Origin of the sequence: Paracoccus yeei ATCC BAA-599, assembly GCF_000622145.1 — a bacterium.
GTDB classification, from domain to species: Bacteria; Pseudomonadota; Alphaproteobacteria; order Rhodobacterales; family Rhodobacteraceae; genus Paracoccus; species Paracoccus yeei.
Window position 1 is genome coordinate 57,197 of sequence record NZ_JHWH01000008.1, and the last position, 112,351, is coordinate 169,547.

Consider the following 112,351-nt stretch of genomic DNA (forward strand, 5'->3'; position numbering starts at 1 on the left):
AACCCACCCGGACCTGCGCCTGCACCTGTCCGTGCAGGCCGCCGCCGCCAACCCGGATGCGATCAACTTCTATGCCGAGGCTTTCGGCATCCGCCGCGTGGTCCTGCCCCGCGTGCTGACGGTCGAGGAGATCACCGCCATCAACCGCGAGATCGACATCGAGACCGAGGTCTTCGTCTTCGGCGGGTTGTGCGTGATGGCCGAGGGGCGCTGTTCGCTGTCGTCCTGGGCCACCGGCCTGTCGCCCAACATGAACGGCGTCTGCTCGCCCGCCAGCCATGTCGTCTATGACGAGGTGTCGGGCCATAACGAGGCGCGGCTGGGCGGGCTGCTGATCCACCGCACGCCGAAGGGCGCGCCGGCGCCCTATCCGACGCTCTGCAAGGGCTGCTTCACCGCGCCCGCGACCGAAACCGGCCCGGTCCAGACCGGCCATATCTTCGAGGATCCGGTCAGCCTGGATGCGACCGAACTGATCCCCCGGCTGCAAAAGGCGGGCGTCACCGCGCTGAAGATCGAGGGGCGGCAGCGGTCCCGCGCCTATGTGGCCCAGGTGGTCCGCGCCTTCCGCGCCGCGGTCGAGGCGGCCGAGGCAGGCGCGCCGATGCCTGCCGGGCTGCTGGCCAAACTGACCGAGGGCCAGTCCGCCACCACCGGCGCCTATGCAAAGACCTGGAGGTAGATCATGGATATCACCATCGGCCCGATCGCCTTCTTCTGGACCGCCGAGACGGTGCGGGATTTCTATCGCGACCTCGCTGCCAGCCCCGCGCGCCGCGTGGTGATCGGCGAATGGGTCTGTTCGAAGCGCCTGCCGTTCTGGCAGGACGAGATTCCCGGCGCGGTGGAATCCCTGCTGGCGGCGGGCAAGGATGTGGCGCTGTCGACCCTGGCGCTGATCACGCTGCGTCGCGAACGCCGCCAGACCGCCGACCTGTTCGACGCCGGGATCCCCGTCGAGATCGCGGACCTGGGCGCGCTGCGCCACCTTCCCGAGGGGGCGCCCTTCCAGGTCGGCCCCACGGTCAACGTCTATAACGAGGCGACGCTGGAATGGCTGGCGCGCAAGGGCGCGACGCGGATCTGCCTGCCGCCGGAACTGCCGCTGTCCTCGGTCGCGGTGCTGGCTCGGGCGGGGCGGGCGGCGGGCGTCGCGGTCGAGGTCTGGGGCCATGGCCGCGCGCCGCTTGCGATCTCGGGGCGCTGCTATCACGCCCGGCTGCACGACCGGGCCAAGGACAGCTGCCAGTTCGTCTGCGGCGAGGATCCCGATGGCCGCGACGTGGAAACGCTGGACGGCCAGCGGTTCCTGACGGTGAACGGTGTCCAGACCCTTGGCCATGCGCACAGCACCGTCGCCGGCCAGATTGCGGAACTGGCCGGAATCGGCGTCAATGCGGTCCGGCTGTCGCCGCAGACGGGGAATTTTGCGGCCGTGGTGCGGCTGTATGACGATCTCGTGAAACAGCGCAGCGCGCAGGCCGAGGCGGTGGCACGGCTGCAAGCCTTGCTTCCCGAAGCGTCGTTCGCCGACGGCTTTCTGGCTGGCGCGCCGGGCCTGCGCCGGACCCTGTGAAAAGAGACATCGACGACACGTGCCCTGCGTGCGGCGTCTGGTGTCAAGGCCGGCAGGCCCGGCACCGGCCGTCCTGAGGCGACGATCCCGATCCGCGCAAAGGCGATACGCTGGCGGGACGCTCCTCAGGAGATGGTCCATCGAAGATCGTTGCGGACTGCGGTGCGGCCAATGCGATGCGCCTTGCGGCCGGTCAAGACGGCAACCCGGGTGCAGAGTAAACTATTTACACGATCAGCATTAATCTGGTAAATAAATTAACAAAATTTTTTCTGCTAAATAATGAGTTACGTGATATATAGCATAACTATTAACACCAGTCCTAAACGCAGGACGGGGAAGCGGTCGCGTTATCGAGGAGGGGAGCATGACCACAGAAACAGTTGAAAAACATCCGATTCCGCCTGGATTTGAGGGTGCGCATGTGGGTCCTTCCGACTATGCGCGGCTTTATGACGAATCGATTTCGGACCCGGAGGGGTTCTGGGGGCGCGAGGGCCGGCGGATCGACTGGATCGAGCCCTATGCCAAGGTCAAGAACACCGATTTCACCCTGGGCCAGGTCTCGATCAAGTGGTTCGAGGACGGGGTGCTGAACGCCTCGGTCAACTGCATCGACCGCCACCTGCCCAAACGCGCGGGCCAGACCGCGATCATCTGGGAACCCGACGACCCGGCCACGCCCGCGCGCCACATCACCTATGCCGAGCTGTCCGACAAGGTGAACCGTTTCGCCAACGTGCTGCTCAGCCAGGGCGTCATGCGCGGCGACCGGGTGGTGATCTACATGCCGATGATCCCCGAGGCGGCCTATGCCATGCTGGCCTGCGCGCGGATCGGGGCGATCCATTCCATCGTCTTCGCGGGCTTCTCGCCCGACGCGCTGGCCAACCGCATCAACGATTGCGGCGCGAAACTGGTCATCACCGCCGACACCGCGCCGCGCGGCGGCCGGCGGACCGCGCTGAAGTCGAACACCGATGCGGCCTTGCTGCACTGTTCGGACAAGGTGCGCTGCCTGGTCGTCAAGCACACCGGCGACCAGACCACCTGGATCGAGGGCCGCGACGTGGACGTGCTGCGCCTGATGGAGGAGGTCAGCCCGGACTGCCCGCCCCGCCCGATGGGGGCCGAGGATCCGCTGTTCATCCTTTACACCTCGGGCTCGACCGGCCGTCCCAAGGGGGTGGTGCACACGACCGGCGGCTATCTGGTCTATGCCGCGATGACGCATCAATACGTCTTCGACTACAAGGACGGCGACGTCTTCTGGTGCACGGCCGACGTGGGCTGGGTCACCGGCCACAGCTATATCGTCTATGGGCCCCTGGCCAACGGCGCGACCACCGTGATGTTCGAGGGCGTGCCGAACTTTCCCGACCCGGGCCGGTTCTGGGCGGTCTGCGAAAAGCACAAGGTGACGCAGTTCTACACCGCGCCGACCGCGATCCGCTCGCTGATGGGGCAGGGGCCGGAATGGGTCGAGAAATACGACCTCTCCAGCCTGCGCGTCCTCGGCTCGGTCGGCGAGCCGATCAACCCCGAGGCCTGGAACTGGTACGACCGGCACGTGGGCCAGGGCCGCTGCCCGATCGTGGACACGTTCTGGCAGACCGAGACCGGCGGGCACATGATCACCTCGATCCCCGGCGCGATCGAGACGAAGCCGGGTGCTGCGACGCTGCCCTTCTTCGGCGTGCGTCCCGCGGTGCTGGACGCCCAGACCGGCGCGGTGCAGGAGGGCAACCCGGCCGAGGGCGTCTTGTGCATCGCTGACAGCTGGCCCGGCCAGATGCGGACGCTGTGGGGCGACCACCAGCGCTTCGAGGAGGCCTATTTCCAGCAATATCCGGGCTACTACTTCACCGGCGACGGCTGCCGGCGCGACGAGGACGGCTATTACTGGATCACCGGCCGGGTCGACGACGTGATCAACGTCTCGGGCCACCGCATGGGCACGGCCGAGGTCGAATCGGCGCTGGTCGCGCATGAGAAGGTCGCCGAGGCCGCCGTGGTCGGCTATCCGCATCCGCTGAAGGGGCAGGGCATCTATGCCTATGTCACGCTGATGAACGGCATCGAGCCCAGCGACGCGCTGCGCGCCGAGCTTGAGAAATGGGTCAGGACCGAGATCGGCCCGATCGCCAAGCCGGACCTGATCCAGTGGGCCCCGGGCCTGCCCAAGACCCGCTCGGGCAAGATCATGCGCCGCATCCTGCGCAAGATCGCCGAGAACGACTACGGCGCACTGGGCGACACATCCACCCTCGCCGAACCCGCCGTCGTCGACGAACTCATCGAAAACAGGATGAACAGGGGGTAGGGCAGGGCGTCGGGGCCACGGTCCCGCGCCGCCGCCGCCGCCGCTTGGCGGCAGGCCCTGAGAAGGTCCGCGCCCGGAGCAGGAGGGTTCCCGGGCGCGGAACGGACGCAAGAACCGCCGCAAGGGCGGACAGCACGCATCGGGACCAGGCTGTTGCCTGCCGCACGACCTTTCGGCCCGCGCCGCAGGGAACGGCCCCCCTATGCCCAACACCGCCGGCAAGGCCGGCTGACAGGGAGGAAACCCATGGCCTATAACCAGACGGATGTCGCGTCGGTGCGCTCGCGCCCGATGACGTCCGAGGAGAAGAAGGTGATCCTTGCCTCATCGGCAGGCACCATCTTTGAATGGTACGACTTTTACCTTTACGGTTCGCTGGCCGCGATCATCGGGGCGCAGTTCTTTACCGCCTTCCCCGAGGCGACGCGGAACGTCTTTGCCCTGCTGGCCTTTGCCGCCGGCTTCATCGTGCGGCCGTTCGGCGCGCTGGTGTTCGGCGCCATGGGCGACCTGATCGGGCGCAAGTACACCTTCCTTGCCACCATCCTGATCATGGGCTGTTCGACCTTCCTGGTCGGCCTTCTGCCCAGCTATTCCAGCTGGGGCGTCGCCGCGCCGGTCATCCTGATCGTGCTGCGCATGGCGCAGGGCCTGGCCCTGGGTGGCGAATACGGCGGCGCCGCCGTCTATGTGGCCGAACACGCGCCGCCGAACCAGCGGGGCTATTTCACCGCCTTCATCCAGACCACGGCCACGCTGGGCCTTTTGCTGTCGCTGATCGTGATCCTGATGGTGCAGGGCTATGTCAACGGCAACTGGGACCCGACCCCGGTCGTCGATGCGGCGGGCCAGGCCGTGCTGAACCCGGACGGCACGCAGAAGATGATCAAGGCGTTCGACCTGTGGGGCTGGCGGATTCCGTTCCTGGGCTCGATCTTCCTGCTGCTGATCTCGCTTTATATCCGGTTGCAGATGAACGAATCGCCCGCCTTCAAGAAGATGAAGGAAGAGGGCTCGCAGTCGAAAGCGCCCCTGAAGGAAGCCTTCGGTACCTGGAGGAACGGCAAGATCGCGCTGATCGCCCTGCTGGGCCTGACCGCGGGCCAGGCGGTGGTCTGGTATTCGGGTCAGTTCTATGCGCTGTTCTTCATCCAGAACGTCATCAAGGTGGACAGCTTCTCGTCCAACGTCTTCGTGGCCTGGTCGCTGATCCTGGGCACCGGCGGGTTCCTGTTCTTTGGCGCGCTGTCCGACAGGATCGGCCGCAAGCCGATCATCCTGGGCGGCTGCCTGATTGCGGCGCTGACCTATTTCCCGGTGTTCCACGCGCTGACCAAGACGGCGAACCCCGCGCTTTACGCGGCGCAGCAGACCCCGGTGACGGTCTCGACCGACCTGGCCAGCTGTTCGTTCCAGTTCAACCCGACCGGCACGGCCAAGTTCACCTCGCCCTGCGACATCGCCAAGGCGACGCTGGCCAAGTCCTCGGTCAATTATGAAAGCGTCCAGGCCCCGGCCGGCGACCCGACCGAGATCAGGATCGGCGACACGGTGATCCCGTCCTACGACGCCTCGACGCTGTCGGGCGAGGAACTGGCCGCCACCAAGGCCGCGTTCGACAAGGCGGTGAACGACGCGCTGAAGGCGGTGGGCTATCCGCTGAACGCCGAAACCAACGAGACGGTGGCACGGGCGGACCACTTCCTGGACATCTTCACCGCGCAGAAGCTGACCATCGTCGTGATCCTGACCTACCTGATCCTGCTGGTGACGATGGTCTACGGTCCGATCGCGGCCATGCTGGTCGAACTGTTCCCGACCCGCATCCGCTATTCCGGCCTGTCCTTGCCCTATCACATCGGCAACGGCTGGTTCGGGGGGCTGCTGCCGGCGACGGCCTTCGCGATCTCGGCCCAGTCGGGCAACATCTATGCCGGCCTGTGGTATGCCATCATCGTGGCCGTGATGACGGTGGTGATCGGGACGATTTTCGTGCCGAACGGGACCCACAGGAAGGACATCTTCGCGGATTGATCCGCCCGACCGGGTCCGGTTCGCCGGGCCCGGTTCCCTGCGCAAGGAGCCCGGTGATGGCGCATATCCTGATCGTCGAGGACGAGGACAATATCGCCGTCGCGCTGGAGTTCCTGCTGACCCGCGCCGGCCACAGCCACCGGCGGCTGGCGACCGGCGCCGGCGCCCTGGACGAGATGCGGCTCAATCGGCCCGACCTGGTTCTGCTCGACATCATGCTGCCCGACATCTCGGGCTATCAGATCATCACGGCGATGCGCGCCGACCCCGCCCTTTCCGGCATTCGCGTGCTGATGATGACGGCGCGCGGCTCGGTCGTCGAGCGCAAGAAGGGGCTGGAGCTGGGCGCCGACGGCTTCATCGCCAAGCCCTTCGAACTGGCCGAACTGCGGGCCGAGATGGGCCGCCTGCTGGCCGTGACCTGACCTGACCTAGCGCGCGACGCGGTACAGGTCCTTGGCCCACCATTCGTTCATCATGTTCGCCCGCGGCAGGCCGCGGATGTCGCCGCGAAGCAATTCGGCCCGGGCATAGTGATAGACCGGGATCACCGGCAATGCGTGCTGCAGGATCGCCTCGGCCGCCGCATAGTCCGGCGCGGGGTCGGGGGCGGTGCGGGCGTGGTCCAGCAGCCGATCGTATTCGGCATCCGAGAAGTGACCGGGGTTCGCGCCCCCGGTGCGGAAGATGTCCAGAAAGGTCGAGGCCTCGTTGTAGTCCGCGCACCAGGTCTGGCGCGCCAGCTCGAACTCGCCGGTCTGCATCCGCTCGACCTGGACCTTCCAGGACAGGTCGCGCAGGACCAGATCGACGCCCAAGGGCTTCAGGGCGTCGCGGGTGGCCTCGGCGATCTTGCGGTGGGTCGGGTCGGTGTCGTTGAAGGTCAGCGACAGGGCCAGCCGCCGGTCGGGGCCGTATCCCGCCTCGGCCAGCAGCGCGCGGGCGCGGTCCAGCCGCTGGGCGGGCGTCAGCCCGGCAGCTTCGGGGACGGGGGCGGAAAACCCCTGGGTCGCGGGATGGGTCCAGCCGAAGGCGGGGGCCTGGCCGCCTTGCAGGATCTGTTCGACCACCGCCTCGCGCGGGGTGGCCAGCGACAGGGCCTGGCGCACCCGCAGGTCGCGCAGCGCCTTGGGGCCCTTGTCGCCCAGGTTCAGGACAAGGCCATAGGTGCAGCCCTGCGGCAGCACCACGACCTCGGCCGGGCGGTCCTGCTTCAGCGCGGGATACTGCCCGGCGGGGATGCGCATGCGGTCGATCCCGCCGTCGCGATAGCGCGCCAGCGCCTGGGCGTCGTCGACAAGCGTCACGCCCTGCAGCCTGCGGATCACGACATGGGCCGCGTCCCAGTAATGCGGATTCGGAACCATCAGGATCCGGGCCCCCAGGTCGTGGCTTTCCAGTTGGTAGGCGCCGTTTCCCACGAGCGTGCCGGGGCGCGTCCAGCCGTCGCCCTGTTCCAGCGCCTTGCGGTTGACGGGATAGGTCGCGGGATGGCTCAGCATATGGGGAAGCTGCGGCGAGGGCGCGGACAGCCGGACCTGGAAGGTGCGGTCGTCGGGCGCGGCCACGCCCAGCTCCTGCGGCTTTTTCGCGCCCTTGATGACCTCGGTCGCGTTCTCGACATGCATCAGTTCCAGATACCAGGCCTGTTCCGATGCGGTCTCGGGGTCGGCAAGCCGGCGCCAGGCGCGGACGAAGTCGCCCGCCGTCACCGGATCGCCGTTCGACCATTTCGCCTGCGGGCGCAGGTGGAAGGTATAGGTCAGCCGATCCTGCGACAGATCATAGGAGGCGGCGACCCCGGGCACCGGCGCGCCATGGGCGTCGGCGTTCATCAGCCCCTCGAACAGCTGGCGGATCACCTCGGCGCCCTGGGGGTCGGCGTTCTTCTGCGGGTCCAGCGTCCGGATCGCCTCGGGCAGGCGGAAGGTATAGCTTTGATCCTTGGCCAGCGTCTCGCCTTCGGCGGTGTCGGCGGCAAGCGCGGGCAGGGCGGGGCCAAGGGCCAGCGCGGCAATCGTCAGCAGGCGGATCATCGGGCACCTCCGGGCAGGATCGGGCCGCGCGCGAGAAGGCCGCGCGGGCGGGCAAGGTTTGCGGCGAAACCCGGGCCCGGGCAAGCGGGATTTGCCGCTTTTCCGGCGGGGCCGCTTGTGAAACAAGGACGGGATGAACCCTGATCGCCGCATCACCCTGGTTACCGGAGGCGCCCGTTCCGGCAAGTCGGCCCTGGCCGAGACGCTGGCCGGCCGGGCCGGCGGCCCGCTGGTCTATGTCGCCACGGCCGAGGCCCGCGACCCCGAGATGGCGCGCCGCATCGCCAGCCACCGCGACCGGCGCGGGCCGGGCTGGCAGACGGTCGAGGAGGCGCTGAACCTGCCCGGCGTCCTGGCCCGCACCCAGGGCGTGCGGCTGGTCGATTGCCTGACGCTGTGGCTGTCGAACGTCATGGCGGCGGGCGACCCCGAACCCGCCGTGGCCGGACTTTGCGCGGCCCTGGCCCGTACCCCGGACCCGGTCGTTCTGGTCACGAATGAGCTTGGCCAGGGTATCGTGCCCGAAAATGCGCTTGCCCGTCGCTTCCGCGACGCGCATGGCTTGATGAACCAGTCGGTTGCCGCCGTCGCCTGCGAAGTCTGGATGGCCGTCAGCGGCCTGCCGCTTCGCCTGAAACCACCGCGAGAGATGCCTTGAAAGACTTCGACACCCAAGCCGCCGCCGCCGCCCGCAACCGCCAGGCCGAACTGACCAAGCCCCCCGGATCGCTGGGCCGGCTCGAGGAACTGGCCGTGTTCATGGCCGGCTGGCAGGGGCGCGCGCGGCCCCGGATCGACCGCGCCCAGGCGCTGGTCTTTGCCGGCAACCACGGCGTCTGCGCGCAGGGCGTGAACCCGTTCCCGGTCGAGGTCACGGCCCAGATGGTCGAGAATTTCCGCAACGGCGGCGCCGCGATCAACCAGCTGTGCCGCCTGTCCGGGGCCGACCTGCAGGTGATCGCGCTGGACCTGGACCGGCCGACCGCCGATTTCACCCAAGGCATGGCGATGGAAACCGCCGATCTGGTCGCCTCGATCCAGACCGGCAAGAACGCGGTCGATCCGCAGGCCGACGTGATCCTGCTGGGCGAGATGGGCATCGGCAATTCGACGGTCGCCGCCGCCCTGGCCGCCGCGACCTTCGGCGGCGGGGCCGAGGACTGGGTGGGCCCCGGCACCGGCGCAGACGACGACATCCTGGCCCGCAAGATCGCCGCGGTCGAGGCCGGCCTGAAGCGGCACAAGGGCGCGGCCAGCGCCGCCTCGATCCTGGGCAGCTATGGCGGGCGCGAACAGGCCGCAATCTGCGGCGCGGTGATCCGGGCCCGCGAACTGGGCATCCCGGTGATCCTGGACGGTTTCATCTGCACGGCGGCGGCGGGGGTGCTGGTCATCAACGACCGCAACGCGCTGGACCATTGCCTGATCGGCCACGAAAGCGCCGAGCCGGGCCACCGCCGCCTGGTCGCGGTGCTGGGCAAGACCCCGGTCGTCGGCCTGGACATGCGGCTGGGCGAAGGCACCGGCGCGGCCGTCGCCCTGATGGTCCTGCGCGCGGCGCTGGAGTGCCACAACGGCATGGCCACCTTCGCCGAGGCGGGGATTGGCTGACCCCATCGTCCAGGCGGCGACCGCGCTGGTCTGGCTGACGCGGCTGCCCGTCGGGCGCTGGCTGCCAGAAACGCCCCCGCCTCTGGCCGCCGCCGCCTGGGCCTTTCCGCTGGTCGGCGTGGTCGTGGGCGCGGGCGCGGGGCTGGTCCTGGCGCTGGCCGCGGGACTGGGCCTGCCGCCGCTGGCCTGCGCCTTGCTGGCCCTGGCGGCGGGCATGGCCCTGACCGGCGCGCTGCACGAGGACGGGCTGGCCGATTTCGCCGATGGCTGCGGTGCCCGCGACCGCGCCCGCGCGCTGGAGATCATGCGCGACAGCCGCATCGGCAGCTACGGCACCATCGCGCTGCTTCTGTCGCTGGGCCTGCGCGCCGCCGCGCTTGCGGCGCTGGCGCCGGGGCAGGGCGTGCTGGCGCTGATCGGGGCGGCGGCCCTGTCGCGCGCGGGCATGGCCGCGGCGCTGGCCTTTCTGCCACCCGCCCGGCCCGATGGGCTGGGGCGCGGCGCCGGGCGCCCCACCGGCGCGGCGGTGGCGGTGGGGCTGCTGATCGCGGCCTTGGCGCTGGTCCCGGCGGGCGGGGTCCTTCCCGCGCTTCTCGCCTGCGGGCTGGCGCAATACGCCCTGGCGCGGCTGGCACTGCGGCGCCTGGGCGGGCAGACCGGCGATGTCCTCGGCGCCGTCCAGCAGGTCGGAGAGATCGCCGCCCTGCTGGCGCTTGCCGCGACGTAAACCGGGCGGCGCTTGACCGGTATTTTCCCTTCACTCATACAAATCCGGTGACGACCGGATCAACCGGCGCGCCGGCACCGAGGAGGGGCCGCATCAAGGGGAGGTTTCGACATGGGTGCCCTGCTGGGCCTGTCGCGGGGCATCGACCGCGTCAATCTGTTCATCGGCCGCTGCGTCAGCTGGCTGGTGCTGGCCGCCGTGCTGATCAGCGCGGGCAACGCCATCGTGCGCAAGCTGTTCAACACCTCGTCGAACGCCTGGCTCGAGGTGCAGTGGTATCTGTTCGGCGCCATCGTGCTGCTGGGCGCGGCGGCGGCGCTTTACCGCAACGAACACGTCCGCGTGGACCTGATCTATGGCGCTGTCTCGGACCGGGCGCGGCTGTGGATCGACCTGTTCGGGCTGATCTTCCTGCTGCTGCCCTTTGCCGCCTATGCCGCCTGGCTCAGCTGGCCGATCTTCGTGTCGTCCTGGCGCATCCACGAGATGTCGTCGAATTCCGGCGGCCTGGTGCGCTGGCCGGCCAAGCTGCTGCTGCCGGTGGGTTTCGGCCTGCTGACGCTGCAGGGCCTGTCCGAGCTGATCAAGCGCATCGCCGCCCTGCGCGGCCTGATCGTGCTTGAGACAAAATATTCCAAGCCCCTGCAATAGAACCCGGAGCCACCCATGTTCGCATATGGCGTCCTGCCTCCGGCGATGTTTCTGTGCATGATCTGCTTCATGCTCTACGGCTTTCCCGTGGCCTTCACCCTGGGCGCGGTGGGGCTGCTGTTCGGGGCCATCGGCATCGCGACGGAACATTTCCACCCCTCTTTCCTGTCGGCGCTGCCGCACCGCTTCTTCGGCATCATCTCGAACGACCTGCTGCTGGCGATCCCGTTCTTTACCTTCATGGGCGCGGTGCTGGAGCGGTCCGGCCTGGCCGAGGACCTGCTGGAGGGCACGGGCAAGCTGTTCGGCGCCGTGCCGGGCGGGCTTGCCTATGCGGTGATCGTGGTCGGCGCGATCCTGGGGGCGATCACCGGGACGGTCGCGGCCTCGGTCATCACCATGGGGGTGATCTCGCTGCCGGTGATGCTGCGATACGGCTATAACCCGCGGCTGGCGACGGGGGTGATCGCGGCCTCGGGGACGATCACGCAGCTGATCCCGCCGTCCCTGGTGCTGGTGGTGCTGGCCGACCAGCTGGGCCGTTCCGTGGGCGACCTCTACCTGGGGGCGATGGGGCCCTCGGCGCTGCAGGTGCTGATCTTTCTGGGCTATATCCTGGTCCTGTCGCTGATCCGGCCCCAGGACATGCCGCCCCTGCCGCCCGAAGTGCGGGGCGAGCTGAACGCCGCCCTGGTCGTGAAGGTGCTGATGGGCATCGTGCCCTCGATGGCGCTGATCTTTCTGGTGCTGGGCACGATCTTCATCGGCCTGGCCACGCCCACCGAGGCGGGCGCGCTGGGCGTCGTCGGCGCCTTTGTCCTGGCGCTGCTGCACGGGCGGCTGAATTTCCGCATGATGCGCGACGCTGTCCACGCCACGGCCGACCTGACGGTGATGGTGGTCTTCATCCTGATCGGGGCGACGCTGTTCAGCCTGGTCTTTCAGGGCATGGACGGCGGCCGCTGGATCGAGCACCTGCTGTCGCACCTGCCCGGCGGGCCCATCGGCTTCCTGATCTTCGTCAACATCTTCATCTTTTTCCTGGCGTTCTTCCTGGACTTCTTCGAGATCGCCTTCATCGTGGTGCCGCTGCTGGCGCCGGTGGCGCAGTCGCTGGGCATCGATCTGGTCTGGTTCGGGGTGCTTTTGTGCATCAACATGCAGACCAGCTTCATGCACCCGCCGTTCGGCTTTGCGCTGTTCTACCTGCGCTCGATCGCGTCGCGCGAGGTCAAGACGACCGACATCTACATGGGTGCGATCCCCTGGCTGGTGATGCAGCTTCTGCTGGTCGTCGTGGTGATCTTCTGGCCAGGGCTGGTGACGGGGCTGCTGGACAAGGGGCCGGCGGTGGACCTGGACAGCGTCAGCATCGAGCTTCCTGCCGGCAATCTGGGCGGCCTGGATCAGGCCGGCGGGCTGGGGCAGCCGTCCTTTGGCGGGGCCCCGGCCGGGCAGCCGGTCATCGGGGCGCCCCCGCCGGGGCAGCCGCCCATCGGCCAGCCGCAGATCGGCGCGCCGGACTGAGACGAAAAAAGCCCCGCGGCAGCGGGGCTTTCCTGCCGGCAAAAGCAGCGGCTACAGCTTGTTCGCGTTGCGCTGCTGCATCATGAACGTGTCGTAGTTGTATTCCGCGATCTGCGTCCAGGTATAGTAGTCGTGACGGAACGCCTTGATCGAATCCCAGATCTTCTTGAAGGCAGGGTTCGAGGCGTCCAGTTCGGAATAGACCGTCTCGGCCGCCTGGTAGCAGGCTTGCAGGATCTCGGGGCTGAAGGGGCGAAGCTGTGCGCCTTCGGCCACAAGCTGCTTGATGGCGGTGGGGTTCTTGTAGTCGTATTTCTGCAACATGTCGGCATCGACCCCCTGGCAGATCGACTTCAGCAGTGCCTTGTAGGTGTCGGGAAGACCCTCCCACGCGGCCTTGTTGAACATGAAGTGGACGGTCGGGCCGCCCTCCCACCAGCCGGGGTAATAATAATAGGGCGCGACCTTGACGAAGCCCAGCTTCTGGTCGTCATAGGGGCCGACGAATTCGGTCGCGTCCAGCGTGCCCTTTTCCAGCGCCGGATAGATGTCGCCCCCGGCCAACTGCTGGGGCACCACGCCCAGCCGTTCCAGAATGCTGCCCGCAAAGCCGCCGACCCGGAACTTGAGCCCCTTGAGGTCGTCCAGTGTCTTGATCTCCTTGCGGAACCAGCCGCCCATCTGCACACCGGTATTGCCGCCGGGCAGGGCATAAAGGTTCTTGTCGGCCAGGAACTCGTTGTAAAGATCGGTGCCGCCGCCGTGATAGGCCCAGGCGTTCATCCCCCGCGCCGACAGGGAAAAGGGAACCGCCGACCCCAGTGCCCAGGTCGGATCCTTGCCGAAATAGTAATAGCCCACCGTGTGGCAGACCTCGACCGAACCTTCGCTGGCGGCATCGGCGGCTTGCAGCGCGGGCACGATCTCTCCTGCGGCAAAGGGCCTGATCTGGAACCTGCCGTCCGTCGCCTCGCTCAGGCGGCGCGACAGTTCGTCCGCGGCGCCATAGATCGTATCCAGCGACTTCGGAAAGGACGACGTCAGCCGCCATTTCACCTGAGGCATTTCCTGGGCGATGGCCGGGGCGGCCAGCGTCGCCCCCGCCGCTGCCGCCGCACCGCCGACCGTGGCCCGGGCCAGAAAGCCGCGCCGGTCAAGCTGGTTGGTCTTTGTCATGGTTTCCTCCGCTGTTGCCGGCCTTTCCCCTGGCCGGTCCGCCCGCATGTTGCACGGCCCCGCCGGACCTGTCGAGACGGATTGCCGGGCCCGCGCAGCCCCCGTATCTTGTGGGAAAACGCCGCCCCTACCCAAGTTCTTCGGGCCTGCCTATAGTGGCGGGGGTTCAGGCTTGCAAAGGGTCAAGGGATGCGCTGTCCGTTCTGCGGAAATGTCGATACCCAGGTCAAGGACTCGCGTCCGGCCGAGGACAATGTGGCGATCCGGCGGCGGCGGTTCTGCCCGGCCTGCGGCGGGCGCTTCACCACCTATGAACGGGTGCAGCTGCGCGACCTGGTGGTGGTCAAGACCAGCGGCCGGCGCGAGGATTTCGACCGCGCCAAGCTGGAACGCTCGATCCGCATTGCCATGCAGAAACGCCCCATCGACCCCGAGCGCATCGACCAGATGATTTCCGGCATCGTGCGCCGGCTGGAAAGCCTGGGCGACACCGACATCCCCTCGAAGGTCATCGGCGAGATCGTGATGGAGACGCTGGCCCGCATCGACACCGTGGCCTATGTCCGTTTCGCCAGCGTCTACAAGAACTTCCAGGCGGCGGACGATTTCGACAAGTTCGTCAGCGAACTGCGCCCCGGCACTGTCGAAGAGTGAGCGATACGCGCCACATGGACCATGCGCTGGCGCTGGCGCGGCGCGGCCTGGGCAACACCTGGCCCAACCCGGCCGTGGGCTGCGTGCTGGTGCGCGATGGCCGCGTGGTCGGGCGCGGCTGGACCCAGCCCGGCGGCCGCCCCCATGCCGAGGTCCGCGCCCTGGCCCAGGCGGGCGAGGCCGCGCGGGGCGCCACCGCCTATGTCACGCTGGAGCCCTGCGCCCATCACGGCAAGACCCCGCCCTGCGCCGAGGCGCTGATCCGTTCCGGCGTCGCCCGCGTTGTGACCGCGCTGACCGATCCCGATCCGCGCGTGTCGGGGCGTGGCCACGCCATGCTGCGTGCCGCCGGCATCGCCGTGACCGAAGGCGTGCGCGAGTCTGCGGCGCGCGAGGCCCAGCGGGGTTTTCTGACGCGGGTGACGCTGGGCCGGCCGATGCTGACGCTGAAGCTTGCGACCAGCTTCGACGGGCGCATCGCGACGGCGCATGGCGAAAGCCAGTGGATCACCGCGCCCGCCGCACGGCGCCATGTCCACGCCCTGCGCCTGACCCATGACGCGGTGATGGTCGGCGGCGGCACGGCGCGGGCCGACCGCCCAGGCCTGAACGTGCGCGGCATGGGCCGGGTGCGCCAGCCGGTGCGGGTGGTGGTATCGTCGGGTCCCCTGCCGGACCTGCCGCCAGAAGGCGCCGAACACGGTCCGCTGTGGCAGCTTGCGGGCGATCCCGCGGCGGTCATGGCAGACCTTGGCGCGCGCGGGCTGACCCGGGTGCTCTGCGAAGGCGGCGGCATCCTGGTGGCCGGCCTGCTGCGCGCCGGGCTGGTGGACCAGTTGGTCGGCTATACGGCCGGGGTGGTGCTGGGCGGCGACGGGCGGGCGGCGACGGGTCCGCTGGCGCTGGCGCGGCTGGCCGATGCGCCGCGCTTTCGCCTGGTCGAGACGCGCCCCATCGGCCCCGACCTGATGCACCGCTGGCTGCGGGCCGAGTGACGGCGCTTTGACTTGCTTGCCAAAGGCCCGGCTTTCTCAGCGTCGCCAGAGCCAGGCATGGGTGCTGAGCGCGCCCTGCGCCTTGGCGAGCAGCCGCAGGCCCGGCCCGCCCGGGGCAAAACCGGGGTCGGCCAGGCGTTCCAGCGCAATCTCGGGCGGGCAGGGCAGGCCGGTCGCGGGGTCGAAATAGCGCGGATAGGCGATCAGTGCGGCATGGACCAGCCGCGCCAGGTCGGCGCGGGTGCGGCGGCGGTCCGGTACCGGCCCCAGGTCGCGCGTCAGCCCCCAGCCGGCGTAGAAAGGCGCGCCGAGCGTGGTGACGGGCAGGCCGCGCAGCAGCGCCTCGAACCCCAGGGTCGAGGTGATGGTCCAGACCTCGTCCACCTCTGCCATCAGCGCGGCCGCGCCGGTCTCCCTCGCGACCACATCCGCGAGCCCGGCCAGATCGGCGGGCGGAATCAGGCCGGGGCGCAGCCCCGCCTCGACATCGGGGTGGGGCTTGTAGATCAGCACGGCCCCCGGGTTTTCGGCCCGCACGCGGCGCAGCAGGGCCAGGTTCGTGCGCTCGGCCCCCGCGCCCAGGCGGATCGAGACGTCGTCCTCGACCTGGCCGGGCACCAGGATGCGGTGGCCCGGGGGCAGGCGGGGCACGGTGCCGGCCAGGTTGTATTTCGTCACCCCGCTGGCCACCAGCGCCCGGGCCAGCGCGGCTGCCCGCGCCGCGCCGCCCGGTGGCATCGGCTCGGCCATCAGCCGCTCGAACCGGCTTTCGCGGGTCGGGTCGTAATAGATGCCCAGATCGTCCGCGACCAGCGACAGGGGCGGGACCAGCGCCGCGCCCAGCCCACGCGAGCGGATGAAGCCATCCTCGACCCGAAGCGCGCCGGGAACCCGGTCGGCAAGGCCCGCCCAGGCCAGCGTCACCTTGGCCGAGGGCCTGGCCGTAAAGCGCACGCCCTTGCCGCCGCCGAAGGCGCGGGCGACGAAGGGCCGCTTCCACAGGCGGATGCCATAGGCCAGGTGGCCCGCGTGGTCCTGGCGCCATGCCCTGGCCTCGGCCTCGAGCTGGTTCAGGGCGCCGTCGAAATCGGTCAGCCGGTCCAGGCAGGGATCATACCACACTGGTGCCAGCAGATGGCTTGCGGCAAACAGCGCCTCGACCGGGGCAGGGCGGCGGCGGGGAAAGCCATGGAGGTCGTCGGTCAGGCCCCAGCCGGCATAGAAGGGCTGGCCGAAGACGCGGGGCCTGTGGCCGGCCAGCACGGCCTCGTATCCCAGTTGCGACGACATGGCATAGACCCGCGCCGCCCCGCGCAGAAGCCGCCAGGGCGACACCGGGCCGTCGCAGAAGCAATCGCCCGGACGCAGGTCGTCGCGGGTGAAATGGCCGGGGCGCAGCCCGGCGGCGGTTTCGGGATGGCTGCGGATGGCCACCGGCAGGCCCGGGTTTTCATCCCGCGCGGCAGAGAGCATGTCGAGGAACTCGGCCCGCCCGGCACCCAGCAGCGAGGCATCGCCGCGCGTCTGGTCGATGACCAGCACATGACACGGCGGCGGCAGGTCGGCACCGGGCAGGTGCGCGTTGTATTTCGACAGGTCCGCCGCAATCAGCCGGTCGATGCCGTCCCGCGCCTGGCCGGCCAGCGACGCCGCCCGGGCCGAGGGGACTAGGCTTTCGATCAGCGAGGGCTGTTCGGGCCGGAAATGCAGGCCGAGCGGGTCGATCAGCAGCCCGACCGGACCGCGCCGGCCGGTGGGACCGGGGCTGCGGCCGGGCAGCACGGACCGCAGGAAGGCATCCTCGACGCGCACCAGGCCGGCGCCCGCGCGGGCGGCCACCGCCTCGCCCCGCCAGGCGGTCGGGCTTGCGCCCCAGACCCCCACGGTGTCGCCGGCCCTGGGCAGGCCCAGGACCGGCCGCCAGCCGGCCAGCGTCAGGATGCGGCGCAGGCGCGGGCGGGTGAAGAACCCGCCGTTGAATACGAAAAGCCGCCGGGGGGTCCCGGCGGCCTTGCTGTCGTCGTGCATCCCGTTACTCGAACGAGCGGCTGGTCGAGCCGATCTGCGAGGCGGGCGTCAGGATCGCGCTCAGCGTTTTCTGCCACTGCACGAAGGGCGCTTCGGTGACGTAGACGGTATCGCCGTCGCGGATGACGAAGTCGCGGGCCAGGAACATCCCGTCCGGCCGGGTCAGGTCCAGCACATAGGCGACGCGCTGGTCGCCGTAGATGTCGTTGCGGCCCAGCACGGCGCGGGCGACCGACTGCGGCTCCTCGCGCAGGACGAAGACGCCCTTGGGGTCGGCCAGCGTGGTCGACAGGCCGCCGACCATGGCCACGGCCTCGATGGCGTTGACCTCGTCATTGCCCAGCGGAACCTTGGTCTGCCCGCCCAGCGCGCCCAGGGCGGTGAAGTTGCGCTCGTCCTCTTCGACCAGGATGATGTCGCCGGGGCGCAGCGCGATGTCGTTGCGCGCGCTGGAGTAAAGGTCGCGCAGCCAGACGCGGCCCGAGGTGTTGCCGCGCTTGACCGTGACCACCGCGACCTCGGGTTCGATGCTGACGCCGCCGGCGCGCGACAGCATGGCCGACAGCGTGCGGGTCGGCCGTTCGATCGGGAAGACGCCCTGGCCGTTGACCTTGCCCATGACCGAGACGGTCGCGCCGTCGCCGGCCACGCGCGTCACCATGACCTGCGGGTCCGGGGTCTGGGTTTCCAGCTTCTGCGTGATGATGCGGCGCAGTTCGTCGGGGGTGTTGCCCGCGGCGCGGACGCGGCCGGCATAGGGCACGAAGATATAGCCCTGGCTGTCCACCTGCAGCTGCTGAAGCTGGGTCGAACTGGTCCCCATCGAGGCCAGCAGCCCGTCATCGACGTTTTCCCAGATCGACAGGCCCAGGACGTCGCCCGGCCGCACTTCGTCCGCGCCGACCTGGCCGGCGTTCTTGAAGTCGGATCCGAAGCCATAGGCGGGCGAGAAGTTCGCCGCCCGGTTCACCCGGTCGTCCACCGTGACGACATGGGTGCTGCCCCCGTTGGCGACCGAACCCTTGAAGATTTCACCCCGTGTCGGGCCCGAGCGGGGCAGACCGCAGGCGGTCAGCAGCATGACGGCACCCATCACGGCGATCCGGCTTGCGCGGATCGCCAGCGAACGGCGTGCCGCGGTCGTCATAACCGCGCCGCGGCGCGAGAAACTGGTTGCGGTCAAACTTCTTACTCCTGTCACTTTCGTCCGAATCCGGCTTGTTGGCGCCGCGTTTTCGGGCACACTATCCCAGCTTTCCTAAGTTTTCCATAACTGCGCCAGTTGTCATTCCGTATAGGTGTCCAACTGTTGCCGATATTTCCCACGTCCGGCCAGAAGGGCCTGATAGGGGTCCTCGGGCGCCAGCATCATGTCGACGACGATGCGCAGCGCATGGGCGCGCGAACGCTCGGAATAGAATCCCCCCGGCACCTGACTGCTTTCCAGCAGAAAATCGCGATACCGGCGATAGGTATAGGGGTTCGGCGGCTCGGGCTCGGCCAGGAAATCGGCCAGGCTTTGATGCGAGACCAGGCCCGGCTTGTCGAACACCGCCCGCCCCATGGCCTTGACCGGCAGCCCGCGCCACAGCGCCTGCTGGGCCGAGGTCGAGTTCACCGTGACCACCGCGCGCGCCTGGTTCAGCAGCCGCGCCAGCTTGCCGCCGCGCACGAAATGCACCCGGTCCGCGATTCCCAGGTCCTGGGCCTTGCGCTGCACGGCCTGGCGGATGCCGCCGCGCCCGTCCTCCAGCGGATGGGCCTTGAAGACGACATGATGGTGGCGGGGCGCCGAGCGGGCGAATTCGGCGATCACCTCGTCGGTGAACTCGGACATGGTGCCATAGGGCGAATGGGCGACGAAGTTGGAATCGTGTTCCAGCTGCATCGGCACCAGCACATAGGGAAAGCCGCCGCGGCGCACGGCCTCGGCCTCGCGGTGCTGGGCGATCATGTCGACGGGGGTCAGCAGCAGGCGGCGCAGGTTCAGCCGGAATTCGCGAAAGACGCCGATCTGGCGATGGGTGCGGTATCCCTTGTAGCGCCAGTTGGCGATCAGGACGAAGAAATGATAAAGCGCACCATAGAACTTGTGCTGGCGCATGTCGCCCCAGCGCGCGGGAGGGCGCGTCAACTCTCCCATGCGGCCGCGCAGGGCGTTGCGCATCTCGCGCAGCGCGATCCCCATCAGCGCCGAATTGCCGTTCGAGCCGCCGCGTTCGTAGGTGATCCAGAACGGCCGCAGATAGCCTTCCTCGAACACATGCAGCACCAGGCCATGCCGCAGGCTGGCGGCGCGGGCGGCGGCGTGGATCGGGCGCACGTCGCCGTAAAGCACGAGGTCGGTGATGCCCTTTTCGGCGATCAGCCGTTCAAGATGGGCGGGCCATTCCTCGGGCGTGCCGGTGTGGCGAATGAAATGGGCGGCGTCCTTCCAGAAGAATTCGTCCCCGGCGTTGAAGCCGGCGCGCCAGACGGTGGCGCCCGCCGCGCGCAACAGCCGCGCCAGGCGGTCAAAGAACGGGCCGTGCGGCCCCTGCAGCATCAGAAAGACCCGCTGCTCGGCCGGTCGCGCCGCAAGATCGAAGGGCGGCATCATGGTCGGGGTCAGCACATTCACAACGTCTTTTTCCACGGAGATGGCCGCCAAAGCCGGAATGAAAAAACCTGAGGGGACCGATCACGGAACAGCCGGTTAATGCCGGAACGACCGACTGATGCACGAATCGCGCCGGGGTGTCACGCCCTTTCCCGGCAAATTATCAAGGATTGCTTGAAGAGCGGACGCCGAGGCTCTAGGTCTGCGCGCAGGATTGGCGAAAGCGGAGCGGCCATGTTCACCGGGATCATCACCGATATCGGCAATGTCAGTCAGGTCGAGATGCGGGGCGACATGCGCGCGCGCATCGCCTGCCACTACGACATGGCGGGGGTGGACCTGGGCGCCTCGATCGCCTGCGACGGGGTCTGCCTGACGGTGGTGGAAAAGGGCGCGGACTGGTTCGAGGTCGACATCTCGGCCGAGACCCTGTCCAAAACCAACATCGGCGCGAACGGCTGGGCGCCCGGCAAGCGGCTGAACCTGGAACGCGCGCTGCGCGTCGGCGACGAACTGGGCGGGCACATCGTGTCGGGCCATGTGGACGGCACCGCGGTGATCGAGGAGATGCACGACGAAGGCGGCAGCACGCGCGTCACCTTCCGCGCGCCCGAAGGGCTGGCGCGGTTCATCGCCGAAAAGGGCTCGGTCGCGCTGAATGGCACCTCGCTGACCGTGAACGAGGTCGAGGGCGCGCGGTTTGGCGTGAACCTCATCCCCCACACCCAGACCGTGACGACCTGGGGCGAGGCGCGGGTGGGCGATGCCGTCAACCTGGAGATCGACACGCTGGCGCGCTATGTCGCGCGGCTGGCCGGCGGATTGTGACAAGGATGCCGGCCCCTTGACGCATGGGCGCGCGCATCGGGGCTTGCGCGCGGGGCCCGTGCGGTGCAGACCCGACAACAGGCCCTGCCGGGCCGGACAGGACGATGCGGGTGGTCGGGCGGACGCCGCCCCGCCCGCGCTAAGGACGCATGGAGCGGCGGATGCACTATGAAAAACCCGGACCCGTCGAGCGCGACTGGGCGGACGTGATCTCGAAGACCGAGGAGATCATCAACGAGGCTCGCAACGGCCGCATGTTCATCCTGGTCGACCACGAGGACCGCGAGAACGAGGGCGATCTGGTCATCCCGGCCCAGATGGCCACGCCCGAGGCGATCAACTTCATGGCCACTCATGGCCGTGGGCTGATCTGCCTGGCGCTGCCGGGCGCCCGGATCGACGCCCTGGGCCTGCCGCTGATGAGCCCCAAGAACTCCAGCCGGCACGAAACCGCCTTTACCATGTCGATCGAGGCGCGCGAGGGCGTCACCACCGGCATCTCGGCCCATGACCGGGCCCATACCATCGCCGTGGCCATCGACCCGACCAAGGGCGCGGCCGACATCGCGACGCCGGGCCATGTGTTCCCGCTGCGCGCCCGGGACGGGGGCGTGCTGGTTCGCGCCGGCCATACCGAGGCGGCGGTGGACGTGGCGCGCCTGGCCGGCCTGAACCCCGCCGGCGTCATCTGCGAGATCATGAACGAGGACGGGACCATGGCCCGCCTGCCGGACCTGGTCGGCTTCGCGCAGCGCCATGGGCTGAAGATCGGGACGATCAGCGATCTGATCGCCTATCGCCGCCGCCACGACAACCTGATCGCCGAGCGCGCGCAGCGCGCGGTCCATTCGATCCATGGCGGCGACTGGATGATGCGGGTCTTTGCCGACGAGACCTCGGGCGCGGAACATATCGTGCTGACCAAGGGCGACCTGACCGCCCCGGGTCCGGTCCTGGTGCGGATGCACGCGCTGGACCCGCTGCACGACGTGTTGGGCATCGGCCGCGAGGATGCGGGCGAACTGTCCCAGGCCATGCGCCTGATCGAGGAGGAGGGGCGCGGCGTCGTCGTGCTGTTCCGCGACCTGGAAAAGCGCCTGCCGGTGCAGGGCGAGGTGTCGCCCCATGTGCTGCGCCAGTACGGGCTTGGCGCGCAGATCCTGTCCGCCCTGGGCCTGTCCGAGCTTGCGCTGCTGACCAACTCCGCCCCGGTCAAGATCGTCGGGCTTGACGCCTACGGGCTTTCGATCCATTCCACCCGTCCGATTCCCAAAGGGTAAGACATGGCCGCCAGCATCGAACATCAACAACTGCCGCTGCCCCGCATCGAGGGCGCGCGGCTTCTGGTCGTCGTCGCGCCCTATTACCGCTCGATCGCCGAGGCGATGGTCGAGGGCGCGCGCGCCGTCGCCGCCGAGGCGGGCGCCAGCGCCGATCTGGTCGAGGTGCCGGGCGCGCTCGAGGTCCCGACCGCCATTGCGCTGGCCGCCGCGCGCGGGCTTTATGACGGTTACGTGGCGATCGGCTGTGTGATCCGGGGCGAAACGACGCACTACGACACGGTGTGCAACGACAGCTCGCGCGGGCTCACCCTGCTGGGGCTGCAGGGCCATTGCATCGGCAACGGCATCCTGACGGTCGAGAACTACGAACAGGCCGCCGTCCGCGCCGACCCCGAGGGGCAGAACAAGGGCGGGGGCGCCGCCGCCGCCGCGCTGCACCTGATCGCGCTGAAGCGGCGCTGGGAAAGCCGCACCGCGGGCGAGGGGGCCGTCAGCTCCGACATCATCCGCCTGGCGGGCGAACTTGACGGGCCGCGCGGCGCATGAGCGGGTCGAGGGAAAACCGGACCCCCGAGCAGCGGGCCGAACGCCAGGCCCGCACCTCGGCCGCGCGCGTCTATGCCGTGCAGGCGCTGTTCCAGATGGAGGCCGCCGGCCAGTCCGCCGACACCGTCCTGCGCGAATTCCGCCAGTGGCGCATCGGCCGCGAGGACGAGGATTCCGACATGGTTTCGGTTGAGGCCGACGAGTCGCTGTTCGGCCGCATCCTGGATGACGCGGTGAACTGGCAGTCGCGCATCGACCAGGCGACCGACCGGGCGCTGGTCGCGAAATGGCCGATCGACCGCATCGACCCGGTGCTGCGGGCACTGTTTCGCGCCGGCGGGGCCGAACTGGTCGCCAGCAAGACGCCGCCTCGCGTCGTCATCACCGAATATGTCCGCATTGCCGAGGCGTTCTTTCCCGAAGGCCGCGAACCCAAGTTCGTCAACGCGGTGCTGGACCACATGGCACGCGAAGCCCGGCCGGACGCCTTCTGACGTCCGGCCCCTGGGCCGATCCTGGCCCTGCGGCCCTTCGCCGCGATTTTTCTTTCCCCAAAAGCGCCGCATTGCGTTATTGTGCCGAAGTGTTCCAACCGCGCCGGTGCTGCCGCCATGCCTCGTCTTGTCCGCCTGTATATCGTCAGCATCGCCTGGGGCGCCCTTCTGGGGGCGGTCTTCACCGGCCTGTTGATCGCGCTGGATGTCGCGGGTCTGCGGCATCTGGTCTGGGCGACCCGGGGCGGCTTCATCGCCGTGGCCATGCTGCTGGCATTCCACATCCTGCTGTTTTCGGGCGTCCAGTTCGGCATTGCGGTGATGCGTATGGCCCAAGGCCGGGATTCGGGGCCGCGTGGGCTGCGCAGGGCCGTGGGCGCGCCGCTGCCGATCATGATCCCGGCGCAGAAAAACACCTGATCGCCGGGCAACGTTCCTGGCCGATTTCCGGTTCCGTCCCTTCACAAGGATTTACGATCCAACTGTGGACACCGTGCAACAATGCAGCCTTGGGGCGAGCAAGAATAGCCTGCCTAAAATTTGCGCAAAGCTTGTTCGGGACAAAACTGTTACGATTCCTTAACGTTCCGTGATGTTGGACATTGCCCATTAGAGTATGAAACTTCGTTAAAAACACCCTAAAAATTGAAAACGACATTTGGTTTCATCACAAATCGCCATGGTCGAAAATCCGCCGATGCAAAAAAGCAACAGTGCTTTCACGATTTTGCGACTGTGCGTGCGTTCCGGCTCACCCTTTATGCGGGGCAAGGCTGGGGATAATTCTACCCCAGCAGAGATGCTCACGGTTGCACCGAACAGCGGCCGTGGACACGAAAACGGTTCAGTAAAAGGACTGCTACAGATGAAAACCCTTGCTTACCTTGCCGGAGCGACCGCTCTGGCCGCGGCATTCTCCTCGCCCGCGTTCGCCCAGTCCGAATCCATGGCCGGCGCCAATGCCACCGGCATCACCGATGTCGCCGAGGCGCAGCGCGATCTGGAACGTGACGTGCGCGACGACTTCGCCCGCTCGGACGACGCCTATCGCTTTGGCACCCCGGACAGCCGTCAGGGCACCTTCGGTTCGGTCGCCCTGTCCTATGCCGGTGCGACCGGTAACAGCGAAAACCAGGACTTCAGCCTGTCGGGCCGCCTGTCCCACAACCAGGGCCAGTTCTCGCAGTCGGTCGGCATCCTGCTTGAATACGGCGACAACAACGCCGGCGAGAAGGACACCGAAAAGACCTACGTGATCTATGAAGGCATGTATAACATCAACGATCGCTTCTATGCCTTCGCTCTGGGCCGTCTGGCCACCGACGCGCTGGCCGACGATCCGATCAGCCTGTCGAGCGGGGAAACCTTCAGCTCGCTGGATGGCCGTCTGAAGCGCGACGCCTACTTCGGCGTTGGCCCGGGCTACCGGATCATCTCGAACGACACCACCGCATGGCGCATGCAGGCGGCCGTGGGTGTCCGCTACACCAAGGCCGTTGTCGCGACCCCCGATGATACCACAGTTGATCCGCTGGATGGCACCATCGCCTATGACTCCGATACCGATGTCGGCTATCTGATCTCGTCGCGGTTCTACCACCGGATCAACGACAACTTCTTCGTGACCAACGACACCGACTATCTGACCTCGGATGCCAACGACACGATCACGAACGAGCTTGGCCTGAACTTCAAGATGTCGGAAGCCTTCGCGACCCGCGTGTCCTACAAGACCGAATACGTCTCGGACCGCGACATCCGCACCGACAACACGCTGGGCGTGTCGCTGGTTTACGGCTTCTAAGGCCGAACCCTCTCTCTCTCGCAAAACATTCGGGGCGGCCTTCGGGCCGTCCCTTTTCGTTGGCGGGCTTGGGAAAGTGGCGGGAACCGCAGCGACCGTGGCAGCGCTAGTTTCCCCGAAAGCCTGGATGTCCAGGTGGGAGCCAGATAACGAGGCCAGGGCCCCGACAGAGCCGGCCCCCTCGGTGAAATTATAGGCCAGTGGAAAAAGAGGCCACACACGAGAAGAGCAGAAACCCGCCACCGCGCAAGATAGGGTCCGACAGGGCCGGGTGCAAGATCCGAAGGGCGTGGGGTTGATTGATGTTCGCCTTTGGTTCATGGTTGCCGGCATGAGCGCCTTGCCCCAGCAACCCCCATCGGCCGAGACGGTAACCGAGGATATCCTGCCCGCCCGGCCGGGCCAGCGGCTGACGCGCGGCGTCACGCGGATGCTGACGACGATGGGCCATGCCGCGCTGTCGGAATTCGTGCCGACCGGGGGGCTGCGGGTCGATGTCATCTCGATCTCGCCCAAGGGCGAGATCTGGGTGGTCGAATGCAAAAGCTGCCGCGCCGATTTCATCTCGGACCGCAAGTGGCAGGGCTATCTGGAATTCTGCGACCGCTTTTTCTGGGCGGTGGACTGCGATTTTCCCGACGAACTGCTGCCCGAGGGATCGGGCCTGATCCGGGCCGACAGCTGGGGGGCGGAACTGCTGCGCATGGCGCCCGAGACGCGGCTGGCCGGCGCTCGGCGCAGCAGGCTGCTGCGCGACATCGCGCGGGTTTCGACCCAGCGGCTGCTGGCCGTCACCGACCCGATGGGGGTCAGCGGCGCTTCTTAGGCTTGCCGCCCGGCGAGGGGCTGCCGATGCTGCGCGCGGCCTCGGCTGCGGCCATCAATTCCTCGGCGATCTCTTCGGCCTCATCGGGGTCGAAGTCCAGCGGCAGGTCCACGCCCTCGCCTTCGACATAGATGCGCACCATGCCCTTGTCGGTGGGTCCGATCTGCAGGTTCGCGGCAATGTCGCTTTCGCTGTTGATGCCCATGGTCGGCCCTTTCCTGTGATCCGAAGGCCTGATTAACGCGGGCGTCGTTTTCCGGCAAGACAGCGCGGTTTTCGGGGCTGTGCTGTTGACGAGGCGCTAGCTTTCGCCATTCCTCTTGAGGACGTTGACGTGGTCTGCCAGTCGGTCGACTAGCGCGACAGGGGTCTTTTCGGTGTCGGCCGGCCCAAAGGCAATGATAGTCTCGCGCCGCTCGATCCACTCGCACCGGTCCAGTCCCAGAACCTGCACTTTATCGAGCTTCGGGATTGCCGCAAAGTCGAAGCTTTCCGGGCTTCTAATGGCCGAGCTGCAGACCTTCCTGTGCAATGGCGTGACGTAGGGACGCTGAGCCAGAGCCGAGATCGGCGGCGTCAGCAGGACGTGCTGATCCTGAAGGATTGCCAAACCTGTTTCATGTGCGAACTCTTTGCCCGAGCCCGCACGGCATGACGGATCAACGCAGAAGGAGAGGCAGATGCCCCACGACCACGACCATGACGACGCCCCGCGCTGGAAATACGACGGCGTGCGGGTCATCAAGGGCGACCGGCTGGACGCCAACACCGCGCAGACGCCGGGCATGTTCCGGCAGGCCGCGATCAACCACGCCCGGGTCGGCGCGCAGCGGATCTGGGCCGGCACCGTCGCGATCCAGCCCGACGCGAAGACCGGCGTGCACCACCACGGCCCGCTGGAAAGCGTGATCTATGTCGTGCGCGGCAAGGCGCGGCTGCGCTGGGGCGAGCGGCTGGAGTTTGTCGCCGAGGCCGGGCCCGGCGATTTCATCTATGTCCCGCCCTATGTCCCGCATCAGGAGATCAATGCCGATCCCGAGCAGGTGCTGGAATGCGTGCTGGTCCGCTCGGACAACGAGGCGGTGGTGGTCAACATCACCGATGTCGATCCGGTCGAGCCGCCGGAATCCGTCTATTGGATTGACCCGATCCACGCCGCCCCGAAAGCCTGAAGGAGCAACCATGTCCACCCGCATTTCCGCCGCCGACCTGCCCGCCGATCTGGCCGGTTGCTGATCGATGTCCGCGCCCCCAAGGGCCGGGCCGAGAACGGCGAGATCGTCGGTCACTGTCTCGGATCCGGCAGTCCAGACGCAGCGAAGCGGCCCTGCCGCAAGCATGGCAATCCTTGCCTGCCTCAGGACAGCAGCATCGGGGTTATTCCCGGCGGGTCGCTTGACGCCCGGGGCCTTGCCGCCGAAGGTCGACGCGGCCCCGTGATGCGTGCTGCCGATCCCCGATGCGCGATGCGGACAGGGGGCTGAAACGACAGCTCTTCGAAAGGCGGGAAGATGGCGACGGAATTGCTGGTTGTCCTGACGCTGCTGGCTGCGGCGATTGCGATGTTCGCCCTCAACCGGCCCCGGATGGACGTGGTCGCGATCCTGGCCCTGGTGGCGCTGCCGCTGACCGGCATCATCACCCTTGACGAGGCGCTGGCCGGCTTCAGCGACCCCAACATCATCCTGATCGCGGCGCTTTTCGTTCTGGGCGAGGCGCTTGTGCGAACGGGCGTCGCGCAACGGACCGGCGATCTGCTGGTGCGCCATGCCGGTGCGTCCGAGGTGCGGCTGATCGTGCTGCTGATGGTCGCCGTCGCAGGGATCGGCGCATTCATGAGCTCGACCGGCGTGGTCGCGATCTTCATCCCCATCGTGCTGCGGATCGCGACCACCATCGGGGCGGCCCCCGGACGGCTGATGATGCCGCTGAGCGCGGCGGCCCTGATCAGCGGGATGATGACGCTGGTTGCCACCGCCCCGAACCTGGTCCTCGACAGCCTGCTCCGGCGCGAGGGGTACCAGGGCTTCGGCTTTTTCGACTTCACGCCGTTCGGGCTGCCGGTCCTGCTGCTGGGGATCGGCTACATGCTGGTCGCCCGGCGCTGGCTTGCCGCCGAAAGTCCGGCCGCGGACAATCGCCGGCCCAGGCTTGCCGACTGGATTGCCAGCTATGGCCTGGCCGGGCGCGAGTTTCGCCTGCATCTGTCGGCCCGGTCTGTCCTGGTCGGCAAGCGGCTGGATCAGCTGGATCTTCGCGGAACGGCGGGGATCAACATCCTGGGGATCGAGCGCTCGACCCCCTATGGCCGGCGGCTGGTCCAGCCGCACGCCGACACCGTCCTGCAAGCCGAAGACGTCCTGTTCCTGGACGTATTCGGCGACCGCACGGATATCGAGGCCTTCTGCCAAAGCCATGGGCTGCACCGCCTGCCCATTTCGGGCCACTACTTCACCGACCAGGCGCAAGAGATCGGCATGGCCGAACTGATCGTGCCGCCCGGCTCGCCGCTTGTCGGCAGAAGCATCGCGCAGTCGCGGTTCCGCTCGGTCCACGGCCTTGCCGTCGTCGGTCTGCGCCGGGACAATCAGCCGGTCGGCGGTGTCGATGCGCAGACCGTGCTGCGCGGCGGCGACGTGCTTTTGTCGGTCGGTCCCTGGAGCCGGATCCGGCAGGTGCATCAGGCCCGCGATCTGGTCGTGCTCGCCCTGCCGGGAGAGGTGGACGAATTGCTCGAGGCGCCTTTCCGGGCCGTTCCCGCCGTCGCCATCCTGGCCTTGGTGGTCGCGATGATGATCACCGGCCTGGTGCCCAATGTGCTGGCGGCGCTGATCGGCTGCCTTCTGATGGGGCTTTTCGGCTGTGTCGACATGGCCTCGGCCTATCGGTCGATCCACTGGCAAAGCCTCGTCCTGATCGTCGGCATGCTGCCGTTCTCGCTGGCGCTTCAAAAGACGGGCGGGGTCGAACTGGCGGCCGAGACGCTCCGCACCCTGGTCGGCGATGCGACGCCCCGGGCCGCGCTGGCCGTGATCTTCGTGACCACGGCGGTCCTGGGCCTGTTCATCTCGAACACCGCGACGGCGGTCTTGATGGGACCGATCGCGCTGGCGCTGGCGTCCGATCTTGGGGTGTCGCCCTATCCCTTCGCGATGACCGTGGCGCTGGCGGCCTCGGCCGCCTTCCTGACGCCTGTGTCTTCGCCGGTCAACACCCTGGTCGTGGGGCCGGGGGGCTACAGGTTCTGGGACTTCACACGGATCGGCCTGCCGCTGGTCGCCATCGTCCTGATCGTCGCGGTCGGGCTGGTGCCGGTGATCTTCCCGTTCCATTCAGGATGAGCTGAAAATATTGTCCCCGTTGCAAAGCCAAGTCGAACAGATGGCGCAGCCTACCAGTGATCGTGCCCAACTCACCGCGCCGACGGTGCCCACGTCACCATGGTCAGGCGCCATGCCATTCATTCACGAGCATTTCCCGGAAGCGAACGGCAGAGGGTGAAAAGCGCGCGCCTCGCCGCTCGACGATGCCGATGGACCGGGTGACCACCGGGTCGACAAGCTTGACGGTTGCAATAAGCGGGTGTTCCCGCTGCGGGGTCGCCAGTTGGGGCAGGACGGAAATGCCCAAGCCCGCCTCGACCAGGCCAAGTGAGGTGGACAGGTGGTTCACCTCGTAGAACCAGTTCAGGTCAAGCTGCTGATCTGCCATCGCCAGGGCGCGATCCAGGACGGCCCTGTTGCCGGACTTTTTCGACACACCGATCAGGGGATGGCCCTGAAGCGCGGACCAGGGCAATGACGACGTTGCCGCCAGGGGATGATCGCGCCGGCAGGCCAGGACGAAGGGATCCTCGATCAGGGGGGTGAACTTCAGGTCGTCGCGCACGGCGCCGATGATGTTGATCCCGAACTCGACCTCTCCGTTTGCCACGGCGTCCAGCCCTTCGTTTGCCGACAGGTCCATGATCCTGAACCGGATGCCGGGGAAGCGCTTGTTGAAGGCCTCGATCACGCGCGGCAGGAAATAGAAGGCGGCCGTCGGCAGGGATGCCAGCGTCACCTGGGCGCGGTGCCGGCCGCCCAGGTCCGAAATCGACAGGATCGACTCCTCGAACTCGTCGACCAGGCGCCTGACCAGGGGCATCAGTTCCCGCCCGATCTGCGTGGGTGCGACCCGCCTGGTCGTGCGCTCGATCAACTGCGCGCCAACCGCTTCCTCGAAGGCCTTGATCCGGCGCGACAGGGCGGGTGTCGACAGGTTCAGGTGCTTCGCCGCCTCGTTGAAGGACGAAAACTCCAGCACCGCCAGAAAGGCGCGCAGATCCAGGAATTCGAAATTGTTCCTCATTCCGCAATAATATCGAAATTCTTTGCAATTCACAACACAGTCCGTTTGGCGCATTTGCTTGTCTTGGAGGCGGCGCGACTTGCCGCAGAGGAGAATCATCGTGGACGATCAGATTCGCATCCCTTGCGTCATGATGCGCGGCGGCACCTCGAAGGGGCCGTTCTTCCTGCGCAGCGACCTGCCCAGCGATCCCGCGCAGCGCGACGCCCTGCTGGTCGAAATCATGGGATCGGGCCATCCGCTGCAGATCGACGGCATCGGCGGGGGCAGCACGCTCAGCTCCAAGGTGGCGATCGTCGGGCCGGCGACGCGCGAGGGTGCGGATGTCGATTACCTGTTCGCGCAGGTGAACGTGCTGGAACGCATCGTGGACACCGGGCCGAACTGCGGCAACATGCTGTCCGCCGTGGGTGCCTTTGCCATCGAACAGGGTCTTGTGACCGCCCAGTCCGGCGAAACCCGCGTCAAGGTTCACAACGTCAATACCGGCAAGATCATCGAGGCGCGCATCCAGACCCCCGGGGGCGAGTTGCGCTATCAGGGCGATGCCGCAATCGACGGGGTGCCCGGAACGGCCGCGCCGGTCTATCTGGCCTTCCTGGAGGCCATCGGCGCCAAGACCGGCATGATGCTGCCGTCGGGCACGCCTCAGGAGGTGATCGACGGCATCCCCGTGTCGCTGATCGACGGGGCGACGCCGGTGATGATCGCGCGGGCGGAAAACTTTGGCCTGACGGGGTCGGAAAGCGCCATTGCCCTGGATGGCAACGCGCCCTTCATGGCGCAGCTCGAGGAGCTCAGGATCGAGGCCGGGCGCCGCATGGGCCTGGGCGACGTTCGCGCGTCGGTCCTGCCCAAGCCGGTGCTGATCGGCGCGCCCTGCAACGGCGGCAGCCTGGCCGTGCGCTACTTCACGCCCCATGCCTGCCATACCTCGCTTGCGACGACGGGCGCGGTATCGGTCGCGATCGCGGCGACCCTGCCTGACAGCATCGTGGGCGCCGCCTTGCCCGAACTGCGGTTCCCGGCGGATCTGACCTTTGAACACCCGACGGGACGCATGGACGTGCGCGTCGAACTGGACGAAGCTGCGGGGAACAAGCCCGTCGTCTTCGTGACCCGGACCTGCCGCCGTCTGTTCGAGGGCTCGGCCCTGGTCCGCCGCAGGAACTGACCTATCCCCCGCCGTGTCGAGGACGCGGGCGGGCCGCTTTACCCAAAGGGAGGAAGAACACATGCTTACGTTTACCCGCCGCGTCATGCTGGGCGTCACCGCAGCAACCCTGGCGCTGTCGACGCTGCCCGCGATGGCGCAGGACTATCCGTCGAAGCCCGTCACCATCGTGGTGTCCTATGCCGCCGGCGGCGGCACCGACGCCATCGCGCGGGTGTTCGCCGCGCGGCTGGAAAAGGCCATCGGCGGCCGCGTCATCGTCGAGAACCGCCCGGGCGCCGCGGCCAACATGGGCACCGACGTCGTCGCCAAGGCCGATCCCGACAGCTATACGCTGCTGATCGGCAACCAGGGGCCGATGGTCGTGAACCCGCATATCTTCAAGCTGCGCAACGACCCGGCCGAGACGCTGGACCCCATTGCCATGATCGCCGACGCGCAGCTGGTGGTCGTCGCGGGGCCCAGCCTTCAGGTCAATTCGATGCAGGAGCTGCTTGAGAAGGCCAAGCAGGACCAGCTGGTCTATGGCTCGGCCGGCAATGCCTCGGCCAGCCATGTCGCCACGCTGCTGCTGGGCCAGATGGCCGGCATCAAGCTGAAGCACGTGCCCTACAAGGGCGCCGGCCCGGCGATCAACGACCTGCTGGGCGGCCATGTCGATTTCATGGTGACGACGGTTCCGTCGGTGATCGGGCTGGTCCAGGACGGCACGCTGAAGGCGCTGGCGGTGACCGGCAAGGAACGCTTCGAGGCGCTTCCCGATGTGCCGACCGTCGCGGAATCGGGGCTGCCGGAATACAGCGCCTCGGCCTGGTACGGCCTGCTGGGTCCCAAGGGCCTGCCCGAGGACGTGCGCGCCAAGCTGGCCGCGGGTACCGAGGAAACGCTGCGCGACCCGGCTTTCATCGAAAGCCTGCAGAAGGACGGCGGCGTGCCGTCGCATCTGGTCGGTCAGGACTTCGCCGACTTCATGGCTGCCGAACGCGCCCGCTGGGGCGAGGTCGTCAAGGCCGCCGACATCAAGGTGGAATAAGCCATGAGCCGCGAAGCCCCAGAGATCATCCAGGTCGATCTTCCGGCCCATCAGCCCGCGTGGCGACGCCGCTGTCCATCATCCTGGCGGGCCTTGCCGCCAAGGATGCCCGCCCGGGCGAGCTGGTGATCTTTGCCGTGATCCTGACAGCCGTCTGCATCGCGCTGTTCCGTTACGCGCTGGGGCTTTCGCTGCCCGTGGCGCCCTGGCTGATCGGATACTGACATGATGGCCATGTTCGAACATCTGGGTCTGGGCATGACGGTCGCCTTTACCCTGCAAAACATCTTCTTCTGCTTCATCGGCTGCCTGATCGGCACGCTGGTCGGCGTGCTGCCGGGCGTGGGTCCGGTGGCCACCATCTCGATCCTGCTGCCAGTGACGCTGTCGCTGGACCCGACCGGCGCGCTGATCATGCTGGCCGGCATCTACTACGGCGCGCAATACGGCGGCTCGACCACGGCGATCCTGGTCAACATCCCGGGCGAGGCGACGGCGGTCGTGACCGCCATCGACGGGCACGAGATGGCCAAGAAGGGCCAGGCCGGCCTGGCCCTGGGCCTTGCGGCCATCGGGTCGTTCATCGCCGGCACCGTGGCCACGTTGGTCATCGCCGCGCTGGCGACGCCCATGACCAAGCTGGGGCTGCTGTTCGGCCCGGCCGAGTATTTCTCGCTGATGATCATGGGGCTGGTGCTGGCGGTGGTGCTGGCGCACGGCTCGCTGGTCAAGGCGCTGGCGATGATCGTCGCGGGCGTGCTGCTCTCCTGCGTCGGCGCCGACATGGAGACGGGGCGCGAGCGCATGACCTTCGGCCTTTACATGCTGACCGACGGGATCGAATTCGTCGTGCTGGCCATGGGCATCTTCGGTTTTGGCGAGATATTCAAGAACCTGGCCGACCCCGAAAAGCGCGACGTGATGCGGGGCACCATCGGCCGCTTGCTGCCGACCTTCGCCGAACTGCGCCAGAACCTGGGCGCCATCCTGCGCGGCACCGGCCTCGGCTCGATCCTGGGGGTGCTGCCCGGCAATGGCGCGATCCTGGCGCCGTTCGCCAGCTATGCGCTGGAAAAGCGCATCTCGGACCGGCCGCAGGATTTCGGCAAGGGCGTGCCGCAGGCGGTTTCCGGTCCGGAATCGGCCGACAACGCAGGCGCGCAGACCAGCTTCATCCCCCTGCTGACGCTGGGCATCCCGCCGAACGCGGTCATGGCGCTGATGGTCGGCGCGATGATGATCCAGGGCATCGTCCCCGGCCCGCAGGTTATCCATAACAGCCCCGACCTGTTCTGGGGCCTGGTCGCCAGCATGTGGATCGGCAACCTGATGCTGGTCGTCATCAACCTGCCCCTGATCGGGGTCTGGGTGAAGCTGCTGAAGGTGCCTTACCGGCTGCTGTTCCCGGCCATCGTCGCGTTCTGCTGCATCGGCCTGTTCTCGATCTCGAACGACGGGGCGCAGGTCATCATGGCCGGGGTGCTGGGCCTCTTGGGCTTTGCGCTTTACAAGCTGCAGTTCGAGGCCGCGCCGCTGGCCCTCGGCTTCGTGCTGGGCCGCCTGCTGGAAGAAAAGCTGCGCCAGGCGCTGATCATCTCGGACGGCAGCATGACGACCTTCCTGACCTCGCCCCTGTCGGCCGGGCTGCTGCTGGTCGCCCTTGCGGTGCTGGTCATCGCGATCCTGCCCTCGATCAGAAAGTCGCGGGACGAGATCTTCGCCGACGACTGATCCCTGGAACGCGGCCTTCGGGCCGCGTTTCCTTTTCCGGCTCTCCCCGAAGCGTGCTCATCTGGCCCTGTCCGGCTGCTTCGCTGCGTGCTTTCCGGCCCTGCGGGCCGCATCCCGCAGCTTCCTCCTCCGGGCCTTCACCATCGTGATCTTGCGGTACTTGTCGACGCCCGTCACTTCCTTGCCGACCCATGCGGGCAGGTCCAGGCGGGCGCCTTCGCTGGGCAGTTCGACCTCGGCAAGGATCACCCCGTCCAGCAGCCCGTGATATTCGTCCACCACCCATTCGTGCCCCAGGGCAGGGATATGATGGCGGGTCTTTTCGACCACCTCGCCCTTGCAGTGCTGCTCCAGCAGGACCAGGCCATCGGGCAGGGGGATTTCATATTCGAACTCGTGCCGGGCAAGGCCCTTGCGGGGGCCCTTTATCGTCAGCGTCGCCTTGTCGTCGTACAGGCGGATGCGGACCTTTCTGCCGTCATAGAAGGCAAGAATTCCATCCCGAAGGCGTGTCGAACGGACGACCGCATCCCTCCAGCCCTCGTTGGCAAGCATGAATTTGCGTTCGATCTCGATTGGCATTGCGCGCGTCACCCGCCTTGTTTCCCGATTGCGTCTCTCATGCGCATGTTCCGGCCGGATGACAATCATCGGAAGACAGGCCCGCCGCGTCGCGCCTTGCCTTGTCGCTGCGCTTCCCCCTACCTTGGCCTTCCGTTCCCGGAGCCGCACCATGAGCCATAGACTGACCGAATTGCACCGCCGCATCGCCGGGCAGTCACGGCTGTTCGCAGGCCTGCCCGCAGGGATGACGGATCGGCTTCTGGATTCGGCGCAGGTGCTGCGGCTGGCGCGCGGGCAGGCGCTTTTCCATCAGGGCGACCCGGCCACCGCCATCCACATCATGGCCGAGGGCTGGGTCAAGCTTTACCGCATCGCGCCGAACGGGGCCGAGGCGGTGGTGGGCGTCATGACCCGCGGGCAAAGCTTTGGCGAGCCGATCGCGCTGCGCCGGGCCGATTATCCGGTCTCGGCCGAGGCCTCGACCGCCAGCGAGGTGGTGGCGCTGCCGGCCCAGGCCTTCCTGAACCTGCTGCAAGCCCATCCCGAGGCGGCGATCTCGATCCTGTCGGCGACCTTCCTGCACCTGCAAAGCCTGGTCGAGCAGATCGAGCAGTTGAAGGTGCGTTCCGCCGCCCAGCGCGTTGCCGAGTTCCTGCTGGACCTCTGCCCGCCCGATGCAGAGGGCGCGACCGTCGCCTTGCCCTATGACAAGACGCTGATCGCCGGGCGGCTGGGGATGAAGCCCGAAAGCCTGAGCCGCGCCTTTCTCAAGCTGCGCCCGCATGGCGTCAGGATCGACCAGACCAGCGCCGTCATCGCCTCGGTCGGGCGGCTGCGCGAGGCCGCCAATGCCGAGTCCCTGGGCCGGGCCTAGCCCAGCACCAGCACGCATAAGCCGGCAAGCCCTGCCAGCCACAGGCCCAGCGGCAGCATGAAGGCGCCAAGCCAGCTCGGCGCGTCGCCTAGGTGCAGGAAACCCCGCAGGATCGCGCGCGCCTTGAGCCAGGCCAGCGCCAGCAGCCCGACCGCCGCCAGCCGCCCGTCGACGCCGGCCAGCAGCGCGGTGGCGGCCGTCAGGCCCATCAGTTGCAACCAGCATCGGATCAGCGGGTCCATCGGCGCCTACCAGATCAGATAGATGACGGGCAGGATCAGCACCCAGACCAGATCCACCATATGCCAGAACATCGCCCCGGCCTGCACCGGCGCCGGTCGGGCTCGGACCGCGACCAGCGCCAGCACCGCCACGCCGGCGATGACATGGGCGGCGTGAAAGCCGGTCAGCAGGTAATAGAAGGTATAGAAGGGATGTCCGTCCATCCCCAGCCCGGCCCGGATGTCGCGCGCGTATTCCACCGCCTTCAGCGCCAGGAACATCAGCCCGCCCAGTCCGGCGAGGCCCAGGCCCAACCGGGCGCGGGCGCGCAGGCCGGCGGCGGCGTCGCGCTCCGCCAGCGCCGCGAACAGGCCCGACGTGACCAGGATCACCGTGTTCAGCGCCGCCAGCCGCCCGTCCAGATGGCCCTGCGCGGCGGCAAAGCCCTGCGGGTCGCGCAGCCCCATCGCCACCATGGCGGAAAGCCCGGCGGCAAAGACCAGCACTTCCGAGGCGATCAGGATCCACAGGATCAGCTCTCCCGGCAGATCGTCGATCCGCATCACAGCACCAGCTGGCGATAGATTTCCGGCAGGGCGCCGGTCAGCCGGTCGGGATCGCGGATCACCGAGAAACCGCCCTGGCCGAAGATGCGCGGGAACCAGCTTTGCGCCCCCTTGTCGATGGTGATGCCAAAGACCGCGTGGCCGGCGCGGCGGGCCTGGCGCACGGCCATGGCGCTGTCCTCGATGCCGTGGCGGCCCTCGTAATGGTCCAGGTCGTTGGGCTTGCCATCGGTGATGACGATCAGCAGCCGGCGCGGCCGGCCCTCGTCGGCGAGCCCGGCCGAGGCGTGGCGGATCGCGGCGCCGAGCCGGGTATAGAAGCCCGGACGCAGGGCGTGGATGCGGGCCTCGACCTCGCGCGACATCGGCTCGGAGAAGGGCTTGCAGTCGTGGATCCAGACCCGGTCGCGCTTCAGCGAGGAAAAGCCCTGGATGGCGAAGCGGTCGCCGCAGGCGTCCAGCCCCCAGGCCAGCGCGGTCAGGGCCTCGCGCGCGATGTCGATGACCGGACGGCCGGTGACGGCGCTTTCGGTCGAACGCGACACGTCGAGCAGGATCGAGACGGCGAGGTCGCGGTTTTCCTGCCGGGCCTGCTGCCAGATGCGGTCGCTGCCGCGCCCGGTGGCGCGCAGGTCGGTGACCGACCGCAGCGCGGCATCGAGGTCCAGTTCGTCGCCGTCGGGCTGGGCGTGGCGGATCGCCCTGGCCGGGCGCAGCGCCTGGAACTGGCGGCGCACGGCCTCGATGCGGCGGCGGGCGGCGGGGTCGGTAACGCCGGCGTAATCGGGCGCCGGCTCGACCGGGGCGGCCAGCACGCGGCAATGGTCGGGCAGCCAGACGCCGCCCCTCGCGTCCCATTCGGGATAAGTGAAGCGGCCGGCGATGCGCTCGCGGTCCACGTCCTCGGGCGCGAGGTCGAGATGCAGCTTCAATTTGGTCGCCGGCGCCTTGCTGATCTGGCCCAGCACGATCTCATCATGGTCGTCGGCGGCCTTCCTGGCGTTGTCCAGGTCGTCGTCCTCGACCCGGCGGTTGATGTTCATCATCTCGGCCCAGGTCAGCATCGCCTCGAATTTATACAGGATGATGCTGTCCTTGCGCTCGGCCTGATCGGCCTTCATGCGGCGCGTCTTGCGGGCGGTGCCGTCGCCGCCTTCCTCGGGGGTGCCGTCCGTGGGCAGGCTTGCGATCTGTTCGCCGGGGGCCTGGCTCAGGCCGCGCAGGTCCGGCCACATTGGCACCGGCAGCACCGGGCGATAGCCGCGCGGCGCCTGCCAATGCGCGGGCGGGGCGGCGTAACCGGCCAGCATCGCCGGTTCCGGCGGCTGCGGATCGCCCAGCAGGTGGCAGACCAGGATTTCGACCTGCGCCTCGGTCCCGCGCAGGGCGGGGCGGTGGCGGGCCTGCAGATGCGCGGCAGCCAGCCGCGACCACAGCGGGCGCAGCCCGGGCGCGGCATCCAGCGTCGCGCGCAGCATCGCCATGCCGGCGGCGATGCCGGCCAGATCGGCGCGCAGCGGATCGGTCTCGGCTGCAAACCGCGGGGCATGGGCCGAGGCGGCGGCGAGCCACAGATACAGCCCCTCGTTGTCCTGGGGTCGCGGGAATTCGGCCAGTTCCGCCGGCAGGCGCAGGGCGTCGCCGTCGAAGCTGCTGCGGGCCAGGCGTTCCTGGTCAAAGGCCAGACGCCGCCGCCAAGAGATGCGGTGGCGGCCGGACTGGTCGGCCACCGGCTTCAGTTCGACATCGGCCGCCCCGCCAAGGCCCCGGAACAGCACGGCGATGCGGCCGCGCATGTCCTCGAAGCGGACGGCGGCCTCGGGATAGCGCTGCGGCGGGTCCATGCGCGAGGCGATCAGGTGCCACAGCTTGCCGACGGTTTCCTCGGGCTCCCAGGGGGCGATCTCGATATGGGCCATGGCGCTATCCCGTCACCGCCACGGCCAGGTCCAGAAGGCCCCTGCGGGTGTCGGCGTCGTCGGTCAGCGGCTCGATCATCGCGGCAAGGATGGCGCGTTCCAGCGCCATGCCGCCGGCGATCAGGGTCGCGGCATAGACCACCAGCCGGGTCGAGACGCCTTCCTCGAGATCCTGTCCCTTGAGCCCGCGCAGCTTGTTCGCCAGCCGCACCAGCAGCGCCACGCGATCCTGGTCCAGCCCGCTTTCGCGCGCCACCACGGGGATTTCATGCTCGGGCCGGGGGAAGGTGAATTCGACCGACAGGAAACGCTGCCGGGTCGAGGGCTTCAGCGTCTTCATGATGTTCTGGTAGCCGGGGTTGTAGGACGCGACCAGCATGAAGCCGGGCGCTGCCTGCAATTCCTCGCCCGTGCGGTCGATCGGCAGGATGCGGCGGTCGTCGGTCAAGGGGTGCAGCACCACGGCCACGTCCTTCCTGGCCTCGACCACCTCGTCCAGATAGCAGATCGCGCCCTGGCGCACGGCCCGGGTCAGGGGGCCGTCGACCCAGACCGTCTCGCCGCCCTTCAGCAGATAGCGGCCGATCAGGTCGGCGGCCGAGAGGTCGTCGTGGCAGGCGACGGTGTAAAGCGGCCGGCCCAGCCGCGCCGCCATATGGGCGACGAAGCGGGTCTTGCCGCAGCCTGTGGGTCCTTTCAGCAGCAGGGGCAGGCTGGCGGCATGGGCGGCGGCGAAGATCGCACATTCGTCGCCCTGGGGCAGGTAGAAGGGGGCGTCCGCCCCCGTCACGTCGAAGGGTCCGTCCATCGTCTCACTCCGCTGCATGTTGGATCACGGGGCCGGGTTCGATCACTTCGCGGCGCGGCTTCAGCAGCGAATAGATCAGCATGTAGGCCCCCAGCACGACCGCCACCCCGGCGCCCAGCCGCATCCAGTAGAACAGCGCGATCTGGTCCTGCACGTCCATGTAATATTCGCCCATGACGCGCTGCAGGTGGGTTTGCAGCGTGCCGGCGAAGGTCAGCACGAAGGTCATGAACAGCATGCCGCCGGACATCAGCCAGAAGGCGGCCATGTTCAGCACCTGGTTATAGGGGTCGCGCCGGCGCAGGATCGGCAGCGCATAGGTGAAGAGCGCGAGGTTCAGGCAGACATAGGCGCCGTAGAACGCCAGGTGCCCGTGCGCCGCGGTGACCTGGGTGCCATGGGTGTAATAGTTCACCCCGTGCAGCGTGTGCAGGAAGCCCCAGACGCCCGCACCGAAGAAGGCCAGGACCGAGCAGCCGAGGCTCCACAGCAGCGCCGCCTTGTTCGGGTGGTCGCGCCGGCCCTTCCAGACCATGACGAAGGCAAAGCTCATCATGGCAAAGAACGGCACCACCTCGAAGCTGGAGAAGATCGAGCCGATCCACTGCCAATAAGCCGGCAGGCCGATCCAGTAATAATGGTGCCCGGTGCCGAGGATGCCGGAAAACAGCGCCGTGGCGACGATGACGTAGAGCCATTTTTCCACCACTTCGCGGTCCACGCCGGTCAGCTTCAGCATCAGGAAGCCCAGGATCGACGCCATGATCAGCTCCCACACGCCCTCGACCCACAGGTGGACGACGTTCCACCAGTATTGCTTGTCCAAGGCCAGGTTCGACGGGTTGTAGAACGAGAACAGGAACAATAGCGCCAGCCCCCAGAGGCCCAGAAGCAGGATCGACGAGATCACCGTCTTGCGGCCCTTCAGCACGGTCATGCTGACGTTCCACAGGAAGATCAGGGCCGCGACGACGATGCCGGCCTTGACCCAGCGCGGCTGCTCCAGGAACTCGCGCCCCTCGCGGCCCAGCAGGAAATTGCCCTCGAACAGGTTGAACAGATAGGTCACGACCACGCCCGCCGTGCCGATCACCAGAATGGCAAGCTGGACATAGGCGGCCTTGACCGAATGGATCTCGCGCTCGGCTTCCTCGGGGATCAGGAAATAGGCGGCGCCGAAAAAGCCGGTCAGCAGCCAGACGATCAGCGAGTTGGTGTGCAGCATCCGGCCGATGTTGAAGGGCAGGATCTCGGACAGGAAGTTCGGGTTGACGTAGATATAGCCGATGACCAGGCCCATGGTGACCTGGACGGCGAACAGGATCAGCGCGGCATAGATATAGGCCAGCGCGATCTTTTGCGATTGGTATTTCATGGTTGTTCCCCCTGTTAACCGGCGTCGTTCGGCGGCCAGTTCTGGGTGTTGATCCGCCCGGTCCACAGCAGGAAATCCGACAATGCGCGGACATCCTGATCGTTCAGGTGGAATTGCGGCATCTGGCGACGCCCCTCGACGCCCGAGGGCTGGGCGTCCATCCAGCCCTTCAGGGTCTCGAACGCCATGTCGGGGTCCTCCTGGACGCCCCAGCGTTTCATGACGTTGCCAAGCTCGGGCGCGAAATAGGCGCCTTCGCCCAGGATCGAATGGCAGTTCACGCAGGCCTTTTCTTCCCAGACGTGCTTGCCGCGCACCACCGAGGGCGTCAGGCCCGCCTGATCCGTCGAGACATGGGTGATGTACCAGTGGCCGTGAATGAACAGGCCGATGAAGATGAGTATGAAGAACAGCGACCCGCCATAGAAGATGTTTCGGGCCATGCTCTTTGTCAGGACCTCGCGCATGGCGATGACCTCCGAGAGTCGTTGGCGATGGTCCTGACATGGCGCGGCGGGGCGCGGCGAGTCTTGACGGAAGTCAAGGATGACAAAAATCCTTTGTGAAAAATGCGGGCATGAAAAGCGATCACCCCCTCCCGCCCCGCTGGCCCGTCTGGAAGCTGTCGATGCTGCTTTACGTCTTTGCGGCGGGGGCGGTGGCCATCAACCTGTTCATGCTGGGCCTGATGGGCCAGGCGCTGGGCCTTGCGGCGTTGACGCCGCAGCAGGCGGTGGCGCTGGCGGTGCCGCTGGGCGTACCGGCCGCCTGGCTTGCCGGGCGCTGGGTGCATCGGCTGCTGGACGAGGCGGGCCGGGGCTAGCGGGCCATTTTCGCCGCCCGCCGCAAATTCGGACGGGAATTTGTGCTGGCGCAACGTTCGGGCCCCCGTGTCGGCGCCATCTTCGCGGCAGCTGTCCAGCCGGAGCGTCAGATGTCCGTACCGCAACTTCTGCACCTTGCCCGCCGCGGGCTGTGGCTGATCGTGCTGTGCCTGCTGCCGCTGGCCGCGGGTTCGGCCCAGGCCATGACGCTGGCCGAGGCGCTGGAGCAGACCCCGCCCGCGCAGCTGTTCGCGGGGGCCGATGCCTATGGCGCGCCGCAGGGCGACCCGGCCATCGTGCCCGTGCTGAAGGGCGGCGAGGCGCTGGGCTTTGCCTATCTGAACAGCGACTTCACGCCTTCGACGGGCTATTCCGGCAAGCCGATCCGAATCGTCGTCGGCATCGACGCGCAGGGCGTGATCCGGGGCATCAACCTGGTCGAGCATCATGAACCCATCGTCCTGATCGGCATCCCCGAGGCCAAGGTGCTGGCCGCGCTGAACGGGCTGATCGGCACCGATCTGGCGCCGGTCGCCAGCGGCGCGGCGAAGCCGCCGCAGGCCGAGATCGTCTCGGGCGCCACGGTGACGGTGCTGGTCATGGGCGACAGCATCGTGCGCTCGGCGGTCAAGCTGATCCGTTCGGGCCGGCTTTCGGGCGTGGCCGCCGGACCGGTGCCGGCCGAGGTCCGGCGCGAGCTGGACCCGGCCGTGACCCAGGCCGCGGACTGGCAGACGCTGCTGGGCGACGGCTCGGTCCGCTCGCTGGTCCTGACGGTGGGCGAGGTCAGCAAGGCCTTCGCCGATGCGGGCCAGCCCGCCGCCGCCGGCCGCCCCGAGGCCGCCGAGCCCAAGGCGCCCTTCATCGACCTTTACATGGCGCCGGTTTCGGTCCCGGCCATCGGTCGCAGCCTTTTGGGCGATGTCGCCTATGACCGGCTGGCGGCCAAGCTGAAACCCGGCCAGTCGGCGCTGCTGGTGGCGGGCGACGGCGCCTATTCGTTCAAGGGCTCGGGCTATGTCCGCGGCGGCATCTTCGACCGCATCGAGCTGATGCAGGACGGCCAGGGCCTGCGCTTCAAGGACCATGACCACACCCGCATCCCCGTGCTGGCCGCCCAGGGCGCGCCGCGGCTGAAGGAGATCGCGCTGTTCGTGGTGCCGCAGGACTTCACCTTCGACGTGACCCGGCCCTTCGACCTGCAACTGCTGGTGCAGCGCCAGACCCAGGGCCGCGACAAGGCCACGCTGCCCTTCGACCTGGCCTATCAGATCCCGGAACGCTACCTGCTGCCTGCGCCCGAACCGGCCCCCGCCGCCGCCGAGCCCAATCCGCAACCGCAGCCCCGCGCCCAGGTCGGCCAGCCCGCGCCCGAGGACGACGGCCCGGCGCTGTGGAAAACCATGTGGCAGATGAACCGCATCCAGATCGCCATCCTGGGCACGGCGCTGGCGGTGCTGACGGCGATCTTCTTCTTCCAGGACGTGCTGACGAAGTACCCGCGCACCTTCCTGTGGGTGCGGCGCGCCTATCTGACCTTCACCCTGGTCTGGCTGGGCTGGATGGTCCACACGCAGCTGTCGGTCGTGAACGTGCTGACCTTCTTCAACGCGCTGCTTTCGGGGTTTTCCTGGGATTACTTCCTGGCGGCGCCTCTGGTCTTCATCCTGTGGTGCGCGGTCGCGGCGGGGCTGCTGTTCTGGGGCCGGGGGCCGTTCTGCGGCTGGCTCTGCCCCTTCGGTGCGCTGCAGGAACTGTCGAACACCGTCGCGCGCTGGCTGCGCTTTCCCCAGATCACCTTGCCCTGGGGGCTGCACGAACGGCTGTGGCCGATCAAGTACATGATCTTCCTGGGGCTTTTCGGCCTGTCGCTTTATTCGCTGTCGGATGCCGAAATCTATGCCGAGGTCGAGCCCTTCAAGACCGCCATCATCCTGAAATTCATGCGCGAATGGGGCTTCGTGCTGTTCGCGCTGCTTTGCCTGCTGCCCGGCCTGTTCATCGAACGCTTCTATTGCCGCTACATGTGCCCCTTGGGCGCGGCGCTGGCGATCCCGGGGCGGATGCGCATGTTCGAATGGCTGAAGCGCTGGCCGGAATGCGGCAGCCCCTGCCAGCGCTGCGCCAACGACTGCCCGGTCCAGGCCATCCACCCCGAGGGGCAGATCAACGTCAACGAATGCATCTACTGCATGAACTGCCAGGTGCTTTACCACGACGACACCCGCTGCCCGCACATGATCACCGTCAAGGCCCGGCGCGAAAAGCTGGCCCGCAGCGCCGGCCCCGCCGCCGCCAAACCGGCCGCATCCCCAACCCCCGCCACGACTGCGCCGCCGGCCTATCGCGCCCAGCAGGCGGCGGCCCTGAAAATCCCCGATTCCAAAGGAGCATGAGATGACCGACAGGAACGATTTCCGACTGAACCGCCGCCAGTTGCTGGGCAGCTCGGTCGCGGTGGCCGCAGGCGTCGGCGCCGTCGCGCCCCGCGCGCTGCTGGGCGCCGGGGCCGGGCTGGCCGCCGGCGGCATCGCCGCCCCGGCGCTGGCCCAGGGCACGCCCGGCAACCAGGAGTATGTCGTCCATCCGGGCGAACTGGACGAATATTACGTCCTGCTGTCCGGCGGCCATTCGGGCGAGGTGCGCATCATGGGCCTGCCTTCGATGCGCGAACTGATCCGCGTGCCGATCTTCAACCGCGAAAGCGCCACCGGCTGGGGCCTGACCAACGAATCCCGCAAGGTGCTGACCGAAGGGCTGACCCCCGAGACGGTCGAGTTCCTCAAGGACAAGGGCGGCGTCTATACCAACGGCGACGCCCACCACCCGCACCCGTCCTTTACCGACGGCACCTATGACGGGCGCTACTTCTTCATCAACGACAAGGCCAACACCCGTGTCGCCCGCGTCCGGCTGGACGTGATGAAATGCGACAAGATCATCGAGCTGCCGAACCAGCACACCGTGCACGGGCTGCGAGTGCAGAAATACCCGCGCACCGGCTATGTCTTCGCCAACGGCGAGGACGGCGTGCCGCTGCCCAACGACGGCAGCGTGCTGGACGATCCCAAGCAGTATTTCTCGATCTTCTCGGCCATCGACGGCGACACGATGGAGGTCGCCTGGCAGATCAAGGTGGACGGCAACCTCGACAACGTCGATGCCGATTACCAGGGCAAATACGCCTTCGCGACCTGCTACAACTCGGAAGGCGGCGTGACGCTGGAAGAGATGATGGAGAAGGACCAGGACTGGCTGGCCGTCTTCGACCTGAAGGCCATCGAGGCCGCCGTGAAGGCCGGCGAGGGCGAAGTCAGGAACGGCGTGCGCGTGCTGGACGGCACCGGCGACAAGAACAGGCTGGTGCGCTATATCCCGGTCGCGAACGGCCCGCACGGCATCAACACCGCGCCGGACGGCATCCATATCGTCGCGAACGGCAAGCTGTCGCCCACGGTTACGGTGTTCGACGTGCGCAAGTTCGACGACCTTTTCGCCGACAAGATCCAGGGCCGCGACTGCGTGGTGGCCGAGCCGGAGCTGGGCCTGGGTCCGCTGCACACCGCCTATGACGGGCGCGGCAACGCCTATACCACGCTGTTCATCGACAGCCAGATCTGCAAGTGGAACATCGAGGACGCGATCCGCGCCTACAAGGGCGAGCAGGTCGACCCGATCCGGCAGAAGCTGGACGTGCACTACCAGCCGGGCCACAACCACACCTCGATGGGCCAGACCAAGGAAGCGGATGGCAAGTGGCTGATCTCGCTGAACAAGTTTTCGAAGGACCGGTTCCTGAACGTCGGGCCGCTGAAGCCGGAATGCGACCAGCTGATCGACATCTCGGGCGACGAGATGAAGATCGTCCACGACAACCCGACCTTCGCCGAGCCGCATGACGCGACCATCGTGCACGCATCGAAGATCAACCCCGTCTCGGTCTGGGACCGCAACGATCCCTTCTTTGCCGATGCGGTGGCGCAGGCCAAGGCCGACAACATCGACCTGATGGTCGACAGCGAGGTGATCCGCGACGGCAACAAGGTGCGGGTCTACATGACCTCCTCGGCGCCGATCTTCGGGCTGGACAGCTTCACCGTCAAGCAGGGCGACGAGGTGACTGTCTATGTCACCAACATCGACGATGTCGAGGACCTGACCCACGGCTTTTCGATCATCAACTACGGCATCAACATGGAGGTGGCGCCGCAGGCGACCGCATCCGTCACCTTCAAGGCCGACCGGCCGGGCGTCTACTGGTATTACTGTTCGTGGTTCTGCCATGCTATGCACATGGAGATGAAGGGCCGCATGCTGGTGGAAAAAGCCTGATGCGCCTGTCCCTTGCCCTGCTGCTGATCTGCCTGGCCTCGCCGCTTGCGGCGCGGGTCTGGCAGCCCGCCGACGATGCCGCGCTGGCATCGGCGCTGGACCGGGCGCAGGCGGGGGACGAAATCCTTCTGGGGGCCGGGCGCTGGCGCGGCCCCCTGCTGATCGAGACGCCGCTGACCCTGCGCGGCGAGGCCGGCGCCGTGGTGGACGGCCGGGGCCAGGGCCATGTGATCGCGGTCGATGCCCCGGACGTGCAGATCAGAGGCCTGACCGTGACCGGCTCGGGCAGCGATCTGGACCGGATGGATTCGGGCATCTTCCTGACCAAGCGCGCCAGGGGCGCGCAGGTGCGCGGCAATACGCTGCGCGACAACCTGCACGGCATCCGCATCCAGGGCGCCCGCGACAGCGTGGTGGCCGACAACCGCATCGAAGGCCGCCGCGGCCGGCAGTCGGAACTGGGCAATGGCGTCAGCGTCTGGAACGCCCCCGGCGCCGTGGTCGAGGGCAACACCATCACCCTGGGCCGCGACGGCATCTTCGTCTCGGTGTCGAAACGCAACGTGTTCCGGGGCAACGACATCCGGGGCACCCGCTTTGCCATCCATTACATGAACACCGCCGACAGCACGATCGAGGACAACCGCTCGCAGGACAACGGCATGGGCTATGCGATCATGTTCTCGGACCGGCTGCGGATCGTCGGCAACAGTTCGGACAACGACCGCGACTATGGCTTCCTGTTCAACTCGGCCAACCGCTCGGTGATCGAGAGGAACCGCGTGACCGGCCATCCCGCCCCGGAAAGCCGCTGGCGCGACATGGGCACCAGCGCCGAGCCGGGCGTCCCGCAAGCCGAGGTCTCTGTCACCGGCAGCCGCATTGCGCCGGAAAAATGCGTGTTCATCTATAACGCCAACCGCAATCGTTTCATCGGCAACCGTTTCGAGGGCTGCGCCATCGGCATTCATTTCACTGCGGGGGCCGAGGGCAACCAGGTCGCCCGCAACGACTTCATCGGCAACCGCATTCAGGTGAAATACGTGGGCACCCGCTATCTGGAATGGTCGCTGGACGGTATCGGCAACTACTGGTCCGACAATGCGGGCTTCGACCTGGACGGCGACGGGCTGGCCGACAGCCCCTATCGCCCGAACGACATGGTGGACAAGGTGATGTGGACCGCGCCGCAGGCCCGGTTGCTGCTGACCAGCCCCGCCGTGCAGATCCTGCGTTTCGCGCAAAGCCGCTTTCCCGCGCTGCTGCCGGGCGGCGTCACCGACAGCCATGCGCTGATGCGCCCGAATTCCGAAAGGCCGCTCTAGATGACCGTGATCCTTGACCATGTCGGCAAGACCTATGGCGGCCGCGCCGTGGTCAGCGACCTCAGCTATGCGCTGGAGCCGGGGCAGGTGGTGGCGCTGGTCGGCCACAACGGCGCGGGCAAGACCACGCAGATCAAGATGATGCTGGGCCTGACCCGGCCCGATGGCGGCAGAATCACCGTGCTGGGCGCAGACCCGGGCGACCGCGCGGCGCGGCGCGCGCTGGGATATCTGCCGGAAAGCGTGCAGTTCCACCTGGCCTTTTCCGGGCGCGAGACGCTGGGCTTCTATGCCCGGCTGAAGGGCCTGCCGGCGCGCGGCCATGACGCGCTGTTCGCCCGCGTCGGGCTGTCGGACGCCGCCGACCGGCCGGTGCGCACCTATTCCAAGGGCATGCGGCAACGCCTGGGCCTGGCGCAGGCGCTGCTGGGCGACCCCCGCCTGCTGCTTCTGGACGAGCCGACCTCGGGCCTTGACCCCGCGCTTCGGCGCGAGCTTTACGGCATCGTCGCCGAACGGGCGCGGGCGGGGGCCACGGTGCTTTTGTCCTCGCACGCGCTGACCGAGCTGGAAGGCCATGCCGAGCGGGTCATCGTGCTGAACCGCGGCCGCAAGATCGCCGATGGCACGCTCGAGGAGTTGCGGGCGCTGGCCGGGCTGCCTTCGCGCCTGCATTGCGTCATCGACGGCACGCCACGACGGATCGAACTGGGCCAGGACGAAAAGCCCGCCGTGCTGCGCGCGCTCTTGGACCAGGGCGCGACCCGGATCACGCTGGAAGACCCCAGCCTCGACGACATCTATGCCCATTTCCTGCAATGCTAGGCCGCCTGATGTCCGCGATCCTGACCATAGCCCGCCGCGAACTGGCCGAAGGGGTGCGCAACCGCTGGGTGGTCTCGATGACTGCCGTCATGGCGGCGCTGGCCGGGGCCATCGCGGCCCTGGGCTCGGCTCCGACCGGCTCGACCGCGACCGGGGCGCTGGACGTGGTGGTGGTGGGGCTGGCCAGCCTGACCATCTTCCTGGTGCCGCTGATCGCGCTGCTGCTGTCTCATGACAGCATCACCCGCGAGGCCGAGCGCGGCACGCTGCTTTTGCTGCTGAGCCACCCCTTGGCGCGCTGGCAGGTCGTCGCCGGCAAGTTCCTGGGCCAACTGGCCATCCTGGCGCTGGCCACCGTGATCGGCTTCGGCTGCGCCGCCGTCTTCGTGATCTGGCGCCACGGCGCCGAGGGCTGGCAGGCCTTCGCCTTCATGACCGCCGTTTCGGTGCTGCTGGGCGCGGTCTTTCTGGGGCTGGGGGTGCTGGCGTCGAGCGTGGTGCAGGAAAGCTCGACCGCTGCCGGCATCGCCATCGGGCTGTGGCTGTTCTTCGTCGCGCTTTACGACATGGCGCTGCTGGCGGCGCTGGTGGCGCGGGGCGGCCATGCCGTGCCGGGGGGGCTGATGGACATGGCGCTGCTGGCCAATCCGACCGACGCCTATCGCCTGCTGACGCTGGGCGAGGGCAGCGCCGCCCTGCTGTCGGGCATGGGCGGGGTCTATGACAATTCGCATCTGACGCCCTGGCTGCTGGCCGGGGCGCTGCTGGCCTGGTGCCTGGCGCCGTTGGCCCTGGCCATGACCGTGTTCGCGCGGAGGAACCTCTAGATGAAACCGCTTCTGATCGCCGCCTTGCTGATGCTGCCGCTGATGGGCTGCAAGCCGGACGCCACCGCCACCCTGCCGCCCGAGTCCATGACCGCCGAGGCGGTGGGCCGCTATTGCGGCATGAACCTGATGGAGCACGAAGGCCCCAAGGGCCAGGTGGTGCTGTCGAAGGACCTGGGGGCCTATTGGTTCTCCTCGGCCCGCGACACGGTGGCCTTCACCATGATGCCGGACGAGGTCAAGGATTACGGCGGGCTTTATGTCTCGGACATGGCCAAGGCAAAAAGCTGGGCCGACCCCGGCGCCGACAACTGGATCGACGCGAAATCCGCCTTTTACGTCGTCGGCGCCAAGGTCGAGGCGGCGATGGGCGGGGCCGAGATCGTGCCCTTCGGCACCCGCGAGGCGGCCGAGGCCTTTGCCCGGGACAAGGGCGGCACGGTGCAGGGCTTCGACGAACTGACCCCCGACGAGGTGCTGGGCGGCGAGGCCGAGCAGGGGGAGGGTGCTCATGCGCATTGACCGCCGCCGCTTCCTGACCATCTCGGCCGCTGTCGCTGGGGCGGCGCTGCTGTCGCCGCGCGGGCTCTTGGCGGCACCGCAGGCGACGGTCTGGCGCGGCCAGGCCCTGGGCGCACCGACCACGCTGATCCTGAACCATCCCGACCCGGCCCGCGCCCAGGTCCTGCTGCGCGAGACCGCGGCCGAGCTGCGCCGGCTGGAGGCGATCTTCACCCTTTACCGCGCCGAATCGGAACTGTCGCGGCTGAATCGCGACGGCTATCTGCTGGCGCCCAGCCCCGAGATGCTGGCGGCGCTGGACCTGGCAGGCCGGGTCCATGCCGCGACCGGCGGGCTCTTCGACCCGACCGTGCAGCCGCTGTGGCGTGCCTATGCCGCGGGCGATGCGCAGGCCATCGCGGCGGCGCGGTCCGGCCTGGGCTTCGGACGTGTACGGATCAGCCGGGCCCGTATCTTGCTGGCGCCCGGCCAGGCGCTGACGCTGAACGGCATTGCCCAAGGTGTCATCACCGACCGCATCACCGATCTGCTGCGCGCCGGCGGGGCCGAGCATACGCTGGTCGACATGGGCGAGTTTCGCGCCATCGGCGGCCGCAGCGCGCAGGAGCCATGGTCGGTGAGGCTGGCCGGCGGCGGCCACGCGCTGCTGACCGACCGGGCGCTGGCCACGACCGAGGCGCGCGGCTTCAGCTTCGATCCCGAGGGCCGCTTGCCGCAGCTGATCGACCCCGCCACCGGCACGGCGCGCGCCGATTGGGCCCGCGTCTCGGTCATCGCCGACAGCGCGGGGCTGGCGGACGGGCTTTCGACCGGGCTCAGCCTGGCGCCGGCCGCGGCGATCCGCGCCGCCCTGCCGCATCTGCCCGGGGTCGAGGTCCGCGCGCTGGACGCCTCGGGGCAGGAGTTCCGTTTTACCTGACGTTCCGCTACAGCCACAGGGGAGGAGAACCCATGGAGCCCATCGTCACGCTGGACGTCCGCCCGATCCTGGCCCGGGGCGCCGAGCCCCTGGCCGAGATCCTGGCCGCCGTCGATGCCCTGTCACGGGGCCAGACCCTGCGCCTGATTGCGCCGTTCCGCCCCGTGCCGCTGTTTCGCGTCATGGCGCGGCGCGGCTATGACCACCACGAGACGCGCTTGCCCGACAAGGGCTGGCAGATCGACTTTGCGCCGGCCGCCCATCGGCTGGGGCAGGGCAGCGCGCTTGACGCCTTCGGCTGGCCCGAGCCGACCGCCCTGCTGGACCTGACCGCGCAGAGCTCCGATGAGGCGGCCGAGCGGCTGCGCCAGGCGCTTGGACGCATCCCGCCGGGCGATGTGGTCTTTGCGCTGCTGGCTGCCGAGCCTGCGGACCTGCTGGCGGAACTGGGGGCGCAGGGCCACAAATGGGCCGCAAACCCGGCCGCCGACGGCAGCGGGTTCCGGCTGCTTCTGCGCCGCGCGGATTAGCGGATCAGGCGCGCAGATCCTTGCGCGCCCGGATCAGCATCGGGGCGTATTCCAGGACATAAAGCCCGAAGGCCAGCATCCAGAGCCCGCCCGCCAGGTGGATCAGCCGGTCGTAATCGCCAAGCTCGGCCGCCGGGCGCAGCAGGGCCGCCGCCCAGATCGCCCCATAGCTGGCGGTGGTCAGGGCCGAGGCCGTCAACGCGCGTCCCGTGTGACCGCGCGTGGCGCGGCCCATCACGGCCAGCATCTCGCCGCCGATGGCGCCCACGGCAAAGACATGCAGCGCCCCGGCGGTGCTGAGCAGGCCCAGCCCAGACAGGCCGACGGCGGCAAAGCCCAGGGCCAGCATGGCATAGCCGCCGTGCAGCGCCAGCACCAGCGGCTCGGCCCAGGTGCGCCAGCCGCGCCAGCGCAGCATCCGTGCCAGGTTCAGCACGGCCGCGACCGGGCCCAGGACGGCCACCGGCAGGCTGTCCGGCGCGACGATCCACAGCGCCAGCGTGACGCCCGAGACGCAGGCGACCAGCGTGTCGAAGCGGTTGTAGGGGACCGGCAGCGGCCCCGGCCCGCGCCGCGCCAGCCAGTTGCGGGTAAAGCTGGGCGTGATGCGGCCGCCGATGATGACGATCAGCATGACATAGGCCGAGATCGCGGCCCGCGCGGCCATGGTCGGGTCGCCGCCGCGCAGCACGGCCAGGTGAAAGCCCAGGTTTGCCAGCGCCAGCACCGTCACGGCGGCCACGACCTTGAGGTCGCGCCACTTGCGCCCGGCGATGATCTCGACCGCGAAGACGGCGGCCATGACCGGCAGGAACAGCGCATCCGCCAGCACGCCCAGCCAGACCGCGCCGCCCGGAGGCCAGGTCAGCGCCAGCCGGCCGACCAGCCACAGCGCCACCAGCGCCATCAGCGGCCGGCCCGACAAGGGCATGCGCCCGGTCCAGTTCGGCACCGCCGTCATCAGAAAGCCCGACAGCACCGCCGAGGCAAAGCCGAACAGCATCTCGTGCATGTGCCAGTTCGCCGCGCCGTAATCGCCGCCGGGCAGGGCGTGGCCGGAAACCGCCATGACCCACAGCGCCATGGCCAGCACGGCCCAGACCGCGCCGCCCAGAAAGAACGGCCGGAACCCATAGGAGAAGAGCACCGGCCCGGTGCGCGACAGCCCGCGCGGAATGCCGCCCCTGGCCTCGGCCGCCTTTGTCCTGGTCATCCCGGTGCCCTTTCCTTGACAAGCGGAAATCGCCCGTCGCCTGCAGGGCCGGCGACGGGCGGTCTGGGGTTTCTTAGCGCTTGACCTGCGCCAGTTCGGCATCCATCCGGATGCGCGCCTTCTTGGGCAGCTTGCCCGTCGCCAGCGCGTCATAGTTCGGCGCGTCGGGACCGGCCTGGATCAGCGCCACCATGCCCATCGGCAGGTGCGGCTTGCATTTGACGCCGTAAAGGCCGGGCTTGTCCAGCGTCAGCACGAACTGCTCGTTCAGCTTCGATTCGAATTCGGCCACGCCCTCGGGCAGCATGCCGGGCAGCGAGGCCACGTCATGGCTCTTGTCGGTCGGCACGAAGGTCACGGTGTCGCCGACCTCGGCCTGCACGAAGGCGGGCTCGAAGACCATCACGCCGTCGGCGCCCTTGTTCAGCATCTGCACCTGATGGTCGGCGGCCAGCGCCGGACCGGCCAGCGCGGTCAGCGCGGCGGTGATGATCAGCATGCGTTTCATGTCCTGTCTCCTTGCAATCACGGCCGCAGCCTGACGCTTCGACCGGCCCCCGACGTTGCGCTGAGGCAAATTGCGGCGGAAATCAGGCGCGGGCTTCGGCGATGGCGGCAAGCCCGGCCGGATCGGCGATGATGACCTTGCGCCGCGCGCGCAGCAGGATGCCCTCGGCCTCCCATGCCGCCATGATGCGCGATGCGGTGTGCAGGGTATTGCCGCTCATGTCGGCGATGTCCTGGCGGGTGATGGGGAAGGGGATCTCGACCGGACCCGGGCCGGGTTTGGCCTGCCGGGCCAGGCGCAGCAGAAGATGGGCGATGCGGCGCCCGGCATCTTCGGTCGACATCTCGCGCAGGCGGGTATGCGCCTCGTCGAGCTTGCGCCCGACCGCCTGGATGGCCGAGACGGCCAGGGCAGGGGCGGCGGCGATCAGCGGCTCCCACCGGGCGCGGGGCCAGGCAAGCAGGGTGCTGGGAACGATCGCCTCTGCGCTGCCGGGAAAGATCGTGCGCCCGATGGCCGGGCCAAAGCCGCAAAGCTCGCCCGGGTGGACGATGCGGACGATGAATTGCTGGCCGTCCTCGGTCAGCTGCGTGACCTTCAGCCGGCCGTCGATCAGCAGGAAGAACCGCGCCGCCGCATCGCCCTGAAGGAACAGGTTCTGGCCCGGTTCCAGCGCGACGCGGGTCATGCCTTCCGCGATGATCCCCAGCTGTTCGGGGGTCAGGCTGGAAAAGATCGCCAGTTCAGCAAGTTCGGACAGCATGAGGATCTCGGGCAGGGTTCGGTGCGGCTTGGGGCAGGGCTAGCACAACCGGCGCCCCATGACAGCCCGAAAGCTTCGGCCGGTTACAGGCCTTCGTCCGAACTGTCGATCAGCGGATCATAACCTGCCGTCGCCGAAAGCCGCTCGCGGTCCGTGATGATGACGCGCGCGCCATCCATGGCGATCCCCTGCGCCTTGAGGCCGGCCAGGGCCCGCGACAGGCTTTCCGGCGTCATGCCGAGATAGGAGGCGAGATGGCGCTTTTCGACCGGCAGCACGAAGCTGTTGGCCGCGCCCTGGCGATGCGCCTGGTCCAGAAGCCAGGCCGCAAGCCGCTCGCGCGCCGTGCGCAGCTTCATGTTCTTGGCCTGGCGCACCATGTCGCGATAGCTGCCCGCCAGTTCCGTCATCACCGCCCCCGCCAGTTCCGGCTCGCGACGGATGGCCGCGCGCAGATCCACCGCCGGCAGCAGCAGGATGCGCGAGCGTTCCAGCGTGCGGGCCGACATCAGATAGGGCACGTCCCGGATGCAGGCGGCCAGGATGAAGCTGGAAACCGGGCGAACCATCGCCATCACCGCCTCGCGCCCGTTCCAGTCGGCGTGAAGCTCGACCGAGCCCTCGATCAGGATATGCAGGAAATCGGCGCGGTCGCCCTGGCGGAACAGATCCAGTTGGGGCGGGAAGCTCTGCGAATAGCTGGTCGCCATCAGCGCCTCGAAAGTCGGGGTCGACACCTCGTGGAACAAGGGCAGGCTGCGGATGGCGGGCTTTTCCTCGTCTCTCACGAATCGGTCCTTGCATCGAGGAAGATTTGACTTTTGATAAATCAAGGGCGCTACAAAGGCAACTGGATTGCCTCGTTTTGGCAGGTCGCCGTTTGATCCGATCACTGTTCTGACTGTCTGGATCGCAATTCACGTCCGTTTTTCCCTCTGCGCCGCCCTGAATTGATCCATATCAAGTTTGCGGCGCGGCCAAGGTGCTTTGCAGCCTGCAACCCCTTCGCGTGACCCGCGAAGCGGATGACAGGAGCAAGTCATGCCGGAACATCATCCCCCGTCCCGCAAGGACCAGCAAAGGGCCCTGTGGCTAAGCACATTCGCCTTCACGCTGTGCTTTGCCGTGTGGACGATCTTCTCGATCATCGGGATCACCATCAAGGCCGAGCTTGGCCTGACCGAATTCCAGTACGGGCTGCTGATCGCGACCCCGGTGTTGACCGGATCGCTGACGCGGCTGATCCTGGGCGTCTGGACCGAACGCTTCGGCGGCCGGCTGGTCTTTTCGCTGCAGATGATCCTGACGGGCGTCGCGACCTATCTGCTGACGCTGGCCGACAGCTATGCCACCTTCCTGCTGGCCGCGCTGGGCGTGGGCCTGGCGGGCGGGTCCTTCATCATCGGCGTGGCCTATGTGTCGAAATGGTTCCCGGCCGAGCGGCAGGGCCTGGCGCTGGGCACCTTCGGCATGGGCAATGTCGGCGCGGCCGTGACCAAGTTCCTGGCGCCCTTCGTGCTGGTCGCTATGGGCTGGCAGGGCGTGGCCGAGATCTGGGCCGCCGCCATCGCGCTGATGGGCGTGGCCTTCTGGCTGCTGGCCAAGGACGACCCGGATTTCGCCGCCCGCAAGGCCCGCGGCGTCCGGGCCCCGACCCTGGCCGAGCAGTTCGCGCCGCTGAAGAACCTGCAGGTCTGGCGCTTTTCGCTGTACTACTTCTTCGTCTTCGGCGGCTTCGTCGCGCTGGCGCTGTGGCTGCCGCATTACCTGACCGACGTCTACGGCGTCGACGTGCGCACGGCCGGGATGGCGGCGGCGGCCTTCAGCCTGTCGGCCAGCCTGTTCCGCGCCTATGGCGGCGCGCTGTCGGACCGCTTCGGCGCGCGGACGGTGATGTACTGGACCTTCGGTTTCGCCATCGTCTTTCTGGTCATGCTGTCCTATCCGCCGACCGATTACGTCGTGCACGGCAAGAACGGCCCGATCGCCTTTTCCACGCAGATGGATCTGTGGCCCTTCGTCGCCACGCTGTTCGCGCTGGGCTTCTTCATGAGCCTGGGCAAGGCCGCCGTCTTCAAGCACATCCCGGTCTATTACCCGAACCACGTCGGCGCGGTCGGCGGTCTGGTGGGCATGATCGGGGGCCTGGGCGGTTTCATCCTGCCCATCGTCTTCGGCGCTCTGCTGGACCTGACGGGCGTCTATACTTCGTGCTTTGCGCTGCTGCTGGCCGTGGTCGTCGTGTCGCTGGCCTGGATGCACTTCTCGATCCGCGCGATGGAGCGGCAGGCCCAGGGCAAGGCGCTGGACCAGCTACCGGCCTTTGCCGAACTGGCCGAGATCCACGTCCCCGGCAAGACCGAGATGCCCAGGACGATCCAGGACTGGCGCCCCGAGGATGCGCAGTTCTGGGCCGAGAAGGGCCGCCGGATCGCGCGCCGCAACCTGTGGCTGTCGATCCCGGCGCTGACGCTGGCCTTCGCGGTCTGGATGGTCTGGTCGGTCGTGATCGCGCGGCTGCCCGCCATCGGCTTCAGCTTCAGCCAGGACCAGCTGTTCTGGCTGGCGGCGCTGCCGGCGCTGTCGGGGGCGACGCTGCGCATCTTCTACAGCTTCATGGTGCCGATCTTTGGCGGCCGGCTTTGGACGACGATTTCCACCGCCTCGCTGCTGATCCCGGCCATGGGCATCGGCTATGCGGTGCAGAACCCGGAAACGCCCTATCTGATCTTCGTGGTGCTGGCGCTGCTGTGCGGGCTGGGGGGCGGCAACTTCTCGTCCTCGATGGCCAATATCGGCTTCTTCTTCCCGCGCGCCGAAAAGGGCAACGCCATGGCGCTGAACGCGGGCCTGGGCAACCTGGGCGTGTCGATCATGCAGTTCCTGGTGCCGGTCGTCATCACCATGGGCGTCTTTGGCGCCGTGGGCGGCCAGCCGCAGCAGCTGTCGGATGGCGGCCAGGTCTGGATGCAGAACGCGGGCTTCGTCTGGGTCCCGTTCATCATCGCCTCGACCATCGCGGCCTGGCTGGGCATGAACGACATCGCCGATGCGAAATCGAGCTTCCGCGAACAGGCGGTGATCTTCAGCCGCCGGCACAACTGGATCATGTGCCTGCTGTATGTCGGCACCTTCGGCAGCTTCATCGGCTATTCCGCCGCCTTCCCGATGCTGACCAAGCTGGCCTTCCCGGGCGTCAACGCGCTGCAATACGCCTTCCTCGGGCCGCTGATCGGCGCGCTCAGCCGGGCGGGCAGCGGCTGGCTGGCCGACCGGGTCGGCGGCGGGCGGGTCACCTTCGGCGTGTTCCTGGGCATGATCGGGTCGGTCCTGGTCATCCTGCAGGGGCTGAACGGCGGCAGCTTCACACTGTTCTTCGCGGGCTTCATGGCGCTGTTCTTCTTCTCGGGCGTGGGCAATTCGTCCACCTTCCAGATGATCCCCGTCATCATGCGCAAGGAGATCGCGCGGCTTTACCCGAACGCCACCGCCGAGGAGCGCCGCCGCCAGTCCGAACGTGAATCGGCGGCCATCGTCGCCTTTACCGCGGCCATCGGCGGCTATGGCGGCTTCTTCATCCCGAAGGCCTTCGGCAGTTCCATCCAGCTGACCGGCGGCGCCGGGGCGGCGCTGTGGGGCTTCCTGGCCTTCTATGTGCTCTGCATCGCCGTGACCTGGGGCGTCTACACGCGCCGGGGCGGCCTGCTGCACGACATCGAACACCGGGGCGCGGTCGTCGCCGCCCCCGCCGAATAATCGAAAAAGGAAACGGAGAGAGCCATGAGCCATCTTCTGGATCGCCTGAACTTCCTTGCCCCGCTGCGCAAGGACACGTTCGCGGACGGGCACGGCCAGACCACCATCGAAAGCCGGGACTGGGAGGACACCTATCGCGCCCGCTGGCGCCACGACAAGATCGTGCGCTCGACCCATGGGGTGAACTGCACGGGCTCCTGCTCGTGGAAGATCTACGTGAAGTCGGGGATCGTCACCTGGGAAACCCAGCAGACCGACTATCCCCGGACCCGCCCCGATCTGCCCAACCACGAACCGCGCGGCTGCGCACGGGGCGCGAGCTACAGCTGGTACCTGTATTCCGCGAACCGGGTGAAGACGCCTCTGATCCGGGGCAGGCTGATGCGGCTGTGGCGCGAGGCGCGCAAGACGATGACGCCCATCGAGGCCTGGACCGCCATTCAGAACGACCCGGCCGCGCGCGAAAGCTATACCCGCGTCCGGGGCAAGGGCGGCTTCGTGCGCGCCACCTGGGACGAGGCGACCGAGATCACCGCCGCCGCCAACGCCTATACCGCCAAACGCTACGGCCCCGACCGGGTGTTCGGCTTTTCGCCGATCCCGGCCATGTCGATGATCTCGTACGCCGCGGGCACGCGCTATCTGTCGCTTCTGGGCGGCACCTGCATGTCCTTCTATGACTGGTACTGCGACCTGCCGCCGGCAAGCCCGCAGACCTGGGGCGAACAGACCGACGTCCCCGAAAGCGCGGACTGGTACAACGCGGGCTATCTGATCCTCTGGGGTTCGAACGTGCCCCAGACCCGCACGCCCGACGCGCATTTCTATACCGAAGCGCGCTATCGCGGCACCAAGTCCGCCGTGATCTGCCCCGACTATTCCGAGGCGGCCAAGTTCGGCGACATCTGGCTGAACGCCAAGCAGGGCACGGACGCGGCCATCGGCATGGCCTTTGGCCACGTCATCCTGCGCGAATTCCACCTGGACCGGCAGGCCGAGTATTTCGAAGACTACTGCCGGCGCTATTCCGACATGCCGATGCTGGTGCGCCTGGACGAACAGGACGGCCGGCTGGTGCCGGGCCGGCAGTTGCGCGCGGGCGACCTGCCGGGCGCCTTGGGGGAAACCGCCAACACCGACTGGAAGACCGTCGCCATCGACGAGATCTCGCGCCAGATGGTGGTGCCCAACGGCTCGATCGGGCATCGCTGGTCCGAGGACGGCTCGGTCAAGCCGACCAAGGCCGAACCCACCACCCAGACCGGCACCGCCTCGACCAAGGTCGAGGACACCGGGCTGTGGAACCTGGAGCAGAAGGCGCAGGGCCGCGACGTGCGCCTGCAGCTGAGCCTGATCCTGGAGGACGAGCACGACGAGATCGCCGAAGTCGATTTCCCCTTCTTCGGCGGCGCGGCGACCAACGGCTTTGCCGTGGACGACCGGGGCGAGGTGCTGACCCGCAACGTTCCCGCCCGCCGCGTCACGCTGGCCGACGGCAGTTCGGTCCTGGTCGCCACGGTCTTTGACCTGCTGTGCGCGAACTACAGCCTGGACCGGGGGCTTGGCGGCCAGAACGTCGCCACGAGCTATGACGACGACGTGCCCTTCACCCCCGCCTGGGCGGAGCGCATCACCGGCGTGCGCCGCGACAAGATCATCCAGGTGGCGCGGGAATTCGCCAGCAACGCCGAAAAGACCAACGGCAAGTCCATGGTCATCATCGGCGCGGCGATGAACCACTGGTTCCACATGGACATGAACTATCGCGCCGTCATCAACATGCTGGTGATGTGCGGCTGCGTCGGCCAGTCGGGCGGCGGCTGGGCGCATTACGTCGGCCAGGAAAAGCTGCGCCCGCAGACCGGCTGGACGGCGCTGGCCTTCGCGCTGGACTGGGCGCGCCCGCCGCGCCACATGAACGCGACCAGCGCCTTCTATGCCCATACCGACCAGTGGCGCTATGAGACGGTGACGGCGCGCGAACTGCTGTCGCCCACCGCGCCCAAGGGCGACTGGGACCGGCTCAGCCTGATCGACTACAACATCCGCGCCGAGCGGATGGGCTGGCTGCCCTCGGCCCCGCAGCTGCGCACGAACCCGCTGGAGGTCGGCCGCGCCGCCAGGGCCGAAGGCATCGCGGTCAAGGACTATGTCGCCCGCGAACTGAAATCGGGCGGCCTGGAAATGTCCTGCCAGGACCCGGACGCGCCGGAAAACTGGCCGCGCAACCTGTTCGTCTGGCGCTCGAACCTGCTGGGGTCCTCGGGCAAGGGGCATGAATATTTCCTCAAGCACCTGCTGGGCACCGACCACGGCGTGCAGGGCAAGGACCTGGGCGCCGAGGGCGGCGTGAAGCCGGTCGAGGCCGTCTGGCACGACGACGCGCCCGAGGGGAAGCTGGACCTGCTGGTCACCATCGACTTCCGCATGTCCACCACCGCCGTTTATGCCGACATCGTCCTGCCGACCGCCAGCTGGTACGAAAAGGACGACATGAACACGTCGGACATGCACCCCTTTATCCACCCGCTGCAGGCGGCGGTGGACCCGGCGTACGAATCGAAATCCGACTGGGAGATCTTCAAGTCCATCGCGCGCAAGTTCTCCGAACTCGCGCCCGAGGTTCTGGGCGTGGAAACCGACGTGGTGCAGCTGCCCCTGCAGCACGACAGCGCGGGCGAGATCGCCCAGCCCTTTGTCGCCGACTGGAAACAGGGCCAGTGCGACCTGATCCCCGGCCGAACCGCGCCCGCCTATATCGAGGTGACGCGCGACTATCCGAACCTCTACAAGCGCTTTACCGCGCTGGGTCCGCTGATGGAAAAAGCCGGCAACGGCGGCAAGGGCATCTCCTGGGACACCAAGACCGAGGTGCATCACCTGAAGGCGCTGAACGGCACCGTGACCGAGGACGGCGTGACCCAGGGCATGGCGCGCATCGACACCGCCATCGACGCGGCCGAGGTGGTGCTGATGCTGGCCCCCGAAACCAACGGCGAGGTCGCCGTCAAGGCCTGGGAGGCGCTGTCCAAGGCCACGGGGCGCAGCCACAAGCACCTGGCCGAGGTCAAGGAGGACGAAAAGATCCGCTTCCGCGACATCGCGGCGCAACCGCGCAAGATCATCTCGTCGCCCACCTGGTCGGGCATCGAAAGCGAGGAGGTCTGCTATAACGCCGGCTGGACCAACGTGCACGAGCTGATCCCGTGGCGCACCCTGAGCGGGCGCCAGCAGCTTTATCAGGACCACGAATGGATGCGCGCCTTTGGCGAGGGCTTCGTGACCTGGCGCCCGCCGGTGGACCTGAAGACGGTGGGCCATGCGGCGACGAAATCGCTGGGCTCGACGGAAAAGCACGTCGTTCTGAACTTTCTGACTCCGCACCAGAAATGGGGCATCCATTCGACCTATACCGACAACCTGCTGATGCTGACGCTGAACCGCGGCGGCCCGGTGGTCTGGATTTCCGAAGTGGACGCGAAAAAGGCCGGCATCGTCGACAACGACTGGGTCGAGGTCTTCAACGCCAACGGCGCCATCTCGGCCCGCGCGGTGGTCAGCCAGCGGATCAAGGAAGGCAGCATGTTCATGTATCACGCCCAGGAAAAGATCGTGAACACGCCCGGCAGCAAGGTCACCGGCAAGCGCGGCGGCATCCACAACTCGGTCACCCGCATCGTGCCCAAGCCCACCCATATGATCGGCGGCTACGCCCAGCTTTCCTACGGCTTCAACTATTACGGCACCGTGGGGGCCAACCGGGACGAATTCGTCATCGTCCGCAAACTCGATCAGGTCGACTGGCTCGACCAACCCGCAACCCAAATTACGGAGGCAGCGGAATGAAAGTTCGTGCGCAAATCGGCATGGTGCTGAACCTGGACAAGTGTATCGGCTGCCATACCTGTTCGGTCACCTGCAAGAACGTCTGGACCTCGCGCGAAGGCGTCGAATACGCCTGGTTCAACAACGTCGAGACCAAGCCCGGCATCGGTTATCCCAAGGATTGGGAAAACCAGAAGCGCTGGAACGGCGGCTGGACCCGGACGCGCGCCGGCCGCCTGCAACCCAAGCAGGGCGGCAAGTGGCGCATCCTGGCCAATATCTTTGCCAACCCAGACCTGCCCGAGATCGACGATTTCTACGAGCCGTTCGATTTCGACTACGACCACCTGAAGTCGGCGCCCGAGATGCAGGCGTTCCCCACCGCCCGGCCGCGTTCCAAGATCACCGGCGAGCGGATGGAAAAGATCGAATGGGGCCCGAACTGGGAGGAGATCCTGGGCGGCGAGTTTGCAAAGCGCAGCCAGGACTACAACTTCGAGGGCGTGCAGAAGGACATCTACGGAGAGTATGAGAATACCTTCATGATGTATCTGCCGCGGCTGTGCGAACACTGCCTGAACCCGGCCTGCGTCGCCTCGTGCCCCTCGGGCGCGATCTACAAGCGCGAGGACGACGGCGTCGTCCTGATCGACCAGGAGAAATGCCGGGGCTGGCGCATGTGCGTGTCCGGCTGCCCCTACAAGAAGATCTATTACAACTGGTCCTCGGGCAAATCGGAAAAATGCATCCTGTGCTATCCGCGCCTGGAAAGCGGCCAGCCCACGGTCTGTTCGGAAACCTGCGTCGGGCGCATCCGCTATCTGGGCGTGATGCTGTATGACGCCGACAAGATCGCCGAGGCGGCCGCGACGGAATCGGAGATGGATCTCTATGACGCGCAGTTGGGCGTGTTCCTGGACCCGAACGACCCCGAGGTGATCGCCGCCGCGCGCGCCGAGGGCATCCCCGAGGACTGGATCAAGGGCGCGCAGAACTCGCCGATCTGGAAGATGGCGATGGAGTGGAAGATCGCCTTCCCGCTGCATCCCGAATACCGGACGCTGCCGATGGTCTGGTATGTGCCGCCGCTGTCGCCGATCCAGAACGCGGCCGAGGCCGGCAAGATCGCCGCGCAGGACGACATGCCCGACGTGCGGTCGCTGCGCATCCCGCTGCGTTACCTTGCGAACATGCTGACCGCTGGCGACGAGGCCCCGGTCGCCTCGGCCCTGGAGCGGATGCTGGCGATGCGCAGCTACATGCGCTCGAAAACCGTGGACGGCGTGGTGAACCTGGGCGTCGCCAAGCGCGTCGGCCTGACCCCGCACCAGATCGACGAGATGTATCAGCTTCTGGCCATCGCCAATTACGAGGACCGCTTCGTCATCCCGACCACGCATCGCGAACTGGTCGAGGATGCCTATGACCTGAAAGGCGGCTGCAGCTTCACCGACGGCAACGGCTGCTCGTCGGGCCACAGCGGCGCCAAACTGTTCTCGGGCAAGAAGTTCCGCAGCCCGCAGGAGTTCATCGCATGAAAACGTTCAAGGCACTTTCGCTGCTGCTGAGCTATCCGTCCGAGGAGCTTCAGCAGGCCGTCCCCCAGATCGACGCGCTGCTGCACGCCGAGGGGCTGCTGGGCCCCAAGCGCATGGAGACGCTGGCGCCCCTGCTGCGCGACCTGGCGCGGGGCGATCTTTATGATCTTCAGGAACGCTATGTGCTGCTGTTCGACCGTTCGCGCACGCTGTCGCTGAACCTGTTCGAGCATATCCACGGCGAAAGCCGCGACCGCGGCGGCGCCATGGTCGATCTGCTGGACATGTATCGGGCCGGCGGCTTCGACCTGGGCGGGACTGAACTGCCCGACCATCTGCCGGTGCTGCTGGAATATCTGTCCACCCGGCCCCTGGCCGAGGCGCAGGAGATCCTGCAGGGCGCCGGCCACATCCTGGTCGCGCTGGGCGAACGGCTGGTGCGGCGCGATGCCGCCTATGCGGCCGTCCTTGAGGCGCTGGTCGCCATCGCCGAGGCCGATCCCGAAACCGAGGAGGTCCAGACCCTGCTGGCCGTCAAGGACGACGACCCCGAGGATCTGGCCGCCCTGGACGCGGTCTGGTCCGAGGCGCAGGTGACTTTCGGCCCCGATCCCAACGCCGGCTGCCCGGTCAGCCGCGATCTTCTTGCCCGTATGGACCCCGCCGCCCCTGCGGCGCGGGCCGCAAGCTGAGGAGCGACAGATGAGCCATTTTCTGTTCGGAGTTTATCCCTATATCGCCATCACGGTGATGATCCTGGGCGCCATCGTCCGCTACGAGACCGAGCCCTTCACCTGGAAATCCTCGTCCAGCCAGCTTCTGCGGCGCAAGCAGTTCGTCATCGGCTCGGTGCTGTTCCACGTCGGCGTGCTGATGATCCTGGGCGGGCATTTCGTCGGCCTGCTGACGCCCATCGCCGTCTGGGACGGGCTGGGCGTCGGGCATGGCGCCAAGCAGGTCTTTGCCATGGCCATGGGCGGCTTTGCCGGCATCCTGGCCTTGGTCGGCGGGCTGATCCTGCTGCACCGCCGGCTGACCGATCCGCGCATCCGCGCCAATTCCACCCTGGCGGACACCGGCATCCTGGTCCTTCTGATGCTGCAACTGACGCTGGGGCTGGGCACGATCTTTGTCTCGGCCGGGCATCTGGACGGGCACGAGATGGTCAAGCTGATGCAATGGGCCCAGGGCATCGCCTATTTCGGCGCCGATCCGGCCGCGCATCTTGAGGGCGTGGCGTTGATCTTCAAGCTGCACATCCTGCTGGGGCTGACGATCTTCCTGCTGTTCCCCTTCACCCGGCTGGTGCACATGCTGTCGGCGCCGGTGCGCTATCTGTGGCGTCCGGGCTATCAGATCGTGCGCTCGAAACGCGGGGCGCGTCCGGGTGTCGGGCTGAACCCGATCCCGGCCACCGTCGCCGGGCGCGAGGCGCTGGCCCGCACGGTCGCAACCCGTGATGCCGGAACGCAGCAGGACCCGCTGCGCCACGCGGCGGAGTGACGGTGATGGACATGAAACCCCTGCTGCCCCCCGTCACCGTCAACGGCGTCACCATCAGCCCCGAGCGCATCGCGGCCGAGGCGCAGAACCACCCCGCGCCCAAGGGCAAGCCGGGCCTGGCCTGGAAGGCCGCCGCCCGCGCCCTGGCCCTGCGCGAGATCCTGCTGCAAGAGGCCCGCGCGCGCGGCCTGACCGCCGATCCTGCCGAACTGGCCCCCGGCCAGTGGGAAACCGAGGACGAGGCGCTGATCCGGCAACTGCTGGATCAGGCCATCGCCCCCCAGACCCCGGACGAGGCCGCGCTGCGGGCGATCTATGACGCCCATCCCGACCGCTTCCGCGCGCCCTCGCTTTACGAAGCGGCGCATATCCTGTTCCCGGCTGCGCCCGGGGACCAGGCGGCGCGCGATGCGGCCCGTGCGGCGGCGGCGCAGGTGCTGGGCGAATTGCGCGCGGCACCGCGCCGGTTCGCGGAACTCGCCGCGCGGCACAGCGCCTGCGCCTCGAAGGACAGCGGCGGGCTGCTGGGCCAGCTTTCGTCGGGCGATACCGTGCCCGAGTTCGAGGCCGCGCTGGCCACGATCCCCGAAGGCGAGATCGGCGCGCCGGTCGAGACGCGCTACGGCATCCACCTGATCCGGCTGGACGCACGGGCCGAGGGCGCGGTGCTGCCTTTCGACGCGGTCCTGCCGCATCTGCGCGAGGCGCGCGAAAAGGCGGACTGGGTCACCGCCAGCCGCGACTTCACTGCCGCGCTGGTGGCAAAGGCCATGGTCACCGGCGTGACGCTTGGCGCTGGTGCGGAAGGGGGCGCGGCATGAAGCTGGCCTATGTCACGCTTTCGGGCCGCGGCGCCATCGACGCGCTGCTGTCTGAGGTGGTCGATGTGCTCGAGGCGCAGGGCCTGCGCCTGGCGGGCACCGTGCAAAGCAATGTCGACCGCGCCGACCGGGCGCTGTGCGACATGGACCTGCGGCTGTTGCCGGATGGGCCCACGGTGCGCATCAGCGTCGATCGCGGCCCCGAGGCGCGGGGTTGCCGGCTGGACCCCGATGCGCTGGAACGCTCGGTCGCCTGGACCGAGGCGGCGCTGGACCGCGCCGAATTCCTGGTGGTGAACAAGTTCGGCAAGCAGGAGGCCGAGGGCCGCGGCCTGGCCGGCACCATCGCCACGGCGCTGGAGCGCGGCATGCCGGTGCTGGTCGGCGTGAACGGGCTGAACCTGCCGCCCTTCCTGGAGTTCGCGGGCGGTCTTGCCCAGGCGCTGCCGCCTGAACGGCAGGCGGTGCTGGATTGGTGCCTGTCCGCGCGCCTGCCGGCCATGGCCGCCGCCTAGGCCGCATCCCCCGGCTGGCGCAGCAGCGGCAGGAAATCGCCGCGCCGCGCCAGAACATCGGCCAGGGTCTGGCGGTCCAGCACCGCCAGAAAGGCCTGCGTTGCCTCCTCCAGCGCCAGCGTTAGCCCGCAAGCGGGCGCGATGATGCAGCTGCTGCAGCCGACCAGGTCGAAATCCGCCTCGGTGTGGCGAATGACCGCACCCAGGCTGATCTGATCGGCGGGCCTGGCCAGGCGGATGCCGCCTTTGCGGCCCCGGGCGCTGGTCAGCCAGCCGGCATTCACCAGGTCGTTGATGACCTTCATCAGGTGATTTTGCGAGACTCCGTAAGCCTTTGCGATCTCGGCGATGGAGCACAGCCGGTCGGGCTGGCGGGCCAGGTACAGCAGCACGCGCATGGCGTAATCGGTATAGCGGGTCAGTCGCATGGGGCCTTCCGGAAAGATGCGTCGTCATTGCATGATTTTCATCAGCCAAATAGATGTATTCACAATGCATCATTTTTGCGAGTCGCCCGCGACCGTGCCAAGGAGAATCCCGATGACCCAGGCCCTCAGCCCCCGCACCATCGAACTGGTCAAGGCCACCGTCCCCGCGCTCGAGGCGCATGGCATGACCATCGTGCACGAGATGTATGCGCGGATGTTCCGCGACCCGGCGATCCGCGACCTGTTCAACCAGTCGCATCACGGCGCCAGCGACGCCCAGCCGCGCGCGCTGACCGGCGCCATCCTGGCCTATGCCGGCAATATCGAGAACCTGGCCGCGCTGGCCCCGGCGGTCGAGCGCATCGCGCAGAAACACGTCGGCCTGCAGATCCTGCCCGAGCACTACCCGCACGTCGCCGAGGCGCTGCTGGGCGCGATCAAGCATGTGCTGGGCGATGCCGCCACCGACGAGATCCTGGCCGCCTGGGGCGAGGCCTATTGGTTCCTGGCCAATATCCTGATCGCCCGCGAAAAGAGGCTTTACGGCGAACAGAACGCCGCGCCCGGCGGCTGGAACGGCTGGCGCGATTTCCGCATCGCCGAGGTCGTGACCGAAAGCAGCGTCATCAAGTCCTTCGTGCTGCGCCCGGTCGATGGCGGCGCGGTGATGGCGCATCTGCCGGGGCAATACCTGACCTTCTGGTTCGACATCCCCGGCCATCCCCCGGCCAAGCGCAACTATTCGATCTCGTCGGCGCCGGATGGCGAAAGCTATCGCATCAGCGTCAAGCGCGAGCCGATGGGGCTCGCCTCGGGCTGGCTGCATCAGCAGCCGGTGGGCGCGGTGCTCAAGGTCGCCGCGCCGGCGGGCGAGTTCTTCATGGATCGCCTGCCGCAACGGCCGGTGGTGCTGCTGTCGGGCGGGGTCGGGCTGACGCCGATGGTGGCGATGCTGGAATGGCTGGTCGGGCAGGGGGCCGAACAGCCGGTGCACTACATCCACGGCACCCATGACCGCGACACCCATGCCATGCGCGCCCATGTCCGCGCGTTGGCGGAACGGGGCCGCGACATCCACGTCACTGACTTTCACCAGACCCCGCTTGCGGATGAGGTCGCGGGGCGCGACTATGACATCGCAGGGCTGATCACCGACGAATGGCTGCTGGCCAATACGCCGGCCGGGACGGCGGATTACTATATCTGCGGTCCGCGCCCGTTCCTGCGGGCGGCGGTCTCGGCCCTGTCGCTGGCGGGCGTTCCGGCGGTGCGCATCCATTACGAGTTCTTCGGCCCCGCCGACGAACTTCTGGCAGCCTGAGGGAAAGACGGCCATGGACGACCTGACCATCGCGCGGATCGTCCATGTGGTCGCGGTGCTTCTGTGGATCGGCGGGGTGGCCTTCGTGACGCTGGTGCTGATCCCGGCGATCCGCGGGGCCGAGCCACCCGAGCGCCGGCTGGCTGCCTTTCACCGCATCGAGGGCCGCTTTGCCGCCCAGGCCCGGCTGTGGGTGGCGCTGGCTGGTCTTAGCGGTCTCTGGATGGTCTGGCGCGGCCCGATGTGGGACCGCTTCGCCGAGGTCGGCTATTGGTGGATGCACGCCATGGTCGCGGTCTGGCTGGTCTTTGCCGCCATGCTGTTCGTGATCGAGCCGCTGTTCCTGCACCGCCGCATGAAGGGCTCGACCGATCCGGCCGGCGATTTCGCCCGCATGGGCCGGCTGCATCACCTGCTGCTGGCCATCTCGCTGATCGCGGTGATCGGAGCGGTGGGCGGCGCGCACGGCTTGTTCTGAAACGCGGCTGGCGTGCGCCAGGCTACGCGCCGGCGGGCAGGGTGCCCAAGTCCAGCACGCAATGCGCGCCCTTGCGCCGGTTGACCATCTGGGTCACGTGCAGGTCGGCCAGCAGGCTGCAATGGCGATAGGCGTCCCGGACCGACAGCGCGGTGTTGCGCGCCAGCCAGTCCACCATCCGGCGCGCGGCGGTCGTGGCCGCCGTGTTCAGGTCCTCGTCGAAATCCATGGTGATGATGCGGTTGTCGCACAGGATCTCGGGCGCTTCGGGGGCGGTGCCTTTTTCAACGCAAAAGCGCAGCCGGCCGTCCAGCGCGGTTTCCAGCGCCATGTCGCAGATTTCGCCGTCGCCTTGCAGGGCATGGCCGTCGCCGGCAAGAAACAGCGCGCCCTCGCAAAAGACGGGCAGGGCGATCCGCGCGCCGGCGCGGCAATAGCGGTTGTCCATGTTGCCGCCGAACGGGCCGGGCGCGACCGAACCGACGCAGCCGCCCGCCGCATCGGGTGCGACGGCGAGAATGCCGAAGAACGGCGCCAGATCGACCACCGGCCCCCAGGGCAGCCGGGCCTGCCGTCGGGCGCGGTCCAGTGGAATGGTCAGGGACTGGTAGTCCTCTGCCAGGTCCGGCAGGATGCCGAAGCCGGGCTCAACGGCGTTCCAGCCGAAATCCTGCGCAAGCGTGATCTCCTCGATCTCGACCAGCAGCCGGTCTCCGGGTGCGGCGCCCCTGACAAAGATCGGGCCGGTCAGGATATGGGGCCCAAGATGGGGGCGGCAGCGGGCGATGACCTGGCGATGCGCGGGCAGGGCATGGCAACCCGAGCCCGGCGCGGGCAGGTTGCGCGCCCCGCCCGACAGAGTCTGGATGGTGACGCTGTCGCCGCTGTCGATCCGCAGGACCGGCGCGGCCGCCGGGTCGATATGGCCCCAAAGCACCGTGTCCGGCGTGGCGGCAAGATGGTGATGCACCTGAGGCTCCTGCGGGTTCGCGTCCTACTCGTCAAGGACGCAGCGGCGGCTGTCAACCGGCGAGACGAGGATCGGGATGGGATCGCCCGGCGCCAGGTCCTCGACATCCAGGGCGTGCCGCCGCAGCCCCCGGACGAAGCGCGTTTCCCCGCAATCGCGGAACGTGACGTCGACCAGGGGCAGGGCGGTCTTTCCCGGAGCCGCGTAATAGGCCGCCTCGATGCGGGCGGGGATGCGGCGCCAGCGCCGGCGCCGCCGGTGGTGCAGCAGCGCCGGCAGGATCGAGGCCGCGCCCATCAGGGCCAGAAGGATCAGGACGGGAACCAGGTCGCCCATCCCCGCCGGTCAGGACTGGCCGGCCTTGAAGGCGTCGTATTTCGCCTTGTTCCCGGCATCGGGCGGGTAGAGGCCGGGCAGGGGCACGCCCTGGTCGACCTGATCCATGATCCAGCCCTCCAGCCGCTCCTGTTCGGTGGCCTGGGCTGCGACCTCCTCGACCAGCGCGGTGGGGATCAGCACGGCGCCGTCATCGTCGACGACGATCATGTCGCCGGGAAAGACCGCGACACCGCCGCAGGCGACGGGCTCTTGCCAGTTCACGAAGGTCAGCCCCGCGACCGAGGGCGGGGCGGCCACGCCGCTGCACCAGACCGGCAGGCCGGTCGCGCGCACACCCGCCACGTCGCGCACCACGCCGTCGGTGACCAGCGCCGCCACGCCCCGCTTCTTCATCCGGGCGCACAGGATGTCGCCGAAGATCCCGGCATCGCTGACCCCCATGGCGTCGGTGACGCAGATGCAGCCTTCGGGCATGGCCTCGATGGCGGCGCGGGTCGAGATGGGCGAGGACCAGCTTTCCGGCGTTGCCAGATCCTCGCGCGCGGGAACGAAGCGCAGGGTGAAGGCGCGCCCGACAAGACGGGGCTGGCCGGGGTTCAGCGGGGCTGCGCCGCGCAGCCAGACATTGCGCAGGCCCTTTTTCAGCAGCACCGTGGTCAGGGTCGCGGTGGTGACCTTGGATAGGGCGTCGATCAGCGCGGCTTCGGTTTGGGAGGTCATGGACTGTTCCGTTTCAGATGCTGGCAATCAGGCCGCCATCCACGCGGATGGTGCTGCCGGTGATGTAGGAGGCGCGGGTGCTGGCCAGAAACGCCACCGCGTCTCCATATTCCTCGGGCTGGCCATAGCGGCCGACCGGAATCGCTGCGACGCTTTCGGCCGCGACGTCGGCCACGCTGCGGCCTTCGCGCGCGGCCTTCTGTTCGTCCAGGAAGGTGATGCGCGGGGTGGCGATGCGCCCCGGCAGGATGATGTTGCAGGTGATGCCGTCGCGTCCGACCTCGCGCGCCAGGGTCTTGGACCAGCCGACCAGCGACAGGCGCAATGCATTCGACAGGCCCAGATTGGGGATCGGGGCCACCACGCCGGACGAGGTCGAGGTGATGATCCGCCCCCATTTGCGCTCGCGCATGCCGGGCAGCACGCTGTCGGTCAGCGCGATGACCGACAGCACCATCGTCTGGAAGCTTTGCTGCCACAACGCCGCATCCTGGCCCGAGACGGTGCTGGGTTTGGGGCCGCCGGTGTTGTTCACCAGGATGTCGATGGGCCCCAGTTCGGCCTCGATCCGCTCCACATTCGGGCCGATCTGCGCCAGATCGCCCAGATCCCAGGTCAGGGGCAGCACCTTGCCGCCCTCTTGCCGCAGGACGCGGGCGGTTTCCTCGACCGCCGCGCTGTCGATATCGCCAAGCGCCACGCGGACGCCCTCGGCGGACAGCGCGCGGGCGATCGCCCGGCCCAGCCCGCCGCCGGCGCCCAGAACCAGCGCCGTCCTGCCTCGTATTCCAAGATCCATCATCGTCTCCGTTCCTGTTGTGGGCTCTTGCTGCGGGGCGTTCAGGACAGCGCCCTGCAGGCTGCCTCGATCCGGGCGCAGGCCTTTTCCAGCTGCTCGGTCGCGGTCGCGAACGAGATGCGGAAATAGGGCGCAAGCCCGAAGGCGCTGCCGGGGACGGCGGCGACGCCGGCCTCCTCCAGCAGCCACATGACGAAATCGCCGTCGCTTTCGATCACCCGCCCGTCGGGGCGGCGCCGGCCGATCATGCCCGCGCAGGAGGGGAACAGGTAGAACGCCCCCTCGGGCTTGCGGCAGCTCAGCCCCTCGATGGCGTCGAAGGCGGCAAGGCAAAGGTCGCGGCGTTCGCGGAAGGTCTCGTTCCGGGCGGCCAGGAAATCCATCGGCCCGTCCAGCGCGGCCTGCGCCGCCGCCTGGCTGATCGAACTGGGGTTCGAGGTCGATTGCGATTGCAGCGTGGCCATCGCCTTGATGATGTCCGCTGGCCCGCCGGCATAGCCGATGCGCCAGCCGGTCATCGAAAACGCCTTGGACACGCCGTTGACGGTCAGCACCCGATCCGCCAGGCGCGGCTCGACGGCCGCGATGGTGGCGAACTGCCAGCCGTCATAGCGGATATGTTCGTACATGTCGTCGGTCAGCACCAGGATGCGCGGATGCTCCAGCAGCACCTGGGCCAGCGCGGCCAGCGCCACGGCCGAATAGCCTGCGCCCGTGGGGTTCGAGGGCGAGTTCAGGATCAGCCATTTCGTGTTCGGCGTGATCGCGGCGCGCAGCGTGGCCGGGGTCAGCAGGAAACCGTCCTCCTCCGGACAGGGGGCAATGACCGGCGTGCCGCCCGCCAGCCGCACCATGTCCGGGTAGCTGACCCAATAGGGCGCCGGCACGATCACCTCGTCGCCCTTGTCCAGGGTTGCAAGCAGCGCGTTGTAGATCACCTGCTTGCCGCCGGTGCCGACGCTGATCTGCGTGGGTTCGTAGGCCAGCGCGTTCTCGCGCTGGAACTTCCGGATGATGGCGGCCTTGAGTTCAGGCGTGCCGTCCACATCCGTATAGCGGGTCTTGCCGGCGGCGATGGCCTCGGCCGCGGCGCGCCGGATATGGTCGGGCGTGTCGAAATCCGGCTCGCCTTGCGAAAGGCCGATGATCTCTTTCCCGGCGCGGCGCATCTCGGCGGCCAGGCGGGTCATGGCGATGGTGGGCGAGGGCTGCACCGCCATCAGCCGCGAGGAGAGGCGTGAGGCGTCGGGCTTGGCTGCGATCTGCATCAGGGGTCCTTTGGGTGGGGCGCGGTCAGACGGCCGCGACAAGCTGGATTTCGACGGGCGCGTTCCCCGGCAGCGAGGCCACGCCCACGGCGGCCCGGCAGCCGATGCCGGCCTCGCCCAGTTCCGCGCGCAGATGGGCCGAGGCGAGGTCGGCGATGCGGGAATGGGCGGCAAATCCCGGCTCGGCCGCGACATAGACCGTCAGGCTGAGGATCGCGGCAAGGCTCTCGTCCGGCGCCAGCATCCCGCGTGCCGCGGCCAGCGCATTGCCGCAGGCCAGCCGCACCGCGTCGCCATAGGCATCGGCTGGGGTATCCGACCGGACCGGGCCGTGATGCAGCAGCACGCCGTCGCGGCGTGGCGTCATGCCCGAGGTGAAGATCAGCGCGCCATGGCGGCGGGCCGGGACGTAATCGCCCTGCGGGATCGGCTGGAAAGGTACGCTCATGCGCGATACCGCTCGACCAGGGACGCGAGGCGTTCGACCGCGGCGACGGCGGCGGCGTGGTCCTGCGAAAAGTTCAGCCGCACGCAATCGCCGTGATGCGGGCTGAATTCGGTGCCGGGGGTCACGACGGTGCCGGCCTGAAGCCGCAGGATCCTGACGAAATCCGCATGAGGCACGGCCAGCGCGGGCAGGCGCGGGAACAGGTAGCTGCCGGCCTGCGGCGCGCGGGCAAAGCCGCCGCCGATGCCGCGCAGCACCGACAGCAGGTCGTCGCGGATCGCCTGATGGCGGCGGATCCGGTCGTCCATCCAGCCCTCGGGTTCGGCAAACCAGGTGCGCAGCACGGCCTGGCAGTAGCCCGCCGCTCGCAGGCTGACGATGGCTTGCAGCTTTTCCATCCGCGCGATGATCGCGGGCGCGCCGAAGGCCACGCCCAGCCGATAACCGCTGAGCGATTCCGTCTTGGACGGTCCCATGATGGTCACGACATTCTGCGGATCCAGGTCCTGCGCCCGCAGATGGGTATAGGTCACGCCGGAATAGCGCAGCCTCGAATAAAGCTGGTCGACGATGACCGTGGCGCCGTATTGCCCCGCCAGCGCCGCGATCCGGGCGATCTCGGCCGGCGAATAGACGACGCCGGCGGGATTGTTGGGGTTCGAGAACAGAAACACCCTGGCCCCGGCGCGAAAGGCGGCTTCCAACTGGTCGAGATCCAGCCCGGCGCGATCCTCGCCGGCGGTTTCATAGTCGAGCCGCACCGGGATCATCTCGCCCTCGAAGAACTCGACAAGCTTGCGATTGGCGAAATAGTCGGGCTGCACGATGGCCACCTTGTCGCCGCGCGCCACGGTCGCGGCGACCGCCAGGAACAGCGCGCCCTGCGTGCCGGGGGTGACGATCATGCCGTCGCGCGCATCGACCGGGGCGCCGGTGAAATCGGCCAGGCGTGCGGCGACCTCCTCGCGGATCTCCAGATCGCCGCGATATTCGGTATAGGCCTGGCTGCCGCCTTTGGCGACGCCCTGGGCAAAGACCTCGAAGCTGCCGGGCGTCGGCTCGTGCGCATCGACATCGCCATGCGAGAAATCGACCGGGCGGCCCGGCAGGGCATCGCCGCGCAGCAGCGCCTGGGTGCCGGCGGCCGTCTGGCGGACCTCCTGGCCGGGGGCGTTGTCGGTGGCCAGTCTGGCAAACTTGTTCTGGATGGTCATCGCTGGGTCCGTGAAGGGAACGCTTCGGGCCGCAGCTTACGGCGATTGGTCATTAAGAAAATCTGGCTTATTCTTGCTTCAGAAGATAGAAAAACCATCTTATGGATATTCGCTTTCTGGAAAGCTTCGTCACCGTCGCCGAATGCGGTTCGATCGCCGAGGCGGCGCGGCGGCTGAATCTGACGCCCGCTGCGCTGGCCCAGCGGCTGCGCGCGCTGGAACAGGATCTGGGCCATTCGCTGGTCAGCCGGGTGGGCCGTACGGTGCGGCCGACGGCCTCGGGCCTGGCGGTGCTGCGCCATGCCGGGGCGCTGATCGAGGGCGCGCGCGACCTGCGCGCCATCGCCGCCAACGACCAGCCCGAGGGGCAGTTGCGGCTGGGCGCCACGGCCACGGCTCTGACCGGCCTGCTGCCCGCCATCGTCGAGACGCTGGGCGCGCGCCATCCCCGGATCGATCTGTTCATCCGGCCCGGCGCTTCGGTCGATCTGTATCATGGCGTCGTCGCCGGCGATCTGGACGCGGCGGTGATCGTGCGGCCGCAATTCCCGGTGCCCAAGGCCACCGGCTGGCTGACCCTGCGTGAAGAGCCGCTGGTGCTGATCGCGCGGGCCGGCATGGCTCTGGACGATCCGCTGGAGGTGATCCGGCGCCATCCCTTCATCCGCTATGACCGCAACCAGTGGGGCGGGCAGATCGTGGACCGTTTCCTGCGCCAACAGGGCCTGAAGGTGCGCGAATGGCTGGAGCTTGACGCGCTGGACGCCATCGCGGCGCTGGTCAGCCGGGGCCTGGGCATCGCCATCGTGCCCGACTGGGCGCCGCCCTGGCCCGAGGGGCTGCGCCTGGAAAAGCTGCCGCTGGCCGGCGCAGGGTCGCGCCAGACCGGGGTGTTGTGGAACCGCTCGGGCGCGCGCATCGCGGCGGTGCGCGCCTTCGTCGATGTCTGCGGCGGCGTGCAGGCCCCGACGCAGGGGCGGGGCCCCTAGGGATCAGGCGGCCAGCCGGGTTTCCAGGCGGGCCATCAGCCGCTCGACCTCGGCGATATCGATGGCGCCGAGCTTTGGTCCCGGGGCGCGCGTGGCGGCCGAGGCGATGGCGCCGCGCCGCATCAGCACATGCTTGCGTACCGCCAAGCCGAAGCCGGGCTGCTGTTCGTGGCGCAGGATCGGCAGGTAGCGGTCGAAGAAATCCTCGGCCGCGTCGACCTGTCCGGCGCGGTGCAGGGCGACGGTCTGCACCAGCGCTTCGGGATAGGCAAAGCCGGTCATGGCGCCGTCGGCGCCGCGCTGCAATTCCTGCGGCAGGTACAGCCCGCCGTTGCCGACCAGGATCGACAGGCGCGGCGTGCCGGGCGTCTTTTCATCCGCGCGCAGGGCCGTGATCTTGCTCAGCCCCGGCCAGTCCTCGTGCTTCAGCATCACCATCTGCGGCAGGTCCGACGACAGACGCCGGATCAGTGCTGCCGAAACGGGCAGGCCGGTCGCCAGCGGGAAGTCCTGAAACACCATGGGCACATCGGGACCGAGCGCCTGCGCGACGGCGCGGAAATAGCCCTCGATCCGGTCCTCGCGCGCGGGGCCGGCCGCGGGCGCGACCATGACGCCGGCGGCGCCCCGGTCCATCGCATGAGCCGCCAGGTCAGTCAGGTTGCGCATCCCCGCGTCCGAGACGCCGACGATCACCGGCAGGCCGGCGGCCTGGTCGATCACCGTGTCGATGACGGCGCGGCGTTCCTCGGGGGTCATCTTGTTGGCCTCGCCCATCATGCCCAGGATGGTCAGGCCGGTGACGCCGTGGCCGGCATAGAAATCGACCAGCCGGCGCAGGCTGTCATGGTCGATCTCGCCGTTGTCGGTGAAGGGGGTGGCGGCGATGATGAACACCCCGCTGCTGTCGCGTCCGATTCGCTGTGCCATGGCTGCTTTCCCTAGATGGCCGCCGCGCGGCGGGTTTCGATGTAGATGTCGCGGATCCGCTGCGTCAGCGCGCCGGGTGCCCCGTCGCCGACTGCCTGGCCGTCGATCCGCGTCACCGGCACCACGAAATTCGTCGCCGAGGTGATGAAGGCTTCGCGGGCTGATTTCGCCTCGTCGGGGGTGAAGGCGCGCTCTTCGACGCGGATCCCTTGACCATCCGCCAGTTCCAGCACCGAGGCGCGGGTGACGCCCGGCAGCAGGGCGTGCGACAGCTCGCGCGTGACCAGCACGCCCTTCGCCGTCACGATATGGGCCGTGGCGGCGCAGGCCTCGGTGACGAACCCGTCCTGGACCAGCCAGGCGTCGTCGGCGCCGCGGGCCATGGCCTCCATCTTGGCCATTGAGGGGTAAAGCAGCTGGATCGTCTTGATGTCGCGCCGGCCCCAGCGCAGGTCCGGCAGCAGCGCCACCGAGATGCCGCGCTCGGCTGCCTTGTTTTCCAGCACGTTCTTGGCCTGGGTGAACAGCAGCAGCGTGGGCGGCGTGCCAGCAGGGGGATAGGCGAAGTCGCGGTCGGCGGCGCCGCGGGTCAGTTGCAGATAGATCATGCCCTGATCCAGCCCGTTGCGCGCCACGATCTCGCGGTGGACGGCCAGCAGCGCGTCGGCGTCCAGCGGGATCGTCAGCCCCAGTTCGCGGGCGGACCGCTGCAGCCGCGCGGCATGGCCGGCATATTCGACCAGCTTGCCGTCCAGCACGCAGGTCACCTCGTAGATGCCGTCCGCCATCAGGAAACCGCGGTCGAAGACCGAGACGCGGGCGTCGGACTCGGGCAGCCAGGCGCCGTTCAGGTAAAGGATTCTGCTCATCTGTCCCTCGGTCAGTTCTTGGCGAACGGCGCGATCTCGACGCCGTTCTGGGTCAATGCGGTGCGCAGGGCCCGGACGATGTCGACCGCGCCGGGGGTGTCGCCATGCACGCACAGCGTTTCGGGCTGGACCGGCAGCCGCTTGCCGCCGGTGGTCGGAATCCGGCCGTTCACCACCATCTCGAGCACCTGGTCCAGGCTTTGCTGCGGGTCGTGGATGACGGCGCCCGCCTGGGTGCGCGGCGTCAGCTCGCCCGTGTCGGTGTAGGAGCGGTCGGCATAGATTTCGCAGGCGACCCGCAGCCCGGCCTTTTCGGCGGCCGCATAGGTTTCGGAATAGGGCAGGGTGATGAAGACCAGCGCCGGGTCCACGGCGCGAATCGCCCGGACGCAAAGCGCGGCCAGATCGGGATCGACCGCCGCCATGTTGCCAAGCGCGCCATGCGTCTTCACATGGGTCATCGGATGGCCCTCAAGCGCGCACATGCCCTGCATGGCGACGATCTGATAGATCAGCTGCGTTTCCAGATCCTCGGGCCGCTCGCCCGAGATGCGGCGTCGGCCGAAGCCGTACAGATCGGCAAAGGACGGGTGCGCGCCGACCGAGACGCCGTTGTCCCGCGCCATGCGGATCGTGCGGCGCATCACCACCGGGTCGCCGGCGTGAAAGCCGCAGGCGATGTTTGCCGTGGTCACCAGCTTCAGCATCGCTGCGTCGTCGCCGATCGTATAGGCGCCGAAGCTTTCCCCCATGTCGCAGTTCAGATCGATTGTGCGGGCCATTCCTGCTCCTGTTGCTGCGCAAAAAACGTGCATTGCGGATTTTGGCGATTTTTTCGCAGCGAGTCGGAAGCAACCGTTGACAGACCCGATTTCGCTGCGCCAGATTGGAATACAGGTGGTATACTGAAAATTCAAGTGACCTCCTCACAATCCGGTCAAAAAGGAAAAAATCGTGAAACAGGGAAGAATTCTTGCTTTTGCAGCGGCTTGCGCGCTGGGTCTGGGTGTTTCGGCGGCCTTGGCCGAGACCGCCTGGGACATGTCCGTGGTCTGGCCTGAAGGCAATTTCCACACCCAGAACGCCCTTGCCTTTGCCGAAGCGGTGAAGGAGGCGACCGAGGGCGAGGTGGTCATCACCGTCCATTCCGGCGGCGCGCTGGGGATCAAGGGCCCCGAGGGCATGGCGGCGGTCCGCGACGGGCTGGTGCCGATCGCGGACATCCTGCTGAACCAGCAGGTGGGCGAGGCGCCGATCCTGGGCATCGAGACGCTGCCCTATCTGGCGCCGACCATGCCCGACCTGGCGCTTCTGCATAAGTTCTATCGGCCCGAGCTTGAAGAAGTGGCCGAAAGCATGAACCAGAAGCTGCTGTATATGGTGCCGTGGCCGGGGCAGGCGGTGTTCGCGCCCAATCCGATCAACAGCCTGGACGACATCAAGGGGCTGACGATCCGCGTCGTGGACGCCAACGGATCCTCCTTCTTCGAGGCGCTCGGCGCGACGCCGGTGCAGATGCCCTGGGGCGAGGTGGTGCCCTCGCTGGCGGCGGGCACGATCAAGGGGGTGACGACCTCGTCCTCCTCGGGCGTGGACGGCGCCTTCTGGGAATTCACCAAGCACATGAGCACCTTCAACTGGCAGGCCTCGTCGAATGCGGTGATGGTGAACCTGGATGCCTGGAACGCGCTGGAACCCGAGACCCGCGCCGCCATCGAGGCGACCGCCGCCCGGATGGAGGGCCAGTTCTGGCTGAACAGCAAGGCCGAGGACGCCAAGAAGCTGGCCATCCTGCAAGAGCATGGCATCGAGATCACCCAGCCCTCGCCCGAGCTGCGCGCCGCGCTGCTGGAAAAGGCAAAGCCGCTTTGGGACGACTTCAAGGCGCGGGTGCCGGATGCGGCCCCCTATGTCGACGCCTATCTGACCGCCCGCCAATAGACCGGCCCGCCGCGCCCCGACCCCCGCGACGGGGCGCCGCCTGTCCGCAATCGCGACAAGGACAAAGGACGGAGCCATGCTTGACATGACATTCCCCGCAACCCGGCCCTATGGGCGCATTCTCTCAACCATCGACCTCATGACCGATATCGGCGGCTACGCGGCCGCGCTTAGCCTGCTGGGCATTCTCGGATTGATCCTGGCCGAGATCGTCACCCGCAACTTCCTGGGCAGTTCTCTGCATTTCTCGTGGGATCTGGCGGGCTATCTGATGGGGGCCTGCTTTCTGCTGGGCTGCGGCTCGGCCATGAAGGCGGGCAGCCATGTGCGCGTGACCGCGCTGATCGAGGTCTCGTCCCCCGCCGTCGGGCGCGTTCTGGAGACCGCCTCGGCGCTTGTGGGTCTGGCGATCTGCGGCGCGCTAAGCTGGGCGCTGATCGACATGGCGGTCCTGTCGGGGCAGCGCGGCTCGACCGCCGCGACGACCTTCCGCATGCCGCTGGTCTATCCGCAGGCGGTGCTGGCGACAGGCGCCGTGCTGCTGACGCTGCAATGCCTGGCGCAGGTCCTGCGCCTGCTGCGCGGCGAGTCGATGGCGACCGGACCCGGTCTGGAATAGGGGAAGCCTTGCATGGCAATGATCGTTTTCACCCTGCTGTTCCTGATGGCCGTCCTGCTGGGGTCGGGCATGTGGATCGGCATCGGCCTGATCGGCACCGGCATCGGCCTGGTCGAGATCTTCAAGCCCAATCTTCCCGCGCTGAAGCTGCTGTCGCAGCAAAGCTGGAACACCGTGGTTTCGCCCGAGCTGCTGGCGCTGCCGCTGTTCATCCTGATGGCGGAAATCCTGTTCCGCACCCGCATCTCCGAGGCGCTGTTCAGCGGCTTGTCGCCCTGGCTGCGCCGGGTGCCGGGCCGGCTGAGCCATCTGACGGTGCTGGGCTGCACGCTCTTCGCCTCGGTCTGCGGCTCGTCGGCGGCGACCACCGCGACCGTCGGGCGCATCACGGCAAAGGAGCTGATCGACCGCGGCTATGACCGCGACCTGGTCACGGGCAGCCTTGCCGGGGCGGGCACGCTGGGCTTTCTGATCCCGCCCTCGACCATCATGATCATCTATGGCGTGATGGCCGAGGAATCGATCCTGAAGCTGTTCATCGCCGGGATCCTGCCCGGCTTCCTTCTGGCGGCGGCCTATATGGGCTATCTGGCGGTCCGCTCGACGCTGAACCCGTCGCTGGTCGGCACGCCGCCCCCGCCCACGTCGCTCTGGGACAAGATCGTGGCGCTGAAGGATCTGGGGCCGCTGCTGCTGCTGATCCTGGGGGTCATCGGCTCGATGTACGGCGGCTTTGCCACGCCGACCGAGGCCGCCGCCGTGGGAGTCGCCGCCTCGATGCTGATCGGCTTTCTGCAGCGGACGCTGGATCTGAAGGGCGTGCTGATCGCCGCCCGCCAGGCTGCCGAAAGCTGCGCGATGATCGGGCTGATCATGATCGGGGCCATGTTCCTGTCCACCGCCATCGGCTATCTGGGCGTGCCGCGCTTTATCGCTACGGAAATCCAGGGCTGGGGCATGTCGCCCTTCATGCTGATCGTCGTGCTGCTGGTCTTCTACGTCATCCTCGGCACGGTGATGGAGGGCCTGGGCATCATCGTCATGACCCTGCCCATCACCCTGCCGCTGGTCCTGGCCGCCGGCTATGACAAGGTCTGGTTCGGGATCTTCCTGGTGATCGTGGTCGAGATGGCGCAGATCACACCGCCGGTGGGCTTCAACCTGACGGTGATCCAGCGCCTGACGGGCGACAGCATGGGCCGCATCACCCGCGCCACCATGCCGTTCTTTTACATCATGTCGGCATTCGTGCTGCTGATCGCCGTGTTTCCTGGAATCATCGACCTGCTGCCGGGCATGATGGCAGGACGATAAAGCAAGCATGCCTGCGGCCCAAGAAGGGCCGCGGCGCGAAATCACAGGCCAAGAAAAGATGATGCAACCCAAGATCCTTCCCTGCGGCGATACCGCGCTGACACTGCAGTTCGGCGAAACCATCGATGCCGAAACGAACGCGCGGGTGATCGCCATCGCCGCGCGGCTGGAGGACATGGCGGTGCCGGGCCTTGTCGATATCGTTCCGACCTATCGCTCGCTTCTGCTGCGCTATGATCCCGAAATCCTTGGCGGCGCCCGCCTCGAAACGCTTCTGGGCGGGCTGGCGCTGGAGGATGGCGCCGGCGCGGCGCCGGCGCGGCTGTGGGTCGTGCCCTGCCTTTATGGCGGCGATGTCGGGCAGGATCTTGACGACCTGGCGCGGATGAAGGGGATGTCGCCGGAGCAGATCGTGGCGCTGCATTCCGGGGCCGAATACCGCATCTACATGATCGGCTTCGCGCCGGGTTTCGCCTATCTGGGCGGCCTGCCCAAGGCTTTGCATACGCCCCGCCTGCCGAAGCCGCGCCAGAACATCCCGGCGGGCGCCATCGGCATCGGCGGGCAGCAGGGCAACATCAACTCGGTCGCGGGGCCGTCGGGCTGGCGCTTCATCGGCTGGACGCCGCTGCGATCCTTCGATCCGGGCCGGCCCGAGCCGTTCCTGTTCCGGGCCGGCGACCGCATCCGCTTTCGCCCCGTCGACACGGCCGAGGCCGAGGCCCTGGCCGCCCGCGCCGCTGCCGGAGAGGCGATCCTTCACCCCGAGGCCCTGGCATGAGCGTCGAGATCGTTTCAGCCGGGCCGATGCTGACCGTCCAGGACGCGGGCAGGGCGGGGCTGCGGCATATGGGCGTTTCGGACGCCGGTCCGGTCGACGCCGCCGCCATGGCGCTGGCCAATGCGCTCTGCGGCAATGCGCCGGGCGCGGCGGCGCTGGAATTCGCCGGCCCGGCCGGCAGCTTCACCGCCTCGCGGCCGCTGCGCTTTGCCGTCGCGGGCGGCGAGTGCGACATCCGCATCGACGACCGCATCGTGCAGGCCGGCGAAAGCCACCGCCTGAGGCCGGGCGAAGTGCTGCGGGTCGGCGTCGCCCGCGACGTGACCTGGGCCTATCTGGCGTTTTCCGGCGGCATTGCGACGGCGCCGGTCCTGGGGTCGCGCGCCACCCATCTGCGCAGCGGCCTTGGCGGGGTCGAGGGGCGCTGCCTGCGCACGGGCGACATCCTGCCCCTGGGCGAGGACCAGCCGGATGCCCCCTGCCTGCGCCCGGCCGCGCCGCTGCAAGGGGCCAGCCTGCCGCGCGGCCAGGGTCCGATCCGCGTCGTGCTGGGCCCGCAGCAGGATTACTTCGATGCCGAGACGCTGGCCCGGCTGACGGATCAGGCGTTCCTGGTCACGCCGCAGCGCGACCGCATGGCGATGGTGCTGGGCGAAACCGGCCTGCCCGCCGCGCGCGGCCATGACATCGTCTCGGACGGGACCGTGCCCGGCTCGATCCAGGTGCCGGGGTCGGGTCAGCCGCTGGTCCTGCTGGTGGAAAGCCAGACCACCGGCGGCTATCCCAAGATCGCCACGGCGATCTCGGCCGACCTGCCGCGGCTGGCGCAGCTTCCGGTCGGCAGCCGCGTCCGCTTTGCCGCGATCTCGCGCGATGAAGGCGAGCGCGTCGGCATTGCCCGCGCCCGCGCCTTGCGCGAGGCCCTTGCCGCCCTGGTCGCCAAGCCCGAAGGCATCCTGCGCTCGGACTATCTGCTGTCCTGCGATCTTGTGGGCGGCATCGTCTTCCCCGAGGAGGTCGTCTGGGCCGAAACGGCCATGAGAGAGGGGGCCAAGGCATGAGCATATCGTCGAACCTGTCGCAGGAGGCGCATCGCCGGATCATCGCCATGATCTTCGAAGGCGCGCTGAAGTCGGGCGATGCGCTGCAAGAGGCGCCGCTGGGCGAACGGCTGGGCATGTCGCGCACCCCCGTGCGCGAGGCGATCAAGCGCATCGAAAGCGAGGGTCTGGCCGAGACCTCGGGCCGGTTCACGCGGGTCCGCCACATGCGGCGCAGCGAGTTCGAGGAGATCTTCTTCCTGCGCCTGCAGCTGGAACCCTTTGCCGCGCGGGCGGCGGTGCGCCTGCCGCCGGCGCAGGTGGATGCGATGGAAGGCCGCATCCGGCACCTGATGGCCGCCGGCCCCGAACTGGATGGCAGCCATTTCCAGACCGACAACGAGTTTCACGACATGATGCTGCATCCCCTTGGCAACCGCACCCTCAGCGCGGTCGTGGCCTCGCTGCGGCGGCGCACCTGCGTCTTTGACCACACCCAGGTGCCCGACCGCTTCCTGCAAGGCTGCGACGAGCATCTGGCGATTCTGGACGCGGTGCGCTCGGGCAATGCCGATGCCGTGGCGGCGGGGATGGCGCGGCATCTGGAAAACGCGCGGGACGCCGTTCTGGACCGGCTGGACCGCATTTCGGCAGAGACCGCGCCATGATGAGATGCCTGATCGTGCAACCCATCCACGAAACCGGCCTGGCGCTGCTGCGCCGGAACGGGGTCGAGCCGGTGCCCTGTCCGGCGCCCGACATGGCGACGGTCGCCCGGCATATTCCCGGCTGCCAGGCGGTCATCACCCGCGATGCCGGCCTGTCCGCCCCGGCCTTTGCTGCGGCCGACAGGCTGCGCGTGGTGGTCGTCCACGGCACCGGCCATGACCCGGTGGACAAGGCCGCCGCCGCCGCGCGCGGGGTCGTCATCGTCAATACGCCGGGCGCCAACGCGCAATCGGTGGCCGAGCTGGCCCTGGGCCTGGCGCTGGCCGTGGCGCGGCGCATCCCGGCGGCGGATCGCGCGCAGCGGACCGGCGCCGCGGGGTTTCGCGAATCCGCCCGGTTCACCGAACTGGCGGGCAAGACCGCGCTGATCGTCGGCTGGGGCGCCATCGGGCGCAGCTTCGGCCGGATGCTGGACCGGGCGCTCGGCATGACGGTTCTGGTCCATTCGCCACGCACCGCTGACACCGCACCCTATCGCCGCGCCGCCGGCTTGGCCGAGGGGCTGGCGCAGGCCGATCTGGTGTCGCTGCACACCCCCCTGCGCGCCGAGACGCGGGGCATGATGGGCCCCGCACAGTTCGCCGCCCTGAAGCCGGGGGCGATCCTGCTGAACCTCGCCCGCGCGGGGCTGGTGGACGAGCCGGCGCTTTGCCAGGCGCTGGCCTCGGGGCGGCTGGCCGGAGCCGGGCTCGACGTCTGGTCCGGGGATGCGCCGCAGGGGCCGCTGGCGGCCTTCCCGAATGTCGTCTTCACCCCGCATCTGGGCGGCACGACCGAGGACGCGCTGATCCGCGTGGCCGAGGCCGCCGCCCGCCATGTCATCGACGCGCTGTCCGGCCGCCTGCCCGAAACCGCGATCAATCCCGAAGTCTGGAGCCAGACCGCATGACCACCCTTGCCGCGCGCGCCCTGAACACCGTCATCGGCGAGACGATCGCCCGCGTCCTGACGCGGGTGAACGCGATCACCCTGGGGGGGCCGGGCTATACCCGCCCCTCCTACAGCGACGAGGAATCCGCCGCCCATGCCGTCATCGAGGACGAGGCCCGCGCGCTGGGACTTGAGGTGCGCCGCGACCCCGCCGGCAACCTGTTTGCCCGGCTGGCCGGCCGCGATCCGGCTGCGGTGCCGCTTTATGTCGGCTCGCATCTCGACACCGTCAGCCAGGGCGGCGCCTATGACGGGCAGGCGGGCGTCGCGGGCGGACTGGCGCTGATCGCGGCGCTGCGGGCGCAGGGCGTCACCCCGGCGATGGACATCGTCCTGACCGTGACCCGGGCCGAGGAAAGCGTGTGGTTCCCAGTCTCCTACATCTGGTCGCGCGCGGCGCTGGCCCGGCTGTCGCCCGAGGATCTGCAAGCCCCGCGCGTCGATACCGGCCGCAGCCTGGCCGACCACATGCGCGACCAGGGCTTCGACGCAGGGGCCGTCCTAACCCACCGGCCGCCCGCCCCGGCGCGCTTTCTGGAGTTCCATATCGAGCAGGGCCCGGTTCTGGACACGGCGGGCGAGCCCTATGGCATCGTGACCGCGATCCGGGGCGGGCTGCGCTATCGCGCGGCGCGCGTGCATGGCGCCTGGGCCCATTCCGGCGGCGCGCCGCGCCACGGCCGGGCGGATGCCGTGGTGGCCTTTGCCGAACTGGTCGTGGCCATGCAGCGGGTCTGGGACGACCTGCTGGCGCAGGGCCGCGACCTGACGGTGACCTTCGGCCGTGTCGATGCGGCGACCCCCGCCCATGCGATGGCCAAGGTGGCCGGAGAGCTGGAATTCTGTCTCGACATGCGGTCCGAGGATGTGGCCGCGCTGGATCTGGCCGACCGCCTGCTGCGCGCCGAGATCGCCCGGATCGAGGCTGCCCAGCCCGGCATCCGCTTCGATCTGGGCCAGCAAAGCCGCAGCCAGCCGGCGGCGCTGTCACGCGCCCTGGCCGATCTGGTGGCGACGGGCGCCCAGCGGCTGGGCGACCACCCGCGCCGGATGCTGTCGGGCGGCGGGCATGACGCGGCCGCCTTTGCCGCGGCGGGCTGGGACAGCGTGATGGTCTTTGTCCGCAACTGGAACGGCAGCCATTGCCCCGAGGAGGGGATGGATCCGGCCGACCTGGCGCGGGCGGTCGAGGCCGTGGTCCTGGCCCTTGCGGAGGGCCGGACATGACGGCCGAGACCCTGTCGCAAACCGCCTATCGCCGCATCAAGCAGGATATCCTGGAAGGGCGCATCGCCCCGGATTCGATGCTGTCGGAACGCGAACTGGCGCTGCGGCTGGGCATCTCGCGGACGCCGCTGCGTTCCGCCCTGTCGCGGCTCGAGAACGAGAACGTCATCGGCCGTTTCGCCAATGGCGCGCTGATCGTGCGCTCGGTGACGGTCGAGCAGTTGCTGGAAATCGTGCAGCTGCGCCAGGTTCTGGAACGGGCCGCCGCCGCCCGCGCCGCCGAACGCGGCATGACCGACGACCTGCGGCGGGTCTGGGACGAGATGCTGCCCTATGCCGAGGGCCGCTCGGTCGGCTTCGACGAATTCTGGCAGGTCGATGAGGAGTTCCATGCCGGGGTGGCCCGCGCCGCCGGACTGGAACTGCTGCCCGCCATCCTGGCCGAGCAGCGCGCCGTGGCCCGGCGCTGCACCATCACCCGCGTGCATGACCGTTTCGACGAACAGGCGCGCGAGCATATCGCGGTGCTCGAGGCGATCGCGCGGGGCGATGCCCCGGCCGCGCGCGACGCCATGTCGCTGCATTTCGAAAACGTCCGGAACCGCTTTCTTGGCTGGTTCTCCAAAGGCTGAAAGATGACGATGACCGACGACCTTACCGCCGCGCCGCCGGCCGATCTCGTGCAAGGCTGCGATGCCGTTTTCCCCCAGGCAGAGTTCGCCGCGCGCCTGGCGCGCCTGCGCCGGGCCATCCTGCCCCTGGGTGTGGACGCCATCCTGCTGACCGGGCCCGAGAACATCTTCTGGGCCTGCGGCCGCCAGACGGCCGGGTATTTCGCCTTTCAGGCGCTGGTCGTCCCCCTGCAGGGCGAGCCCGTCCTGCTGGTGCGCCAGCTTGAGACGACGGGCGCGCGCGCCTCGACCTGGCTGCGCGACATCCGCGCCTGGCAGGACGGCGAGGATCCGGCCCGCGCGCTGGCCGGGCTGGTGGCCGACCTGGGCATCCGCTGCCTGGCGGTCGAGCGGGACGGCTGGTTCGTCAGCCAGTCGCTGGGCGCGCGCATCGCGGCCGCGCTGGACGGCGTGGCGCTAAGCGACGGCTCGTCCGTGGTCGAGGGGCTGCGCGCCGTCAAGTCGCCGGCCGAACTGGCCGCGATCCGGCGGGCGGCGGGCTATGCCCAGGCGGGGCTAAGCGCGGCCATCGCGCGCTGCGCCGCCGGCACCAGCGAAAACGACCTGGCCGCCGCGATGCTGTCGGCCGCGGTCTCGGCCGGGTCCGAGGCGATGGCGATGGAGCCGCTGGTTTCGTCCGGGCCGCGCTCGGGCGTACCCCATGCCACTTGGCGGCGGCGGGTGCTGTGCCCGGGCGACCCGGTCTTTCTGGAGCTTGCCGCCAGCCACGACCGCTATCACGCCGCGCTGATGCGCAGCGTCTGGATCGGACCGCCACCGGCCGAGGCGCGGCGCATGATGGACGTGGCGCTGCGGGCGCTGGATGCCGCGCTGGCCGCGATGCGGCCCGGCGTGCCGTGCAGCCTGCCGCACGAGGCGGCGCAGGCCGTCATCGACGATGCGGGCTATACGGCGGCGTTTCGCAAGCGCATCGGCTATTCGATGGGCACAGCCTTTGCGCCGGATTGGGGCGAGGGGGCGATCCTGTCGCTGTTCTCGGGCGTCGGACGCGAACTGGAGCCCGGCATGGTCTTTCACCTTCCGGCCACGCTGCGGGCCTACGGCGCCTTCACCGTCGGCGCATCCGAAACGGTGATCGTGAACCCGACCGGCATCGAGATCCTGTCGGACCTGCCGCGCTCGCTCTGCATCCGCTAGCAGGCCCTGGGCAGGCGGTCAGGGGATGCAGCCGCCCGCGGGCTGCACAAGGCCGTGGCCGAACACCTCGTCCGGCCCCGCCTTGCCCAGATCGCGGGCCGCCCCTTGCAGGCGGGCGCGCGTCTGGGCGGGGGTCAGGCCGGCCTCGGACTGCAGCAGCAGGGCGGCCGCCGCCGTGACGAAGGGCGCCGCGAACGAGGTTCCGGTCTTGGTCCGCGCCCCGCTGATCGAGGCGGCGGTCCAGACATTCACCCCCGGCGCGGCCAGGTCGATATGGCTGCCGCGATTGGCGCGGCGATAGACCTGCTGGCGGCGATCGACGGCGGTGACGGCGATCACCGGATCATAGCCCGCGGGAAAGGCCGGCTTGGCCGCGGGCCCGCCGTTGCCCGCCGCCGCCACCAGCACGATGCCCTGCCGGTCCATGCGCCGGATCTGGCCGCCCAGCGCCTGGTTCGGCGGGCCCGCCAGCGACAGGTTGACGATCTGCACGTCCTGGCTGGCCAGGTAGTCCAGCGCCTCGACCAGGGCAAAGGCATCGGCGCGTTCGTCCTGCCTGGCCTTGTGGAACGCATCCACCGCGATCAGTTCGGCTTCGGGCACCAGTCCGGGGCTGCGGCTGTCGGCACGACCGACCAGCAGCGCCGCGACCGCCGTGCCATGCACCGCGTCCGAGGCGGAGAACCTGGCGTCGCTCTTGATGCGATGGACGTGAACCTTGGCGTCCTTCAGCGCGGCGTGACCGGCGTTGACGCCGGTGTCGACCATGCCGATCCGCACCGCCTTGCCGCAGCCGCCTTGCGCGGCCGGCCAGGCGATCATCTGCCGCGCCGGGCAATCGCCGCCCGTGCAGGCGTCGGGGGCCCCGCCTGGCCGATAATAGTGGTTGAAATCCGCCGCCCCGGCCGAGCCGATCTGGCGCACCCTGTCGCGCGCCGCCTGCATCGTCAGGCCGTCGGGCTTGCGCAGCCGGTGCATCGGCTGGCCGTCGGCCAAGGTGATGGCGCGCAGCACCCGGAACCCCTCGGCCTGCAGGGTCTGCAGGTCGGCGGGCGAAAGTCCGCGGGCGATGACCTCGTTCGGGGCCTGAACCGGCAGGGGCACGGCACGCGCCGCCGGCGGGGGGGCCGGGCGGCGGCGCGCCGGCGCATCGTCGTCGTCGTCATCGTCATCGTCGTCCCCGTCGTCGTCGTCATCGGCCCATGCCGCCGCCGGACCCCAGCCCGGCGATTGCGGTGTGGGACCCATGGTCAGCGCGGCCAGGAACAGGGCCAGGAACAGAAGCGGGTGCAGGGCGGTCATGGGCGACTCCAGACGGTTTCTGGACATTCTACGTCCGCTCCTTTCTATTATTCCCCGGTTTTGTCAATTTTGCGGCTTTTGCGGAGGTGGATTGGATGGACGCGGCGTTCGGCGAGGCCCTGGTCGCGCTTTTGCCCAATCTGCGGCGCTATGCCCTGTCGCTGACCCGGCGCCCGGATCAGGCCGATGACCTGGTGCAACAGACGGTCGAACGCGCGATTGCCGGGGCCGCGAGCTTCGATTCCGTCCAGCGGCTGGAACCCTGGCTGTTTCGCATCATGCGCAACGGCTTCATCGACCAGACCCGTCGCCGGCGCAGCGCCGGGGTCCAGCTGGACGTGCACGACATGCCCGAGGCGCTGCCGACCGATCCGGGCCCCGCGCTGGAAGCCCGGCTGATGCTGCGCAGCGTCGAGGCGGCGATGGCCACGCTGCCGACCGAACAGCGCGAGATCCTGCATCTCGTCTGCGTCGAGGAGATGAGCTATGCCGAAACCGCGCGCATCCTGGACATCCCTCTGGGCACGGTGATGAGCCGGCTGTCCCGCGCCCGTCTCGCGCTTTCCGAAAGATTGGGAATAAGATGAGCGGCGGGACGTATACGGGCAAAGGCGAAAAGGACGGGCCGATGCAGATCGACGACGAAACCCTGATGGCGCTGGCCGATGGCGAGCTTGATCCGGCCCGGGCCGAGGCGCTGCGCCGCGCCGTCGCCGCCGATCCCGAATTGCAGGCCAGGCTGCACCGCTTTCAGGAAACCCGCAGGCTGCTGGCCGGGCTGCGCCAGACCGATGCGGCCGAGGACCCGCTGGCCGCGGTGATCCGCGCCGCAGTCAGGCCGGATGCGGGGGTTGCTTCGTCGGCGCCTGTACCGCCCCCGGCCTCGGGCGCGCGGCTGGGCGGGCAGACGCGTGACGTGCAGCCGCCTGCCAACCTGAACCGCAGGCCCTGGATGGCCGCCGCCGCCTCTGTCGCAATCGTGGCCCTTGGGCTGGGCTGGTGGCAATGGGCCGGCGCGCCGGGGCCGCAATCCTTCTCGGCCGCCGAGCTTGCGGCGCTGGACAGCCTGCCCTCGGGCCAGGTCCAGCCCCTGGACCAGGGCGCGGAACTGGCGATGATCGCGTCGTTTCGCGCCGGCGACGGGGGGCTTTGCCGCGAATACGAAACCCGCCGAGGCGAGGTGCTGCGCACCGTTCTGGCCTGCCGCGGCGACGCGGGCTGGTCCGAGCGCTTCGCCGCCGAGTCGCGCGACGGGGGCCAGGAATACCGCCCCGCCTCGGGCGAGGGGACGATCGACGATGCGATCGCGGCCATCGGCGCCGAGGCGCCGCTGACGCCCGAGGACGAGGCCGCCGCCTTGCGGGAATAAACCCGGACCCTTGCCCGTAATCCTGTCGCGCAACCGCACAGGAGAACGCCATGACCGTCCGCAGCCTGCAGGCCCTTGCCGATCTGCCCCGGCCCACGCCCTGCCACCTGATGGTGGCCGCGCTGGCCGGGCTGATCGCCATTCTGTCCACGCTGCCCGGCGATCTGGCGCAGCCCGGGCGCATGACGCTGGCCGTCTCGGGGCTTGCGATCCTGGGCTGGATCGGCACCCGCATCCCGGAATCGCTGGTGGCGCTGGCCGCCGTGCTGGTCTTGGTGCTGACGGGCGTGCTGACCGAGGCGCAGCTTTTCGCCGCCCTCGGCAGCGAACTGATCTGGCTGCTTCTGTCCGCCTTCGTCATCGCCGCCGTGGCACGCGAGGCCGGGCTGACCCAAAGGCTGGTCGCGCCCCTGCTGGCGCGGGGGATGCGTGTCCTGCCGTTCTTTCTGTGCCTGACGCTGGCCATCGCTGCGACGGGGTTCGTGCTGCCCTCGACCTCGGGGCGGGCGGCGCTGCTGCTGCCCGTCTTTGCCGCCATCGCGGCGGCGCTGCCCGATCCGGGGCTGAAAAGGCCCCTGGCGCTGCTTTTTCCGACCGTGATCCTTTTGTCGGCGGGCGGCTCGCTGATCGGAGCGGGGGCGCATCTTCTGGCCGCGCAGGCGATCCGGGGGGCGACCGGCATCCACCTGGGCTATCTGGAATGGGCCGCGTTGGGCCTGCCGTTTTCGCTGCTGGCGAGCCTGATCGGCGCGGGGCTGATCCTGTGGATCTTCGTGCCGCGCAAGGCGCTGCTGGCGCCGCTGCCCCGCATCGCGACGCCCGCGCCCGATCCCGCCAGCCGCGCCCGCCAGGGCCGGATCGCGCTGGTCCTGGCCCTGGTCGTCGGCCTGTGGCTGAGCGCGGGGCTGCACGGCATCGGCATGGCGCTGGTCGCGCTGATCGGGGCGCTGGTCCTGCTGACCCCGCCCTTTACCTCCAGAAAGCCGAAGGAGATCTTTCGCGCCGTCGACACGGAGCTGCTGCTTTACATGACCGCGACCGTCCTGATCGCCGAGGCGATGGTCGCGACCGGCACGGACCGCTGGCTGGCCGGGCATGGGCTGGCTGTCCTGCCCGCGCGCCTGTCGGGCAGCCTGCCGGCGGTGGTCGCGCTGCTGTCCCTGGTCGCGGTGGCGGCGCATCTGGCGATCACCTCGCGTTCGGCGCGGGCGGCGGTTCTGATCCCGGCCGTGGCCCTGCCGCTGGCGGCGCTGGGGCACGATCCGGCGCTGATGATCCTGATCGCGGTGATGGGCACGGGGTTCTGCCAGACGATGATGGCCTCGGCCAAGCCGGTGGCGATCTTCGGCAATGCCGAGGAGGCGGGTTTCGACCAGCGCGACCTGATCCGCCTTGCGCTGCCGCTGGCGCCCGCGGTGACGGCGCTGCTGATCGGCTTTGCGCTGCTGGTCTGGCCCCAGCAACTGGCGCAGCTGCGGTCCTCTGACGCCCCCCGGATGCAGCCCGCCGCCAGCCTCGTGGCGCCTGCGGTGGCGCTTGTCCCGGCCAGGGCCGCCCCGGCGGTCGATGCGACGCGCCCGGTGCCGCGCCCTGCGCTTGCTGCCCGGCCTGCGGCCCGCAAGGCCGCGCCGGCGCGGCGCCAGGCCGATCCGGGCCTGCAAAGGCTGAACCGCCTGCTGCGCCCCGCCGGCATCCGGCTGATCATCCGCTGACGCTGACCGGCACGGCGCCTTGGGCTGATCCTTTCGCATTTTTCTCGCCGGGGCCGGGAATAACCGTCCGGCCCGTCCGTAAACCTCTCAGACAGCAGGAAAGGAGAGTTGAGATGGCTCTGACTGTTCTGATCGCCCCTTCGGGTTTCAAGGAATCGCTTTCGGTCAAGGACGTGGCCGAGGCCATCGGCCGCGGCATTCGCCGCGCCGCCCCGCATGCCACGATCCTGACCGCCCCGATGGTGGACGGCGGCGAGGGCACGACCGAGGCGCTGGTCGCCGCGACCGGCGGGCGCATGGTGTCCGCGACCGTGACCGGCCCCGTGGGCGACCCGGTCGCCAGCTTCTGGGGTATCCTGGGCGGCGATGGGCCGCGCACGGCGGTGATCGAAATGGCCGCCGCCGCCGGCCTGTCGCTGGTGCCGCGCGACCGCCGCGACCCGACGCTGACCACCAGCCGGGGCGTGGGCGAACTGATCCTGCTGGCGCTGGATCACGGCGCCGAACGCATCCTGGTCGGCTGCGGCGACAGCGGCATCAACGACGGTGGCGCGGGAATGGCCCGGGCGCTTGGCGCGCGCCTGCTGGACGCGCAGGGCCGCGACCTGCCCGAGGGCGGCGGCGCGTTGCAGGATCTGGCGCAGCTCGACGTCTCGGGGCTTGATCCCCGCCTGGCCGGGGTCCGCATCGACGCTGCCGTGAACTGGCACAACATGCTGCTGGGACCCAAGGGCGTCGCCCGCGTCTTCGGCCCGCAGAAGGGTGCGACGCCCGAACAGGTCGAATTGCTGGATCGCGGCATGATCCGCTATGCCGAGGCGATCCTGCAGGCGACGGGCCGCGACGTGGCGCAGATGCCGGGGGCCGGGGCTTCGGGAGGCCTGGGCGCGGGGCTGGTCGCCTTTGCCGGCGCGACCCTGCATCCGCGCTTCGACATAGTCCTGGATTATCTGGACTTCGACCGCCAGCTTGGCCGCGCCGATCTGGTCATCACCGCCGAGGGCGCGCTGGACGGCCAAAGCCCGTTCGGCAAGGTCCCCTGCGAGGTCGCGCGCCGGGCCGAGGCGCTTGGCATCCCGACCGTGGCGCTGGCCGGCACCATCGGCAAGGGCGCGCGCCAGACCTATGAACACGGCATCGGCGCCTATGCCTCGATCATGCAGCGGCCCTGTTCGTTGCGCAAGGCCATCGGCGGCGGCGCGAAACTGCTGCGTCAGGCTGCCGAAAACACCATGCGGATGCTGCTGGTCGGCCAACGGTTGGCGCAGCGCGAGCGGGCCTGAAAAGCCCTCGCATCGTGGCTGTCCCGGGTTCGACCCGGGCCCGGCAAGGCGGCCGTTCCAAGCGGGACGGCCGCCCGCCGCGCATCAGGCCCGGGGGCAGCATCGTATAGGGGTCGGGAAAGCGCCCGAGGTAGCGCAGCATGGGCCCCGCCGCCCGCCATTGCCGGAAAAGCGCCCGGCGAAGGTGTCCTGCATCCGGCCAATGGCGCTGCTCGGGCGCGGTGCTCTGCGCCGCATCGGGAAATGCGCATCGGCACGATGCCGGCCGAGCGGCCGAGCGAAGAGCTTGGCCTTGCCGATGAAATGGATCAGGCAGGGATCGGCCATGCAGGTCAGATGGGCCGAGGCCCCGGTGAACAGCCAGTTCCATATCGGTGAAGGCTTTCCAACGCGGGCCGTCCATCATCAGGCACCACCCTCATGCCACCGCCCGCATCGGAAAACCTTCACCATATCGGCCCCGTGCCCAACCCCGGAGGTGTCCGGCAGAGAGGCCATGCCCGGAAACCTTGCCGATGCGTCGCCTTTCGGCTGGGAAGTGCCCCTCTCGGGGTCTCTGGCGGCGGTATCCGGTTCGGGAAACCAGGACCGCTTACCGGAAATCCCGCCCTCTCACCCTGATGCCATCGGAAGGCGGGTCGTGGGCGTCCCCGTGCCGCAGGGGGGCAGGACCGCGCGGGTCGGGCGCCTCGCTGGCATGGCGGAACGCGTCGCCGCGGCCGTGGGGCAGGGGAAAGGCGCCGCGAGCGCCGATGCTGGCCAGATCCTGCGACAAATCGGCGATCCGGTGGACGACGAAATGCACGACCTCGCCCTCGCGCTGGATGCGGCCCGTGACGGCGATCATGCCTGCCGACAGGACGATCCGGCGATGCGCCTCGAAGACCTTTTTCCAGACCACCAGGTTGGCGATGCCGGACTCGTCCTCCAGCGTGATGAACATCACCCCCTTGGCCGAGCCGGGGCGCTGGCGGACCAGCACCAGGCCCGCGGTTCTGCGCCAGGAGCGGTCGGGGCTGGCCATGGCCTCGGCGCAGGTCACGATGCGGCGGCGGGCAAGATCCTCGCGCAGGAAGGCCACCGGATGGCGGCGCAGCGTAAGCCCGGTGTGGCCGTAATCCTCGACCACCTCGCGCCCCGCAGTCATCGGTCGCAGGGCGACCCCCGGTTCGGCGGCCAGGCCGGCCGAGGCGGCGGCAAACAGCGGCAACTCCTCGGGGGCCAGCCCCCTGATCGCCCAAAGCGCATCGCGCCGGGCCAGGCCCAGGCCGGGGCGAAAGCCGTCGGCTTCGGCGATGCGGGTCAAGGCGGCCAGCGGGGCGGGAGCGCGGCGCCACAGGTCCTCGACTGAGGTGAAGGGGGTTTCGCGCGCCACGACGATGGCGGCGGCATGGGCATTGGCAAGGCCCTTGACCAGCCGCAGCCCCAGGCGGACGGCGAAGCGGGACCCCTGATCCTCGGGCCGGCCGGTCGGCTCCAATGTGCAGTCCCAGCGCGAGGCGTTGACGCAGATGGGCCGGATCTCGACGCCGTGGTCCTGGGCATCGCGCACGATCTGGGCGGGGGCGTAAAACCCCATCGGCTGGCTGTTCAGCAGCGCCGCGCAGAAGGCATCGGGGTGGTGGCATTTCACCCAGGCCGAGGCATAGGCCAGCAGCGCAAAGCTTGCCGCGTGGCTTTCGGGAAAGCCGTAGCTGCCGAAGCCTTCCAGCTGGCGAAAGATACGCTTGGCGAAATCCCGGTCATAGTCCTTGGCGACCATGCCTTCGATCAGCTTGTCGCGAAAGGCGCTGACGCCGCCGGTGGTCTTGAAGGTCGCCATCGACTTGCGCAGCTGATCCGCCTCGCCCGGGGTGAAGCCCGCGCAGTCGATGGCGACGCGCATCGCCTGTTCCTGGAACAGCGGCACGCCATAGGTTTCGCCCAGCACCTTTTCCAGTTCCGGCGTGAGGATCTCGACCGGCTCCAGCCCCGCGCGGCGGCGCAGATAGGGGTGGACCATGTCGCCCTGGATCGGGCCGGGGCGCACGATGGCGACCTGGATGGTCAGGTCGCGCAGCTTGCGCGGTTTCAGGCGCGGCAGCATGGACATCTGGGCCCGGCTCTCGATCTGGAAGGTGCCCAGCGTGTCGGCCCGGCAGATCATGTCATAGGTGGGATTGTCGTCCTGCGGGATGCGCGTCAGGTCAAGGCGCAGCCCCTTGTGGTCGGCCAGCAGGACCAGGGCCTTGCGCAGGCAGGTCAGCATCCCCAGCGCCAGCACGTCGACCTTCATGAAGCGCAGCGCGTCGATGTCGTCCTTGTCCCATTCGATGATCTGGCGGTCCTCCATCGCCGCAGGCTCGATGGGCACCAGGTCGTCCAGCCGGGTTTCGGTCAGCACGAAGCCGCCGGGGTGCTGGCTCAGGTGGCGCGGCATGCCGCGCAGCTGCGCGGCAAGCGCCAGCGTCAGCCGTAGCCGGCGGTCCTGCGGGTTCAGGTTCAGGTCGCGCAGGTCCTGATCGGTCAGGCCGTCGCTCCAGCGGCCCACCTGGCCGGAAAGCGTCTGGATCAGATCCTCGGGCAGGCCCATGGCCTTGCCCACGTCGCGCAGCGCGCCTTTCGAGCGATAGCAGATCACGGTCGCGGTCAGCGCGGCGCGGTCGCGGCCGTAGTGCTTATAGACCCACTGGATCACCTCCTCGCGCCGCTCGTGTTCGAAGTCCACGTCGATGTCGGGGGGCTCGTGCCGTTCCGCGCTGATGAAGCGTTCGAACAGCAGCCTTTCGCTGGGAGGGATCGCGGTGATGCCCAGCACATAGCAGACCGCAGAGTTCGCCGCCGAGCCCCGGCCCTGGCACAGGATGCCCTGCGACCGGGCGTAGCGCACGATGCTGTGCACGGTCAGGAAGTAGGGCGCATAGTCCAGCTTTTCGATCAGGGCGAGTTCGTGATCGAGCGCGGATGTCACTTCCTCGGGAACCCCCTCGGGGTAACGCCCGGCCGCCCCCTCCCAGGTCAGCTTCGCCAGCGTCTGCTGCGGGGTCAGGCCGGGGTCGTCGCGTTCCTCGGGGTATTGATAGCAGAGCTCGTCCAGCGAAAAGCGGCAGCGGTCCATGATTTCGACGGTGCGGGCCAGCGCCTCGGGCCAGCGGGCGAAAAGCCGCGCCATCTCCTCGGGCGGCTTCAGGTAGCGGTCGGCGTGGCGCTCGCGGCGGAACCCCAGGGCGTCGACGGTCACGTTGTGGCGGATGGCGGTGACCACATCCTGCAGGATGCGCCGGGAGGGGTCGTGATAAAGCACGTCGTTCGTGACCACCGTGGGCACGCCGAAGCGCTGCGCCAGCTGCGACAGTTCCCACAGCCGCAGCTGGTCGTTCGGCCGCCGGCGCAGGGTCAGCGCCAGATAGGCGCGCTCGCCGAAGAGATCGCGCAGCCGGCGCAGGCGCAGCGCGCAGGCATCGTCGGCAAGATCCGGGACCAGCACGGCGATCATCCCTTCGGCGTAATCCGCCAGATCGGACCAGTCCAGCTGGCACTTGCCCTTGCCCGCGCGGGACTTGCCCAGGGTCAGCAGCCGGCAGAGCCGCGCATAGGCGGCCCGGTCGGTCGGATAGACCAGCAGCGCCATGCCGCAGGCCAGGTCCAGGCGACAGCCGACGATCAGCCGCACCCCGGTGTCCTTTGCCGCCTGCCAGGCCCGGACGATGCCGGCCAGCGAATTGCGGTCGGTGACGGCCAGCGCCTCGATGCCCAAAGCCGCGGCGGTCGCGAACAGCGCCTCGGCCGAGGACGCGCCGCGCAGGAACGAGAACGGCGAGGTCACCTGCAGTTCGGCATAGCGGGTCATCCGAAGATCCCGTGCAGGAACCAGCGGTGGCTGCCGGTGTCGGGATGTTCGCCATCGCCGGCGCGAAAGATCCAGAAGCGCGCGCCGGCCTCGTCCTCGACGCGGAAATAGTCACGCACCGCATGCGTCTCGGTGTCGCGCTTCCACCATTCGCCAAAGACGCGCTCCGGCCCGTCGGCGCGGCGGACCCGGCGTCGGACGCCGCGCCAGGCGATCCAGGCCGGTGGGTGGTCGGGCAAGAGCGCCAGGGTCTCGATCGGTTCGGGACGCGGCAGCAGGCGGGTGGGGCGCGTCCAGTGATCGGGCCAGCCGGCCCCCACCGGATCGGCAAGCGGCGCGATGCGGGTGACGGATCGTTCCGGCACGTCGCTGGCGACCGGGGCCAGGCGATAGACGGCCTGCGCGCCGACACGGTTCGCCAGAACATCGATCAGGCCCGAGAGGTCGGGCGCGGCGGGTTCCAGCGTGTCGGTCTGGCGCGGCGCCAGCGGCTCGGCGATGGGGACGGCCAGCGCCATGATCTCGATGCCATAGCCCGGCGCGATGGTCTCGATCCTGTCACACAGCAGCCGCGTCAGGCGGTGGGGGTCGCGCTGTGGCTGGGCCAGGCCGACGCGGACGGTCTGGGCATGGCTGTCGACCCGCCAGCAGATCAGGTCAAGGCGGCGCGCGCCGAGGCCGCGGTCCTCCAGCACCGCGCAAAGCTGCGCCACCAGCTTGCCGATATGGCGGGCGATGGTCTCGGGCGCGGCGATGGGTTCGGCGAAGCTGCGGCGCACCTCGACCAGTCCCGCGGGACGCAGCGGCTCGATGGGCTCGGGGGCATGGCCCAGGGCCTGGTCGAGGCGGCGGCACGGTTCCGGGCCGAAGCGGCGCGTCAGCGGCGCACGCGGCTGCCGCAGAAGATCGCCCACGCAGGCAAAGCCCAGGGCGTGCAACCCCCCAAGCGTGGCCGGGGAAAGCCGCAGCGCGGACAGGGGCAGGGGCGCCAGCAGCGCCTTTTCCGTCCCCGGCTGGGCCAGGCTGACCGGATCCGCCCGATGCCGGGCCAGGGCATGGGCTGCGCCCCAGCTGCCGGCGACGGCGGCCCGCGCGGCCAGGCCCGACATCGCCAGCCGGCCGACCAGCGCCTCCAGCATCGCGGCCTCGCCGCCATGCAGGTGGTCGGCGCCGGTGGAATCGATCACGATCCCGTCGGGCGGATCGACCGCGACGATGGGCGAAAAGCGTTCCAGAACCCACAGCGCCAGGCGCTCAAGGCTTTCCGCATCGGCGGCCGGGTCGGCGGGCAGGATCTGCAGTTCCGGCACCATGGCCTGCGCCTTGCTGACCGGCATGCCGGGCCGCAGCCCCAGGCGCTGCGCCGCGGCGTCGGCGGCGGTGATCAGCCGGCGGTTGCCGGTCCGCCCCGCCAGGACCAGCGGCGCCCTAGAGGCGGATGCCGCGCCGCCCGCCTGCCGCCGCAGCCGATCGATCGGCCACATCGGCAGGAAGACCGAGATGACCCGTGCCATCGCATGCCTCCAGTTCGATGGTGAATGGCTCGCCGGCCCGCGCCCGGATCAGTTCGACCCGCCAGCGCGGCCGGGCGACGCCCGGCACCGGCAAGGGGGCCGAGGGCAGGACCGACACCCGCCAGCGCGTCATCGCCGCCGTGGGCTGGCCGAAATCGGCCGCATCCGCCTGCCGCCGCCAGCGCCGCAGGGCGAGGCCCAGGGTGCCGGACGCCCTGGCCGCAAGATGCAGCCGGCGCGAGGCGGTCATCGAAAGCCGCGCCACCTCGGCCACGACCGCGGCCAACCCGCCATGCCGCAGGCCCTCCTCCATGCAGGACAAAAGCGCCTTGTCGTCGCCGGCCTCGACATGGATCACCCGGTCGGGGGCCAGGCCCGCCTGTTCCAGCCCGGGCGCGAACAGGTCGGCCTGCGTCACGCACCACAAGACCTGCCCCGGCAGCCGCGCCGCAATGCCGGCGGCAAAGCAGGCCGCCGCCGCGCCATAGGCGGCATCCTTGCCGCCGCCCGCCACCTCGTGCAGGCAGCCAAGCGCCAGCCCGCCCGAGGGCAGGCGGCGGTCCAGGTCGGGGACGCCGAAGGGCAGGGATCCCCGCGCCGGCCCGCCGTCACCCTCGATCAGGGCGATCCGCGCATGCAGGGCGGCAAGGGCGGGACGGACCGGGCGGGCGGGCATGGAAGGCAGGCTCCAGGGACTCGGAAGAAACGGATATGTTCTTCTTTTGTTCCTTTCGGGGCGGGTCTGTCAATGCGCAAGGCGCTGGACCATCTGCCGGTTTTGCCCGTGGCTCGTGCAAAAGCCGAAGCGCGTCAGGGCGCATCCATCGCCGCAAGCATCTCGGCATGATAGCGCAGCCGGGCCGGGCGCTGCGCCGCCTCGTGCCGGGCCAGCGCCTGCAGCCGCCGGGGATTGGGCGCGCGGTCCGCGGCATCGTCAAGCCGCTGCCAGATCGTCGCCAGCGCCGCCTCGACCGTCAGGGCCATGAAATCATGCGCTGCGGGCGAAGGGTCGGCTGCGGCCGCGACCTGCGCCCGCGCCCGCTGCCAGATCGCCGCCACCTGCGGATCGGTCAGGAAGGCGGCGAAGGCATCGGCGGCACCGGGCAGGCGCAGCAGGCGCGTCGCCAGCGTCTGGGCCTGGATGCCGTTCGCGCCCTCGTAGATCGCGGTGACGCGGGCGTCGCGCCAGACCTGTTCGACGCGGTATTCGCGCAGATAGCCGTAACCCCCCAGGATCTGGATGCCGAGGTCCGCGGCCTCGATCCCGGCGCGGGTGCCCGCCCATTTGCAGATCGGCGTCAGCATCTCGACCAGCGCGGGATCGTATTTGGCCTCCAGCGTCACGGCCGCAAGGTGGCACAGCGCGCGGGTGCCGATGGCCAGCGCCTCGGCCCGGTCCAGCATGCGGCGCACATCGGCATGGGCGGCGATCAGCGCGGGGCCATCGCCGCCGGGCGCGTGGCCCTGCCGCCGGGTTTCGGCATAGGCGCGGGCGATATGGCCGGCGCGCGCGGCATGGGCCACGCCCTGCAGGCCCACGTCCAGGCGGGCGTGATTCATCATGGTGAACATGGCGCGCAGCCCATCGCCCTCGGCGCCCAGCAGCTCGGCCGGGGCGCCGTCGTAAAGCATCTGGCAGGTGGGCGAGGCATGCAGGCCCAGCTTCTCCTCGATCCGGGTGACGCTGATCGGAGCGCGGGCGCCGGCTTCGTCATGCGAGGGGACAAGGAACAGGGACAACCCGCGCGTGCCACTGCCGGCCTCGCCGGTGCGTGCCAGCACCAGGTGCAGGATGCGGGGGGTCAGGTCCTGGTCGCCGCCCGAGATGAAGATCTTTTCGCCCTCGACCCGCCAGCCCGCGCGGTCGCGGCGCGCGCGGCAGCGGATGCCCGACAGGTCCGATCCGGCCCCGGCCTCGGTCAGCGCCATGGTCGCCAGCCATTCGCCCGAACCGAGCCGAGGCAGCCAGCGCTCCTGCTGCCCGGGCGTGCCGAAATGGCCGATGGTGCGGGCCGCGCCGGGGACCAGCGCCGTGACCATCTGCAGCGCGTGGCTGGCGCCGGCAAAGATTTCGCTGGTCGCGGCCAGCACCGGACCGGGCATGGCCTGCCCCCCGGCGGCTTCGGGCAAAGCCAGCGCGTGCCAGCCCTGTTCCACGAAGGCGCGATAGCCCGGGATCATGCCGTCGGGCATCCGCACCCGGCCGCCGACCAGGGTGCAGCCCTGCCGGTCGCCGGGCTCGTCGGCGGGAGCGATGGCGCCTTCGGCGAAGCGGGCGAACTGGGTCACGACCTCGCGCACCAGATCCGCGTCCCAGTCGGGCAGGCGCGCGGCGCCGGCCACCTCCAGGGAAAACAGGATATCCTCGACCGGGGCCTGGAACGGTGTCATCGCATCTCCTTGAGCCCGAGCAGGCGGGCGGCATTGCCTTTCAGAATTCCTGGACGATTTTCAGGCTTTATCGGCAAAGCCTCGAATTCTTCGAGCCAGCCTTCGGGGGCGATCATCGGCCAGTCCGAGCCGAACAGCACCCGATCCCTGAGCAGCGTATCGGCATAGCGGACCAGGATCGGCGGAAAATACTTCGGCCGCCAGCCGGACAGGTCGATCCAGACATTGGGCTTGTGCGTGGCGACGGCCAGCGCCTCGTCCTGCCAGGGGAAGGACGGATGCGCCAGGACGATGGGCATGTCGGGAAAATCCACCGCGACGTCGTCCAGGTGCATCGGGTTCGAGTATTTCAGCCGCATCCCGTTGCCGCCGCGCATCCCGGCCCCCACGCCGGTCTGGCCGGTGTGGAACAGCGCCGGCAGGCCCGCCTCGGCAATCGCCTCGTAAAGCGGATAGGCCGTGCGGTCGTTGGGATAGAAGCCCTGCATCGTCGGGTGGAACTTGAAGCCGCGGATGCCGTGATCGGCGATCAGGCGCCGCGCTTCGCGCGCGCCCATGCGGCCGCGGGCCGGGTCGATCGAGGCGAAGGGGATCAGGATGTCCGAATGCCGGGCGCAGGCTTCGGCCACCTCTTCGTTGGCATAGCGGCGATAGCCGGTCTCGCGCTCGGCATCGACGGGAAAGATCACCGCCGCGATGTTCTGGGCCCGGTAATGCGCGGCGGTCTGGTCGATGGTCGGCGGGTGGGCCCATGGCGCGCGGAAATAGCGCGCCATGGCCGATTGCAGATCGTCGTAGCCATCATCGGCATGGCAGCCGCAGGGCTCTTCGGCATGGGTGTGAAAGTCGATGGCCCGCACGGCCGCCAGGTCGATCATGGCGCGCGATCCTCGGTCAGGACGGTCCGGCCATCGGGATCGGTCACGGTGATCCTGTCGCCGATCGTGATGGCGGTCAGGTCCTGGCCCAGCAGCACGGCCCCGTCGAAGCCGGCCCTGGCCTCGGCGACGATGGCCGCGCCGATCTGCTCGCGCGTCATGCCCGGCGCCCCGCGCGAGACGATATGCGAAAACACCGCCACGCGCGGCTTGGCCAGGGCAAAGATCCGGCCGGCTTCCTCGGGCGTGGTATGATGGTCCAGGACGCCCTGATAGCTGGGAAACTTCCGGATCATCGACGGGTCGATATAGGCGACCTCATGGACCAGCAGGTCGGCGCCCCGGGCGGCCTCTGCCACGCGCGTGTCATAGCGGGTGTCGCCCGAGATGACGACGGATTTGCCGTCATGGTCGATCCGATAGCCATAGGCAGGCTTGATCCTGGGGCCGTGGTTCACCTCGAAGGCGGTGACGGTGACGCCGTTCCTGTCATAGACCGGGCCGGGGCCGATGTCGTGGGCGTCGAACTCCAGCCCTTCGGGGCCGATCTGCTCGTCCTCGATGCGGATGCGGCGATCCTCGGAAAAGGCGGCCGCCAGATGCGCGGCCATGTCCCGCGTGCCTTGCGGACCATAAAGCACAAAGGGCGTCTTGCGATTGCCGAAGGGCGTCGGCGTCCAGCCGGTCAGCCAGACGTCCGGCAGGCCGACGACATGGTCGGAATGCATGTGGGTGATGAAATGCGCGGTGATCGCGCTGAGCGGCACGTCGATCTGGGTCAGGCGGATGGTCGCGCCCCGACCCATGTCGAACAAGAGCTTTTCCGACCCCGCCTCGACCAGCGTAGACTGGCTGAAGCGGTCGGGGCTGGGCAGGGGGCTGCCCGTGCCAAGCAGGGTGACGCGGATGTCGCCGGCCTGCGCGGGGATGGCCGCGGCCAGCAGGATGGCGGTCGCAAGGCGTTTCAGCATGATGTGTCTCCGTATCCCGAAAGGCTCAGGCCGGAACGGGCGCGGCGCGGCGGCGCATCAGCAGCAGCACCGTGGTCAGGCCGGCGGCCAGCGTGATCGGCACCAGCGCCATCATCACGTCCGAAGGCGTGAAGCCTGCCGTGACCAGCGCCCCGGCCAGAAGCGGCCCGGCGATGGACCCCAGCCGCCCGACCGCGACGGCGGTGCCGACGCCGGTGCCGCGGATCTCGAACGGATAGCATTGCGGCGCGATGCCATAGAGGATGGCCTGCACGCACAGGATCGCGCCCCCGACCAGCGCGCCGCCCAGCAGCATCAGCGCCAGGTTCGCGGGCAGCATCGCCAGCATCAGAAGGGCCGCGGCGGCGGCGGCAAAGCACAGTGCCACCGGCGCCAGGGGCCGGGCGCGATCCAGCATCCGCCCGCCGATCAGGCTGCCGATGACGCCGCCGATGTTGAACAGGATCTGCACGGTCGAGGCCTCGGACCGTTCCAGCCCGCGCGACACCAGAAGCTGCGGCATCCAGTTCAGCAGCAGATAGACGACCAGCAGCCCCAGGAAGAACGACAGCCACAGCGCCGCCGTGGTCGCCAGCGTGCCCGGCGCAAAGACCTGCGACAGCGCGCCCCCGGCCGATTTCACCTGCGCCCTGACCACCGCAAGCGGCGGCAGCAGGAAATGCACGAAGGGCACCAGGATCAGCGGCAGGATGCCACCGATCAGGAAGATCGGATGCCAGTCGCCGCCGTGCAGGCCCAGCATCGACACGCCGCTGGCGATGGCGCCGCCCAGCGGGATGCCGGCATACATGATCGAGACCGCCTTGCCGCGATTGGCGGGATCGGTGGATTCCGCGGCGATGTTGACCAGGTTCGGCAGCGCCCCGCCCAGGCCCACGCCGGTCAGGAAGCGCATGACCACGAGCTGCTCGAAGGTCGCCGTATAGGCGGTGGCGATGGAAAAGACGCCGAAGGCCACCAGCGCGATCACCAGCCCCGTGCGGCGGCCCCAGGCGTCGGCGATGCGACCGCCGGCCAGCGCGCCGAAGATCAGCCCGAAGGTGGCCGCGGAAAAGAACAGCCCGATCTGCTGCGGCGTCAGGCCGAAGGCGGGGGCCAGCTTGGGCACGGCGACGCCGGCGGCCTGCAGGTCGAAGCCCTCGATGACGGCGGCCAGAAAGGCAAGCGTCAGCGCCCGCCCCCCGCCGTGGCGGTGGTCGTTGATGGTCTTCATGGTTTCCTCCCTTGGGCGGGGCCTCTTCTCCCCGCGGATGTTGCGGCGGGGCCTAGCCTTCGCCGTCCTCTCTCCAGATGATCGCCAGCATGCGGCGCAACTCGTCGCGCTCTGCCAGGGTCAGGCCGGCCAGCATCCGATCCTCATGCGCGCGGATCAGGCCCAGCATGCGCTGCGCCTCCTCGCGGCCCTTGGCGGTCGGGAACAGGCGCTGGACGCGATTGTCCTCGGGATCGGCCTCGCGCAGGAACAGGCCGCGCGATTCCAGTTCGGCCAGAACCGCCACGATGTTGGCGCGCTGCATGCGCAGGCTGCGGCAGATCTCGGCCGCGCTGACGCCGGGCCGTTCCGTGATGGTCAAAAGCACGCTCATCGACACGGTGCGCAGGCCCGCCGCCTCAAGCGCGGCATTGGCGCCATGCAGGTCCCAGGCCGAAGCGCGCTTGAGGTGATAGCCGATCAGGTCGCGCAGTTGCAGGGGCGATTCGGCGCCGGTTTCTTGGGCTTTCTTCAAGAATTCTCCGGGCATGGCTGCCTCCGTAGGGTGCCTTCGATGGAGATGAAAATAATGCTATGCAATATAACAGTCAATCGCTATGTTTCATAGCAGTTAGCCCGGGGCGCGATTCGGTTCACGATGCGGGCAAACCCTTTTAGGGAGGAAAAGCATGAGCTTCGTCAGCATGAAAATCGCGGGTGCCGAGCGTGTCGCATCCGACGGGCGCACGTTCCGCCGCCTGAACCCGGTCACCGGCGCGGTGGCCAGCGAGGCGCCCGCCGCCAGCGTGGCGGACGCCAATGCCGCCGCCGATGCCGCGGCCGCCGCCTTTCCGGCCTGGGCCGCACTTGGCCCCAATGCGCGGCGCGCGGTGCTGCTGAAGGCTGCCGACGCGCTGGCCGCCAGGGGCGATGCCTTTGTCACCGCCATGGCCGAGGAAACCGGCGCGACCGAGCCCTGGGCGCGTTTCAACGTCGCCATCGCCTCCTCGATGCTGCGCGAGGCCGCCGCCCTGACCACCCAGGTCGCGGGCGAAGTGATCCCCTCGGACAAGCCCGGCTGCATCTCGATGGGCGTACGGGAACCGGCGGGCGTCTGCCTGGGCATCGCGCCCTGGAACGCGCCGGTCATCCTGGGCGTGCGCGCCCTGGCGACGCCGCTTGCCTGCGGCAATGCGGTGGTCTTCAAGGCCAGCGAGATCTGCCCGCGCACGCACGGCCTGATCGTCGAGGCGCTGGATGAGGGCGGCCTGCCGCCCGGTCTGGTCAGCCTGGTCACCAACGCCCCCGAGGACGCGGGCGAGATCGTCGGCGCGCTGGTCGATCATCCCGCGATCCGCCGCATCAACTTCACCGGCTCGACGAAGGTGGGCCGGATCATCGCCGAACGTGCCGCGCGGCAGCTGAAACCCGTGCTGCTGGAACTGGGCGGCAAGGCGCCGTTCCTGGTGCTGCGCGACGCCGACCTGGACGAGGCGGTCAAGGCCGCGATCTTTGGCGCCTTCTTCAACCAGGGCCAGATCTGCATGTCCACCGAGCGCATCATCCTGGCGCCCGAGATCGCGGACGACTTCGTCGCCCGCTTCACCGCCCGCGCCGCCGCGTTGAAGGCCGGCGATCCGCGCGACGGCAAGGCGCCGCTGGGCGCCGTGGTCGATGCCCATACGGTCGAAAAGGTGACGGCGCTGATCGAGGACGCCCGCGCCAAGGGCGCTGAGATCCATTCGGCGGGCGCGGCCGAGGGCGTGCTGATGCCCGCCCAGGTCGTGGACCGCGTGACGCCCGAGATGCGCATCGCAACCGAGGAAAGCTTCGGCCCGGTCGTCGCCATCTTCCGCGCCGCGGACGAAGACGACATGATCCGCATCGCCAACGACACCGAATACGGGCTGTCGGCGGCGGTGTTTTCGCGCGACGTGGCCCGCGCACTGACTGTGGTCGGCCGGATCAAGTCGGGCATCTGCCACATCAACGGCCCGACCGTCCATGACGAGGCGCAGATGCCCTTCGGCGGCACCAAGGCCTCGGGCTATGGCCGTTTCGGCGGCAAGGCCGGCATCGCCGAATTCACCGAACTGCGCTGGATCACCATCGAGACCCAGCCGGGCCACTACCCGCTGTAAACCGCCTGTCGCATCCCCGCCGCGACGCCCGCGCCGAACCCTCGGCGCGGCCCGGCACCGCACATCCCGAAAGGAACCCCAAAATGGCAAACGATCACGACACCGTCGCCTATGACGTGCAGGACGGCATCGCCTGGCTGCGCTTCAACCGCCCCGACAAGCGCAACGCCATGTCCCCCACCCTGAACCGCGCCATGATGGAGGCGCTGGACGAACTGGAATTCCGCGACGACGTGGGCGTTCTGGTGCTGACCGGCGAAGGCCCGGCCTGGACCGCCGGCATGGACCTCAAGGAATATTTCCGCGAGACCGAGGCGGATGGCCTGAAAGGCACCCGCAAGGCGCAGCGCGAATCCTATGGCTGGTGGCGTCGGCTGCGCTGGTACCAGAAGCCGACCATCGCCATGGTGAACGGCTGGTGCTTCGGCGGCGGTTATGGTCCGCTGTTCGCCTGCGACCTGGCCTTTGCGGCGGATGAGGCAAAGTTCGGCCTGTCGGAAATCAACTGGGGCATCCTGCCCGGCGGCGGCGCGACCAAGGTGGCGGTGGAACTGCTGCCCTTCCGCAAGGCCATGTATCACGCCATGCTGGGCGAGCCGATCGACGGCCAGACAGCCGCCGACTGGGGGCTGGTCAACGAATCCCTGCCGCTGGCGCAACTGAAGGACCGCGTGACCGAGGTTGCCCGCAAGCTGCTGGAGAAGAACCCCGTCGCGCTGAAGGCCACCAAGGATGCCGTGCGCCGCGTCGGCCTGATGACCTATGACGAGGCCGAGGATTACCTGGTTCGCGCCCAGGAGGCCGCGAACAGCTACGACAACGAAGGCCGCAAGGAAGGCATCCGCCAGTTCATCGACGAGAAATCCTACAAGCCCGGCCTGGGCGCCTATGACAAGAGCCGGCAGGGCTGAGACCGGGCAGGGAGGAGGACACCATGCTCGATTTCATCTCGCCGGACCCGGTCGCGCTGCACGCGCGGCTGCGGCCCGAGGCGCTGGCCGCCGTCGATCTGGCGACCGACCGGCGCTGGCGCTATCGCGATCTCGACTGCGACATCCAGCGCGCCGTCGCGGTCCTGACCAAGGGCGGCGTCACCCGGGGCGACCGGGTGGCGGCGCTGGCCCGCAACAGCGTGCATCAGGTCATCCTGCAGCAGGCGCTGATGCGCATCGGCGCGATCTTCGTGCCGCTGAACTGGCGGCTGTCGCTGCCGGAACTGGGGCGGCTGATGCTGGACTGCATGCCGCGCCTGCTGGTTTCGGATCAGGAGACGCCCGAGCTGTCGCCGGGCTGTTCGGCGATGACCATGCAGGACTTCGCCGCCGCCGTGGACGCGGCAGGTCCCGCGCCGCGCTGTCCGCCGCATTCGGGCATGGATTGCTGCATCATCCTTTACACCTCGGGCACGTCCGGGACGCCCAAGGGGGCGATGCTGACCTCGCAGTTCCTGCTGGCGACGGCGGTGAACTTCAACGTGCTGGGCGAGGTCGATACCGGGGCGATATTCCTGTGCGACAGCCCGATGTTCCATGTCATCGGCATCGTCACCCAGATCTGGCCGCCGCTGTTGCGCGGCGGCAAGATCCTGGTTTCTCCCGGCTTCGACCCTGAGCGCACCAACGACCGGCTGGGCGACGCAGAATTCGGCGTCACGCATTACTTCTGCGTCCCGCAGATGGCCGAGGCGCTGCGCCATGCCCCGAACTTTGCCCCCGACCGCTGGACCAGCCTCAAGGCGCTGTTCACCGGCGGCGCGCCGAACCCGCCCGCGCATATCCGCTGGTGGCTGGACCAGGGCGTGCGCATGGTTGACGGTTATGGCATGACCGAGACGGGGACCACGCTGGGCATGCCGCTGAACCCCGACCTGATCCGCGACAAGGCTGGCGCGGTCGGGTTGCCGGGTCCGCTGACCGCGGTGCGGCTGGTCGACGAGCAGGACCGCGACGTGCCGGACGGCACGGCGGGCGAGGTTCTGGTCTTTGGCCTGAACGTCATCCCCGGCTACTGGAACCGCCCCGAGGAACGCGACCGCGCCTTTACCGCCGACGGCTGGATCAGGACCGGCGACATCGGCATCCGCGACGGCGACGGGTTCATCAGCATCGCGGATCGCAAGAAGGACATGTTCATCTCGGGCGGCGAGAACGTCTATCCGGTCGAGGTCGAGGCCGCGCTGGTCGAACATGCCGCCGTGCGCGAGGTGGCGGTGATCGGCATTCCCGACGACCGCTGGGGCGAGGTCGGCTGCGCCTTCATCGTGCCCGCGCAGGGCGCGAACCCGGCGCCCGAGGAACTGGCCCTGCATTGCCAGCGCCTGATCGCCCGCTACAAGGTGCCCAAGGAATTCCGCGTCGTGGACAGCCTGCCCCGCACCGGATCGGGCAAGGTGATGAAGCACGTGCTGAAACAGGGCCTCTGACGGCCCTGCGCAATGCGCCGAGGCGGTGACGGATCGCCCCGGCGCATTGCGTTGAAAGACGACCCCACGGCGGTTCCGGCGATATGTCGGGACCGCGCAACTGCTTTTTGGGACGCGCGGCGTCGACCGGCGACATTCACGCCGAGAGTCGGTCTGACTGTACCGATTGGCTGCGCTGCGGGCCTGTGGGCCGGCTTCCCCTTGATGGACAGCGCCACATCGAGTTCGGCCAGCCGTGATGCGAACGCGCGTCGATGGCGTGGGTATCGAGAAATCCTCCTGTTGTTTCTTTCGGGAAGGTGGCTGAGCTCGTTTGCCCGGAGGGTGGCGGAGCGCCGTTGACCGCGCGCAGGACGTTGTGCTGGTCCTCGCCTTCTGATCCGTCTTTCCGGAAGATGCCGGAACGGCGGGATAGTTGTAAAGAGATTAAGTTTTTTACAAGCCCGACAATCAAAATAATATATAATAAAAATCAATACTTTAATCTAAAATACCCAAAGAGGTACATTCAAAGAAAACGGACTTGTTGACAACATGAGCGGTAATGTGCATGGTTCCCTCCATTGCTTGGCAGGAGGGCCGGGCTGCTTTGGAGGTTTCAATGAACAAGCTGACCCAAGGGGTCGCCATCGCGGCGGCAACGTTTGCTCTTGCCGCATCGGCTCAGGCCGACGACTACCCCAGCCGGCCGGTCGAGGTCATCGTGCCCTATGCGGCCGGTGGCGGCACCGACCTTTCCGTGCGCATCATGGCCGAAACCCTGCAGAAATATCTGCCGAACTCCACCGTCGTGGTGCGGAACGTGCCGGGTGGCGGCGGGTCCATCGGCACCGGCCAGGCGCTGAGTGCTCCTGCCGACGGCTACACGCTGGGTACGGGCGCGCAGGGGCCCATCGCGTTGCTGCCGCACTATGGCTCGACCACCTATACCCTGGACGATGTCGACTTCATCGCCATGATGGGCCGCAACCTCAAGGTCGTGATGGCCTGCAAGGGCGCGCCCTTCTCGACGTTCGAGGAATTCATCGACCATGCCAAGGCCAACCCGGGCGCGACGCTTGTCGGCAACTCGGGGGCGGGTGGCGCCGACCACCTGGCGATCGAGGCCTTCGGCAAGATCTCTGGCACCAGCTATGAGCCGGTCCCCTTCGGCGGCGCGTCCGAGGCGCTGACCGCCTGCGCCGGCGGCCATATCGACGCCGTGACCTCAACGCCCGCCGAGGCCAAGCCGCATGTCGAATCCGGCGCGATGAAGCCGCTGTTCATCATGGAAGCCAAGCGGATCGACACCTTCCCCGATGTGCCGACCGCCGTCGAGAAGGGCGTCGATTTCACCTGGTCGTCGTGGAAGGGCATCATCGCGCCCAAGGGCCTGCCCGATGACGTGCGCGCCACGCTGGCGGGCGCGCTGGAAAAGACCTTCCAGGACCCCGATTTCGTCAAGAAGATAGATGAGATGGGCGAGTTCGTCGATTACCGCGACGGCGCCGGCTATTCCGAACTGGCCCATGCCGACAGCGCGATGGCCGAAGGCGTCATCCGCGATCTCGGCATGTACGGGATGAACAAGTAACCGCCGTCGCGCCGGCGCGTGGCCCGGCGCGGCCATCCACCTGCATTCCACACAAGGCATCCCATGACGCGCAGTCAGATTCTTCTTCGCAATCAGGACGTGCTGGCGGGCCTGCTGTTCCTGGTCATCGCCGGGATCGTCGCCTGGGGTGCGCATCACCTGCCGATGGGCAGCGGCGTCCGCATGGGGCCGGGAATGTTCCCGATGATCCTGTGCGGCCTGCTGGCCTTTCTGGGCCTGCTGACCCTGGTCGAAGGGCTTCGCAGCGCCACGCCCGAAAACGCCACCGCGCCGCTGGCCTGGGGCCGGATGCTGGTCATCTGCGGCTCGGGCGTGTTCTTCGCGCTGACGCTGGCGCCGCTGGGCCTGCCAGCGGCGATCTTCGGCACGGTGCTGATCGCCGCCTCGGCCAGCCGCCAGTTCCGCCTGGTGCCCGGGCTTGGCCTTGCCGCCCTGGCCGCCGTCGTCGGCTGGCTGATCTTTGCCGAGGCGCTGGGCCTGCCGTTCCGGCTGGTGGGGCCCTGGCTGCAGTTCGGGGGTGCGGCATGACTCTGATCGCTGATCTTGGCCTGGGTTTTTCGACGGCGCTCAGCCTGACGAACCTGCTTTACTGCTTCCTTGGCGCGCTTGTCGGAACGCTGATCGGCGTGCTGCCGGGGCTTGGCCCGGTCGCGACCATCGCCATGCTGCTGCCGCTGACCTTCGGGTTGGACCCGGTGACCGCGCTGATCATGCTGGCCGGCATCTTCTATGGCGCGCAATACGGCAGTTCGACCACCGCGATCCTGATCAACCTGCCGGGCGAGGCGTCCTCGGTCGTGACGGCACTGGACGGCTACAAGATGGCGCGGCAGGGGCAGGCCGGCAAGGCGCTGGCGACCGCCGCGCTGGGGTCGTTCTTTGCCGGTTCGGTCGCAACGCTGATCATCGCGACGATGGGACCGCTGCTGTCCGGCGTCGCGCTGAGCTTTGGCCCGGCCGAGTATTTCTCGCTGATGCTTCTGGGACTGGTGGCCTCGGTCGCCATGGCCTCGGGGTCGGTCGTCAAGGCGCTGGCGATGATCGTGGTGGGCGTCATCCTGGGGCTGGTCGGACAGGACATGTACACCGGCGCATCGCGGCTGACCTTTGGCCAAAGCGAACTGCTGGACGGGCTGGAGTTCGTCGCCATCGCCATGGGCCTGTTCGGCCTGGCCGAGATCTGCCAGAACCTCGAAGACGAATCCGCCCGCGCATCCTCGGTCGGCCGGGTCGGTTCGCTGCTGCTGACGCGCGAGGATTTCCGCCGCATCGTCAAGCCGGTGCTGCGCGGCACGGGCATCGGCTCGGTCCTGGGCATCCTGCCCGGCGGTGGCGCCACCATCGGCGCCTTCGCGGCCTATCTGCTGGAAAAGCGCGTGTCCAAGACGCCCGAGCGTTTCGGCAACGGCGCCATCGAAGGGGTTGCCGCGCCCGAAAGCGCCAACAACGCCGGGGCGCAGACCAGCTTCATCCCGCTTCTGACGCTGGGCATTCCGGCCAATGCGACCATGGCGATGATGGTCGGGGCGCTGATCCTGCACGGCGTCACGCCGGGTCCGAACATCATCTCGACCGAACCGGCGCTGTTCTGGGGCCTGATCGCCAGCATGTGGATCGGCAACCTGATGCTGGTGGTGCTGAACCTGCCGCTGATCGGAATCTGGGTCAAGCTGCTGTCGGTGCCTTACCGCATGCTGTTTCCCATCATCGTCGCGCTGTGCTGCGTGGGCGTCTATACGGTCAGCAACAGCACCTTCGACGTGATGCTGATGGTCGGCTTCGGTCTGCTCGGCTATGTCTTCATGAAACTGGGGTGCGAACCCACGCCGCTGCTGCTGGGTCTGGTCCTTGGCCCGATGCTGGAGGAAAACCTGCGCCGCGCCATGCTGACGGGCAGGGGGGATCCGACCGTGTTCGTGACGCGGCCGATCTCGGCCACGCTGCTGGCCCTGGCTGCCCTGTGCCTGGTCATGATGCTGCTGCCCAAGGTCCGCAAGACTCGCGAGGTCGCGTTCGAGGAATGAGCCCGAAGCCAGGGGGCGCGCCGCCCGCGCTGGCGCTGATCGCCGACGACCTGACCGGCGCGCTGGATGCCTCGGCACCCTTCGCGGCCCGGGGGCTGCGGGTGTCGGTGGCGCTGGGGCCCGACCATGTCGCGGCGGCGCTGGCCCGCGCCCCGGACATCCTGGCCGTCACCACCGCCAGCCGCGAGATCGACCCGGTCTCTGCCACCGCGGCCGTGCGCCGCGCCGCGCAGGCGCTGCCGCCGATGCGGATCTTCAAGAAGGTCGACTCGCGTCTCAAGGGCCATATCGCGGCCGAGCTGGACGCGCTGTCCTTCGACAGCGCGCTGGCGGCGCCGGCCATTCCCGAATTCGGCCGCGTGGTCCGGGGCGGCCATGTCGAGGGTTTCGGTGTCGATGCCCCGATCGACGTGCGGGCGGTGCTGGGCCATCACGCGGCCAGCGCCGAGGTGCCCGACACGGTCACGCAGGGGCAGATGGCGCAGGCGGTCGCGGCCTCTGACGCCGATCTTCTGATCGGGGCGCGCGGTCTTGCCGATGCGCTGGCGGCGGGGATGACCGGGAACGCGGCGGCCGCCACGGCCCGTCTGCCTGGCCCCTGCGGGCTGTTCGTCATCGGCTCGCGCGATCCGATCACGCTGGCGCAGGCCCGGGCGCTGCGGGACCGGCCCGGTACCGTCTTTGTCGGTGCGCCCAATGGCCATGCCCCGGCGCTGCCCAGGGCGTCCTGCCTGCTGGTTCAGGCGCTGCCCGGGGAACGTCCCGCCAGCGGCACCGAGGTCGCCGCCAACCTGGCCGCCGCCGTCCTGCCGTTGCTGCGCCCCGGCATGGGCACGGCCCTGCTGTGCGGTGGCGCAACGGCCGAGGCGGTGCTGGCCCGTCGCGGCATCCATTGCCTTGACGTGCTGGGGGAATGTCTGCCGGGGCTGGTGGTTTCTTCGGCGGACGGCTTGACGATTCTCACAAAATCCGGCGGTTTTGGGGGGCAGAACAGTTTGTTGCGCGTTGCGGACATGATCGACAAGGGCAGGCCATGAACAGCGAAAAGGTTGTGGGGCGCAAAAGTCTGGGGGATATCGTCTTTGATCGCATCCTGCGCTCGATCAAGTCGGGCGCCTTCGCCCCGGACGAACGCCTGCCCACCGAACACGATCTTGCCGCCGAGTTCGAGGTGTCGCGCCCCATCGTGCGCGAGGCGTTGCAGCGGCTGCGCGATCAGGGCCTGATCTATTCCCGGCGCGGCGCGGGAAGCTTCGTTCGCTCGGTCGGGCTGAAGCAGCCGCTGGGCTTCGGCCAGCTTGAAAACGTGGCCGACCTGCTGAACTGCTACGAGTTCCGCCTGACGCTGGAGCCCGCCGCCGCCGCCTGTGCGGCGGAACGCCATGACGACGGCACGCTGGACAGCATCGCGCAGGCGCTGGAGTTGATGCGCGACGCGACCAACCGCCAGTCCCACCGCGAGGATGCGGATTTCCAGTTCCACCTTGCCATCGCGCGGGCCAGCGAGAACACCTATTTCGCGACCGCCATGGAGGCGCTGAAGGACCATATCGCGGTCGGCATGCGGTTTCACGGCGCATCGGTCAAGCGTGAGACGAGCGGCCTGGCCAAGGTCTTTGACGAGCATCGCTGCATCTATGAGGCG

At 68.5% G+C, this 112,351-nt stretch carries 105 protein-coding genes and 1 pseudogene (2 of these 106 cut by a window edge); 67 read left to right on the plus strand and 39 right to left on the minus strand.

Going from position 1 to position 112,351, the window contains the following annotated elements; all coding sequences use genetic code 11:
- The 5 genes from ubiU to BU28_RS0105520 all read left to right on the plus strand — a co-directional run.
- Window positions 1–682, plus strand: partial view of a ubiquinone anaerobic biosynthesis protein UbiU gene (ubiU, locus tag BU28_RS0105500; RefSeq protein WP_028718579.1) — the 3' portion only. 314 nt of this gene lie to the left of the window's left edge; the window shows 682 of its 996 coding nt (coding positions 315–996); its start codon lies off the left edge, out of view; it ends in the stop codon at window positions 680–682.
- Window positions 683–685: 3 nt separating this feature from the next.
- Window positions 686–1,576: a ubiquinone anaerobic biosynthesis protein UbiV gene (gene ubiV, locus BU28_RS0105505; protein WP_028718580.1), complete on the plus strand. Its 891-nt coding sequence runs from the start codon at window positions 686–688 to the stop codon at window positions 1,574–1,576.
- A gap of 367 nt (window positions 1,577–1,943) precedes the next feature.
- Window positions 1,944–3,899, plus strand: coding sequence for an acetate--CoA ligase (acs, locus tag BU28_RS0105510; RefSeq protein WP_028718581.1), 1,956 nt, complete (start codon window positions 1,944–1,946; stop codon window positions 3,897–3,899).
- Between the two features lie 246 nt (window positions 3,900–4,145).
- Window positions 4,146–5,933, plus strand: a complete 1,788-nt coding sequence (locus tag BU28_RS0105515) for an MFS transporter (protein WP_198944950.1) — start codon at window positions 4,146–4,148, stop codon at window positions 5,931–5,933.
- A gap of 56 nt (window positions 5,934–5,989) precedes the next feature.
- On the plus strand, window positions 5,990–6,358 hold the full coding sequence (locus BU28_RS0105520; protein ID WP_028718583.1) for a response regulator transcription factor: 369 nt from the start codon (window positions 5,990–5,992) through the stop codon (window positions 6,356–6,358).
- A gap of 6 nt (window positions 6,359–6,364) precedes the next feature.
- Here BU28_RS0105520 and BU28_RS0105525 read toward each other — a convergent pair whose 3' ends face one another.
- On the minus strand, window positions 6,365–7,969 hold the full coding sequence (locus tag BU28_RS0105525) for a peptide ABC transporter substrate-binding protein (protein ID WP_028718584.1): 1,605 nt from the start codon (window positions 7,967–7,969) through the stop codon (window positions 6,365–6,367).
- 133 nt (window positions 7,970–8,102) lie between these two features.
- On the opposite strand from BU28_RS0105525, the gene cobU reads away from it, so the two are divergent.
- From cobU to BU28_RS0105550, 5 genes are all read left to right on the plus strand, one after another.
- A complete protein-coding gene (gene cobU, locus BU28_RS0105530; RefSeq protein WP_028718585.1) occupies window positions 8,103–8,627 on the plus strand; it encodes a bifunctional adenosylcobinamide kinase/adenosylcobinamide-phosphate guanylyltransferase in 525 nt (174 codons plus the stop codon).
- Window positions 8,624–9,580, plus strand: a complete 957-nt coding sequence (cobT, locus tag BU28_RS0105535) for a nicotinate-nucleotide--dimethylbenzimidazole phosphoribosyltransferase (RefSeq protein ID WP_028718586.1) — start codon at window positions 8,624–8,626, stop codon at window positions 9,578–9,580. Before cobU ends, cobT begins: the two co-directional genes overlap by 4 nt.
- Entirely contained in the window at window positions 9,573–10,307 is a 735-nt protein-coding gene (gene cobS, locus BU28_RS0105540) for an adenosylcobinamide-GDP ribazoletransferase (RefSeq protein ID WP_051577785.1), read from the plus strand. Before cobT ends, cobS begins: the two co-directional genes overlap by 8 nt.
- A gap of 111 nt (window positions 10,308–10,418) precedes the next feature.
- On the plus strand, window positions 10,419–10,958 hold the full coding sequence (locus BU28_RS0105545; RefSeq protein ID WP_028718588.1) for a TRAP transporter small permease subunit: 540 nt from the start codon (window positions 10,419–10,421) through the stop codon (window positions 10,956–10,958).
- Window positions 10,959–10,973: 15 nt separating this feature from the next.
- Entirely contained in the window at window positions 10,974–12,485 is a 1,512-nt protein-coding gene (locus BU28_RS0105550; RefSeq protein WP_028718589.1) for a TRAP transporter large permease, read from the plus strand.
- 51 nt (window positions 12,486–12,536) lie between these two features.
- Here the strand turns inward: BU28_RS0105550 and BU28_RS0105555 are convergent, their stop codons facing one another.
- Window positions 12,537–13,661 (minus strand): TRAP transporter substrate-binding protein, encoded by a 1,125-nt coding sequence (locus BU28_RS0105555; RefSeq protein WP_028718590.1) that lies wholly within the window; start codon window positions 13,659–13,661, stop codon window positions 12,537–12,539.
- 189 nt (window positions 13,662–13,850) lie between these two features.
- Between BU28_RS0105555 and nrdR the strand changes: the two genes are divergently transcribed.
- The gene (gene nrdR, locus BU28_RS0105560) at window positions 13,851–14,315 is read left to right on the plus strand and encodes a transcriptional regulator NrdR (protein ID WP_028718591.1); all 465 of its coding nucleotides are present in this window, start codon (window positions 13,851–13,853) and stop codon (window positions 14,313–14,315) included.
- A 14-nt stretch (window positions 14,316–14,329) separates the two neighbouring features.
- Complete coding sequence (ribD, locus tag BU28_RS0105565; RefSeq protein ID WP_028718592.1) at window positions 14,330–15,310, plus strand: bifunctional diaminohydroxyphosphoribosylaminopyrimidine deaminase/5-amino-6-(5-phosphoribosylamino)uracil reductase RibD; 981 nt, start codon at window positions 14,330–14,332, stop codon at window positions 15,308–15,310.
- 36 nt (window positions 15,311–15,346) lie between these two features.
- Here the strand turns inward: ribD and BU28_RS0105570 are convergent, their stop codons facing one another.
- From BU28_RS0105570 to BU28_RS0105580, 3 genes are all read right to left on the minus strand, one after another.
- Complete coding sequence (locus tag BU28_RS0105570) at window positions 15,347–17,338, minus strand: capsular polysaccharide biosynthesis protein (protein WP_028718593.1); 1,992 nt, start codon at window positions 17,336–17,338, stop codon at window positions 15,347–15,349.
- Window positions 17,339–17,342: 4 nt separating this feature from the next.
- Complete coding sequence (locus tag BU28_RS0105575; RefSeq protein WP_036762121.1) at window positions 17,343–18,485, minus strand: polysaccharide biosynthesis/export family protein; 1,143 nt, start codon at window positions 18,483–18,485, stop codon at window positions 17,343–17,345.
- Window positions 18,486–18,623: 138 nt separating this feature from the next.
- The gene (locus BU28_RS0105580) at window positions 18,624–19,937 is read right to left on the minus strand and encodes a capsule biosynthesis protein (protein WP_174714425.1); all 1,314 of its coding nucleotides are present in this window, start codon (window positions 19,935–19,937) and stop codon (window positions 18,624–18,626) included.
- Between the two features lie 234 nt (window positions 19,938–20,171).
- Between BU28_RS0105580 and BU28_RS0105585 the strand changes: the two genes are divergently transcribed.
- The 7 genes from BU28_RS0105585 to BU28_RS0105615 all read left to right on the plus strand — a co-directional run bounded on the left by BU28_RS0105585 (window position 20,172) and on the right by BU28_RS0105615 (window position 25,718).
- A complete protein-coding gene (locus BU28_RS0105585; protein ID WP_028718596.1) occupies window positions 20,172–20,765 on the plus strand; it encodes a riboflavin synthase in 594 nt (197 codons plus the stop codon).
- A 161-nt stretch (window positions 20,766–20,926) separates the two neighbouring features.
- Entirely contained in the window at window positions 20,927–22,045 is a 1,119-nt protein-coding gene (ribB, locus tag BU28_RS0105590; protein ID WP_028718597.1) for a 3,4-dihydroxy-2-butanone-4-phosphate synthase, read from the plus strand.
- 3 nt (window positions 22,046–22,048) lie between these two features.
- Window positions 22,049–22,594, plus strand: a complete 546-nt coding sequence (locus BU28_RS0105595; RefSeq protein WP_028718598.1) for a 6,7-dimethyl-8-ribityllumazine synthase — start codon at window positions 22,049–22,051, stop codon at window positions 22,592–22,594.
- Window positions 22,591–23,088, plus strand: coding sequence for a transcription antitermination factor NusB (nusB, locus tag BU28_RS0105600; RefSeq protein ID WP_028718599.1), 498 nt, complete (start codon window positions 22,591–22,593; stop codon window positions 23,086–23,088). The genes BU28_RS0105595 and nusB overlap by 4 nt, the downstream gene beginning before the upstream one ends.
- A 117-nt stretch (window positions 23,089–23,205) precedes the next feature.
- Complete coding sequence (locus BU28_RS0105605) at window positions 23,206–23,508, plus strand: hypothetical protein (protein ID WP_028718600.1); 303 nt, start codon at window positions 23,206–23,208, stop codon at window positions 23,506–23,508.
- Window positions 23,509–23,953: 445 nt separating this feature from the next.
- Window positions 23,954–24,892, plus strand: a complete 939-nt coding sequence (locus tag BU28_RS0105610) for a DUF481 domain-containing protein (protein WP_028718601.1) — start codon at window positions 23,954–23,956, stop codon at window positions 24,890–24,892.
- Window positions 24,893–25,223: 331 nt separating this feature from the next.
- A complete protein-coding gene (locus BU28_RS0105615; protein WP_028718602.1) occupies window positions 25,224–25,718 on the plus strand; it encodes an MmcB family DNA repair protein in 495 nt (164 codons plus the stop codon).
- On the opposite strand, the gene BU28_RS0105620 is transcribed toward BU28_RS0105615, so the two are convergent.
- Entirely contained in the window at window positions 25,702–25,923 is a 222-nt protein-coding gene (locus tag BU28_RS0105620; protein WP_028718603.1) for a DUF6324 family protein, read from the minus strand. The genes BU28_RS0105615 and BU28_RS0105620 overlap by 17 nt on opposite strands.
- A gap of 150 nt (window positions 25,924–26,073) precedes the next feature.
- Window positions 26,074–26,226, minus strand: a pseudogene (locus BU28_RS26225) (ATP-binding protein); the annotation flags it as partial.
- A 172-nt stretch (window positions 26,227–26,398) separates the two neighbouring features.
- Between BU28_RS26225 and BU28_RS0105630 the strand changes: the two are divergent.
- Together BU28_RS0105630 and BU28_RS0105635 are read left to right on the plus strand one after the other, a co-directional pair.
- Window positions 26,399–26,890 (plus strand): cupin domain-containing protein, encoded by a 492-nt coding sequence (locus tag BU28_RS0105630; RefSeq protein WP_028718605.1) that lies wholly within the window; start codon window positions 26,399–26,401, stop codon window positions 26,888–26,890.
- 339 nt (window positions 26,891–27,229) lie between these two features.
- A complete protein-coding gene (locus BU28_RS0105635) occupies window positions 27,230–29,059 on the plus strand; it encodes an SLC13 family permease (protein ID WP_028718606.1) in 1,830 nt (609 codons plus the stop codon).
- 103 nt (window positions 29,060–29,162) lie between these two features.
- On the opposite strand, the gene BU28_RS0105640 is transcribed toward BU28_RS0105635, so the two are convergent.
- The gene (locus BU28_RS0105640) at window positions 29,163–30,068 is read right to left on the minus strand and encodes a LysR family transcriptional regulator (protein ID WP_028718607.1); all 906 of its coding nucleotides are present in this window, start codon (window positions 30,066–30,068) and stop codon (window positions 29,163–29,165) included.
- Window positions 30,069–30,168: 100 nt separating this feature from the next.
- Here BU28_RS0105640 and BU28_RS0105645 point away from each other — a divergent pair, with 100 nt between their 5' ends.
- The 4 genes from BU28_RS0105645 to BU28_RS0105660 all read left to right on the plus strand — a co-directional run bounded on the left by BU28_RS0105645 (window position 30,169) and on the right by BU28_RS0105660 (window position 34,006).
- On the plus strand, window positions 30,169–31,242 hold the full coding sequence (locus BU28_RS0105645; protein WP_028718608.1) for a 4-oxalomesaconate tautomerase: 1,074 nt from the start codon (window positions 30,169–30,171) through the stop codon (window positions 31,240–31,242).
- Between the two features lie 61 nt (window positions 31,243–31,303).
- Window positions 31,304–32,275 carry a Bug family tripartite tricarboxylate transporter substrate binding protein gene (locus BU28_RS0105650; RefSeq protein ID WP_028718609.1) on the plus strand — a complete coding sequence of 324 codons (972 nt, stop codon included), beginning with the start codon at window positions 31,304–31,306 and terminating at the stop codon, window positions 32,273–32,275.
- A 59-nt stretch (window positions 32,276–32,334) separates the two neighbouring features.
- Entirely contained in the window at window positions 32,335–32,499 is a 165-nt protein-coding gene (locus tag BU28_RS25270) for a hypothetical protein (protein ID WP_198944993.1), read from the plus strand.
- A 1-nt stretch (window position 32,500) separates the two neighbouring features.
- Window positions 32,501–34,006, plus strand: coding sequence for a tripartite tricarboxylate transporter permease (locus tag BU28_RS0105660; protein ID WP_028718610.1), 1,506 nt, complete (start codon window positions 32,501–32,503; stop codon window positions 34,004–34,006).
- Between the two features lie 57 nt (window positions 34,007–34,063).
- On the opposite strand, the gene BU28_RS22105 is transcribed toward BU28_RS0105660, so the two are convergent.
- The gene (locus tag BU28_RS22105; protein WP_345940143.1) at window positions 34,064–34,774 is read right to left on the minus strand and encodes a CYTH domain-containing protein; all 711 of its coding nucleotides are present in this window, start codon (window positions 34,772–34,774) and stop codon (window positions 34,064–34,066) included.
- Between BU28_RS22105 and BU28_RS0105670 the strand changes: the two genes are divergently transcribed.
- On the plus strand, window positions 34,740–35,444 hold the full coding sequence (locus BU28_RS0105670; RefSeq protein ID WP_028718611.1) for a Crp/Fnr family transcriptional regulator: 705 nt from the start codon (window positions 34,740–34,742) through the stop codon (window positions 35,442–35,444). The two genes, BU28_RS22105 and BU28_RS0105670, sit on opposite strands and share 35 nt — an antisense overlap.
- On the opposite strand, the gene BU28_RS0105675 is transcribed toward BU28_RS0105670, so the two are convergent.
- The 6 genes from BU28_RS0105675 to BU28_RS0105700 are packed head-to-tail and all read right to left on the minus strand — an operon-like array spanning window position 35,441 to window position 40,801.
- Window positions 35,441–35,686 (minus strand): cytochrome C oxidase subunit IV family protein, encoded by a 246-nt coding sequence (locus BU28_RS0105675; RefSeq protein ID WP_028718612.1) that lies wholly within the window; start codon window positions 35,684–35,686, stop codon window positions 35,441–35,443. The genes BU28_RS0105670 and BU28_RS0105675 overlap by 4 nt on opposite strands.
- A gap of 6 nt (window positions 35,687–35,692) precedes the next feature.
- The gene (locus BU28_RS0105680; protein ID WP_028718613.1) at window positions 35,693–36,229 is read right to left on the minus strand and encodes a cytochrome c oxidase subunit 3; all 537 of its coding nucleotides are present in this window, start codon (window positions 36,227–36,229) and stop codon (window positions 35,693–35,695) included.
- On the minus strand, window positions 36,229–38,151 hold the full coding sequence (locus tag BU28_RS0105685; RefSeq protein ID WP_028718614.1) for a nitric oxide reductase activation protein NorD: 1,923 nt from the start codon (window positions 38,149–38,151) through the stop codon (window positions 36,229–36,231). The genes BU28_RS0105680 and BU28_RS0105685 overlap by 1 nt, the downstream gene beginning before the upstream one ends.
- Window positions 38,152–38,155: 4 nt before the next feature.
- Window positions 38,156–38,959, minus strand: a complete 804-nt coding sequence (locus BU28_RS0105690) for a CbbQ/NirQ/NorQ/GpvN family protein (RefSeq protein ID WP_028718615.1) — start codon at window positions 38,957–38,959, stop codon at window positions 38,156–38,158.
- 4 nt (window positions 38,960–38,963) lie between these two features.
- Window positions 38,964–40,334 carry a cbb3-type cytochrome c oxidase subunit I gene (locus BU28_RS0105695; RefSeq protein ID WP_028718616.1) on the minus strand — a complete coding sequence of 457 codons (1,371 nt, stop codon included), beginning with the start codon at window positions 40,332–40,334 and terminating at the stop codon, window positions 38,964–38,966.
- 14 nt (window positions 40,335–40,348) lie between these two features.
- Window positions 40,349–40,801 carry a c-type cytochrome gene (locus tag BU28_RS0105700; RefSeq protein WP_028718617.1) on the minus strand — a complete coding sequence of 151 codons (453 nt, stop codon included), beginning with the start codon at window positions 40,799–40,801 and terminating at the stop codon, window positions 40,349–40,351.
- A 110-nt stretch (window positions 40,802–40,911) separates the two neighbouring features.
- Here BU28_RS0105700 and BU28_RS0105705 point away from each other — a divergent pair, with 110 nt between their 5' ends.
- The 9 genes from BU28_RS0105705 to BU28_RS0105745 all read left to right on the plus strand — a co-directional run bounded on the left by BU28_RS0105705 (window position 40,912) and on the right by BU28_RS0105745 (window position 50,438).
- Window positions 40,912–41,157: a hypothetical protein gene (locus BU28_RS0105705; RefSeq protein WP_028718618.1), complete on the plus strand. Its 246-nt coding sequence runs from the start codon at window positions 40,912–40,914 to the stop codon at window positions 41,155–41,157.
- Window positions 41,158–41,268: 111 nt separating this feature from the next.
- The gene (locus BU28_RS22110; protein WP_051577800.1) at window positions 41,269–43,554 is read left to right on the plus strand and encodes a NosR/NirI family protein; all 2,286 of its coding nucleotides are present in this window, start codon (window positions 41,269–41,271) and stop codon (window positions 43,552–43,554) included.
- 1 nt (window position 43,555) lies between these two features.
- A complete protein-coding gene (gene nosZ / locus BU28_RS0105715; protein WP_028718619.1) occupies window positions 43,556–45,490 on the plus strand; it encodes a TAT-dependent nitrous-oxide reductase in 1,935 nt (644 codons plus the stop codon).
- Window positions 45,490–46,815 (plus strand): nitrous oxide reductase family maturation protein NosD, encoded by a 1,326-nt coding sequence (locus tag BU28_RS0105720; RefSeq protein WP_028718620.1) that lies wholly within the window; start codon window positions 45,490–45,492, stop codon window positions 46,813–46,815. The genes nosZ and BU28_RS0105720 overlap by 1 nt, the downstream gene beginning before the upstream one ends.
- A complete protein-coding gene (locus BU28_RS0105725; protein WP_028718621.1) occupies window positions 46,816–47,640 on the plus strand; it encodes an ABC transporter ATP-binding protein in 825 nt (274 codons plus the stop codon).
- Window positions 47,641–47,648: 8 nt separating this feature from the next.
- A complete protein-coding gene (locus BU28_RS0105730) occupies window positions 47,649–48,467 on the plus strand; it encodes an ABC transporter permease (protein ID WP_028718622.1) in 819 nt (272 codons plus the stop codon).
- Entirely contained in the window at window positions 48,468–48,989 is a 522-nt protein-coding gene (locus BU28_RS0105735) for a nitrous oxide reductase accessory protein NosL (RefSeq protein ID WP_028718623.1), read from the plus strand.
- Window positions 48,979–49,908: an FAD:protein FMN transferase gene (locus BU28_RS22115; RefSeq protein WP_036762073.1), complete on the plus strand. Its 930-nt coding sequence runs from the start codon at window positions 48,979–48,981 to the stop codon at window positions 49,906–49,908. Before BU28_RS0105735 ends, BU28_RS22115 begins: the two co-directional genes overlap by 11 nt.
- 32 nt (window positions 49,909–49,940) lie before the next feature.
- Window positions 49,941–50,438 (plus strand): DUF2249 domain-containing protein, encoded by a 498-nt coding sequence (locus BU28_RS0105745; RefSeq protein ID WP_028718624.1) that lies wholly within the window; start codon window positions 49,941–49,943, stop codon window positions 50,436–50,438.
- A gap of 4 nt (window positions 50,439–50,442) precedes the next feature.
- On the opposite strand, the gene BU28_RS0105750 is transcribed toward BU28_RS0105745, so the two are convergent.
- From BU28_RS0105750 to BU28_RS0105765, 4 genes are all read right to left on the minus strand, one after another.
- Window positions 50,443–51,651 carry an NnrS family protein gene (locus BU28_RS0105750; RefSeq protein WP_028718625.1) on the minus strand — a complete coding sequence of 403 codons (1,209 nt, stop codon included), beginning with the start codon at window positions 51,649–51,651 and terminating at the stop codon, window positions 50,443–50,445.
- A 73-nt stretch (window positions 51,652–51,724) separates the two neighbouring features.
- Window positions 51,725–52,159, minus strand: coding sequence for a pseudoazurin (locus BU28_RS0105755; RefSeq protein ID WP_028718626.1), 435 nt, complete (start codon window positions 52,157–52,159; stop codon window positions 51,725–51,727).
- 82 nt (window positions 52,160–52,241) lie between these two features.
- Window positions 52,242–52,922, minus strand: a complete 681-nt coding sequence (locus tag BU28_RS0105760; protein WP_028718627.1) for a Crp/Fnr family transcriptional regulator — start codon at window positions 52,920–52,922, stop codon at window positions 52,242–52,244.
- An 83-nt stretch (window positions 52,923–53,005) separates the two neighbouring features.
- A complete protein-coding gene (locus tag BU28_RS0105765; protein ID WP_028718628.1) occupies window positions 53,006–53,710 on the minus strand; it encodes a helix-turn-helix domain-containing protein in 705 nt (234 codons plus the stop codon).
- 253 nt (window positions 53,711–53,963) lie between these two features.
- Here BU28_RS0105765 and BU28_RS0105770 point away from each other — a divergent pair, with 253 nt between their 5' ends.
- The 7 genes from BU28_RS0105770 to BU28_RS0105800 are packed head-to-tail and all read left to right on the plus strand — an operon-like array spanning window position 53,964 to window position 64,880.
- Window positions 53,964–56,678: a nitrate/nitrite transporter gene (locus tag BU28_RS0105770; protein ID WP_028718629.1), complete on the plus strand. Its 2,715-nt coding sequence runs from the start codon at window positions 53,964–53,966 to the stop codon at window positions 56,676–56,678.
- Window positions 56,679–56,702: 24 nt separating this feature from the next.
- Entirely contained in the window at window positions 56,703–60,524 is a 3,822-nt protein-coding gene (locus BU28_RS0105775; RefSeq protein WP_028718630.1) for a nitrate reductase subunit alpha, read from the plus strand.
- Window positions 60,521–62,041, plus strand: coding sequence for a nitrate reductase subunit beta (gene narH, locus BU28_RS0105780; protein ID WP_028718631.1), 1,521 nt, complete (start codon window positions 60,521–60,523; stop codon window positions 62,039–62,041). Before BU28_RS0105775 ends, narH begins: the two co-directional genes overlap by 4 nt.
- A complete protein-coding gene (gene narJ / locus BU28_RS0105785; protein WP_028718632.1) occupies window positions 62,038–62,733 on the plus strand; it encodes a nitrate reductase molybdenum cofactor assembly chaperone in 696 nt (231 codons plus the stop codon). The genes narH and narJ overlap by 4 nt, the downstream gene beginning before the upstream one ends.
- Window positions 62,734–62,743: 10 nt before the next feature.
- Window positions 62,744–63,544 carry a respiratory nitrate reductase subunit gamma gene (gene narI, locus BU28_RS0105790; RefSeq protein WP_028718633.1) on the plus strand — a complete coding sequence of 267 codons (801 nt, stop codon included), beginning with the start codon at window positions 62,744–62,746 and terminating at the stop codon, window positions 63,542–63,544.
- 5 nt (window positions 63,545–63,549) lie between these two features.
- Complete coding sequence (locus BU28_RS0105795) at window positions 63,550–64,365, plus strand: peptidylprolyl isomerase (protein ID WP_028718634.1); 816 nt, start codon at window positions 63,550–63,552, stop codon at window positions 64,363–64,365.
- Window positions 64,362–64,880 (plus strand): DUF2478 domain-containing protein, encoded by a 519-nt coding sequence (locus BU28_RS0105800; RefSeq protein ID WP_028718635.1) that lies wholly within the window; start codon window positions 64,362–64,364, stop codon window positions 64,878–64,880. The genes BU28_RS0105795 and BU28_RS0105800 overlap by 4 nt, the downstream gene beginning before the upstream one ends.
- Here BU28_RS0105800 and BU28_RS0105805 read toward each other — a convergent pair.
- Window positions 64,877–65,308 carry an Rrf2 family transcriptional regulator gene (locus BU28_RS0105805; RefSeq protein ID WP_036762077.1) on the minus strand — a complete coding sequence of 144 codons (432 nt, stop codon included), beginning with the start codon at window positions 65,306–65,308 and terminating at the stop codon, window positions 64,877–64,879. The genes BU28_RS0105800 and BU28_RS0105805 overlap by 4 nt on opposite strands.
- Window positions 65,309–65,420: 112 nt before the next feature.
- Here BU28_RS0105805 and hmpA point away from each other — a divergent pair, with 112 nt between their 5' ends.
- Both hmpA and BU28_RS0105815 read left to right on the plus strand, forming a co-directional pair.
- Window positions 65,421–66,629, plus strand: coding sequence for an NO-inducible flavohemoprotein (hmpA, locus tag BU28_RS0105810; RefSeq protein WP_028718637.1), 1,209 nt, complete (start codon window positions 65,421–65,423; stop codon window positions 66,627–66,629).
- Between the two features lie 13 nt (window positions 66,630–66,642).
- Window positions 66,643–67,107: a hypothetical protein gene (locus BU28_RS0105815; protein ID WP_028718638.1), complete on the plus strand. Its 465-nt coding sequence runs from the start codon at window positions 66,643–66,645 to the stop codon at window positions 67,105–67,107.
- Between the two features lie 22 nt (window positions 67,108–67,129).
- Here the strand turns inward: BU28_RS0105815 and BU28_RS0105820 are convergent, their stop codons facing one another.
- Genes BU28_RS0105820 through BU28_RS0105850 form a run of 7 tightly spaced genes read right to left on the minus strand, consistent with a single transcriptional unit; the run spans window position 67,130 to window position 72,865 of the window.
- The gene (locus tag BU28_RS0105820) at window positions 67,130–68,077 is read right to left on the minus strand and encodes an acetamidase/formamidase family protein (protein WP_028718639.1); all 948 of its coding nucleotides are present in this window, start codon (window positions 68,075–68,077) and stop codon (window positions 67,130–67,132) included.
- A 24-nt stretch (window positions 68,078–68,101) separates the two neighbouring features.
- A complete protein-coding gene (locus BU28_RS0105825; protein ID WP_028718640.1) occupies window positions 68,102–68,413 on the minus strand; it encodes a hypothetical protein in 312 nt (103 codons plus the stop codon).
- Window positions 68,414–68,422: 9 nt separating this feature from the next.
- Window positions 68,423–69,136 carry a ribonuclease activity regulator RraA gene (locus BU28_RS0105830; RefSeq protein WP_028718641.1) on the minus strand — a complete coding sequence of 238 codons (714 nt, stop codon included), beginning with the start codon at window positions 69,134–69,136 and terminating at the stop codon, window positions 68,423–68,425.
- A 13-nt stretch (window positions 69,137–69,149) separates the two neighbouring features.
- Complete coding sequence (locus BU28_RS0105835) at window positions 69,150–69,935, minus strand: SDR family oxidoreductase (RefSeq protein WP_028718642.1); 786 nt, start codon at window positions 69,933–69,935, stop codon at window positions 69,150–69,152.
- Window positions 69,936–69,976: 41 nt separating this feature from the next.
- Window positions 69,977–71,203 carry a pyridoxal phosphate-dependent aminotransferase gene (locus BU28_RS0105840; protein ID WP_028718643.1) on the minus strand — a complete coding sequence of 409 codons (1,227 nt, stop codon included), beginning with the start codon at window positions 71,201–71,203 and terminating at the stop codon, window positions 69,977–69,979.
- A gap of 25 nt (window positions 71,204–71,228) precedes the next feature.
- Window positions 71,229–71,651 (minus strand): RidA family protein, encoded by a 423-nt coding sequence (locus tag BU28_RS0105845; RefSeq protein ID WP_028718644.1) that lies wholly within the window; start codon window positions 71,649–71,651, stop codon window positions 71,229–71,231.
- Window positions 71,648–72,865 (minus strand): pyridoxal phosphate-dependent aminotransferase, encoded by a 1,218-nt coding sequence (locus tag BU28_RS0105850; RefSeq protein WP_028718645.1) that lies wholly within the window; start codon window positions 72,863–72,865, stop codon window positions 71,648–71,650. Before BU28_RS0105850 ends, BU28_RS0105845 begins: the two co-directional genes overlap by 4 nt.
- Before the next feature lie 101 nt (window positions 72,866–72,966).
- Between BU28_RS0105850 and BU28_RS0105855 the strand changes: the two genes are divergently transcribed.
- Window positions 72,967–73,854, plus strand: a complete 888-nt coding sequence (locus tag BU28_RS0105855; protein ID WP_028718646.1) for a LysR family transcriptional regulator — start codon at window positions 72,967–72,969, stop codon at window positions 73,852–73,854.
- Window positions 73,855–73,857: 3 nt separating this feature from the next.
- Here the strand turns inward: BU28_RS0105855 and BU28_RS0105860 are convergent, their stop codons facing one another.
- Genes BU28_RS0105860 through BU28_RS0105870 form a run of 3 tightly spaced genes read right to left on the minus strand, consistent with a single transcriptional unit; the run spans window position 73,858 to window position 76,435 of the window.
- Window positions 73,858–74,784, minus strand: coding sequence for a dihydrodipicolinate synthase family protein (locus BU28_RS0105860; protein ID WP_028718647.1), 927 nt, complete (start codon window positions 74,782–74,784; stop codon window positions 73,858–73,860).
- A gap of 11 nt (window positions 74,785–74,795) precedes the next feature.
- Window positions 74,796–75,653, minus strand: coding sequence for a D-amino-acid transaminase (locus BU28_RS0105865; protein WP_028718648.1), 858 nt, complete (start codon window positions 75,651–75,653; stop codon window positions 74,796–74,798).
- Window positions 75,654–75,664: 11 nt separating this feature from the next.
- A complete protein-coding gene (locus tag BU28_RS0105870) occupies window positions 75,665–76,435 on the minus strand; it encodes a LamB/YcsF family protein (RefSeq protein ID WP_028718649.1) in 771 nt (256 codons plus the stop codon).
- 172 nt (window positions 76,436–76,607) lie between these two features.
- Here BU28_RS0105870 and BU28_RS0105875 point away from each other — a divergent pair, with 172 nt between their 5' ends.
- The 10 genes from BU28_RS0105875 (at window position 76,608) to BU28_RS0105920 (ending at window position 86,063) form a co-directional block, all read left to right on the plus strand.
- The gene (locus BU28_RS0105875; protein ID WP_028718650.1) at window positions 76,608–77,594 is read left to right on the plus strand and encodes a TRAP transporter substrate-binding protein; all 987 of its coding nucleotides are present in this window, start codon (window positions 76,608–76,610) and stop codon (window positions 77,592–77,594) included.
- Window positions 77,595–77,670: 76 nt separating this feature from the next.
- Complete coding sequence (locus BU28_RS0105880; protein WP_080622660.1) at window positions 77,671–78,213, plus strand: TRAP transporter small permease subunit; 543 nt, start codon at window positions 77,671–77,673, stop codon at window positions 78,211–78,213.
- 12 nt (window positions 78,214–78,225) lie between these two features.
- Entirely contained in the window at window positions 78,226–79,527 is a 1,302-nt protein-coding gene (locus BU28_RS0105885; protein WP_028718652.1) for a TRAP transporter large permease, read from the plus strand.
- A 61-nt stretch (window positions 79,528–79,588) separates the two neighbouring features.
- Entirely contained in the window at window positions 79,589–80,308 is a 720-nt protein-coding gene (gene pxpB, locus BU28_RS0105890) for a 5-oxoprolinase subunit PxpB (protein WP_028718653.1), read from the plus strand.
- Window positions 80,305–81,369, plus strand: a complete 1,065-nt coding sequence (locus BU28_RS0105895) for a 5-oxoprolinase subunit C family protein (protein WP_028718654.1) — start codon at window positions 80,305–80,307, stop codon at window positions 81,367–81,369. Before pxpB ends, BU28_RS0105895 begins: the two co-directional genes overlap by 4 nt.
- On the plus strand, window positions 81,366–82,016 hold the full coding sequence (locus BU28_RS0105900; RefSeq protein ID WP_028718655.1) for a GntR family transcriptional regulator: 651 nt from the start codon (window positions 81,366–81,368) through the stop codon (window positions 82,014–82,016). The genes BU28_RS0105895 and BU28_RS0105900 overlap by 4 nt, the downstream gene beginning before the upstream one ends.
- Complete coding sequence (locus BU28_RS0105905; protein WP_028718656.1) at window positions 82,016–82,966, plus strand: NAD(P)-dependent oxidoreductase; 951 nt, start codon at window positions 82,016–82,018, stop codon at window positions 82,964–82,966. The genes BU28_RS0105900 and BU28_RS0105905 overlap by 1 nt, the downstream gene beginning before the upstream one ends.
- Window positions 82,963–84,234: a Zn-dependent hydrolase gene (locus BU28_RS0105910; RefSeq protein ID WP_028718657.1), complete on the plus strand. Its 1,272-nt coding sequence runs from the start codon at window positions 82,963–82,965 to the stop codon at window positions 84,232–84,234. Before BU28_RS0105905 ends, BU28_RS0105910 begins: the two co-directional genes overlap by 4 nt.
- Window positions 84,231–84,866 (plus strand): GntR family transcriptional regulator, encoded by a 636-nt coding sequence (locus tag BU28_RS0105915; protein WP_028718658.1) that lies wholly within the window; start codon window positions 84,231–84,233, stop codon window positions 84,864–84,866. Before BU28_RS0105910 ends, BU28_RS0105915 begins: the two co-directional genes overlap by 4 nt.
- Before the next feature lie 3 nt (window positions 84,867–84,869).
- Window positions 84,870–86,063 carry a M24 family metallopeptidase gene (locus BU28_RS0105920; protein WP_051577805.1) on the plus strand — a complete coding sequence of 398 codons (1,194 nt, stop codon included), beginning with the start codon at window positions 84,870–84,872 and terminating at the stop codon, window positions 86,061–86,063.
- An 18-nt stretch (window positions 86,064–86,081) separates the two neighbouring features.
- On the opposite strand, the gene BU28_RS22120 is transcribed toward BU28_RS0105920, so the two are convergent.
- On the minus strand, window positions 86,082–87,392 hold the full coding sequence (locus tag BU28_RS22120) for a S8 family serine peptidase (RefSeq protein ID WP_051577810.1): 1,311 nt from the start codon (window positions 87,390–87,392) through the stop codon (window positions 86,082–86,084).
- A gap of 68 nt (window positions 87,393–87,460) precedes the next feature.
- Here BU28_RS22120 and BU28_RS0105930 point away from each other — a divergent pair, with 68 nt between their 5' ends.
- The 4 genes from BU28_RS0105930 to BU28_RS0105945 all read left to right on the plus strand — a co-directional run bounded on the left by BU28_RS0105930 (window position 87,461) and on the right by BU28_RS0105945 (window position 91,729).
- Entirely contained in the window at window positions 87,461–87,952 is a 492-nt protein-coding gene (locus BU28_RS0105930) for an RNA polymerase sigma factor (protein ID WP_028718660.1), read from the plus strand.
- 41 nt (window positions 87,953–87,993) lie between these two features.
- Window positions 87,994–88,734, plus strand: coding sequence for an anti-sigma factor family protein (locus tag BU28_RS22125; protein ID WP_224767461.1), 741 nt, complete (start codon window positions 87,994–87,996; stop codon window positions 88,732–88,734).
- Window positions 88,735–88,784: 50 nt separating this feature from the next.
- The gene (locus tag BU28_RS22130; RefSeq protein WP_051577829.1) at window positions 88,785–90,446 is read left to right on the plus strand and encodes an SLC13 family permease; all 1,662 of its coding nucleotides are present in this window, start codon (window positions 88,785–88,787) and stop codon (window positions 90,444–90,446) included.
- 113 nt (window positions 90,447–90,559) lie between these two features.
- On the plus strand, window positions 90,560–91,729 hold the full coding sequence (locus BU28_RS0105945; RefSeq protein WP_028718661.1) for a glycerate kinase family protein: 1,170 nt from the start codon (window positions 90,560–90,562) through the stop codon (window positions 91,727–91,729).
- A 592-nt stretch (window positions 91,730–92,321) separates the two neighbouring features.
- On the opposite strand, the gene BU28_RS0105950 is transcribed toward BU28_RS0105945, so the two are convergent.
- The 8 genes from BU28_RS0105950 to BU28_RS0105985 all read right to left on the minus strand — a co-directional run bounded on the left by BU28_RS0105950 (window position 92,322) and on the right by BU28_RS0105985 (window position 103,060).
- Window positions 92,322–95,558, minus strand: a complete 3,237-nt coding sequence (locus BU28_RS0105950; RefSeq protein ID WP_036762080.1) for an error-prone DNA polymerase — start codon at window positions 95,556–95,558, stop codon at window positions 92,322–92,324.
- Window positions 95,555–97,072 carry a Y-family DNA polymerase gene (locus BU28_RS0105955; protein ID WP_028718663.1) on the minus strand — a complete coding sequence of 506 codons (1,518 nt, stop codon included), beginning with the start codon at window positions 97,070–97,072 and terminating at the stop codon, window positions 95,555–95,557. The genes BU28_RS0105950 and BU28_RS0105955 overlap by 4 nt, the downstream gene beginning before the upstream one ends.
- Entirely contained in the window at window positions 96,987–97,748 is a 762-nt protein-coding gene (locus BU28_RS0105960; protein WP_028718664.1) for an ImuA family protein, read from the minus strand. Before BU28_RS0105960 ends, BU28_RS0105955 begins: the two co-directional genes overlap by 86 nt.
- Window positions 97,749–97,882: 134 nt before the next feature.
- Window positions 97,883–99,463, minus strand: a complete 1,581-nt coding sequence (locus BU28_RS0105965; protein WP_028718665.1) for an acyl-CoA dehydrogenase family protein — start codon at window positions 99,461–99,463, stop codon at window positions 97,883–97,885.
- Entirely contained in the window at window positions 99,460–100,341 is an 882-nt protein-coding gene (locus tag BU28_RS0105970; RefSeq protein WP_028718666.1) for an amidohydrolase family protein, read from the minus strand. The genes BU28_RS0105965 and BU28_RS0105970 overlap by 4 nt, the downstream gene beginning before the upstream one ends.
- Window positions 100,338–101,312: an MBL fold metallo-hydrolase gene (locus tag BU28_RS0105975; protein WP_036762083.1), complete on the minus strand. Its 975-nt coding sequence runs from the start codon at window positions 101,310–101,312 to the stop codon at window positions 100,338–100,340. Before BU28_RS0105975 ends, BU28_RS0105970 begins: the two co-directional genes overlap by 4 nt.
- A 25-nt stretch (window positions 101,313–101,337) precedes the next feature.
- Window positions 101,338–102,546: a 3-(3-hydroxy-phenyl)propionate transporter MhpT gene (gene mhpT / locus BU28_RS0105980; protein ID WP_051577838.1), complete on the minus strand. Its 1,209-nt coding sequence runs from the start codon at window positions 102,544–102,546 to the stop codon at window positions 101,338–101,340.
- A gap of 52 nt (window positions 102,547–102,598) precedes the next feature.
- Window positions 102,599–103,060, minus strand: a complete 462-nt coding sequence (locus BU28_RS0105985) for a MarR family winged helix-turn-helix transcriptional regulator (protein WP_157767377.1) — start codon at window positions 103,058–103,060, stop codon at window positions 102,599–102,601.
- 154 nt (window positions 103,061–103,214) lie between these two features.
- On the opposite strand from BU28_RS0105985, the gene BU28_RS0105990 reads away from it, so the two are divergent.
- From BU28_RS0105990 to BU28_RS0106025, 8 genes are all read left to right on the plus strand, one after another.
- Window positions 103,215–104,666, plus strand: a complete 1,452-nt coding sequence (locus BU28_RS0105990; protein WP_088239152.1) for an aldehyde dehydrogenase — start codon at window positions 103,215–103,217, stop codon at window positions 104,664–104,666.
- Window positions 104,667–104,749: 83 nt separating this feature from the next.
- Window positions 104,750–105,577 (plus strand): p-hydroxycinnamoyl CoA hydratase/lyase, encoded by an 828-nt coding sequence (locus BU28_RS0105995; protein ID WP_028718671.1) that lies wholly within the window; start codon window positions 104,750–104,752, stop codon window positions 105,575–105,577.
- A 23-nt stretch (window positions 105,578–105,600) separates the two neighbouring features.
- On the plus strand, window positions 105,601–107,088 hold the full coding sequence (locus BU28_RS0106000) for an AMP-binding protein (protein ID WP_028718672.1): 1,488 nt from the start codon (window positions 105,601–105,603) through the stop codon (window positions 107,086–107,088).
- Between the two features lie 601 nt (window positions 107,089–107,689).
- Entirely contained in the window at window positions 107,690–108,661 is a 972-nt protein-coding gene (locus BU28_RS0106005) for a Bug family tripartite tricarboxylate transporter substrate binding protein (RefSeq protein WP_051577844.1), read from the plus strand.
- 63 nt (window positions 108,662–108,724) lie between these two features.
- Window positions 108,725–109,210, plus strand: a complete 486-nt coding sequence (locus BU28_RS0106010) for a tripartite tricarboxylate transporter TctB family protein (protein WP_036762086.1) — start codon at window positions 108,725–108,727, stop codon at window positions 109,208–109,210.
- Window positions 109,207–110,706, plus strand: coding sequence for a tripartite tricarboxylate transporter permease (locus BU28_RS0106015; RefSeq protein WP_028718675.1), 1,500 nt, complete (start codon window positions 109,207–109,209; stop codon window positions 110,704–110,706). The genes BU28_RS0106010 and BU28_RS0106015 overlap by 4 nt, the downstream gene beginning before the upstream one ends.
- Window positions 110,703–111,743 (plus strand): four-carbon acid sugar kinase family protein, encoded by a 1,041-nt coding sequence (locus BU28_RS0106020; protein ID WP_028718676.1) that lies wholly within the window; start codon window positions 110,703–110,705, stop codon window positions 111,741–111,743. The genes BU28_RS0106015 and BU28_RS0106020 overlap by 4 nt, the downstream gene beginning before the upstream one ends.
- A protein-coding gene (locus tag BU28_RS0106025) for a FadR/GntR family transcriptional regulator (protein WP_028718677.1) crosses the window boundary here: on the plus strand, window positions 111,740–112,351 show its 5' portion. 108 nt of this gene lie beyond the right edge of the window; 612 of the gene's 720 nt are visible here — the first part of the coding sequence; its start codon is at window positions 111,740–111,742; the stop codon falls past the right edge of the window. The genes BU28_RS0106020 and BU28_RS0106025 overlap by 4 nt, the downstream gene beginning before the upstream one ends.

Coding starts and splice junctions, on each gene's coding strand:
- BU28_RS0105555 (WP_028718590.1), bottom strand. CDS start 13,661: ATGACAAAGACCAACCAGCTTGACCGGCGCGGCTTTCTGGCCCGGGCC.
- BU28_RS0105915 (WP_028718658.1), top strand. CDS start 84,231: ATGACGGCCGAGACCCTGTCGCAAACCGCCTATCGCCGCATCAAGCAG.
- BU28_RS0105750 (WP_028718625.1), bottom strand. CDS start 51,651: ATGACCAGGACAAAGGCGGCCGAGGCCAGGGGCGGCATTCCGCGCGGG.
- BU28_RS22105 (WP_345940143.1), bottom strand. CDS start 34,774: ATGCGGCGGTGCAATTCGGTCAGTCTATGGCTCATGGTGCGGCTCCGG.
- BU28_RS0105585 (WP_028718596.1), top strand. CDS start 20,172: ATGTTCACCGGGATCATCACCGATATCGGCAATGTCAGTCAGGTCGAG.
- pxpB (WP_028718653.1), top strand. CDS start 79,589: ATGCAACCCAAGATCCTTCCCTGCGGCGATACCGCGCTGACACTGCAG.
- BU28_RS22120 (WP_051577810.1), bottom strand. CDS start 87,392: ATGTCCAGAAACCGTCTGGAGTCGCCCATGACCGCCCTGCACCCGCTT.
- BU28_RS0105775 (WP_028718630.1), top strand. CDS start 56,703: ATGAGCCATCTTCTGGATCGCCTGAACTTCCTTGCCCCGCTGCGCAAG.
- BU28_RS0105730 (WP_028718622.1), top strand. CDS start 47,649: ATGTCCGCGATCCTGACCATAGCCCGCCGCGAACTGGCCGAAGGGGTG.
- BU28_RS0105835 (WP_028718642.1), bottom strand. CDS start 69,935: ATGGATCTTGGAATACGAGGCAGGACGGCGCTGGTTCTGGGCGCCGGC.
- BU28_RS0105945 (WP_028718661.1), top strand. CDS start 90,560: ATGGCTCTGACTGTTCTGATCGCCCCTTCGGGTTTCAAGGAATCGCTT.
- BU28_RS0106020 (WP_028718676.1), top strand. CDS start 110,703: ATGAGCCCGAAGCCAGGGGGCGCGCCGCCCGCGCTGGCGCTGATCGCC.
- BU28_RS0105805 (WP_036762077.1), bottom strand. CDS start 65,308: ATGCGACTGACCCGCTATACCGATTACGCCATGCGCGTGCTGCTGTAC.
- BU28_RS0105685 (WP_028718614.1), bottom strand. CDS start 38,151: ATGGCCCATATCGAGATCGCCCCCTGGGAGCCCGAGGAAACCGTCGGC.
- BU28_RS0105620 (WP_028718603.1), bottom strand. CDS start 25,923: ATGGGCATCAACAGCGAAAGCGACATTGCCGCGAACCTGCAGATCGGA.
- BU28_RS0105720 (WP_028718620.1), top strand. CDS start 45,490: ATGCGCCTGTCCCTTGCCCTGCTGCTGATCTGCCTGGCCTCGCCGCTT.
- BU28_RS0105725 (WP_028718621.1), top strand. CDS start 46,816: ATGACCGTGATCCTTGACCATGTCGGCAAGACCTATGGCGGCCGCGCC.
- BU28_RS0105515 (WP_198944950.1), top strand. CDS start 4,146: ATGGCCTATAACCAGACGGATGTCGCGTCGGTGCGCTCGCGCCCGATG.
- BU28_RS0105920 (WP_051577805.1), top strand. CDS start 84,870: ATGACGATGACCGACGACCTTACCGCCGCGCCGCCGGCCGATCTCGTG.
- BU28_RS22110 (WP_051577800.1), top strand. CDS start 41,269: ATGTCCGTACCGCAACTTCTGCACCTTGCCCGCCGCGGGCTGTGGCTG.
- BU28_RS22125 (WP_224767461.1), top strand. CDS start 87,994: ATGCAGATCGACGACGAAACCCTGATGGCGCTGGCCGATGGCGAGCTT.
- BU28_RS0105930 (WP_028718660.1), top strand. CDS start 87,461: ATGGACGCGGCGTTCGGCGAGGCCCTGGTCGCGCTTTTGCCCAATCTG.
- BU28_RS0105865 (WP_028718648.1), bottom strand. CDS start 75,653: ATGAGCAGAATCCTTTACCTGAACGGCGCCTGGCTGCCCGAGTCCGAC.
- nosZ (WP_028718619.1), top strand. CDS start 43,556: ATGACCGACAGGAACGATTTCCGACTGAACCGCCGCCAGTTGCTGGGC.
- ubiV (WP_028718580.1), top strand. CDS start 686: ATGGATATCACCATCGGCCCGATCGCCTTCTTCTGGACCGCCGAGACG.
- BU28_RS0105650 (WP_028718609.1), top strand. CDS start 31,304: ATGCTTACGTTTACCCGCCGCGTCATGCTGGGCGTCACCGCAGCAACC.
- BU28_RS0105615 (WP_028718602.1), top strand. CDS start 25,224: ATGAGCGCCTTGCCCCAGCAACCCCCATCGGCCGAGACGGTAACCGAG.
- BU28_RS0105595 (WP_028718598.1), top strand. CDS start 22,049: ATGGCCGCCAGCATCGAACATCAACAACTGCCGCTGCCCCGCATCGAG.
- BU28_RS0105965 (WP_028718665.1), bottom strand. CDS start 99,463: ATGACACCGTTCCAGGCCCCGGTCGAGGATATCCTGTTTTCCCTGGAG.
- BU28_RS0105695 (WP_028718616.1), bottom strand. CDS start 40,334: ATGAAATACCAATCGCAAAAGATCGCGCTGGCCTATATCTATGCCGCG.
- BU28_RS0105825 (WP_028718640.1), bottom strand. CDS start 68,413: ATGGGCGACCTGGTTCCCGTCCTGATCCTTCTGGCCCTGATGGGCGCG.
- BU28_RS0105855 (WP_028718646.1), top strand. CDS start 72,967: ATGGATATTCGCTTTCTGGAAAGCTTCGTCACCGTCGCCGAATGCGGT.
- BU28_RS0105705 (WP_028718618.1), top strand. CDS start 40,912: ATGAAAAGCGATCACCCCCTCCCGCCCCGCTGGCCCGTCTGGAAGCTG.
- BU28_RS22115 (WP_036762073.1), top strand. CDS start 48,979: ATGCGCATTGACCGCCGCCGCTTCCTGACCATCTCGGCCGCTGTCGCT.
- BU28_RS0105525 (WP_028718584.1), bottom strand. CDS start 7,969: ATGATCCGCCTGCTGACGATTGCCGCGCTGGCCCTTGGCCCCGCCCTG.
- BU28_RS0105815 (WP_028718638.1), top strand. CDS start 66,643: ATGGACGACCTGACCATCGCGCGGATCGTCCATGTGGTCGCGGTGCTT.
- nrdR (WP_028718591.1), top strand. CDS start 13,851: ATGCGCTGTCCGTTCTGCGGAAATGTCGATACCCAGGTCAAGGACTCG.
- BU28_RS0105670 (WP_028718611.1), top strand. CDS start 34,740: ATGAGCCATAGACTGACCGAATTGCACCGCCGCATCGCCGGGCAGTCA.
- BU28_RS0105845 (WP_028718644.1), bottom strand. CDS start 71,651: ATGAGCGTACCTTTCCAGCCGATCCCGCAGGGCGATTACGTCCCGGCC.
- BU28_RS0105795 (WP_028718634.1), top strand. CDS start 63,550: ATGGACATGAAACCCCTGCTGCCCCCCGTCACCGTCAACGGCGTCACC.
- BU28_RS0105955 (WP_028718663.1), bottom strand. CDS start 97,072: ATGGCACGGGTCATCTCGGTCTTCCTGCCGATGTGGCCGATCGATCGG.
- BU28_RS0105635 (WP_028718606.1), top strand. CDS start 27,230: ATGGCGACGGAATTGCTGGTTGTCCTGACGCTGCTGGCTGCGGCGATT.
- BU28_RS0105630 (WP_028718605.1), top strand. CDS start 26,399: ATGCCCCACGACCACGACCATGACGACGCCCCGCGCTGGAAATACGAC.
- nusB (WP_028718599.1), top strand. CDS start 22,591: ATGAGCGGGTCGAGGGAAAACCGGACCCCCGAGCAGCGGGCCGAACGC.
- mhpT (WP_051577838.1), bottom strand. CDS start 102,546: ATGAAGACCATCAACGACCACCGCCACGGCGGGGGGCGGGCGCTGACG.
- BU28_RS0106010 (WP_036762086.1), top strand. CDS start 108,725: ATGACGCGCAGTCAGATTCTTCTTCGCAATCAGGACGTGCTGGCGGGC.
- BU28_RS0105520 (WP_028718583.1), top strand. CDS start 5,990: ATGGCGCATATCCTGATCGTCGAGGACGAGGACAATATCGCCGTCGCG.
- ribD (WP_028718592.1), top strand. CDS start 14,330: ATGGACCATGCGCTGGCGCTGGCGCGGCGCGGCCTGGGCAACACCTGG.
- BU28_RS0105990 (WP_088239152.1), top strand. CDS start 103,215: ATGAGCTTCGTCAGCATGAAAATCGCGGGTGCCGAGCGTGTCGCATCC.
- BU28_RS0105610 (WP_028718601.1), top strand. CDS start 23,954: ATGAAAACCCTTGCTTACCTTGCCGGAGCGACCGCTCTGGCCGCGGCA.
- hmpA (WP_028718637.1), top strand. CDS start 65,421: ATGACCCAGGCCCTCAGCCCCCGCACCATCGAACTGGTCAAGGCCACC.
- narI (WP_028718633.1), top strand. CDS start 62,744: ATGAGCCATTTTCTGTTCGGAGTTTATCCCTATATCGCCATCACGGTG.
- BU28_RS0105680 (WP_028718613.1), bottom strand. CDS start 36,229: ATGCGGATCGACGATCTGCCGGGAGAGCTGATCCTGTGGATCCTGATC.
- BU28_RS0105975 (WP_036762083.1), bottom strand. CDS start 101,312: ATGCTGAAACGCCTTGCGACCGCCATCCTGCTGGCCGCGGCCATCCCC.
- BU28_RS0105895 (WP_028718654.1), top strand. CDS start 80,305: ATGAGCGTCGAGATCGTTTCAGCCGGGCCGATGCTGACCGTCCAGGAC.
- narJ (WP_028718632.1), top strand. CDS start 62,038: ATGAAAACGTTCAAGGCACTTTCGCTGCTGCTGAGCTATCCGTCCGAG.
- BU28_RS0106005 (WP_051577844.1), top strand. CDS start 107,690: ATGAACAAGCTGACCCAAGGGGTCGCCATCGCGGCGGCAACGTTTGCT.
- BU28_RS0105830 (WP_028718641.1), bottom strand. CDS start 69,136: ATGACCTCCCAAACCGAAGCCGCGCTGATCGACGCCCTATCCAAGGTC.
- BU28_RS0105605 (WP_028718600.1), top strand. CDS start 23,206: ATGCCTCGTCTTGTCCGCCTGTATATCGTCAGCATCGCCTGGGGCGCC.
- BU28_RS0106015 (WP_028718675.1), top strand. CDS start 109,207: ATGACTCTGATCGCTGATCTTGGCCTGGGTTTTTCGACGGCGCTCAGC.
- BU28_RS0105760 (WP_028718627.1), bottom strand. CDS start 52,922: ATGCTGTCCGAACTTGCTGAACTGGCGATCTTTTCCAGCCTGACCCCC.
- BU28_RS0105995 (WP_028718671.1), top strand. CDS start 104,750: ATGGCAAACGATCACGACACCGTCGCCTATGACGTGCAGGACGGCATC.
- BU28_RS0105860 (WP_028718647.1), bottom strand. CDS start 74,784: ATGGCACAGCGAATCGGACGCGACAGCAGCGGGGTGTTCATCATCGCC.
- BU28_RS0105640 (WP_028718607.1), bottom strand. CDS start 30,068: ATGAGGAACAATTTCGAATTCCTGGATCTGCGCGCCTTTCTGGCGGTG.
- BU28_RS0105735 (WP_028718623.1), top strand. CDS start 48,468: ATGAAACCGCTTCTGATCGCCGCCTTGCTGATGCTGCCGCTGATGGGC.
- BU28_RS0105880 (WP_080622660.1), top strand. CDS start 77,671: ATGCTTGACATGACATTCCCCGCAACCCGGCCCTATGGGCGCATTCTC.
- ribB (WP_028718597.1), top strand. CDS start 20,927: ATGCACTATGAAAAACCCGGACCCGTCGAGCGCGACTGGGCGGACGTG.
- BU28_RS0105850 (WP_028718645.1), bottom strand. CDS start 72,865: ATGACCATCCAGAACAAGTTTGCCAGACTGGCCACCGACAACGCCCCC.
- BU28_RS0105870 (WP_028718649.1), bottom strand. CDS start 76,435: ATGGCCCGCACAATCGATCTGAACTGCGACATGGGGGAAAGCTTCGGC.
- BU28_RS0106000 (WP_028718672.1), top strand. CDS start 105,601: ATGCTCGATTTCATCTCGCCGGACCCGGTCGCGCTGCACGCGCGGCTG.
- BU28_RS0105550 (WP_028718589.1), top strand. CDS start 10,974: ATGTTCGCATATGGCGTCCTGCCTCCGGCGATGTTTCTGTGCATGATC.
- BU28_RS0105575 (WP_036762121.1), bottom strand. CDS start 18,485: ATGACGACCGCGGCACGCCGTTCGCTGGCGATCCGCGCAAGCCGGATC.
- BU28_RS0105675 (WP_028718612.1), bottom strand. CDS start 35,686: ATGGACCCGCTGATCCGATGCTGGTTGCAACTGATGGGCCTGACGGCC.
- BU28_RS0105570 (WP_028718593.1), bottom strand. CDS start 17,338: ATGCACGACGACAGCAAGGCCGCCGGGACCCCCCGGCGGCTTTTCGTA.
- BU28_RS0105900 (WP_028718655.1), top strand. CDS start 81,366: ATGAGCATATCGTCGAACCTGTCGCAGGAGGCGCATCGCCGGATCATC.
- acs (WP_028718581.1), top strand. CDS start 1,944: ATGACCACAGAAACAGTTGAAAAACATCCGATTCCGCCTGGATTTGAG.
- BU28_RS0105800 (WP_028718635.1), top strand. CDS start 64,362: ATGAAGCTGGCCTATGTCACGCTTTCGGGCCGCGGCGCCATCGACGCG.
- BU28_RS0105885 (WP_028718652.1), top strand. CDS start 78,226: ATGGCAATGATCGTTTTCACCCTGCTGTTCCTGATGGCCGTCCTGCTG.
- BU28_RS0105745 (WP_028718624.1), top strand. CDS start 49,941: ATGGAGCCCATCGTCACGCTGGACGTCCGCCCGATCCTGGCCCGGGGC.
- BU28_RS22130 (WP_051577829.1), top strand. CDS start 88,785: ATGACCGTCCGCAGCCTGCAGGCCCTTGCCGATCTGCCCCGGCCCACG.
- BU28_RS0105950 (WP_036762080.1), bottom strand. CDS start 95,558: ATGACCCGCTATGCCGAACTGCAGGTGACCTCGCCGTTCTCGTTCCTG.
- BU28_RS0105660 (WP_028718610.1), top strand. CDS start 32,501: ATGATGGCCATGTTCGAACATCTGGGTCTGGGCATGACGGTCGCCTTT.
- BU28_RS0105690 (WP_028718615.1), bottom strand. CDS start 38,959: ATGGACGGACCCTTCGACGTGACGGGGGCGGACGCCCCCTTCTACCTG.
- narH (WP_028718631.1), top strand. CDS start 60,521: ATGAAAGTTCGTGCGCAAATCGGCATGGTGCTGAACCTGGACAAGTGT.
- BU28_RS0105970 (WP_028718666.1), bottom strand. CDS start 100,341: ATGATCGACCTGGCGGCCGTGCGGGCCATCGACTTTCACACCCATGCC.
- BU28_RS0105700 (WP_028718617.1), bottom strand. CDS start 40,801: ATGCGCGAGGTCCTGACAAAGAGCATGGCCCGAAACATCTTCTATGGC.
- BU28_RS0105910 (WP_028718657.1), top strand. CDS start 82,963: ATGACCACCCTTGCCGCGCGCGCCCTGAACACCGTCATCGGCGAGACG.
- BU28_RS0105770 (WP_028718629.1), top strand. CDS start 53,964: ATGCCGGAACATCATCCCCCGTCCCGCAAGGACCAGCAAAGGGCCCTG.
- BU28_RS0105960 (WP_028718664.1), bottom strand. CDS start 97,748: ATGCCCGCCCGCCCGGTCCGTCCCGCCCTTGCCGCCCTGCATGCGCGG.
- BU28_RS0105755 (WP_028718626.1), bottom strand. CDS start 52,159: ATGAAACGCATGCTGATCATCACCGCCGCGCTGACCGCGCTGGCCGGT.
- BU28_RS0105905 (WP_028718656.1), top strand. CDS start 82,016: ATGAGATGCCTGATCGTGCAACCCATCCACGAAACCGGCCTGGCGCTG.
- BU28_RS0105840 (WP_028718643.1), bottom strand. CDS start 71,203: ATGCAGATCGCAGCCAAGCCCGACGCCTCACGCCTCTCCTCGCGGCTG.
- cobU (WP_028718585.1), top strand. CDS start 8,103: ATGAACCCTGATCGCCGCATCACCCTGGTTACCGGAGGCGCCCGTTCC.
- BU28_RS0105580 (WP_174714425.1), bottom strand. CDS start 19,937: ATGATGCCGCCCTTCGATCTTGCGGCGCGACCGGCCGAGCAGCGGGTC.
- BU28_RS0105545 (WP_028718588.1), top strand. CDS start 10,419: ATGGGTGCCCTGCTGGGCCTGTCGCGGGGCATCGACCGCGTCAATCTG.